Below are 115,343 nucleotides of genomic sequence, written 5' to 3'. Positions count from 1 at the left end.
TTCCGTAGACGGATATGTCGTCAAGCCTGTGACAAAAGATAACCTTAAGCTCAAAATTGACGCCGTCCTAAAACGGCGCCTTATATCATAACGTCTTATAAGTCCCGTATTGCTTTTTTGACTTTTACAAACAAACTATCGACTTGATCGATCAATGGTGTTGCGGGCTCTAAATCACCTTCAACAACGGCATTTAGCGCAATATCTTCAATCTGACCACAAACCTCACCAAGCGATAAAGCACCTGCCATATTTGCAGCGCCTTTAATAGAATGCGCCGCCTCTTTTACTTTGCTGATCTCTTTATTCTTTATATAAACATGCAATTCTTCAATGGTTGAGGCTGTTGTGGTGATAAATACATCCAACATACCGCGTGCGAAATCCAGATCACCGATATTTTGCTCAATGAAGGCCATATCAAGCACGCCTTCATCCACACTATCACTGCCTTCTTCGGGATCAACAACGAAAAAACCATCATTAAGAAGCGCATCGACCTGATCCTGAATAGAAGCCGCTTCATCACTGCTACGTCCGTCATCATGGATAGCAACACGCATTTCCAATAGGCCCGGGTTCCACTCACCAACGGTTCTTTCCAAGTCTTCCATATTCACTGGCTTGGATAGATAGTCATCCATGCCCGCCTGTCGGCATTTTTCAGCCTCTCCAACCAAGGCGTTGGCGGTAAGGGCGATAATCGGTAAGCGCCCCCGCTCTGGCTCATGTAATTCTCTTTGGCGCACAAGTTCGGTCAGCTTATAGCCATCCATCTCCGGCATGTGGCAATCTGTTAGCAACAAGCCATAGTCTTTGCCCTCAAGGGCTTTCCAAGCTTGTGCCCCATTGGGGACGAGGTGACAGGCAAAACCGAGCTCATCAAGCTGCTTTTCAATCACCATCTGGTTGACCGGGTTATCTTCCGCAACCAAAATCAAAGCACCAGCCATTAACGCATCTTCCGCGTCTGGTGCTTTGTAGCTAACCACATCAAGTAGTCTATGTTCTTTTTGCGATATTTTTCTATGTGTCACATTGGCAACGGCTGAAAAAAGCGTTTCTGCCCGAAACGGTTTTTGCAAAAACATATTAATCCCGAGCCATTCCGCACTTCGTCTTGCTTCAACGTCATTTGAATGGGTCGTGATGATAATGCCTGTCTCGCACAGCTCATCATCTTCCAAGATTGTACAGGCAGCTTCCACACCGTCCAGACCGCCCGGGTCATGACAGATCAAAGCAAGATCATATGGATTATCGTTAGAGAAACCATACTGTAAGGCCTTCATGCCTGTCTCAGCTGATTTTGTTGAAAAGACCTCAACACCTTGGGCTTCCAAATAATCAGAAATCGTGCGCCGTGCAATCCTATTTTCCTCAACAACAAGGGCAGTTAACCCTTCAAGATTATAATGTGTTGCTGACTCTGAGAGGGCTTCACCTTCATCCAAAGATAGATCAAACCAAAAGGTCGAGCCCTCATTAGGGGCTGAAATAATATTGATCACTCCCCCCATCATTTCGACAAGGGATTGGGAGATTGAAAGGCCAAGCCCACTCCCGCCAAACTTGCGTGTTGTTGAGGCCTCTGCCTGCACGAACGGCTGGAACAGTTTATCGCTCTGCTCTTTGGTCAAACCGATCCCTGTATCGGTGACCTCAAAACGAATTTTGCCGTCTTTTACCGGATGCACCTCAACAATTACGGCCCCCTCATCAGTAAACTTAATCGCATTGCCCAGCAGGTTAATCAAAATTTGGCGCAATCGCACAGGATCGCCAATATATTCACGTTCAAACTGGGGGGAGATATAAGAAAGGAGCTCAACACCTTTTTCTTGTGCCTTATTGGTCAACAGATCAACTGTGCCTTCGATCATGTCACGCAAGTTCATCGACACATTTTCTAATTGCAGCTTGCTGGCTTCAATTTTGGAAAAATCAAGAATATCATCAATGATTGTCAGCAAAGAGCCCGCAGATTCACCCACGACTTTCAACATGTCGCGTTGCTCATCACCTAACTCTGTGCGATCAAGCAGTTGGATCATCCCCATGATACCGTTCATGGGGGTGCGGATTTCATGGCTCATGGTCGCCAGAAACGAGGACTTCGCGTTATTGGCACGCTCTGCCTCTTTAACAGCCTTCAACATCTCGTTCTGGCTGTCTTTTTGTTCGGTGATATCAACGGTCCATGTGATAATGGCTGGTTCATTTCTAAAGGCGATTGAATAGGCCGTTACAAGCCCCCACCACTTATCACCATTTTTCTTCTTAAAAAAGATCTCCTCATCCTCGTAACAGCCACCAAGGTTGAGCTTGTGGCCGAGTTCAGCATGCTGGCTTGGGTTGGAGAAATAGCTTTTAATATTTTGACCGTTAAGATCACGTCGCATTTCGTCATGAAGCTCAAGCTCACGACTGTTGTGCCAGATGTAATTCCCATCCGGCGTCATGATACCAATGCTGACCGGGCTGGTTTCAAGGATTTCAAGGAGTTGCTCCCCCCCAAAATCTGTATGGCTCGTTTCATTTGCCGATAAGTGTTTTACAACAACTTGTGGCGTTAAATCGTTATCCAAGCCATCCCTCCATTTATTCTTATAATTTGTCTAAAAGTATAGATACAATCGACAAAGCTTTCATATTACCTTTATGGATAAGATGTGGAGAACCACCTAATCAAGAGATGTATAAATGACCATTTTTTCAACGGCCACCAAACTGTGGACTGAAGGTATCTATCTTTCCAAGTCCCATTCAGACTCATGAAGGACACGACGGTAGGATTCACAGACGGGGAAACGCACCCCATTTTTTAACAGAATTTCATAGCTGTCGTCGATTTTCTCAATTTTCTCAATGGCTTCTTTAAGCACCCAATGAGAAAGATGAACGCAACTGCCCTTAAAATCTTTTAAGTCATGAACCGCATCACTAAAGCGATATAGAATACGGTCTTCACCCTTTTCACCGTAAACTCGAATGAAATGATCTTCTTCGCTCACCGCCCAAACCACGGGGCCAATGTCAGTTGTAAGACGCGCAAAAAACTTAGGTTGAATAGGGCCTTTCTTTACGGAAGCCTCTTTCTTATCGGATTTCTTGAAAAAAAACATTATCCATCAACCATAACTATATGAAAACCACTTTAGACCTATGATATATAAACATTATTATAAAAAATTCAAATAAGCCTGTGCTTTTTCTATACAAACAAACGACCGAATCTCAATTTAAATACACATTTCAAGCACAAAACCTCATCAGCTCCACCTGATTTACGACAAGTTCCCCATAAAAAAAGGTAGAACATTTCATTCGCCTATTTCTGTCTTAGCGCTCTCTATCATGTGACATGGAAACAACCCCAAATAGGATTTTATTGCGAAAAACAAATGACTTATAAATTTTATTTGAATAAATTTAGCCAACCTACACATATGTATATATGTAAAAAAACACGCTGATTCTGTATTTACCCATTAAAACAAAAGACTAACTATTCTTGGGCTTGCCATGAGGTTGAATTTAACTAATACTGTTCAGTCACAAATAGGTAATAAAAATAATAAAACTCACTAAGAAACATCTGGGAGCACGCATGTCAGAACCTACACAGGGCATTTCAGTTGAAAGCCAGTTTTTTGAATGGGATTCCACTGAGAAATCCCTCCTTATGGAATTAGGTAGCGTTCTTACCCCTGCCCTACCGGTGATTTTCAATAAATTTTATGATTACGTTGATACTATTGAGCACCTCAGAGAAAAAGTAGCCCATGCGGGTGGTCCTGAACGCCTCAAACAAGCACAAGCTGCACATTGGAAAAACCTTTTCAACAAGATTGATTCTGAAGAATTTCGCCAAGAAACCATCGCCATTGGGCGTGCCCATGACAAAATTGGCCTTAAACCGGATTGGTATCTTGGTGGTTATCATTTCCTGTTGACCGCAACATTAAATGAATTGCGCCGTTTGGAGAAAAATGTCGCCAAGCGTGGTCAATATATCGACGTGTTCCTCAAGGCTATGTTTTATGATATCGAATTATCTCTTTCTGCCTATGTGGAAATCGGTTCATCCAACCTGATTAAATCTGAAATCCTGACTCTTTCAGACATGTTGGAGCGTGAAGCCACCAACACCATTGGTGAAGTGGCTCATAAATCCGCAAAATTCAACCAGATTTCTAAACAGGTTGCCAAACGCTCAACAGGTCTGCAAACCATTGTAAATGACATGGCAGACCTCACAACCCAGTTTTCCCAAGACGTGCAAACCATTGCGGGATTGAGTGAAAACTTAAAAGAATTAAGCAGCAACATTGGCATGCAAGTAAATGAGACCTCACAAGCAACCCAAGCTGTCTTTAACCTAAGCCAAGAAGCCTCCAGCGCCGTGACCCGTCTTAATGATGCGACGGATCAAATTTCTGGCGTTGTCACCCTGATTAAAGACATTGCAGCACAAACCAAAATGCTGTCCCTTAACGCAACGATTGAGGCTGCGCGTGCAGGGTCTTACGGTAAGGGCTTTGCCGTTGTGGCCCAAGAAGTTAAAGGTCTGGCAGGACAAACGGAAAACAGCATCACACAAGTCTCCAGCCACTCAGCCGATATTTCACAAGAAGCTTCCGCCACAACGAAAAACATCAATGATATTGAAGGTTCCATCACATTGATGGCAGAGCAGGCCACAGAAATTTCTGGTGCTGTACAAGAACAGTTATCTTCCTCTAACGAGATTTCCAGCCGCATGGGCGAAGCGGTCACAAAGTCAACCAATGTGGCAGACCAAATGGGCTTCATTCGTGAACAGGCTGAGGAAAACTTACAATCCTCCATGGCACTGTCGTCAATTTCCCAAATGCTAACACAGGATATGGAAACATTGCGTGCACGTATCCTCAGTATCGTGGGCACCTCTACCGTTAAAGATGATCATGTGCGTGTACCTGTTGCCCTTGATGCGAACCTTATTGATAAAGGTGTGGCCTATCCTTGCAAAATCGTCGACCTCTCCCTTGCTGGTGTTATGCTCAGTTTCCAAGGGGAAAACCCTCATACCGATGTGGCTATGGGCTCTGCCTGTGAATTAGAGTTTGACCTTTTAGGCCGCGCTAAATGCCGCACACTTATGCCATCAGATAATCTGCTGCATGTTCAGTTTGTTGATTTACTTGGCACAGAAACCACGATTTTGCGTGAATATGCTGAAGAAGTTATGGCAAAAGATTTCCGCATTGGTGCCATCTGCCAAGAAGCCGCAGGCCAAGTGCAACACAAATTTAATGAATGCCTGCAAAATGGTGACATTGATATTGATGACCTGATGGACGAAAACTACGAGCCGATTGAAGGCAGCAACCCGCGACAGTTCATGACGAATTTCGTTAAGTTCACGGACCGGATTTTACCTGCTATTCAGGAAAAAGTCATGAATGAGAATGATGAAATTCTCCTCTGTTGTGCAACAGACCGTAACGGTTTCATCGCCACCCATAACAAGATTTATTCACATCCACAACGCCCTGATGATCCTGACTGGAACATGGCAAACTGCCGTAACCGTCGTATTTTTGATGATAAGGCAGGGCTACTTGCCGCCCATAACAAAGAAGCCATGTTCACACAAACCTATGAGCGTAACATGGGGGCTGGCAATATTGTCTATCTTAAAGAAGTTGATTGCCCGATCTTTGTGGAAGATGAGTTCTGCACCGAACATTGGGGTAACTTACGTATCGGCTATAAAGCCTAAACACATAAAGGGAACTTCATCTGTAAGTTCCCTTTTTCTTTTTTCAAACTCAATTACCGTTGATTTTACGAATTAGAAAGATCAACAGGCCTGCGCTCACAACAACTGTTGTCACCACACCGCCAACACCAAACATTGCGATATTATCCATTGCAAAAGTTCCTCATTTTTGTGAATTAACACCCACATAATGACAAACCCTATTGGCAGTGCGCATTGCGAATTATCAATGGAGTAAATTAATTTTCGTTTGCGATGGTTTCAAGTTTAGGTAAATCAGCCCGAAAATGGTTTTTCCCCAAATCTTTTAAAGAGCCATCGCGCTTAAATTCCGCAATAATGCGCGACGTCGTTTCCGTCGTCACCCCAAGGATGGCACCTAAGTCTTCGCGACTAAATAAATGACAGCTGTTATCGCCTTTATCTGAAAGCCCAATAACCAAACGGGCCACACGGGATTTAGAACTCCCTGTTGAAAGCTCAGTCAGCCATTCATCGGCCTGTTGTACAGCTGTGTGCCAACGTGCAAGCAATTGGCTATGGATACGCGGTGTCTCTTTATTCAGGCGTTCAACGACATCACGCGGTATTTGACAAAGCTCTGCATCACGCAAAACAGTGGCATAATGTTCATATGTGGGGTTTACAAGCGCTTCAAGCCCGGCCACATCACCTGTGCGCAACAAACGCACAATACGCTGCCCGCCATCGGGGAGGTAATGCGTCAGCTTAATCACGCCACTGCGCACCGTATAAAGGTGCGTTGCATCATCACCTTCGCCATAGAGGCTTTCACCAGTGGACTTGTTGACCTCCATAATCGGCTTATGGATCAACTCAAAATCATCATGCTCTAGATCAGCAAACAAAGCGAGATGGCGAATGCCACAACTCTCGCACGATGAAATCCCTGTCCAAGCATTCGCAATGGCTTGATTTTCCAATGATATGCCCTTTTAATTTTGCATCATGTATATCAACTCTTTTTAATACTTACCCTATTTTAGAAAGCCTATTCAATCCAATTCTTGTCTCATTGTTTAAAACTTTTCCACTTTGATCTTCAAGACAAGCTTACAGTTGCTAGAAACCCTTGATTTAGAAAAATATATCCTAATTTTACGTATAAATACTTGCATGTTAGGGGCAGCAATATACCTTCACTGTAGAATTAAACTTTTGAGAGGCTCCATGGCACAATCGCAAAACTCAATCATTGATTGGATTATCAATGAGGGTTGGACGTTTTCTGATAAGAAAGCCTTCACAAGAGAACTGGCTAATAGCTTCTTAAAAGCGGGGGTAAATGTTGATCGTGTGCGCTTAACCATCCGCCTTTTGCATCCCCAAGTCATGGGATACAGCTTTACATGGGACAGCTCAAAAGACAGTGTCGACTTCCATGAAGCAAGTCATCAAATGAAGGAAACCGACCTTTATAAAAACAGCCCGTTTGCCGCCATTTTTGATGATCAGGCTGGTGCAATCCGGCGCCCTTTATATGATCCAAACTGCCTTTTGGATTACCCGATCCTTCTTGATTTAAAGGAAGAAGGTTTTACCGACTATGTGGCCCTGCCCCTTATATTTTCAGACGGACGCAGAAGTGCGATTACCTTATCAAGCAAAGCAAAAACAGGGTTTAGCACAGAGGAACTCACCCTGATCTATGACAGCCTGCCAGCCCTATCGCGTATTATTGAAAATCACGCCCTGAAACGCACGGCATCTGTGTTGCTGGAAACATATTTGGGTAAGGAGACCGGAAATCAGGTTTTAAGCGGCAAGGTCAAACGCGGTGATGGTCAACGCATCCGCTCCATTATCTGGTTTTCAGATTTGCGCCAATCAACCACCTTGGCTGAAACCATGGAAAATGACGATTTCCTTGACCTGCTCAATACGTATTTTGAATGTACTGCTGGTGCTGTGCTGGAAAACGGTGGTGAGGTCTTGCGCTATATTGGTGATGCGGTTCTCGCCATCTTCCCTGTGGGCGAAACCGATCTATGCAGCATGACCCACAAGGCGGCCCAAAATGCAGAAAACGCTGTCAAAGATGCTTTTGAACGGCTGGAAAAAATGAACATGCGCCAACAACGCAAGAACCAGCCCCTTGTAAAATGTGGTGTGGGTATGCATGTAGGTGAAGTGATGTATGGCAATATCGGCACCCATGAGCGTTTGGAATTTTCAGTCATTGGCTCGTCTGCCAATGAGGCAGCTAGGCTTGAGAGTATGACCAAGGAACTTGGCGTCCCCGTTGTGGTTTCTCACCAGTTTTGCGCCCTGCATGGCGGTGCGGGTTGGCACTCTTTAGGCAGCCACAACCTTAAAGGTTTTTCTAATAAACGAGAGCTATTTACATTAGTGCAATAAAAAGCCGGATAAAAACCCTAAACTTATTGATGTTTATCTGGAAATTGCCCAAAATTCGTTTAGTATGCCCACAAATTTAATAATCAAATACAGGGAGAGTGGACTTGAGTTCGCATCGCATTGCCAACATCATTGTTGCCTCTACAAATACTGAAAATCTTGAAAAATTTGCCACTCGCCTTGAGAAATATCACTATACGGTTTTAGGCTGTGATAATTCAGCCTTAATGACCAAGGCAACAACGGCGCATCCAGACTTGATCGTTATTGATGTTACTTGTGATGATTTTGATGGATTTGAGCTCGTCAATGAACTTAAGTCTGATGAGCGAACCTCTCACCTTCCTGTGGTTGTTTTAGCCGAGCAAAAATCAGATAACCTTTATGCGCGCGCTATTGATGTGCGTGCTGATGATGTGTTTATCCACTCCTTTGATATTCAAGAGTTTTTCATCCATATCAAGCCGCTTTTGCGTCTTTCCACCATGTATATGGAACTGGACAACCGGGTCAAACTCGCCAAGTCCATGGGTGTGGATGCCAGCAATGAAGTCAGCAGTGATGAAGGAACGCGCTATCAGATTTTGCTTATCGCCCCTAAAGATGGCGACCGTGCAACGATTGAAGCCGTGCTGGACGGCAATTGCCATATTGATATCTGTGAAGATTTCTTTGCCGCAGAAGATCAGCTAACGACTGGATTATATGATGCTGCTATCTGCGCACTTGATGAAAATAACATGGAAAATGTACTGAGCTTAAGCTCACGTGCACGCAATAACCCGCGCCTGTTTAACCTGCCCATGCTGGTGATCAGCGATGGCAATATTAAAGACCGTATGGATGCATATCGCCGTGGTGTGACGCGCATTGTGCGCCGCCCGTTAAACCAGTCATCTTTAAAAGCTAAACTTAAAATGCTGGTGCGTCGCCAACGTCTGCGTTGGAATGTGCGCAAAGCCATGGATACCACGCGCCAAAGTGAAACACTTGAAGAAGTCAGCAATGCTTATTCCAAGGATTTCTTCACAGCAAATCTGACCAATCAAATCGAAAATGCCCATAAATGGCAAAAGAACCTGACTGTCGTTTTCTTTTCTATTCCCAATATCCCAAACTTGCGCGAACAGTTTAGTGATACAGCGGCAGAACATTTGATCCAGCAAATTCACCAATGGATTGGCAGCTTAACTCGCGTTGAAGACACTGTTGCACTCTTTGGTGACCATGAGTTCTGTATTGCCCTGCCTGACACGCCGCTTGAAGAAGCGCAAATTGTCATGCACCGCATTGCAGGTATCCTCAGCTACACCGATTTTGCCATCGTTGATGTTTTCCAACCCATCAGTATTTGGGTTGAATCTGGTATCACATCGGTTGAACTTGGCGATGACGTGGATATATTAGTTAAGCGGGCACGCAAAAACATCGACTAACGTGCCTTACTTTTTATTAAGAGCAGGTTTATGTATATCGACATTTATTACGACACCATCTGCCCGTGGTGTCTTATTGGTAAGAAAAGGCTGGAACAAGCCTTGGAAAGCCGTGGTCATGTCTCTTTAAAAGCCAGATGGCGCCCTTTTTTGTTAAACCCGTCCATGGCGCCCCAAGGGATGGACCGTCAAACCTATCTTGAACAAAAGTTTGGCGGCCCGCAACGGGCCAAGCGGGTCTATGACGTCATTGCCCAAACAGGCCATGAAAATGGCATTGATTTTCAATTTGATAAAATCCAATACACACCCAACTCTATTGATTCACACCGCCTTGTTTATTGGGCTGAAAATTTTGATTTAGAGAGCAAAATGGTTGATCGCCTGTTTCAGGCCTTTTTTATTGAAGGTCAAAATATTGGTGATCAGGATGTGTTGATTGAACTGGCTGGTGAGGTAGGGCTTAATAAAGACGACTGCCTGCTCTATCTTGATGGTGATGAAGATTATAACGAAGTCATCCAATCAGACCGCGAAGCCCGTGAACTCGGCGTGCATGGCGTTCCCGCCTTTGTGGCGCGTGATCGCTATATCATCTCAGGCGCACAAGAAGCCAAAATACTTGGTAAATTCATTGATACGGCGTGGAACGGTTAAGAAGCTCTCGCCATCTCACCCAATGTCACAAGTAACTGCTTTACCCCGCCCACACGTTTTGACATATCATCCCAACGCCGCATAAACACAAGGCAATGATCGGGGCGCATTTTTGCAGTTCCGGCCTGATCCATCAAGAAACGCACCAGCCCATCTGGGTTGGAAAATTCATTATTGCGAAATTTAATCACAGCACCCTTTGGCCCTGCATCGATTTTCTCAATAGAGGCTTCGCGACACATCCGTTTCATGGTGACCGTATCAAGCAGGTTTTCCACCTCACCCGGCATAGGGCCAAAACGATCGACCATTTCAGCCGCAAACCCATCCAGTTCCTCACTGGATTTCAAGGTTGAAACGCGGCGGTACAATTCCATGCGCACATTCAAATCCGCAATATAGCTTTCCGGTATCAAAACAGGCAGGCCAATACCAATCTGCGGGCTCCATTCATGTTCTTCAACACTTTGATCCCCGCCACCTTTGGCTTCTGCCACAGCTTCTTCCAACATCTGCTGATAAAGCTCAATCCCGACTTCTTTGATATGGCCTGATTGCTCATCCCCAAGTAGGTTCCCCGCCCCGCGAATATCAAGATCATGGCTTGCCAGCGTAAAGCCAGCGCCAAGGCTATCCAAGGTTTGCATAACTTCAAGGCGCTTTTGCGCTGTCTTGGAAATCTTTTGGCCCGGCGGCAAAGTAAGATAGGCATAGGCACGGGTTTTAGAGCGCCCCACACGACCACGTAACTGATAAAGCTGCGCCAAACCAAACATATCAGCGCGGTGAATAAAGATCGTATTGACTGAGGGTAAATCCAGACCGGATTCCACGATGTTTGTGGCAAGCAAGATGTCAAAAGCTTTTTCAGAAAAAGCCGTCATGACCTCTTCAAGCTCTTTGGGCTTCATACGTCCATGGGCCACGGCAATCTTGGCATCAGGCACCAGCTCATGTAATTCTGCCGCCACCTTATCCAGATCAGCCAAACGTGGACAGACATAAAAACATTGCCCGCCGCGAAAACGCTCGCGCTGAATGGCCTCGCGCACAACCACATGGTCAAATGGCATGACAAAGGTGCGCACAGCCAAACGGTCCACAGGCGGCGTGGCAATCAGGCTCATTTCCTTCACACCCGTTAGGGCCATCTGTAATGTCCGTGGAATAGGCGTGGCGGTGAGTGTCAGCACATGGACATCGGACTTTAATTTTTTAAGCTGTTCTTTGTGGGTGACGCCAAAATGCTGTTCTTCATCCACAATCAACAGGCCAAGGCGTTTGAACTTCACATTTTTTGCCAAAAGCGCGTGCGTGCCCACCACAATATCAACCGTGCCCTCATCCATTTCTTCTTTCACACGCTTGGCCTCGGTTGTGGTCACAAGGCGCGAGAGCTGCTGGATACGGATGGGAAAGTCTTTAAAACGATCTGTAAAATTATTGTAATGCTGGCGCGCAAGCAGGGTTGTTGGCACCACAACGGCAACCTGCATGCCCGACATGGCCGCAACAAAGGCAGCACGCAGGGCAACTTCGGTTTTACCAAAGCCCACATCACCACAAACCAAACGGTCCATCGGGCGACCGCTTTTTAAATCACTAATAGCATCACCAATGGCGCGCAGTTGATCATCGGTTTCCACAAATTTAAACTGGGTACAAAACTCTTCATAAAGCCCATCAGGTGGCGCAATAGCATCACCTTTGCGTAATTCACGCGCAGCAGCCACTTTAATCAATTCATCTGCAATATCGCGCACACGCTCTTTAAGGCGGGCTTTTCTCGCCTGCCATGCCACGCCGCCCAATTTATCAAGGTTTGCAGCGCCTTGATCAGAACCAAAACGTGATAGCAGTTCAATATTCTCAACGGGAAGGAAAAGCTTATCCCCCCCATCATAAACAAGGATCAAACAATCATGGGGTGCACCGCCCACATCAATGGTTTCCAAACCTTCATAGCGCCCAATACCATGATCCACATGGACCACAAGGTCGGTTTCATTCAGGCTGGAGGCCTCAGCAATAAAGTTTTCAGCGCGCATACGCCGACGCGCTGGGCGCACCATACGGTCACCCAGGATATCTTGCTCTGATAAAACTGTAAGCCCCTCAAAAGCAAAACCATGCTCAAGGCCTAAGACCACAAGAGCCACGGCGTCCTTGGGTAAAAGTTCAACCTCTTTAAATGACCCAACCGCAGCTAACCCAGCAACGTTATGTTCTTTGAGCACATTCATCAAACGATCGCGCGATCCATCAGAATATGCTGCAACGATCACACGTTGGGCATTATTTTGTTCAGCCACAATATATTGGCGAACCGCATCATACACATTGGCATTGGGATTTGCGCGCGCTTCGGCAAAATCAAGACAGCGCCGCCCTTTACCATCAATGACCGTGTCACTTTCTGGTTCATCAAATGAATTTAGCTGGCCTATGCCCAAGCCATCAAAAGCTTGGTTCCAATCTTCAGCATTTAAATAGAGCAGACCCGTTTCAATGGGATTATAAGGTGCCTCACCTGTCAGGGCCGCATCTGCTACATCAGCGCGTGCCTCATAATAATCTTCGATCATCTCAAGGCGAGAGGCACGGGCGTGATCAACTTGTGTGTCGAAAACAACTTTAGAAGCTTTTGGTAGATAATCGAGCAGACAATCCATTTTTTCATGAAACAAAGGCAGCCAATGTTCCACACCAATGGGGCGTCGCCCTTCTGAAACCGCTTCATAAAGCGGGTCTTTTGAGGCTTTTGCGCCAAATATCTTGCGAAACTGCGTTCTAAAGCGCGAAATTGCCTCTTCCCCCATGGGAAGTTCACTCACAGGCTTTAAGGCAAATGTTTTCACCTGATCAATGGTGCGTTGGCTAACGGGATCGAAACTACGAATACCTGAAACCTCATCCCATTCAAGATCAAGGCGCAAGGGATCATCATGCCCCGGCGGGAAAACATCAACAATATCACCGCGAACAGCATATTCACCGGGTTCCATCACCGTTTCGCTGCGTTGATAGCCATTTTGCTCTAAAAAGCTGATCAAATCCTCACGGCGGACTTCATCACCGGCTTTGGCACTATAAACAGCCCCTTCAAAACTCTCTTTTGGGGGAACTTTTTGCAAGAAAGCTGACACGGTTGTTAAAATCAGGCGTGATTTCTTGCCCCGCACCACAAGGGAGGTCAGCGCATCAACACGCTGGCTGACGATCTCTGTATGAGGTGAGACACGGTCATAAGGTAGGCAGTCCCATGCGGGAAACTGGATAATTTCAAGCTCAGGGTAGAAAAATGAAACTGCTTGAGCCGTGCGCACCATTTTGGCTTCATCTGTTGTGATAAACAGAAGATCACCATGTTGTTTGGCAAGATAGCCCAACAGGTAACTGTCATAGCCTTCAGGGACACCGCTATAAGTCAGTGTGCCAGCTGTTGGGAGTGCGCGCAAAGAAAGTTTCATAAAGAGACCCGACTTAAGGGTTATATTGATGTTCGACGAATTCTTGGCAGTGACGTAGTTTTTCCATCACTTCGTTATCAAATTCAGCCGGAACAGGAAGTTTCCCCGTGATCCATTTGAAAATATCCAGATCATTTTCTTCTAACAGTTTTTCAAACTGGGGAATTTCATTTTCAGGTAAATCATCAAGGTAACGCTTGGAAAAACGTGCAAAAATCACGTCATTTTCGTGCATGCCCATATATTTACATTTATGATGTAAGCGTTTAATTCTGCCGTCCATTGTCAACACCATTTGCCAGATGAAAAAATTTGCTTAGGATATAGCTCTCTTTTCACTGATTGTCATTTCCAAATCCCATGCGCCCTGAAATTCTTTTCCCCCTCTTTAGACCGATCACCGCCCTTAAAGGGGTTGGTCCGCGCATCTCCAAGCTCATGGAAAAGATCACAGGTGAACATATTGTGGATGTCATGTGGCATCTACCCACCAGTTTTATCGACAGACGTTTTTCCCCCACCATTGCTGAGGCCCCCGATAATACGGTTGTGACATTGGAAATTAGTGTTGCCAAACACTTCCCATCCAGAAACAGGCGCGCGCCTTATAAAATCTCGTGCTTTGATGAAACGGGCCCCATGGATTTGGTGTTTTTTAATGCCCGTGGGGATTATTTAAAAAAACAACTCCCTGAAGGCGAAACCCGCATCATCAGCGGCACAGTGGAGCGTTTTCAAGGTATCTTGCAGATGACACATCCAGACCGGATCGGCAAGATTGAGGAAAAAGACGAAATTCAAACGGTTGATCCGGTCTATGCGCTGACCGCAGGGGTGACTAACAAAACCATGGGCAAGGCCATTCGCAGTGCCTTGGACCATACTGAAGAGCTCACCGAATGGCTTGACCCTGCCTTTAAAAAACAAAAAAAATGGCCTGATTGGCAAGAGGCGTTAACAACCGCCCATCACCCAAAAGAAGAAGAAGACCTTTTTGCTGATAGCCCTGCGCGCGAACGCCTTGCTTATGATGAACTTCTTGCCAACCAACTGGCCTTGGCCTTGGTGCGTCGCACCGTACGCCGCGCAGCAGGTCGCCCCATTACAGGGGATGGTAAATTGCGCCAAGAAATCCGCAACGCCCTGCCCTTTGACTTAACAGACTCCCAAGAAAATTCATTAGAAGAAATTAAAGCCGACATGGCTGAGCCACTGCGCATGTTGCGCCTTTTACAAGGTGATGTGGGCAGTGGTAAAACCGTCGTGGCCCTTCTCACCGCCCTCATTGCCATTGAAGCAGGCATGCAGGCCGTCATCATGGCACCAACGGAAATTTTAGCGCGCCAGCATATGGAAACCATTGAGCCCTTGCTGGTTGGAACGCCCATTACCCCCGTTATCCTAACAGGGCGCAATAAGGGCAAAAAACGCACCGAGATTTTAGAGCGCATTGCCTCAGGTGAGGCACAGCTTGCCATTGGTACCCATGCGCTTTTCCAAGATGATGTGGAATTTGCCAATTTAGGCCTTGCCGTGATTGATGAACAACACCGTTTTGGCGTCCACCAACGTTTGGCCTTAGCGGGTAAAGGCCAGCATGTGGATGTGTTGGTCATGACTGCAACGCCCATCCCGCGCACCTTAATGCTCACCGCCTATGGCGATATGGATGTGTCGCGCCTCACAGAAAAACCTGCGGGGCGAAAACCTGTGGATACGCGGGTGATGTCTTTATCCAAAATGGAAGAAGTCGCCCAAGGCATTGGACGCATGGTATCAAAAGGCGCGCGCATTTACTGGGTCTGCCCGTTGGTAGAAGAGTCAGATAAAATTGAGATTGCCGCAGCCCAAGAACGCTTTGAACATCTCCAAAGCCTTTATGGGGCGCGCGTTGGGCTTGTGCATGGCAAAATGAAAGGCACTGAAAAAGATGCGGTCATGGCTGCCTTTGCCTCAGGTGAAATCGATGTGCTGGTGGCAACGACCGTCATTGAAGTCGGTGTTAATGTACCTGAAGCCACAGTGATGATCATTGAACATGCCGAGCGTTTCGGCCTTGCCCAGCTTCACCAGTTGCGCGGGCGCATCGGGCGGGGCATGGCAGCCTCAACCTGTTTACTGCTTTATGGCGCACCCTTATCTGAAAATGGGCAAGCTCGCCTGAAGATTATGCGCGAAACCGAAGATGGTTTTATCATTGCTGAAGAAGATTTACGCCTGCGCGGGGCTGGTGAAGTGCTTGGCACCCGTCAAAGCGGCTTGCCGGAATTCAAGCTCGCTCAATTACCCGCCCATGAAGAATTACTGGCTGCTGCGCGCGATGATGTGAAACTGATCTTGGATAAAGACCCAGAACTGCAATCACCGCGCGGGCAAGCTTTGCGCACGTTACTTTACCTCTTTGAAGAAGATGCTACGGTTGGCTATTTAAGATCTGGATAAGGGCCTTAAAATCCGTCCAGTCTTCATCGAGCTTTCGATTAATATAGGTTGCACCGGGCCACCATAAAGGGTCAACAACACCTGCGTTGCCACGATAAAGCAAGACCGTCTTGGTCCCCACTGCTTGGGCCAGACGAATAGGCGCAGATGCCACGCCCACAGCATAATCTAGGCCTTTTACGAGGCAAGCAGTCTGGTCAATATCAGTATATTGATCAAGCTCTGGAGGCTGATGGATAGTGATACCGAGCTCATCTGCCACAGCCTGAAGTTCCGCGCCTGCCTCACCATAATAGAGGTTGATAAAGGTCAGGTTTGATTGCTTTAACACATCTGCAAAAGAACCAAGTAGATCAATGGCTTCTTGCTTGCGTTTGCGCGTGATATGCCCACTGCGCCAACACAAACCCACTTTTACACCCTCACCAAGACTATCAAGCCAATTTTGCCATTTATCATCCAATTGCGCATCTGTTAGAAGCGGCTGAGCTTCTGTTGCGCTAAAGCTTTCAAGGCTTGGGCGAAGATAACGGCCCAAGGCGCCAATGGGGCTATGATAATCATAATGATCTTTTCGATGTGTCCTGCGTCCATAGACGGTGAAGTCTGGGAAACTACGCTTAAAGAGAGGAACTAGCTTATCATCACATTCAAGATCAACCTTGCTCACACCCTCAGGCAAGTCACGCAACATGGAGGCATAACTGAGCTGATCCCCAATGCCCTGTTCTGCCCAAATAAGCAGGCTTTTACCGTTTAAATCCTCACCACGCCAAAAATCGCCTTGTGGACGGTTAAGCAATTGGGGAAAGCGTGCTTCTAGGCGATACCATGCTTCTGGCAAATCCACCCCGAGCTTCATCAACATGCCACCGGACTTGCCGTAAGCCTCTATAAACTGAGGGTTCATTTGCAAGGCTTTGTTATAAAAATTCAGCGCGGTTTCAAACTCAAGCTTGAGATCAAAATAAAAACCTTCGCAATAAGCTGTTAGAGCCTCTTCTGGATAAAGGCGTTTCATCTCCTCCAGATAGCTTAATGATTTATCAAACATGCCTAATTGCGCAAAATGTTGCTGCATCTGGGAAAGCGCATAAAAATTATGGGGCTCAATTTGAAGGATTTTGCCCAAAACCTCTTCAACATCGCCTTCACCTTGCACCAATTCGTGCTTTGCAGTTTCAATTAAGGCATCCAGATGGTCTGGATTTTCCTCTAAAAACGTCGAAATGATCTTTTCATAATGATCAGCTTGGCCTCTATGAAAGCATATGCGTGCGAGCAAGCGTGTTGAAAGCCAATCTTTTGCATCAACTTTTATGCGTTTTTTTAAAAGACGCTCGGCTTCTTTTTCCCGATCATATTGACGCAAGGCCAGAACTGTTTTTTCAAGCAGGCTGGCTGAATTTGGAAAGATATCCAGTGCAATGACCATCAGGTCACAGGCTTTTTTCCCCATGCCGACTTCAAATAAAACATCGGTTGATAAGAGAAAAGTATTCTCAGAAATATTTCCAGCTTCTACCTGCAGGTAAAAAGCCCCCCATTGGGGATGGCTGCATTTTTTATTGATTACAGCGCAGACATTTTGAAATTTTTTAAGCTCTTTAGACACTTAGGAAGGCTCTGAATGTTTAGAAACAATTACTGGCGCATTATCTTTTTCACGCACAATATCAACTTCTTCATATGTCTGGGCGGAGACTTGCGGCTTATCTTGCACGTCTTGAGGACGTGTATCAGGTGGGGTGACAATCCCGCCTGAGATCACCATTTTTACCGCTTGCTCAACAGACATATTAAGCGGGATCAAATCCTTTTTAGGCACAAACAGCAAAAAGCCCGAGGTGGGGTTTGGTGTTGTGGGTAAAAAGATGTTCACACAAGACTCTTCTGTCAGGTTTTGTACTTCACCCTTGGTCGTGCCCGTAATAAAGCCGATGGCCCAAATCCCGCGACGGGGATATTCAATCATCACGGCTTCGCGAAAGGCTTGTGATTTTTGTGCAAGGACCGTTTCAAAAATTTGCTTAGTCGCACTATAAATCCCGCTGATCACAGGCATACGCGCCATAATGCCTTCACTTAAGCGCACCAGAAGCTTACCGATGAAGCCCGCCGTTAACATGCCCACCACTGTCAGCATGATGATCACGATCAACAACCCAAGGCCGGGTAAACTGAATGGCAGATAGGTTTCCGGGTTATAATCGAGCGGAATAAGCGGAGTGACTTTCTCATCGACAAAATCGATAAAAAGCCATGCCAGCAAAATTGTAATGGAAATTGGTGCGGTAACAAGAATACCTGTTAGAAAATACGCGCGTAACCGTGCGGTAACGGTTAACCCCGTAACGGGTTTCGCATCTTCGTGCATATTTTCATCAGACATAGACAAACGTTCCTATTTTTTGTAGCGTGAGGCACATGTTATATACTATATCTTCAAGAAAAAAGAATGAAATGTTACTGTTATGAAAAATTGGGTCATTCAATACGTCTATGCCACTGAAAAAGCCGAACAAGGCGTCTCAATTTTGGAAGTAGAAGCTGAAACAATTGAAGAAGCAAAAAAAATCGCTGTGCAAAAAGCAGCGGCTGAAGAATATATTTTTAACGTCTACCCACAATCAGATGAACAATTTCTTGGCTCAGTTAAACATCAAGCCAATATGCTGGTGGGAAAAGGCGAATATATTGATAGTGAAGAAGCCTAAAAGCTTAGCTTTTTAACTTAACGATCTCTTGGCCCATGCGGCGGATATTTTTTACAAAAATATTAACCAAGCCACGCATAAAGGGATCAGCTTTAGAAAGTTTTGAGACAAAAGTATCGCGCGTCACCACAACCAGTGTGGTTTGCTGAACAGAGCGCGCAGCGGCCATACGCGGTGCATTATCAATTAAGGCCATCTCGCCAAAGATACCACCTTTATTAATGGTCCCCAGAACGACTTCTTTGCCATCAATCAACTTATAGATTTCTACCATGCCACGCTCAACGATATAAGCACGATCACCAGGTTCACCTTCTTTAAAGATTCTATCACCTGCGTAAAAAACCTTGCGTTCAATAAATCGTTTGGAAGCCTGACCCGACATTTGGGAAATCCTTTAAGAGCGTCTATTCCAATAAATATACTACTGATTTATATATTTAATGCAATCTAGTCTAATGACATAATGTTAAAAAGTTATTTCAATTTTGCTTAAGGCTTAATATGCGTCTTTATCCTGATCGCCCTTGGGTTGGTATTGGCATTGTCATTCACAAAGATGACGACATACTGCTCATCAAACGTGCAAAGCCACCTTACGCGGGCCAATGGAGCCTGCCCGGTGGGGCACAAGACCTTGGCGAAACGATTTTTCAAGGCGCCTATCGCGAAGCCTTGGAAGAAACCAATATCAAAACCACCGATCACCGATTAATCGATATTGTTGATTCTATCCACAAAGATGAGAACGATAAAATCGAATACCATTATACACTGATTGAGGTTTCTTGCCTGTATAAAAGTGGTACGCTTAAAGCCATGGATGATGCAAGCGCGGCCCAATGGGTTCCCTTCACAAAAATCGGAAACTATGGCCTGCGCGATGAAACACTGCGCATCATCACACAATCCTATCTTTCGCGAAATGCCTCTGAAACAGAGGAATAAACAGGTTTGAGCAGATATTGCAGCAATGTCTTTTTACCTGTTGTGACATCTGCCTGCACCGTCATACCCGGCATGATACGGTTGCTTTCAGGATCATAGCCTACGTAAGAGCGATCAAGCACGATCTGTCCCTTATAATACGGTTCTTCTTTCTCGTTCATAAAGGTTGTCGCTGAAATAGTTGAAAGTTCCCCTGTGATCCCGCCATAACGGGCAAAATCAAAACTGGTGATTTTAACCGTAACGGGTTGTCCGATACGCATATGACCAATATCACGAGTGGTAATTTTCGTTTCAACAATCAATTCTTTATCAAGTGGCACAATCTCACTGATTGTCGCACCTGGTGCAAGTACCCCCCCAATTGTGGTGGCTTGAAGCCCTTTAATAATCCCTCTAACCGGGGCGCGCACTTCCAAACGCTCAACACGGTCTTCAAGTTTTGCAATGGCTTCACGCACCTGTGCGAGCTCTGACGTGACCGTGCCCATTTCTTGCAAAGCTTCTTCTTTTGCTTTGGCAACATCCTGTGCCAAACGGTTTTTGGCTTCTTCATGAGCCTCTAGCGCCTTTAAACGTTCTTGCACCACCTTATTCACATCACCGCGTGACTGGTTAGCTTCGCGTTTTAAATCCAGATAAACAACTTTTGAAGTAAGTCCTTGTTTATAAAGCTTTTCACGCATTCTCAGTTCGTCTTCAACAATGCTAAGATGCTGTCTTAATGTTGATTCTTGCTCATCAAGCACATCAAGTTCGGTACTTGTTTGTTCAATCTGATTAAGAAGAACCTGACGGCTACTATCTTGGGAGCCTGTCTGCACATGGTAAATAGTTTCTTGGTCTTTAACCATGTCACCATATTCTTTTGCCACAATCGAAAAATCAGGTTGGCGATCAAGACCTACTGCACGCAGGCGCTCAGCCTTTAACAATAAGGAAGCACGGCGTGCTTTCATCTGTGCACGCTCTGAATAGGCAGCCGCAGGGTCAAGGCGAATGAGAATATCATCAGCCTCAACAATTTGCCCTTCATCGACAAGAATTTCAGAGACAATTCCGCCTTCTAAATGCTGAACTGTCTGGATTTGACCTGAGGGAATAACTTCCCCAAATGAAATGGAGACTTCATCAACTTCTGTGAAATAGGACCACGCAACAAAGGCAATAATAACCAATCCGACGGTCATCATGCCAGCACGGATTAATGAAGATGTTCCGGCTTCTTCCAAAACAACAGATTGGGCGAGATAGCGCGTTTGTCGTGATCCGATTTTAAACGTAACCGGATGGACAATACGATCATCTTCATCGTCTTTTTTCGTTGTTGTGAGCTCTTTTCCACTCATAGGAAGTCTTTCGGTAAGTGGGGTTTTACTTCTTCGGTTGCACCATACATCTTCATATGACCATTTTCCAGCCAAAGTATCTTATCTGTAATTTTAAGATGGCTTGGACGGTGGGTCACGATAAAGCTGACGACACCTTCTTTTTTAAGGTTTTCAACTGATTTCATAAAGGCCTGATCATCATCAAAATCAAGACCGTTGCCCGGCTCATCAAAAAGCATGATTTTTGGCTTTTTAATAAAGCAACGTGCCAAGTTTAAACGCTGTTGGAAACTGGTTGGCAATTGTCCACCCGTTCCCTCACCAATGCGGGTCCAAAACCCTTTTGGCAGATCTTCAATATCTTTTAGAACATTTGCCATCTCACAGGCATGGGCGATGTCTTCATCCGTTGCAGCCGGATTTGCAAGGCGTAAATTTTGCGAAATTGTGCCATAAAAATACTGTGTTGTTTGCGGTGCATAACCAATCATCTGGCGCAATTCAAGTGGGTCAAGCTGGCGAATATCAGTTTGATCAAGGCGAATACTTCCTGCTTGTGGGATATACATACCTAAAAGCAGTTTCAAAACAGTTGATTTGCCACACCCGTTACCCCCAACAAGGGCCAAAACTTCACCGGGTTGGACATCAAAATTCACCCCAACCAAGGCGGGGTCAGCCTCAGGTGAATATCGCAGGGAAACGCGACCAAAAGAGATATATCCATCAACTTTACGGTTAGAATTCACCACGTCATCTTTATGTTCTGAATTAATATTCATCAGGTTGTTAATCTGTGAAATTGATGAACGAACTTGTTCCACACGGGTCAAGGTTACAAAACCAGATTGCAATGGCCCAAGAACACGCCAGACCAAGATCATAGAAGCCACAAGCCCACCAATGGTCATCACCCCATCGTTTACACGGAAAACACCAAGGGCAATTGTGGCAACACCTGAAACGATCATCAAAACATGAGAAACAGTTGTCAGGTAGTTTGTTACCTGTGCAGACTTAAAACTTGCCAATGATGATTTGGCAGAAAGCTCACGATAGCGCCCCAACCATGTTTCTTCTGAATTGCTGTATTTAATTGCGCGCAATGATGAAATTGTCTCAATAATCAATTCTTGGCGTTGCGAGCCATAACGCGCAGTCTCACTAATTGCAGTCCTGATTGAAGGCCCAAATGCCATGGCAACAAGCCAATAGAGCACCAACATAAATATAGGTACAAAGGCAACCGGGCCACCAAGAATGGCAATTACGATAACAAAAATAAAGGCAAACGGAACTTCAAATAACACCACAGCCATAGGCCCGGTGAAAAAATCCCGAATAGATTCAAAGTCTTTAATTCGCGCGACTTGTGCACCAATTGTTGCACGTTCTGTAAAGGCTGGTGGCAAGAACATGATCCGTTTAAAGACCTCATTGCCAACAATATTATCAATCCTTGCCCCTACAAATGCGAATATGCGCGTTCGAATTCTTCGCAAGACATAATCACAGACAAGGGCAATTGTCACCCCCACACCAAAATAGGCTAATGTGGTCATAGAGCCTGTCGCAACAACCTTATCATAGACCGCCATCACAAAAAGTGGGGTGGCAAGTGCTAAAAGGTTTAACAATAATGTTAAACCCAGAATTTGATACACAAGGCCCCGAAAGCGCTCCATAACCATCCAGAACCAGCCGATTTTCGCTTGGACAATTTTCTGTTCTTCTAAATCAACGGGTGAGAAGAAATAGGCTGTCCCCTTCATGGTCATATCTTTACCGGTGATTGTCTCATAATCACCTGTGCCGCCATTAAAGATACGCAATCCATAATCACTACGCGCGAGTGGCACAAAAGCCGGCATATTATCTGCCACATAAAGGCAAGGCATAAGGCGCGGATCAATATCAACGAGCCGGATACGTTCTGGGCGACTTGAATATTGCAAGTTCGCCATAACATTGCGAAACCCTGTAATATCGAGTTCATCCGCAAAGTGAGGCATGGCTTCTGCAATATTACGCTGCTGACCACGCCAGTTTAGTGATGTAAGTAAAATCTCAAGACAGGCTGCAAAATCAGAAATTTCACGCAAATTTGCCAAAAGTGGCGATTTCTTAATGGACTCAGCCATCGGAGAAAGCGCCGCACTTTCAGCAGGAACTTGTGCTACCTCTATTTTCCCCAATGCTTCAGCCATCGATCAAATCCGTTACTTTCTTTTTACGTTTTTTCGAATTACGTTTTTTCAAAATGAATTTTGGTGCTTCTTGCGGGTCAAGGCTATGATCCTTTGGTGGAATCACAGTAACCTTGGAATGAGGTGTTTTTTTGTTACTTCCCTCTTCCTTTGTCAAAACTTTCTCAGACTTCTCACCACGCTCAACAGTTTTCGGTTTCAAAACAGCTTGTGGCTTAGGTTGAACTGTTGCTTTTTTCTGTATTTGCCTAACAAGTTTTTGCGTTTGTACCGGTTTTGATTGCTGTGGCTGGACGTCTTTTACGCCTGCTTCAGGCTTAGCTTCTTTAGGTGGCTGCGGTGCTGCTGTTTTTTTCTGTGCCACAGGCTGTGGTGCGGGTGCAATTTCTTCTGGTTTAGCAGGTTGGGCAGGTGCTGGTGGCTTAAAGGCAAAATCATCTGCATCGCGCTTATTAAAACTACCATCTTGAAGGTCATAAACTTCATCAGCCATGCGTAACAAAGACGGGCGGTGTGATACAAGGATAAGTGTGCGGTTTCCCCGCGCCTGTTCCAAAAACTCAGTAAGTACCTTATCACCCGCACTATCCATGGCAGCATTTGCTTCATCAAATAACAAAACAACCGGGTCTGTCATTAAGGCACGTGCAATGGCAACGCGCTGCTTAATACCACGAGGCAAAGAATCATAAGCACCATTACCAACCGTTGTATCATAGCCCAGTGGCATTCTTGCCACAACATCATCTAGGCCTAACAAGCGGGCGATACGAAGGGCTTTTTCTTCAAGTTCCGGCTTGAACATGGTCAGGTTTTCAAGGATCGTTCCGTTAAAGAGAACACCATGCTGAGGCAAATACGCAATTTTACGACGAACACTTGTTGGTTCAAGCTCATTAATATCCTGACCATCAATCAATACTTGCCCTTCTGACGTGCGCATTGCCCCCATCATTACATAAAGCAATGAACTTTTACCACTGGCATTACCGCCTGAAATCCCAATAATCTGACCCGGCTCTACCTTCAAATTAACATTAGAAAATAACGCGGGTTTATCTTCTTCAAAACGCAGACCAACATTTCTGAGTTCAATTTCGCCGCGATAGCTCGCATCAATAACCGGAAAGACACCTTCTGTCTCCGGCTTCATCTCGAAAATCTCTTCCATCTTGCCACGTGCCAATTGGATGGATTGGAAGCGTGCCCAAATACCTACAGCACGTTGCAGCGGTTGCATGGCCCGACCAGAAAGCATTGTACAGGCTGCAAGTCCCCCCACAGTAAGTTGAGCATCAATCACAAAGGTGCTACCAAAACCAACAACAGCAAACATGGTGACTTGGGAATAGAGCGCGCCAAGGTTCATGGCAGCTGAACTATGTCGCGTTACATCGTAATCCGTCCTGGCACATGATTCTTGCAAACGCTCATAACGACGCAGCATCTGTGTTTCCATTGCCATGGACTTAAGTGTGTGAATACCGCTTAGAACTTCAATAATAAAGTTGAAGCGCCGCTCATCAGCGACCATACGCTCAGATAAAGCAGCCCTTAGGACACCACCGATGCGCCATGCATTAAAAGCGAAGGCTGCAATCAAAATGATCGGAACGATAACAAGACTACCTGCAAGATAACTGATCAAAGCCAAAAAGATAAAGGCAAACGGCAGATCAAACAGTGTCATTAAGGCTTGGCCCGCATAGAACTCTTTTAAGGTGCCCAATGAAGAAATACGTTCGAGATGAACACCTGAGCCATCTTTTTCAAACTCATTCACACTTGTTGATAAAATACGTTCAATTGCAGCACAACCAGCCATATGCTCAAACCGGGCACCGACCCAACCACTTAAATAAGTCCGCCCAATTCGCAAGATAGACTCGCATAAAAGAGCTGCTGCAATACCAGCAACAAGCATTGCCATGGTGTTCATTGAGTTATTGGGGAGAATGCGATCATAAATCTGCAAAAGCGCCAATGGCATAACTAGAGATAGAACATTAATGAAAAAGGAGGCTAATAGAATGTCGAACATTCCAAAAGAAGTTTTAGACTGCTTACCCAAACGGGCAAGCCAATCAACTTTCTCTTCCTTTCCTTTTTCTGCCATCTGTTTATCAAACCTAGCTTAATATATAACAATCATCCAACGTTATTAGTGCAACCGACACATGCAAGCAAACGAATAGATAAAATTTTATCTATTTTTACCTATGAATATCCCCATAAGCAAAAACATGAGCATGCACTAAGCGCAAAAATACTCTCTAATCTATATAAGAAATGACAAACAAATTATTAAGATGGGTAAAAAAAACGCATCCTATTGCCCGTTTAATAAAAACTTTCAGGTTAACGAAAAAGAAAGACCTCATCTGACATGATGGTTGATACTTGCGTGGACTGTACATTTTCCCTACTATCCGCGTCGCCTTATTTTTGCTTAGCCGAGACCATAGCTATGTTGGACAAAACCATGAAAAAGAACCGGAAACGGTCTTATAAAACTTTGATTGCAGCCTGCACTGCATTGGCATCATTTATGCCACTAAGCAGCCATGCGCAATTGTCCATCATGGGTGTCTTAGATACACGTGCGCCCTTTCAGCCACGGCTATCTCAGCCTACACAACCACAGTTCCAGCCACAATTCAGTACACCTCAATCTGTTTTAGCGACACAACATTCAGCCTCACCTTCCAACACACAAATAAAAAACACGCAGCCGACTGGTGGAAGAGGTTTTTCAGCTGAAGAAGTTGGTTTTCACAAAGAACTCGGTGTTATTACAGCACGGGGTAATGTTGAAATCATTCATGGCGATCGCATTCTCATTGCAGATACGGTTTCCTATAATCAAAACAAAGATTTAGTTACGGCCTCTGGTAATGTGCAAATTATCGAGCCAACAGGGGATGTGCTTTTTAGTGAATTCCTTGAAGTAACATCAGACCTAAAAAACGGTATTGCCAAAAAACTGGTGATGAGCCTTGCTGACAACTCGCATCTTGTTGCAAATTCTGCACAGCGCAAAGAAGGACGCTTTACCATTGCCAAGGATGCTGAATATTCACCTTGTCAAAAGTGCCAGGACAACCCTGAACGTCCCCTTGTTTGGAAGCTATCAGCCAATGAAGTGACCCATGATAGTTTACAAAAACGTATTGAATATTCAGATGTGTTCTTTGAACTCTATGATGTTCCTATTTTATATTTTCCGTATTTCTCGCACCCTGATCCTTCACGCAAACGCGAAACTGGTTTTTTAACACCAAGCTTTGGTGCACGCGGATCGCTTGATGGCTTTATTTCGGCACCTTTTTTCTGGAATATTTCGCCTTCAAAAGACCTGACAATAGAGCCGACATATTACTATAATATCGAGCAGCCACATGTTTCGGCTGAATATCGCCAAATCTTAAACAAAGGTGAAATGCGCCTTGCTGGCAGCCTGACATATGCTGATGGTGGTGTAGGTTCAACAGAAACGAATACAGAAGAGTTTCGCGGTCATATTGATAGCGAAGGTTTATTCGATATCAACAAAACATGGCGTTGGGGTTTCAACCTTAACCATGCAACTGACGAGACCTATATCAGGCGCTATGGGGTAACCAACCGCTCTGATAACGCACACCTTGTTTCTGAAGGTTTTATTGAGGGCTTTCGCAAACGTAACTATATGACTGCTCATTTTAAAACGTACCAAGAACAGCGCGATATTACCGATGAAGACCTGCAAGACGGTAAAATCGAATATGCCTTTAGCCATGTAAGTGACCCTCAATCCACAGGTGCCTTTTGGAAACTTGACGGTAATTTCTATGGTATCAATCGAAAGAATGACACCCGTACATCGCGCCTATCTGGCGATGCCTCTTGGGTAATTCCTTATACATCTGATACAGGGGATTTGATCACGCTGGATGCCAATCTAAGCTCTGCAGCATATTATGTTTCAGAACTTGATAACAGCTATCTCACCACTCCCTATAGCGGTGCACAAGCACGTATTGTTCCTAGTGTAAGCCTTGAGTGGAAGAAACCGCTAAGTCGCTCACAGATGAATGGTAAAGCCAATGAAATTTTCGAACCTATTGTAAAGTTCAAAGCATCACCAAACGTTGGAGACAACCATAAAATCCCCAATGAAGATAGCCAGGACTTTGAATTTGATGATACCAACCTCTTTAAAACCAATCGTTTTACAGGTTTAGATAAAATAGATGGCGGTCAGCGCATCGATTTTGGCTTCAACTGGGGTATTTTTGGCCAAGACGGTGGCTACAGCCAGATGTTCATTGGGCAGAGTTATCGACTACGTGATGATAATACATACGACACAAACTCAGGCCATAAAGATAATGTTTCTGATGTAGTTGGGCGCGTCGCTGTTAGCCCATCAAACTTCCTATCAGTACTTTATCGTTATCGCCTCGATAAGAATGACATGACCCTAAACCGAAGTGAGACACAGCTTTCCCTCGGTCCAAAATCATCACGCTTTTCACTTAACCACCTCTTTATTGAAGGAACAGGTCAATCTTCTGAATATGCAACGCGTGAAGAGATCACCGCCAAACTGCACAATAAGATTTCCAAACACTACTATTCTTCTATTGATGGGCGTTATCGCATGAGTAACCCAGAAGGTAGCGTTAACTACGGTGGGCGTTTTGGTTACGCTGACGAATGTACAAATATTTATTTTGATTTCCGCCGTAACTTCTCTGATGACCGGGACATCGGTCCGACTGACACAGTCACCTTACGCTTTGAGCTTAAAAACCTTGGTGGTTTTGGTACATTCTAAAGTATCAAGGTTTCCTACAAACACTAAAGCAATAAAAAAGGCTGGGAAATCCCAGCCTTTTCTTTGTGCATCTTTGTTAATGCTAGTCAATGGAGCGTACGCGAACGTAAGACCCTGGTGCATCTTCAAATGGCTTGTGTTTCTTGCTGCCCGGTTTGCGCGCAGCAACTTTACCGCCACTGTGACGACCGATCCATTTCTTCCAGTCCTGCCACCATGAACCTTCATGCTGTTCAGCACCCGCAAACCACTTATCAGGATCAGCAGGTTTATTAGTGTTGGTCCAGTAACCGTACTTACCTGATTTCTCAGGGTTAATAATACCGGCAATGTGACCAGAACCACCCAAAACAAACTTCAACGAGCCTTTAACCTTCTGGGTCAGCTTGTAAGTGGATTTCCATGGTGCAATGTGATCATCATGTGTAGAGATCATATAGACAGGTGTTTCAATCTTGCGCAGATCAATCGGCTCACCATTAAGCTCAATCCCACCCGGCTCAGAAAGTCTATTTTCCAGATACATTTTACGTAGGTAAAACTTATGCATCATAGCTGGCATACGGGTTGAATCTGAATTCCAATAAAGCAGATCAAATGGGAAGGGTTCTTTACCCATCAAGTAATTATTCACAAAGAAGGACCACACTAGGTCATTGGCACGCAGCAGATTAAACACCTGCGACATTTCAGAACCTTCAAGATAGCCAAGACGCTCCATATGCGCATCGAGCAGATCCATTTGCTCTTCGTCAATAAACACGCTGATTTCGCCCGCATCGGTAAAGTCAGTCAATGTTGTAAAGAGTGTTGCAGATTTAACTTTATCCGCTTGGCCTGTTGCAGCCAGATAAGCCAATGTACAAGAGGTAAGCGTACCACCAATACAATAAGCTGCGATATTAACCTGATCGACGCCTGTGATTTCTTGAATGGTATCAATCGCAGCCAGTGGACCTTCTTGCATATAACAAGAGAAATCTTTATGCGCGAGCTTATCATCAGGGTTAACCCATGAAATGATAAAGACCGTATGGCCCTGATCCACAGCCCATTTGATCAAAGAGTTTTTCGGCTGTAAATCCAGCACATAAAACTTGTTGATCCATGGCGGTACGATCAAAAGCGGGTTCTTGTTTACTTTTTCAGTTGTCGGTGTGTACTGGATCAACTGGATCAAGCCATTTTGATAAACGACTTTACCCGGTGTAGAGGCAACGTTTTTACCAAGTTCAAAAGCATCAACATCCGTCATTGAAACTTTCAGCTTGCCTTTACCTTCTTCAAGGTCATCAAGGAAATGCTGGAAGCCTTTCAAAAGACTTTGACCTTGTGAATCAACAGCTTCTTTAAGAACAGTCGGGTTTGTCGCAATGAAGTTACTCGGCGCCAAAGACTGAACAAAGTTACGTGTGTAGAAATCGACTTTAGCCTGTGTGCTCTCATCAATGCCTTTTACATCAGACATTGTGCTTTTGATCCAACGTGCTGTCAGAAGATAATACTGCTTTACAGCATCAAAATAGATTTCTTCTTCCCAGGCTTCATCTTTAAAGCGACGATCACCCGGGTTTGGCTTTGCAACAGGTGCTGTTTCTTGGCCCATCATACGCTGGGTTACATGCTGCCAAAGCGATGTATATTCTTTCCATAGATCAGCTTGTGCTTGCGCCAATTTTTGTGGATCTGACATCAATTGTGCAGACGCCTTCATGAACGCTTTACCAACCACATATGGGTCAGGAATTTGGAAACCGTCATCTTCAGCTTGATGCTCAAGAAATTTAGTCATAATGCGTTGTGAACGTTCTGCAAAATCCTGCATATTTTCCAGCAATTCCTGCTGGTCAACGTTCATCAAATTCTTATCTTGTTCTTGAGACAAACCTTATCTCCCTGTTGGTCAATTAATCTACGCTGGCTCAGTTCAGTCGAAATTGACACTAAAGTCAATTTGCAATTTCCATATGTCATACTCAAGTTTAGCAAGAATCACACGTCTAATTTTCTCAATGGTGCTATGACTTAGACACAACCCTTTGATTTTTCTAATTTTGAACGCAGCCTTACTAAAGAATTATCCGCGTAACTCTTTTAAAGCTTTTTCGTGCAACTCGATTGTTGAGGCAGCTAACAATCTTCCATCCCAGTCCAAGGTCACTTCTTCACCATCCCAACCGGTGACGATTCCCCCTGCCCCTTTAATCACTGGAACAAGCGCCATAGCATCATATGGCTTTAACCCGGCCTCAATCACCAGATCAATATGACCAGAAGCTAATAAGGCATAAGCATAGCAATCAGTCCCATAGCGAACTGTTTTGATTTTCTCTTTCACCCGCGTAAATGCAGCCTGTTGATCACCCTCAAACAAATCCATATCGGTTGTAAACAAACTGGCCTCTTCAAATGGCACCCCTTGGCGTACTTTACAAGCCTGCCCGTTAAAGGTTGTACCCTCAGGTGTGCCCACCCATTGCTCATCCATCATAGGGACATCAAGCACACCAACAACAGGGGTTGAGTTTTCAAGATAGGCGATCAAGGTTCCAAACCATGGTGCGCCACAAATGAAAGAACGCGTGCCATCAATGGGGTCTAAAACCCACATTTCAGCCCCTGCCCCTTCTTTAATGCCATGTTCTTCCCCAAAGATACCATGATCAGGATATTTGGCCTCAATGGCTTTGCGCATGGCCTCTTCTGCATTGCGATCCGCAATGGTGACCGGACTGTCATCCGCCTTATCAATGATCCCGACATTTTTGCGAAAATGTGGGCGGATCACGTCACGCGACAGGCCTGTTAAGCTTTGTGCAAATTCAATCAGCTCTTTAGTCATGATTATTTATCCACCCCACCCATACAGAGGTATTTTACTTCGACAAAATCTTCTACACCGTATTTTGAACCTTCACGCCCAATACCGGACTCTTTCACACCACCAAACGGTGCTGCTTCGGTTGAAATAATGCCTTCATTAATGCCGACAATGCCATATTCCAACCCTTCAGAAACCCGCCAGACACGCCCAATATCACGCGCATAAAAGTAAGCTGCCAGACCAAATGGCGTGTTATTGGCCTCAACGATTACCTCTTCTTCACTTTCAAACTTATAAAGGGGGGCAACGGGGCCAAAGATTTCTTCACTGGCAACGCGCATATCAGTTGTTACATTGGTTAAGATTGTTGGCTGATAAAATGTCCCACCCATTTCATGGGGGCTACCACCACAGAGCACATTGGCCCCTTTGGCTTTGGCATCATCAACCAGTTCCTGCACCTTGTTAAGGGCAGCTTGGTTAATCAACGGGCCTTGGGTCACCCCATCATCGGTGCCTAATCCTACCTTAAAGGATTTCACCGCCTCAGCCAGTTTTTCAGCAAAGGCGTCATACACACCAGCTTGTACGAAAATACGGTTAGCACAAACACAAGTCTGCCCGGCATTGCGATATTTTGAGGCAATCGCACCAGCCACAGCCGCATCAAGGTCGGCATCATCAAACACGATGAAGGGTGCATTGCCGCCAAGCTCCAAAGACACCTTTTTCACCTGATCGGCACATTGCTTCATCAGCAGCTTTCCAACAGGTGTTGACCCCGTAAAGCTGATCTTGCGCACAGTTGGGTTTGACGTCAACTCCCCACCAACAGCAACCGCATTGGCCTTATTACATGGCACAATATTTAAAACGCCCTTAGGGATGCCGGCTCGCTCTGCCAGTTCTGCCAAAGCCAAAGCCGTCAGTGGTGTATCTTCTGCTGGTTTTACGACCGCTGTACAGCCTACTGCCAAGGCAGGGGCGACTTTGCGTGTAATCATGGCAAGCGGGAAATTCCACGGCGTAATCGCACCGATCACCCCAATGGGCTGTTTCAATACAACAACGCGTTTATCCGGCCCATGGGCGGGGATGACATCGCCATAAAGGCGTTTGGCTTCTTCAGCAAACCATTCAACGAAAGAGGCACCATAAACAACTTCGCCCATGGCTTCTGCCAAAGGCTTGCCCTGTTCAATCGTCATCATCATGGCGAGGTCTTGCTGATTTTCCATAATCAGCTTGAACCAAGCCTGCATGATGTTAGCACGTTCCTTGGCTGTTTTAGCGCGCCAGCCAACCATAGCTTCTTGTGCGGACTCAATAGCTTTTTTAGTCTCGCTAGCCCCCATATCAGCGACAGAGGCAATCAACTCACCCGTTGCAGGGTTTAAAACATCAAATGTGGACTCATCATCGCCATCCACCCATGCCCCGTTAATATAGGCCTGAGTGTGCAAAAGTTTTTCATCTGAGAGTTTCATGATTGTCTCCATAAAATTTCATTTGATACGAACCTACCTGAGGCAAGCCTATTGAACAAGTTCCGCATCAAGCTCATATTGTTTTTTCGGGTCTTCAATCTCAATCACCCATAAATCCGGGTCACGTTCTGTTTGTCGGATGATATAGGCATCACAAGTGCGTTCATCAACATAGCCATCTTTTAAGCCATGCATCCAACCACGTTCCCCTTCAATGGTTGTCACCGGGGTAAGAACCGCACAGCCTTCATTAAAACGGTTTAATTTCAATAAAACTGATCCCGCATCCGGATCACCTTTACGAACGACCATGGCCGATATAAAGTTCATATCGCAAATTCGCAATTGCGCTTGCACCCAAATGCCAGCTTTAATCCGGTCAGACACGTTAAATCCCACTCACTCACAACGAAAAGAAATCCATGTTTAAACTAAATGAACGAATTGACAACGACACGTTTGAAATTTGCGAACTTTCTTTATGCAAAGTCCTGCTCATGAATGATGCACAATATCCATGGATTATCCTTGTCCCCATGATAGAGGGGATGACAGAAATGCATCACATCCCTCAAGAAAAACAGGCAGAGCTTTACAAGAATATCAATCAAGCTTCTGAAATTATGGAAAGACTGTTTGCGCCCAAATCCCTCAATGTTGCGGCCCTTGGCAATGTGGTCAGCCAACTTCACATCCATGTAGTTGCACGTTTTGAAACGGATATCGCTTGGCCCGGCCCAATTTGGGGACAACATCCTGCCCAGCCCTATCAAAATGATGAGAGGCTAAATAAACTGAAAGAGGCATTCCAACAATTGCAATCTCGGTCCTAAAGTATTAAAAGACACCTATGAGCACACAAACTTTAAAAAGAAAATCACGCATTCGGGAGCGCAATGAGGAAACCATCCTCAAAGCGGCGGAAAAAATATTTTCGCAGCAAGGGTTTGGTGCGGCTACAACAGCAGAAATTGCTAAATCAGCGGGCATCCCAAAAGCCAACCTGCATTATTATTTCAACACCAAAGAAGACCTTTACCTTCGCGTGCTGGAAAATATTTTGGAAACATGGCTGATCGCGGCTGAAGATTTCACAGCTGAACATGAGCCCAAAGAAGCTTTGGAAAACTATATCCGCACTAAAATTGAGCTTTCACGCACCTGTCCTGAAGCCTCTAAGATTTTTGCAAAAGAAATCATCAGTGGCGCGCCTTTCCTAAAAAAACACCTCGATAAAAACGTTAACCCTTGGATTAACGAAAAAATCAAAATCTTTGAAGGCTGGATTGCTGATGGCAAAATGGCCCCGGTTGACGTGCGCCACCTTTTCTTTTTGATCTGGTCTATGACCCAGACCTATGCGGACTTCAACACGCAGATGACCATCGTGCTGGAAAAGAACAAGCTGGAAAAACAAGATTATGAAACAGCTGCTGAGATGATCATTAACATGACATTTTCGTTATGTAAGCTTAACTAAACTGTCATTTGTGTGATAGACATCACATCTTTATAAAAAGCCATCGGATAAGTTAATCATATCACCCAAACAGGTGATGGCAAAAAGCATGAGGTTCTGTAAAAGCCTCACAAAGCTTAAAAAAGCTAAAAACAGGGGACTAAGATGACACACAATAAATGGGCGCAAAGTGGGATAGAACCCTGCCTGGAAGATATGATGAAAGATCCAATTGTCGAGCTGATCATGGCACGCGACAATTTGAAGAAAGACGACGTCTGGAAAGTCGTCCATTCAGCCAAACAACAAATTGAACAAAGAGCAGCCTAAATCTCTTCTTTCCTTTTGGAAATGAGAATTGTAGATTGCTATCAACAGCGCCCGCATGTTTCGGGCGCTTCTTAGTTATATTTACTTTTGGAGATTCTAAAATGGCTGATCAAGTTGGTGCTGCGCACATCCTTCTCATGTATGCAGGTTCTGCACGTTCAACAGCAACACGTACAAAAGATGAAGCGCTGTCACAAATCACACAAATGAAAACCGACATTGACGGTGGTGCTGATTTTGCTGAGCTGGCACAGAAAAACTCTGATTGCCCATCTGGTGGCAACGGTGGTGACTTGGGCGTATTTGGTCGTGGTCAAATGGTTCCTGAGTTCGAACAAGCTGCATTCTCTATGGAAGTGGGCGCAACAAGTGACGTTGTGGAAACCGATTTCGGTTACCACCTGATCCAACGCACATCCTAAGAAAAAATATCGTTCCCGTCTTTGCGGGAATCTAATAGTATGTATCCCCGCTTCATGCGGGGATATTTATTTGTGGAGACTTGTGACATGAGTGGCGTTGACCTAGACCATCCTGAAGTTATTTTCATCAAGCGTCTTGATGGCACCGGGTATGGTTTTTTCTATTCTACACCCGCACAATTTGATAATGCGGCCTATGGCTTTATCGGTCCGATTAAAGAACGCATTAAAAAAGAATCTGAAGAAAAAAATGAACTCCCGGTCAATGCTGAGGAACTCTGCTTAAAAGCCTCCATCACCTCCATGGAAAAAGTCTTTGAACCAAACTGGGAAGACAATGATGGCATCGATGGTGCGCGCTGTGTTGCCGCTTCTTGCGTGGCGGAAAGCAAATGGGAAGGCGAAATGCCCCAATGTATCGTCATTGAACAAACAGGCGACGATATAACCTTGCGCGAAGGTTTTGAGTTTTTAGAACACCCGGGCTATCCGTTATGCGTTGTAATCGGTTCTAAAGGCGATGGCGGCGGGCTTTGCACCTTTTTTGATACAGAAGACGAGTTTCGCCTTGTCGCAACAAAAGTACCAAGCGAACATACATGGCTGCCCCAGCTTATCTATCGCCTCTATGCCAAAACCCCGTCCATCATGACAGGTTTCCCCACCCCAAGCCCTGAGGGCAAAGGCATCAGCGTTGAATGCCATGCCTATACCCTTAACAGGCAAGGCCACCTCATTGAACGACAAAGAAAAGCTTAAGACGCTAGTTCATAAGAAACAATCACGGTCCTCGCATAATGCGGGGACTTTTTTTGTTGATAAAGACGTCATTGCCCATAACAAAAAAGCGCAACCAAATGAATGGTGCGCTTTTTTTTGAATATGGCGACCCCTACGGGACTCGAACCCGTGTTGCCGCCGTGAAAGGGCAGTGTCCTAGGCCACTAGACGAAGGGGTCATATTCAATTTTGTTACCAACAGCTACCGCTCTTTTCAAGGAACGGATGGCGACCCCTACGGGACTCGAACCCGTGTTGCCGCCGTGAAAGGGCAGTGTCCTAGGCCACTAGACGAAGGGGTCAGCGCCGTTTGGTGAGGCGGGTTATAGACGATGCTTTTCAGCTGGGCAAGAGTAAAATTGCATTTTTTTTATTTTTTTTATAACAGGCTTAAAATACGGCTATTTTACACCCATGCCGCATCATCAATTAACAACTGAACAGAGGTCCCTCCCCCCCATGTATCGAGCTTGAGTCGCCCTGCAATATGTAATTTACGCCCATTATGCTGCAACAAGGCCTGTCCCAGCTCAGAATCTAGTGCGCGAAACGCAATGGCCTTTAAACGCACGCCAAATTCATCGCTTAAAAAACATCTAACATGGTCTTTGCCCACCACATCAGCGCGCTGAACATTCACATTGCTTAACACAAAACGTGGTTGCGCATTGCCAGAGCCAAAGGGGCCAACCTGTTCTAACTCTTCCACCAAAGCCGGTGTGACCGCACTTGGCGAAATGGCCCCATCGCATTTATAGGTCGGCTGAATATCCTGTTCTTCAATTTGCGAGCCAATGCGATCTGCCAAGAAAGCTTTAAATTCATCAAGCTTGCCTTCTTCCACCGTAAAGCCCGCCGCCATGGCATGACCGCCACCTTTAACCAACAAGCCGCTTTGACGCGCAGCAATAATGTTGGTACCCAGGTCTACGCCTGTTACGGAGCGACCAGAACCATGCCCAACACCATCTGACATAGAAATCACACAGGCAGGCAGGCTGTAGCGCTCTTTTAAGCGCGAAGCCACAATCCCGATGACACCGGGGTGCCAATCTTGCCCAACGGCCATAACAACGCTGCTATGCTCTTCCCCATCAACTTGGGCAATGGCTTCATCCAGAACATGTTGTTCAAGTTCTTTTCGGTCTTTATTATAGCCATCAAGCTGGGCGGCGATCTCAGCAGCCATTGCAGGATTATCCGTGGACAGAAGATTCGCCCCTAAATAGGATTCTCCCACACGCCCCCCGGCATTTACCCGCGGGCCAATCACAAATCCAGCGTGATAGGCTTCTGGCGTCTCATTCACCCCAGCGACATCAGCCAAGGCCGCAAGCCCCGCATTGCCCCTGCGCGCCATGATCTTCAGCCCCTGTATAACAAAGGCGCGATTAAGCCCTGTAAGCGGCACAACGTCACAAACAGTGCCAAGGGCCACAAGATCAAGTAAATGGCGCAGGTCAGGCTCTTTTCGCCCCTCTACAAACCATTCAACTTCGCGCAAGGCCCGATTAACACCGACGCAAAAAACAAAAGTCACCCCAACAGCTGCCAAATGAGCATAACGCCCATCTTCATCAAGGCGCTTTGGGTTAATCACAGCCGCGCAATCAGGCAGTTTCACTTCAGCCTCATGGTGATCCACCACAATGACCTTAAGCCCGATAGAAGCCGCATGGGCCAATGGTTCAAACGATGTGGTGCCACAATCAACGGTGACAACCGTACTCACCCCTTGAGCCTTGAGCGTGTCCATAGCCGCAGAGTTCGGCCCATAGCCTTCTTCAAGACGATCAGGGATATAGATGGTTGATTTTGCCCCAACCCCATTTAAAAAACGCCGCAAAAGCGCTGATGAAGTCGCCCCATCAACATCATAATCACCAAAGATAGCAATCAGTTCTTCATTTTGGATGGCGTCACACAGGCAGGAAACCGCCTCGCTCATGCCTTTGAAATGATTTGGATCAGGCAAAAGATCACGCAAAGTCGGGTTTAAAAAGCTTGCGGCCTCATCTAGGGCCACACCGCGAGACGACATCACGCGCCCTGTGAGCTCACTCACCTCAAGGCGTTGCGATAAGGTCATGGCCATGCGTTCGTCAAACGGGCGTTGCACCCATTGTTTGCCGGACACGGATTGTTCGATATTGAGAAGGAAATCCATATTTTTTGTCGTCCTCACAAACGCGGGGACTTTTCTCCCACATGTTCAATTGGTCCTTGCCATGGCGAGGACGACATAAATTTATTCTTCCAAAAGGCCAGAACGGGTCAGGTCATGATAAGCTTCAACAAAGCGGATGGTACCGCTGCGTGAATTCATCACTAATGAATGGGTCTGCGCACTTGATCCAATACGCTGAACACCTTGCAATAAGGCCCCGTCTGTGACACCCGTTGCAGCAAACATCACTTGACCTTGAACCAGATCATCAAGTGAATATTTCTTTTCAAGGTCTTTAACACCCATTTGAGCCGCAATTTTACGCTCTTCTGGTTTTCTAAAGACCAAACGCCCTTGGAACTGCCCGCCGATACATTTAAGGGCCACAGCCCCAAGCACACCTTCAAGCGCACCACCGATACCGATATAAACATCAATACCGCTTGAAGGCTGACTTGTTGCAATTACAGCAGAAACATCGCCATCAGGGATAAGCTTGATGCGTGCGCCTGTTTCACGAATGGCATTGATGATGCCGTCATGGCGCGGACGCTCCAACACACAAACCACAAGGTCAGAAACCTCACAGCCTTTTGCCTCAGCAATAGCGCGCAGGTTTTCTTCCGGCGTGGCATCAAGGTCAATAATGCCTTCAGGAAGACCGCCACCAACAGCTATTTTATTCATATAAACTGGTGGGGCCTGAAACAGGTTTCCACGCTCAGCCATTGCAACAATCGACAAGGCATTGGGCCCGCCTTTTGCAGCTGATGTAATACATTCTAGTGGCTCAAGCGCAAAATCAATCTGCGGACCTTCGCCCAGACCAACTTTTTCACCTGTATAAAGGATCGGGCTTTGTTCTTGATCACCCTCACCAATCACCACACGCCCATCAAGAGACATGGCATTTAAGGCATCACGCAAGGCTTCACCCGCTGTGCGGTCAGCCTCTTCCTCATCCCCGCGCCCCATCAGTGAAGAAGCAGCAATGGCTGCGGCTTCTGTTGCACGTACAGCTTCAAGGGCGAGGTTACGGTTAATTCCTGCTAATTGAGACATCGCCCAATTACTCCATTAAAAATCTTCAATGCGGATCATACGCGGTGTTTCAACAACGCTATCCAATGCACCAATACCATCCAATGCTTTTAACATGGAGTCTTCACTTGTTTCATGCAAGGTCAAAACAAGGGGGACAGTCTCACCCGGGGCGCGGTTGCGCTGAACGATGGTTTCCATAGAAACGTTATGTTCTTTCAACACACCTGCGATATCCGCAAAGACACCCGGCTTATCAACCACCATCAAGCGCACATAATAGGAGCCTTTATGACGTGCAAGTGAGGCCGAAGACAATTTTTCAAGCTTGTCTGCTGCGACAGAGAATGTCGGTACAGAAAGACTGCGCGCGATATCAACAAGATCACCCACAACCGCAGAAGCCGTTGGCCCCTCGCCTGCACCGCGACCTTGCAAAACCACCTTATCGACAAAGTTACCTTCACAGACAACAGCGTTAAACACGTCTTCCACTTGGGAGATCGGCGTTTCTTTTGACACCATGCAGGGATGAACGCGCTGTTCAACAGTGCCGTTTTGGCGCGATGTAATGCCAAGTAATTTAATGCGATAGCCCAGCTCTTCTGCAAATTCGATATCAATTGGGGAGACATGGCGGATACCTTCTGTCTGCACACCATCAAAATCAACTTCACAGCCAAAGGCCACACTTGTCAAAATCGCAAGCTTGTGCGCGGCATCAATACCATCCACATCAAAAGTCGGGTCCGCCTCTGCATAGCCCAAGTCTTGGGCCTCAGAAAGGATCACGTCAAAGTCACGACCTGTTTCGCGCATGTTGGTCAGCATGTAGTTACAGGTACCGTTCAAGATACCGTATACACGGCTAAAGCCATTACCAGCCAAACCTTCACGCAATGCTTTGATGATAGGAATGCCACCTGCAACTGCGGCTTCATACATCACGTTCACGCCTTTGGCCTCTGCCGCTTTGGCAAGGGCTGTGCCATGATGGGCGATTAAAGCTTTGTTGGCAGTAACCACATGTTTGCCATTTTCAATGGCTTTTTCGCACAAGGCTTTGGCAATACCGTCTGATCCACCGATCAGCTCAACGACAACATCCACATTGTCATCTGAGGCCATATCAACCGGATTGTCATACCATGTAAAACTATCCAGTGACACACCACGATCGCGGTTGCGATCACGTGCGCTCACTGCTGTTACTTCAACAGAGCGTCCGCAACGTGCAGACATGAGGTCTTTATTGTCATTAAGTACTTTGATTACACCAGCACCGACAGTACCGAGGCCAGCAATTGCAATTTTTAAAGGCTTGTCCATGGTTCACTTAACCTAAAAAACAAGTGAAAAGAAAAGGTCGAATTTATTAAAGCGTCTCGCCTGCATTATGCGTTCGCATGAATGTTTTGATATTGCGCACAGCTTGACGGATACGATGAACGTTTTCCACCAGACCAATACGCACATAGCCTTCGCCATGTTCACCAAAACCAACACCCGGCGCAACCGCAACTTGGGCTTCTTTTAACAAGAGTTTTGAAAACTCAAGTGAGCCCAGATGTTTAAACTTCTCAGGGATCGGCGCCCATGCAAACATGGTTGCAGGCGGGCTTGGAATATCCCAACCAGCCGCAGCCAAACCTTCAATCAACACATCACGGCGTTTTTTATAAAGCGCGCGAATTTCATCAACGCAATCTTGTGGTCCGTTTAGGGCTGCTGCTGCGGCCACCTGCACAGGTGTGAACGCGCCATAATCAAGATAAGATTTAATGCGTGTTAAGGCACCGATAAGCTCTTTATTCCCTGTGGCATAGCCAATACGCCAGCCTGCCATAGAATAAGTCTTGGACATGGAGGTAAATTCAACCGCGATATCCCATGCATTTTTCACCTGCAAAATGCTAGGTGGTGGGTTATCGTCAAAGAAAATCTCAGCATATGCCAGATCAGACAAAATCCAGATCCCATTTGCGCGACAGAAATCAACGATCTCTTCGTAAAAAGCCACATCACAGACACAGGCTGTCGGGTTACTTGGATAGTTAATCACAATGGCTGATGGCTTTGGCAAGCTATGCTGCACGGCACGCTTGAGTGCTTCCAACATACCCTCACCCGGATAAGCCGGGATATTGCGCACAGAAGCACCCGCAATCATAAATCCAAAATGGTGAATCGGATAAGACGGGTTTGGCACCAAGATCACATCACCCGGTGTGGTGATGGCAGACGCAAGGTTTGCCAGCCCTTCTTTGGAGCCAAGGGTCACACAAGTTTCCGTTTCCGGATCAACCTTCACCCCAAAACGGCGTTCGTAATATTCAGCATTGGCTTTGCGCAAGCCTTTAATGCCACGTGATACAGAATAGCCGTGTGTTTTTGGGTTTTGCACCGTTTCAACCAGCTTATCGACGATATGCTTAGGTGTTGGTGAATCTGGGTTACCCATTCCGAAGTCAATAATGTCCTCTCCCGCCGCTCGCGCCGCTGCCTTCATTGCATTAACTTCAGCAAAGACATAGGGGGGCAAACGTTTTATGCGGTGAAACTCGTGTTCCATGACCTCAAGAGACCTTCCAGATTAAATTAAAAATAAAAGAGGCTTTCCGATTAGAAAGCGCATACCTGCTTTAGACCACAGGTGCGCTTAAACGGAAAGCCTAAAATTAGGTTTGAATGCAAATTTTGACTAAAAAATTAGTAATCCACAAAAATTTCCGTACGGCGGTTACCTGCCTCGCCTGATGGCATCACTTCTTGATAAAGTGGCTGGCTGTCAGAAACACCACCAACAAACAGACGTTCGCCCGCAACACCAAGCTTAAGAAGCTGGCGCGCAACCATATCGGCACGACCAACAGACAGCTTCATATTCACCGCCTGATGGCGATCTGGTGCCATATTGCGTGTGCGTGAACTTGCATGACCGACAATACGCACCACACCACCTTGTTGACGGTGAATGCTGGTCACTTCACGCAAAATACGCATGTCTTCATCTGTCAGATGTGCAGACCCATTACCAAACTGAATGGTGGCAACTTGAAAAGAGCCCGTAAACATGGATGGGTTAAAGCGTGACAAAGATAAAGCCTGGCCGTTTTGCACAACAGCGGGTTCTGTCATCATGGCAGATGTCATTGTATCGCGGTAATCGGTTTGAACCGAGCGGTTCAAAGACGCCATTTGTTGGGGTTGTCCATATCCCCCACCATTGCGATCAACACCACCGCTTGAAACAACAACTGTTTCAAATGGATGGTTCATCAAGGCCAATGTATCTTGCCCGCCCATTCGTGCATTCACATTCAACGGACGTGTCTGTGCGATATTAGCGGCATAAATTTCACTTACACTGCGATTATCCATCTGTGCAGGTACTTGTGGCTCACTCACAGCAGCTTGTTGAGGCTGTGGCGGTGTCAAGTTAACCTTAGCATCAGCAGGCGCTGTATTTACCACTGGGGATGGCGTAGCTGTTGCAGCTGCCATTTCAGTTGTGCTTACAGGTTTTGTTGGTGCCGCTTTGGGTGCAGGGGCTTGTACTGTTTCAACACGCTGGGCATCACCAAGGGGGTTTACCACATCGCCTTGGCGCATCACCTGTTGGGCATATTGGCGCGAAGGTGTTTGTGCTGCTACAAACCCTGATGGAATTTCTTTTTGTTCAGCAGGTGCTTGAACAACGGGCTGAGCATCGGCATTCACCATTGTCGGCTGCGGTACCGTTTTTGGTGCATCTTCATTGAAATATTCAACAGAAGAGCGATACCATTCAACCGGATTGACCGAATCTGGAACAGATGAACACCCCACGAGCAACAAAGGCGCAGCCATTACAGTTGCTTTCATGACCAGCTTTTTACTCAGCATTTTGGTGAACATCATTTATCCCTCGTGTGTTAGCCCCATTTAAGGTGCATTTTACCCTGTTCGCTATGACATTAACATAACGGTTAATCGCAATCTAAACCATTACCATCATAAGGTTAATATAAAATTACAATTTTTTATGACTTTTCTTCATTTAAGTAGTTTGAAGCCACATCAACATAATGATCCGTACCCTGCTTAAGCCCCGCAATTTGCTCTTCAGTCAAATCGCGCATTTTCTTGGCAGGGTTGCCGCCCCACAGCTCACCAGACTTAACAACCTTGCCCGGTGTCACCAAGGCACCAGCAGCAACCATGGCACCTGTTTCAACAACCGCACCATCTAAAACAATTGCGCCCATCCCGACAAAAGCACCATCTTTTAAGGTGCAACCGTGGATTACAGCGTTATGGCCAACCAGCACATCATCGCCGATATAAGTGCCAAATTTATCAGCGGTCACATGAACGATTGTGCCGTCTTGGATATTACTGCGTTTACCAACACGGATTTTCTCAACATCACCGCGCAATACACAGCCATACCAGATGCTGGATTGCTCTCCAATTTCAACATCACCAATCACAACAGCATTTTCTGCAATGAAGGCATCTTTGGCGATTTTGGGTTCTGTACCTTTATAGGTTCGAATAAGCGGTTTCATTTTTCAATCCTAATTCTGTAGCCAATAGCGCAACAAGGCGGTGACGGCTTCGGGTTGTTCCATCGTGGATAAATGCCCACAATTTTCAATTTCCACAAGGGAAGAATTCTTTATTTCATCGCCCATCTGGCGCGACACCTTAACCGGGGTCATGCCATCTTGGCGCCCCACAATAATCAAAACGGGGGCCTCAATGTCTTTCAAGGCATCAAAACTATCTGCACGGTTTAACAAAGCCGTTTGTTGGCGAATAAATCCATCCACCCCAATGCGGTGCGCCATGGCATCAATGGATTTGACCAGTTCTTCATCATTATAACGTTGCGGATGGATCAAGCGGCCTAAAATCGTTGTCATGACTTCTTCCAAGCCATGGTCTTTTGCCAGCTCTATTAAGGAAAGGCGAAATTCTTTATGCTCAAACAGGTCTGCAAAGGGAGAGGTATCAAGTAAAGCCACCCGATTGATCCGCCTTGGGGCCATACGCAACAATTCAAATGCCACATAGCCGCCCATGGATAAGCCCGCAATTGAAAAAGTCTCAGGCGCATCTTCAAGCACTTGCACAGCATAATCACCTATGGACTTTCCTTTTGAAAAGTCCGCCACCCGCACATCATAATCTTGGCCAAGATATTCAATCTGATGACGCCAAAGGCTGCGATCACATAAAAGGCCGGGCAAAAGATAAAGCGTCTCTTTTGTTTTCTTAGGCATTATTTGATCAACGGCAAAATAGCTTTAAAATCATCCGTACCGCCACGGCCCAACCATTCAAACATAACCATTTCAGAACTGACAATCTGCGCGCCGCACTGGCGCATACGCTCAAGACCAAGGCGTTTATTATCAGCTGTTCGTGACGCCACACAATCTTCAACCACATAAACCTGATAGCCCGCATCAATCAGATCGAGCACGGTTTGGAGCACGCACACATGGGTCTCCATACCTGTTACCACAACCTGATTGCGCCCTTTTTCCTTAATAGCAGCGGCGATATCATCTTCAGCAATTGATGAGAACGACATTTTTTCAACCACATGGACCGGATTGATTAAAGGCGATAAAACCTCAACAGTTTTACCAATGCCGTTTGGATATTGCTCTGTCACCATATAAGGTACACCAAGCTGCTGTACGGTTTGTAAAAGCTTGTAATTTGCCTCAATCGCAGCTTCCCCATTATACATCTCAGGGGCAAGTTTCTGTTGAATATCAACGACCAACAGCATGCTTTCCAGTGCTTTAATTCTTAATGACATACCAAACCCTGTCCTTTTTCTTTTTGTCTCTAAAAGCACACTAACCGATCTATTCACACAGTGAAAGTGCCATGATCATTGACTTCTTGACCTAAATGCCTAATATCTCGCCAATTATTAGTGTGAAAGAGTATTAAATGAAATTTGCGGACCTCGGGCTTAGCGACGAACTTTTAAATGCGGTAGCAGATACCGGATATGAAACGCCGACACCAATTCAGGCGCAAGCCATCCCCCAAGTTCTTATGGGCCGCGACATTTTAGGATGTGCACAAACAGGTACGGGGAAGACAGCCTCTTTCACCTTACCGATGATTGATATCTTGGCAGAAGGTCGTGCACGTGCACGTATGCCACGCTCTCTCATCCTTGCGCCCACACGCGAACTTGCAGCACAAGTTGCAGATAATTTCGAAACATATGGCAAACACCATAAACTAACCATGGCGCTCCTTATTGGCGGCACGTCCATGGCTGATCAAATGAAGATCATTGATCGCGGTGTTGATGTTTTAATCGCAACACCGGGTCGCCTGCTTGATTTGTTTGAGCGTGGCAGCCTGATCTTGCGCGATGTAAAAATTCTGGTGATTGACGAAGCTGACCGCATGATGGACATGGGCTTTATTCCAGATGTTGAAAAAATCGTCTCCCTGTTGCCACAAATTCGCCAAACCCTATTTTTCTCTGCCACCATGGCACCGGAAATTAAGAAACTGGCTGACAAATTCCTGATGAACCCGAAAGAAATCACCGTTGCACGCCCTGCGACAACGGCTGAGACGGTTCGCCAAGGTCTCTTGATGGTCAATTGCAAACCATCTGATGGCAAGGCAAAACGCGATGCGTTGCGTGCCTTGATCGATAGTGAAAAAGTCAAAAATGCCATTGTTTTTTGTAACCGCAAACGCGATGTGAATATTGTTTGTAAATCGCTTAACAAACATGGCTATAACGCAGGCCAGATGCATGGCGATATGGTGCAATCTGCGCGCATGGAAACGCTTGATAAATTCAAGAATGACGAAATCACTTTCCTTGTATGTAGTGACGTTGCTGCGCGCGGGCTGGATATCCCTGACCTCAGCCACGTGTTTAACTTTGATTTGCCGAGCAATTCAGATGACTATGTTCACCGTATCGGTCGCACAGGACGCGCAGGCAAAGAAGGCACAGCCTTGAGCCTGTCTACCCCAGCTGAGAAAAAACAACTGAGCGCAATCGTTAAGCTTATTGGCAAGAAAATCCCGGCTGTTGAAATTCAACTGACCAAGCCAAAAGCTGAAAAGTCTAAAGAAGAAAAACGAGAACCTCGCCCTAAACGCGGTCGTCACAACAAGCGCCAAGACACCAGACATGTATCTGATGCAGTGCAGGTACAAGAAGAACCAGCAGATGGCGTGATCGTTGGATTTGGCAGCTTTATGCCTGACTTTATGACACAAGCCGTTGAGCTGGAAGAAGAAGCCAAGCCGAAAAAGGCACCTGCAAAGAAAAAAGCAGCCCCTAAAAAGAAAGCCACAACCACACGCAAGAAAAAGGTTGAGGCTGAGCCCACAGCAGAGGGCGAAGAGGCACCAAAGCCACGCAAGCGCGGTCGCCCCAGAAAGAAACCTGTTGAAGAAGTGGTTGTGGTTGAAATTGAAGATGACTCAGCAAAAGCCGAAACAGAAGCTACACCAGAGGCTTAAACAAAATATTCTTCAGGGGGTGTAAAGCCATTAAAGCCCTGTGAGGCATACATGGTTGTATAGGCCCCTGCAGATAAAATGCGCACACGATCACCTGTTTTTAAATCCAGTGGCAACTGGAAAAAGGTCCGCTCATATAGCGTATCACAGCTATCACATGTGGGTCCGGCAATGATTACGGGCCCCATTTCACCCTCATCATAATCCGTTGCAATTTGATAGATGATGGATTCATCAATGGTTTCAGCCAAGCCGCCAAATTTGCCCACATCAAGATAGACCCAGCGGATTTCCTCGGCAAAATCCTTGATGGAAATACAAACCACCTCACTTTGCAACACGCCGGCTTCCGCCACAATATAGCGCCCGGGTTCCGTATAGATTTCGGGCCAGTTTTCACCAAATGATGTTTTCATATGGTTTTTAATAAAACTGATAAAATCATCAAGGGCGGGAATATCATCTTGATAGCGTGCGGGAAAACCACCGCCTATATTCACCATTTTAAGGGTAATCCCAAGCTCGCCTAAGGCATCAAACAACACGGCAACATCAGCAATCGCCTTGCCCCAATGGGCGGGGTCAAGCTGTTGGGAACCCACATGAAATGAAATGCCAAAAGGCACAAGCCCCAAGGCTTTGGCACGCACCATAAGTTCATGGGCCATAGAGGATGAACATCCAAATTTGCGCGATAAAGGCCAGCTCGCCCCTGCCCCATGGCGATTGACTAGGATACGGCAATAAACCCGCGCACCCGGTGCGACTTCTGCAATTTTTTCCAGCTCGTCAATACAATCAAAAACAAACAGATCAACACCAAGGTCAAAAGCCGCCTTGATATCTTTCTTCTTTTTCAAAGTATTGCCAAAAGAAATACGATCAGGCGTTACACCCGCATCTAAACATTGCTGGATTTCCGCCAGACTTGCCGCATCAAAGGAGGAACCGAGCTTATTTAAACGCTCAAGGATGGGCTTGGCGGGGTTTGCCTTCATGGCATAATAAATATGCGCTTCTTCAAAAGAAGAGTGAAGCTGGCGATAGCGATCTTCAACCACATCAAGATCAACCACCAAAAAGGGATTGTCTGTCTCGGCATCTTTTAAAAAGGCTTCAATCTTCGGCGTCATTGCCTATCCTCGCAATAAGAAAAGTGAGCGCTATATAAGGCTATTTTCAGGAAATGGAAGTGAATTCTGGCAATTTGGACAAGTTTTTTTTGACAATCTGCAAAGCGGCATCGGTTTTTTCACGATCAAATCCTGCAAACCCCATCACCATTCCCCTTAACGGTGCCACACAACGATAAAACGGGCTGAGGGGACGCAGAGTCACTCCATCCTTTTCAAGTTGAGCTGCAAATGCCACATCATCAATATCAACCTTGAACACCACACAGAGATGCAAGCCCCCATCAGCAGGTAGAATTTTAACAAACTCGCTAAGTTCAGCCTCAAGACGTTCAATCAAATAGCCACGGCGTTCTTGATATAACTTTTTCATACGTCGGATGTGACTTGAAAAATAACCTTCTTCAAAAAAATCAGCCAGTGCCGCCTGATGCACGATAGAGGCATGACCATCAATATAAGATTTCGCCACCCTAAAGGGCTCAACAAGCTTTTGGGGAAGGACAAGATACCCAAGGCGCAAGGCAGGGAAAATAATCCTGCTAAACGTTCCAACGTAGATCACACGACCATCACGGTCTAAGCCTTGCAAGGATGAAAGCGGTGGTCCGTCAAAGCGAAATTCACTGTCAAAATCATCTTCAACAATCCATGCCTGTTGCCTGCGGGCCTCTTTTAACAGGTTTAAGCGCCGCGCTAAGGACATGGTCACGCCTAAGGGGTAATTGCGCGAAGGCGTCACCATATAACTTTTAATATTGTCAAACCCCTCAATAAGAATACCATCTTGATCAACAGGGGCAGAAACCAGCTCTGCCCCACTGCCCCTGATCACCCCATCCATACCGGGAAAAGCAGGGTCTTCAACCAATACACGCGCGCCCTCACTCCACAGCACCCGTGCGATAAGGTCCAGACCCTGCTGCGCGCCAGACACAATCATGATTTGCTCAGGGCTACATTTTACTCCCCGCGAAGTTTGTAAATAAGCTGCCAAGTGCTGGCGCAATAATAGATAGCCCGATGCATCTTCAGAAACTGCCAAGGCTTGACCAGAGAGCCGCCAACGCCGCGATAAGAGGCGAGCCCAGATATCAAAGGGAAATTCATCTAACGCAGGCTGGCCCGTTGAAAAAGGTTGCGCATTAACAACACGTCCATGACGGCGCCTGACACTCACCCATTCACGCACCCTTGGCGAAATATCCGGTGTGTCGCCTTCACCCTCCCCCTCAATCTCAGCGCTGATGAGCTGCGCATCAACTACATCCTCACTGACAAAAACACCTGAGCCTTGTTGTGACCTTAAAAAGCCATCACTTTGCAACATCTCATAGGATTGGTTGACCGTGTTTCGTGAAATTTTAAGCTGCTTTGCCAAACTGCGCGAAGGCGGCAAAACTGCCCCGCCCACTAACAAGCCGGATAGGACCATCTCGCGCAGCAAGTCATATAAAACACGGTATTTTGGGAGTTTGGAATGCGCCTGCCACCTTTGCTTTATTTCACTATAAATCAGCTCATCCATATTGGACCTATTAATTTTTCATTATTGGCACTTTTATATAAACCAATTATGAGCCAGTTTCTCCTTAAGCGAAAGGAGAATAATCATGTCTACATACCCGGTGAGTGAACGTACAAAAATGAAAAGAGGCCATAAGCGGGCTTCCTATGATGTTGAGCTGGTCCATTCCATCATTGATGAGGCCTATATCTGCCATGTAGGAGCAAAAATGATGGATCGCCCCATGGTGCAACCCACCGCCCATTGGCGTGAAGGTAACAAGCTCTATATTCATGGCTCGTCAAAAAACGGGCTGTTTCAAACCCTGATTAAGGGCGAAGAAGCCTGCATTACCATCACCATATTAGATGGGCTTGTCATGGCGCGTTCGAGCTTTCACCATAGTGCAAACTATCGCAGCGTGATGATTTTCTCTAAAGCCAAGCTCATTGAAAATAGGGATGAGAAAAAACGCCTCCTAAACCTCATGATGCTTAAGATCACGCCAGAGCGGTTTGATGAGATTAGGGAGCCAAATGCAAAAGAGCTTAAAGCCACAACTGTTTTAGAGTTTGATCTTGTTGAAGTATCTGCAAAAGTCAGAACTGGCCCACCCGTTGATGATGAGGAAGATTATGCCTTGCCTGTATGGGCAGGCGTCACCCCTCTCACATTAGAAAAAGGTAAAGCTCTTGACGATCCACGCTGGTTAGATGATCATGGGAAAAATGATGAGGAGTAAGAGTGATGAGCGGGTGGAGCTGTCCAAACGAAGTTAAAGGCAACTGCGAGCATGTACCGGATAAAAAATGTGATCCGGGCATGAAAGGCTGTGTGCTGTTTGGAAAGTTCCGCTTTGCAAATACAGAAAAAAATAGCCCCCGTCGTGAACGAGAGCGTCAAGAAGCCATGGTACGCGACAGCGAGGCCCTTACAAAAATGCGCGGTTAGTCAAAAACAATTTTATTGCGCCCTGATTTTTTGGCCTCATAGAGAAGGTCGTCAGCCTCTTTAAGTGCAAGTTCATAGCTGGTCTCTTTATCCCAATCAACCAAGCCCCCACTGACGGTCATGCTCATTTTAGCCCCTGATGGCAATTCCATTTCATAAGCCTCAATGCGCTCACGAATGCGTTCTGCCAACGTAATTGCGCCTTCAAATTCAGTTTCAGGCAGTAAAAGAACAAACTCTTCCCCGCCGATACGGCCCAAGGCATCACTGGAACGTAAATCTTTACCGATAAGCTCGACCAACACTTTTAGGGCCTCATCCCCCACATCATGACCATGGGTGTCATTGATCTTTTTGAAATGATCAATATCGATCATGAGCAGGCAAATGGGGTGCTTATTGCGATTTGCACGTTGGCGCTCAGCAATTGCACGCTCACTAAAGGCGCGGCGGTTTAAAATACCCGTTAGGTAATCCGTAGAAGCCGCTACTTCTAATGCTTGCTCCATTTCCTTACGTTTGGAAATATCATTGAAAGCCACGAAGAAGACATCTTCAGTGCCGAGCTTTAACGGTGTTGCATTATAAAGCGTTGTTATGGTCTCACCTTCAGTTGTGACAAAATCAACTTCCTGATTTGTCACCAATCCCTTTTGTTTAACGTGATTTAACAGACGCTCACGGTCTTCAGGATTTTTATAAAGTGTAACTGCATTTATTTCACGCACGTCTTTTTCATCAATCTTCATTGCATTGCGCGCTTTTTCATTCATTTCCAGCAACATGCCATCTTCTACAGAAGATAGGACATAAGGAATGGGCAGCGCGGCCAGCATATTTTCAAGACGTTTCTTTTCTTCTTCGCCCTGACGGTGGAATTGCTGAACTTTCAGCTGGTTACTCACCCGTGCGAGAACTTCCGGCATTTGAAGGGGGCGGGGAATATAATCTGACGCGCCAACCTCAAAACCTTTAATCTTACTTTCAACCGTATCAGAAGCCGTAATAAAGATAATAGGAATTTCATTTGTATTGCGATCGGCCTTAAGGCGTGTGCAAACCTCAAACCCATCAATACCGGGCATCTGCACATCAAGAAGGATCAAATCCGGATATTTTTCAGCAACAGCTTCCAGCGCCTGCTCACCATCGCAAGCAGCACGTGTGGCATAACCATTGCTTTCCAATACCTTACACAGCACCTTCAGATTGACCATATTGTCATCAACCACAAGGATATCACTGTCTTTGATATTCTTTTTAAGAGTCCAGTTCATTTGATCCTACTAAACCTATCTGAGTGCAGCATAGAATCAAAATATTAAAGATCAATTTAAAATAACCAAAAAGATACAATTTTATCTAACTGTTTATCTATTGCGATATCGCCATAATAACGTTCAACCTCAACAGCCTCAGCGCCATTCATTATTCTTCCAAGACCACCAAAGGTGCTATCTCTTTGTTTTACATCTTCTTCTGTGAAGTTTTTTTCAAGTAGAACCTTGGAGTTTCAACAGTCCAGCGCCAGAGACTTGCAACCATATTAACTCCTCCTCCCCCTAGCTGCCTTCACATAACCACGGTTGTCTATTACCTTTATTGGTGCTCCCCTATACATAAAAAACAACCATTTTGTGCATGTTCTGATCAGAATCCCGTCACGGGTTCATTACATTTTTGCCATTTAGCAACAAATATTAACGCTATGGCCTTGCAAAAACAGAATAAATTCAAACGGCTTGACACTCACATCAAAAACCGCAGAAAACTGGGGAAGATAGGCAAATATTGCCTATTTTTTTTACCTCGAATTAACGCTAAAATAACCTTATCGTGAAATATTAGGTGCGATATTAGTTTAACAATTGTTCAGTGCAGATCATGAAAAGCTTATTTAAAAACCCTATTTGGCAAAAATCACCAATCGCAATGGCCGTTGCGTCAATGCTTTTGCTATCTTCCTGCACAACACAGTTTCTGGTCACAGAAGCGGTCTCAACAATGGTTTCTGATAAGACCCTAGGCGATCATGCCATGAGCCTTTTAAGCAATAAAGATTGCTCCACCATTCGTAAAGAACGTGGCCTGACCTATTGTAAAGAAGACGACCCACAACTTATTAAAGACAAAAAACTTCATTGTTATAATGAGCTGGGCAAAGTCACCTGTTATGAGCAAGCTGACCTCACCAGCATTCGCGCCGGCGTTGAAGATAGAAAAGATCCACTTCAGAAGTGGAAGTAATGCTTCTTCCCAACGTCTTCGCCCTCTGGCTTGGTATACGCCCCAAAACCTTGTCCCTGTCTGTCATGCCAATCCTAACGGCATGGGCCTTAGCAGATTTTCACAATATGGGGATTTCCTATCCTGTCTTAATTGCCATTGTATTTGGTGCAATCTCCATACAAATTGCCACCAATCTTTTTAATGATGCCCATGATTATTTGAACGGGACGGATCAAAAAGACCGCATCGGCCCGACGCGCATCACCCAAGCCGGCCTTGCCACAGCCACTCAAACACGAAATGCGGCTTTTCTTTTTCTCATAATAGCGGCATTAAGTGGCCTCTACTTGATGATTGAAGGCGGTTTGCTTATTGCAGGTATTGGACTTGTGAGCGTGCTTTGCGCTTATGGCTATTCTGCGGGTCCATACCCTATTTCTCGCAGTCCTTTTGGGGAGCTTTTCGTTTTTATTTTCTTTGGTCTTATCGCTTTTAACACAAGCTATTTCTTGCTGACAGAAATATGGCCTGAACATGGTATCTTTTATGGGCTAGCCATTGGTGCACCAGCTTGCGCGATCCTTTTGCTCAATAACTACCGTGATCTTGAAAATGATAAGATTGCAGGGCGAAAGACTCTTGCAATTGTGCTTGGGGAAAAACAGGCGCAAATCCTCTATAGCGGCCTTATGGTTCTGCCCTATCCCATCCTCCTATCCATCGCCCCAAACCAGTTTCACCTGACCGGCGCTTTAATAACGTTGTTCGCCCTCTATCGCTTCTGGAACATTACAGATAAATCAGATCTTAATGGCGTGCTCGCCATCAGCGCGTTAAGCCAGATCGTCATGTGCAGCAGTCTGAGCATTGCTCTATTTTGGCAATAAAAAAAGGCCTGCAGGTGATCCCACAGGCCTTCTTTTTGAATTCGTAAATCAGCTTAGTCAACAAGCTTGATTTCAGCAGCAGCTTCTTTGCCACGGCTGACAGAAATTTCGTAAGAAACTTTCTGACCATCATCCAATTTTTGGATGCCGGACTCATGCAGAGCAGAGATGTGAACAAAAACGTCTTTGCCGCCTTCTTCCGGAGCGATAAAGCCATACCCTTTTGTAGAGTTAAACCATTTTACGGTACCAGTAGCCATTGGTATTCAATCCTTAATTTAATCTGTTTTAGTCATTCCCTATAAATAGGGAGGTCAAGAGTTCGCGATATTCTACGAATGAAGGCATATGAGAACTCAAGGAACAGATTAAAGTGACCATTTTAAAAACGCCACCAAAAGGTCTGCTTTAGTTCTGTTTTTATCCCAACAACGAGCAAAAAACGTAACTCACGAAAAGAACAGTAAGTGAGTTTTTCACCAAAAGCAAATTTATTTATATGACATTATTTTAGCCAACATATCTCATCAGCCTGAAAGCGAAACTAGAGCTCCATATCATCAGGGGCCACTTGTTCACGGCGCGCTTCATCTAAGGCTTGAACCTTGATTTTACCGTTGGCAATCTTGAAAGCATCATAGCCAAAATCATAGGCCAGCTTTAAAAGTGTATTGAGCACTTCCTTGTCGCTGCCTCGAAACTTGTCATTTTGCATCCAGTGGTTTGCAATGGACTGGATTACCATTTGCTCCACACTCATTTGATTTTCCTGAGCTTTATCAACAAGTGCCTTTAATGCCCATTCGCTGATTACGTCATCTTGAATGATAATTTTCTTTTTATTGATACGGATAAAATTCGTCATCGGCCCACTACCTGTTAAAAGTTTGAGGCCAGACACTACAACATCATGTCAAAGACAACAATGCCATAACCAACAATTGCGGATCATAATATGGCGCTGTATGAGGACTGACTAAACGGGTATCAATAATATCAATCCCCTCTGCCTTCAGTCTTGCCTTGGTTGCCGATTTAAGGTTATCGCCATTCTCACTATCGATAAATACGTGAGTCAAAAGGCTTGAGGCAGGGCAATCAATACCCACATCATTTTTCAACGTCTCAAGGAGCTTAAAAATCGTCTGATCAAGGGATAGACCGATACGCTCGGGGTCCTGACCAAGGCTTGGGGCATAGATTTTTGGACATTTTGTTTCAGCAACCGCACTGCCTACGCCTTTTGGCAGCAGGTTTGCCAAAAGGCTTGAATAAAAGCTGCCCGGTGGATAGCAGATCAAATCTGCCTCATTGATCATTTTCTTCTTTTTCTTTTGCAAGTTAGCCTGTGCCTTAACTGGTTTTTTCAGACTATCAACAAGGAAAAATTCTTTAATCGGGCTGGTAAGTCCCTCGACTTCCTTGCCCGTGATCATATGTTGACCATAGACCATCTCGCCATTTTCCAGCTTTACTGCCAAATGCATGGTATCATTCACAATTGGCGTCACTTGGCCCAAAACATTGACCAGTTTTGAAAACATAAAAATCACCGGATCAAGTTGATGACGATGATTAAGGTAACCTGCTGCTAAAATAAGATTACCAATGCTTGCGCCTTTTAAGTCAAACCCAACAGGCATATGTTCCAAAAACATGGACAGATGCGTTCTAATCAGGCGGCGCATGGGGTTTTTAATGGCGGCAACCCGTGCATCCTTCCCATTTGCCATACTTTCCAATTGGCCCAACAGTTCCTTTTTCTTGGCATTTTGGGGCAAACGAAAAGCAAACAGCTGAAAAATCTCGGGACTACCGCTGATACTTTCATCAGCCAGCGCCATCATGCGCGAACGCATATCCCCAATGGCAGGCATATCAAAAGCCTTGCGCAAAATGGCAGAACTGCCCCCACTATCAAATGGGGTCACCAGATGGATAGAGTTATGGGTGAACTTTTTTAGAACGCGGCTGGTTTGCGTTAAGGCTGTCCCACCAGAAAAAAACAAAATCTTCGGCCCATATTCCGGCGCTTTTTCATAACGCGAAATGCGCAAGATATCGGGCATAATCACATGGCGCGATACTGATGTTTTTTTCATAAGGCAAAAGTCCATGACGCTAATTTCATATTATAATGCAAGCCCATAGCTAAAAGGTCCATAAACTTTTTCATGTTTCTTATTGGAGTGCTGCGTTTTTTTGTTTAACGTCAGGCCGATCGCGCAACTTGCTTTTCCAATTATTTTTTAAGAAGATTCAGAAATGAACAATGCACAACAAGCCGCCCATGCCCTTTTAAAGGGCAGTAATCTTAATGAGGGTGAAGTTGTTTTAGACCTTGATGGTTTTAAAGTTGCCCTACAGTCAAACTCATCTGAACTTTTAGAAAAAATCGGCATCTATTTTGCCCCTGTCTTAGGCAGCGGCCCGGCAAACTGTGTGATAAAGGCCATTGAGTGCCCCTTCAATGACTTGGGCCTTGCATATTCAGACTGGGTGCGCGAACCCGGCAAAACGGGACGCAAAGATTCTTGTGCAGACCTTGAGGATGCCCGCCTTGTTCATAAAGTGCGCACAGGCATGACGTTTTTACAAAGTACAAATCACCACATTGCAGCAGGCCCCTGCCTTGAAAATGACAATCAGATCGTCAATTACATCAATGTGCAATATATCAACCATCTGCTTCAAAAAGGCTCCTTAATTTGCCACGCCTCAGGCCTTGTTTCTCAAGGCAAAGTACTTGGCATGGCGGGTTTTTCTGGTGGGGGAAAATCAACCTTGATGCTGCATATGCTTGATAAAGAAGGTATTCAATACCTCACTAATGATCGCCTGTTTATCCATGAAAACACAGCCTATGGCATCCCCAAACTGCCCCGTGTGAACCCGGGCACTATGATCCATGATGCAAATTTAAAAGACCTCTTGCCCCGTGAGCGTTTAGCCACACTTGAAAAGCTCCCCCAACAAGAGCTTTGGGACATTGAAGAAAAATACGATGTGTTTGTTGAAGATATTTACGGTGAAGGCAAAATTGCAAATAAAGGACATATGGAAACCTTCCTTATCCTAAACTGGAAACGCGACAGTGACGAGCCTTGCCAAATAAAGGAGGTTGACCTATCCGAGCGCAGCGACCTTTTATCCGCCATCATGAAATCTCCCGGCCCGTTTTATCAATTAAGCGATGGGTCCTTTTTTAAAGGTAATTCCAAGCTTGACCCTGCGCCCTATTTGGCAGGTCTTAAAGATGTAAAAGTTTATGAGGCAAGCGGTTGCGTTGATTTTGAATTTGCCAAATCCTATTGCCTTACCCATCTTTTATAATAATTAAACAGGGAAAGAAAAAATGCCAAAAGACCTGCTTATTTTGCGCCATGGTGACACCCAAAACTCCCATAAAGACGGGGATTTTAGCCGTGAGTTAACCAACACGGGTAAACGCAATGCCCAACGCATTGGTCTATGGCTTTCCCAAAATGATTTACAGCCTGAGCATATTATTAGCTCAACAGCCATGCGCGCAAAGACAACAGCGCATATAACCTGTGAATCCGCGGGTCTTGGCACATCCATTATTGAAGAGGACAAGTCGCTTTATAACGCCCCGCCTATAAACGTGCTTGAAAGCATCAAACAAGCCCCAATTAAGGGCAATTGCCTTATGGTGGTTGGGCATAATCCGCGGCTTTCTGTTCTTGTCGGTCAACTGAGTTCACAGTTTATTGCCATGAGCCCCGCAACATTAGTGCATTTGCGCGTTGAGGGTGATTGGGCAGATATTGGCACAAACCAAATTGAATTTGTTCAAGCCATCGATGCAAATACCCTCCCCCCACACACGTCCATTTGAAGGACCTGATGGGATAGAGCAACTTGTGAAGTGGCCGTCTGGATTGGTTAAAAAAACCAGCTCGCGCATTTGTCACAAACCTTTATAAAGCCACGTTTCAATCACTGATTTTACGACAAGCTTTCAAAGCCGGACTCTCTAGAGATAAAAATCATAAATTATCAAGCAGGTAAGCAATTTAACTAATGACGTGTATTTACCTTATCCCTGAGAAGTTTATTGATATTTACCTCAACTATATGGCACTATAGGGCACCGAGAAAAAACAACAAACGATAGCGGCGTCATAATGAACCCACATAATGTTCTTTTGGTTGATAAATCAGAACCAAGCGACATTGTCACCTGTCTGCAAGAAATGGGGATTTCCCTTTTTCAAAGTGCATCACAGATGCCAAGTAGTGGGGACATCCAAAACATCGATTTAATTATCTATGACTGCGATGGTGCAAAGGGTTCCTTAGAACTTGATAAAACATCACAAGGCTCTCCTGCAGTCCTTGTTGTGGGTTCTGTTGAGACAAAAGAAAAAGCCTTCGAGTACCTTGATAAGGTTGCTGATGAAGTACTCATTCGGCCCTTTGATCCATTAGAGGCCCAGTTACGTATCTCGCGCTTGCTTAAGAACAGACGCAAACAAAGCACAGCTAAGTTACCTGAACAGACTGAACATATCCGCTATGAGAAACTTCTCGACCTTTCCATGGATATTATTCTCACTGTCAGCAACGGCATTATCACCTTTGCCAATAAAACGGCAGAAACGCTTTTGCATGTGAAAGAAGATGGCCTTGAAGGTACTCATATTACAAGCATTGCCCAAAAAGATTGGGTCGAGGCCATTGAAGAAGTCTTGCCGGAACTGGCAGAAACGGGTGATCGCCTGCCCATCCAGTTATTAGGCAGCGATGGTCGCGCCATTCATGTTTTAATCGGCGCAGTTGCCATTGAAGAAGAAGGCCCCAACACTTATATGGTTGAGGCTGTGGACCGCTCAGAACATAAACAGGCCCTTGAAAACCTGTTGCAGCGTGAACGACGCTATAGAAGCCTTGTTGAACTATCTTCCAACATGGTTTTCGTTATCAGTGACGGGGTCATTACCTTTACCAACCCCACATGCGACCAACTTCTCAACAGTGCAAATGACCCGGACGGCCTTGTTGGGCGCCCTATGGCAAGTATTGTTGATATTGACTATGTGCCACTGATTGATGGGCTTGATGAGCTCGCTGAGCTCAATGAGCGCCTCCCGCTTAAATTCAGATCCCTTGACGGTACCTTGATGGATGTCATCATTGGTGTGGCCCATATGGATGCTGAACAAGGTGAAAGCCTGTTGGTTGAAGCTGTGGATATCAGCCAGCAGAAAAAATCTGCTGAAGCCTTGCTTGAGCGCGAAGAAAGATTAAGCGGCATTGTGGATAATGCCCCTGACGCCATCATCACGATGGACGAGGCGGGTAATATTGAATCCTTTAATAATTCAGCTGAAACGATTTTTGGGTTTGATCGCAGTGAAGCCGTTGAAAAGAATATTTTTGACTTCATCCAACTTTTAGACCTTCAAAAAGACGCAAACCCTAAAAAGAAAATCAAGGAATGTTCTGCGCTTGAAGCAACGGGCATCAAAAACGATGGCAATCAGATCGATATCGACCTGTCCATAAAGTCTATGATTTTTGGGGAACATCAGCGCTATATTGCCATTATCCGCGATGTAACAACGCAAAAACGCGACCATGAAGAACTGGCGTTTTTAGCAACCCATGACCCATTAACCAAGCTACCAAACAGCCATTTCATCCTAAAAACGATTGAGCGTTTCACAGAAAGTCCAGATAGCGACACTAAATGCTCTGTCCTGTTTATCACGCTTGAGCGCCTCAACCGTGTGAACGACCTGTTCGGTCACCAGATGGTGGATCATGTGCTGAGTGCCGTTGCAAATCGCTTAAATGAAACCATCGGCACCTACAACATCATTGGGCGTTGGGGTGGTGGTAAATTTGTTGCGATTACCATGGGGCTTTCCCATGATGAGATCGTCAACCAAATTTGTAATGAAGTTGAAGAAGCCTTAAGCACGCCATTTAACATTGATGATAATGATATTGTCATTGGCTGCACCATCGGGATCAGCTGCTATCCAGAAGATTGCGATAGCCCTGCGGCCTTGGTGAAAAATGCGGGTATGGCAGCCTTTGCGGCGCGCCAAAATGAAAACACGCCCTATCTGTTTTATTCCAAAGAAATGGAAGCCGAGGCAGAAGAACGTGACATGTTAGAGCGTGAATTACGCCTTGCCCTTGAACATGACCAGCTTGAAGTTTACTACCAGCCTAAAATTGATCTATCGACTGGCTTTATCAAAGGTATGGAAGCACTGGTGCGTTGGATACATCCAGACCTTGGGTTTATCTCCCCTGTAAAATTCATCCCCATTGCTGAAGAGACTGGACAGATTGTCACCATCGGGGAATGGATCCTAAGACGCGCCTGTCAAGATACCAAAGACTGGATTGATCAAGGCGCGACTGACTTAAAAGTCGCGGTCAACCTATCTGGGCGACAGTTTGATGATGAAAGCCTGCTTTCAAATGTAAAAGCGACATTAGATGAAACGGGCTTAAAACCAACAAACCTTGAGTTGGAAGTCACTGAAAGCTCGTTGATGCGTGATGTGGACCAAGGCATGCGCACCTTAAAAGAGCTGCGCGATTTAGGGATCACAACAGCCATTGATGATTTTGGCACAGGCTATTCCTCACTAAGCTATCTGCGCCGCATCCCACTTGATACACTGAAGATTGACCAGTCTTTCGTAAGAAACCTTCATGTTGATCCTGATGATGCCGCCATTGCGCGCACAATCATGGATATGGCAGAAAACTTGGGCCTAAAGGTTGTTGCAGAAGGTATTGAGATTGCTGAGCATGAAGAATTCCTCAAGACAATCCACTGTCATATCGGTCAGGGCTATTATTATTCCAAGCCAGTCCCAAGTCATGAGTTTGATGGTTTACTGCAAAAATTCTCACCGCTTAAAGGTGTTGTCTATGAAAGACGTGTCGGGGTAGATCGACGTAGGTATCAAGACCGCCGCGTCTAGGGGCCTGTCACTAAGACTTATGCCAAACCACATTGAACTTACAGCAAGCACAGGATTTCTCGCTGGGCATAAAGCTATTTTGATACCAGTTTATAACGGCCGCTTCTAATGTGCCAATCCCTGGCTCATTATTTACTAAATACTCTACAAGTTCGATTTCTGTGTTTGAGGAATTTAAGGCACGACTGCAGTTTTTTTCCAACACTTCATCAACTGAAACAGCTTCTTTTTTGATGGTAATATGCTCGCGTGCCAAAAGGATAATACGTTTTAAATGCTGACGCTTTTGATGGTAAGTAAAACCATCAGCATCATCTATATAAGCAGCAAAAAGCTCATGAATTTCATATGCTTCAGCGTAAAAATCTGAAACGTACATGCAACTGCGATCAGCTGTAATTCGCATATTATCAAACATTAAAATTGACTCAACCTAACTTCCCCATCGCATAGATTGTACCACCTTAAAGTCGTGTCCGTAACTACCTACAAGTATATGGTATATTTACGTAAGTAGCGCTACAAGAGCAGTAGGTTGTTTCAATTTAAATGGATAAAGCTGCCTCAATCAAAAGATGTTTTTGTTGTTGCCATATAGATATCTTCGCCTGTTTGCTGGTCTTCTCCTTTTAAGACAATTTCATAGCCCCAAAGGACTTTTAAGTGCTTTAAAACCTCATCGCGTTGTTTCTCATAAAGCAAAACACCATTTTTCACACGATGGCGCAGATAAAGCGTGCGATTACCCCGCATATTCACATCAATCACCTGAATATCGGGTTCCTGTAAGGAAAGGTTATAACTTTCCGCCAAACCATTGCGCACAGCACGGTAACCTGCATTATTATGAATGGCTGAGATTTCCAGATTTGATTTTTTACTGTCATCAAAAATGGCAAAGAAACGCATCTTGCGCATCAAATGCGGGCTGAGATATTGCAAGATAAAAGACTCATCGCGATAGTTTGCCCAAGCATCCAATAATGTATCGCGCCACTTCCCATTACCTGCAATATCAGGAAACCATTCCCGGTCCTCATCGGTGGGTTCCATACACATGCGTTTAATATCCATCATCATGTTAAAGCCCAGCGCATACGGGTTGATGCCGTTATATCGTGGATCATCAAATTCAGGCTGAAACACAACACTGGTATGGCTATGGAGGATTTCCAGCATGGCGCCTTCCGTGATCAACCCCTTATCATAAAGGCGGTTCATGATGGTATAATGCACAAAAGTCGCACAGCCCTCATTCATCACCTTGGTCTGTTTTTGCGGATAAAAATATTGCGCGATGTTGCGCACAATACGCAAAACCTCACGCTCCCACGTCTGTAAAATCGGGCTATTTTTTTCTAGGAAATAAAGCAGGTTTTCTTCTGGCAGCTTAAACATATCGCGCCGCTTTTTTTTCTCAATATCACTTTCTGAGGGCTCTTCCGCTTCTTCCTCATTTATAGGGACAGTGCGCCACAGGTCGTTATAGGTATGTTCTTCATATTCCTCACGCTCCTTCACTTTTTTATGAAGCGCTTCTTTGGAAAGCTTGGGTGGCCTGCGATAACGAAACACGCCTTGATCCATCAACGCGTGGGCGGCGTCCAAGACTTCTTCCACCCTCTCGCGCCCATGACGCTCTTCACATTTGGAAATATAATCACGGGCAAAAGACAGATATTCCAAAATCCCTTCCGCATCGGTCCATTGCTGGAACAAATAATTATTTTTGAAGAAATGATTATGCCCAAAGGCGGCATGAGCCATGACCAAAGTCTGCATCGCCATGGAACTATCTTCCATATTATAGCTAATGCACGGGCTGGAATTAATTACGATTTCATAAGCCAAGCCAGCATAGCCCCGGCGATAACTATGTTCATCGCGCGCAAACCTTTTACCAAATGACCAATGTTTATACATCAAGGGCAAGCCGATGGATGAATAGGCATCCAACATCTGTTCTGATGAAATGATCTCAATCTGGTTGGGGTATGTGTTTAAGTGAAGCTCGTTTTCTGCAATATCCTCAATGGCTTCATAGACCGTAGACATAAGGTCAAAGGTCCATTCTGAGCGTGTAAACAAGGGTTTGATATCTTGTTTTGTCATTATGATGCCCCTTTCAGGTCTTTTGCAAACAGCTCCCTAAAGACCCCATAAATGTCACCCGCCTGTGCGATTTTCCCCATTTTGAAAAGAGGCCACACGTCGCGAATATCGCGGTACGCCTTCCACAGTGAGGACCCGCCTTCGCCGTTGCGCACAATCTCCATCTCGTTTTCATCCACCACTTCGATATAGGTGTAATATTGCACCAAAGGCAGGATGTCCTCATTCAACAAAGATATGCAGTTCCCGCTATCCCCGCTTGTGTTATCCCCATCAGAGACTTGGGCGCCATAGACATTCCAGATGTCTGTTGGATAGCGATCACGCAGGATTTTCTTCATTTCATCCAAGGCCCGGCTCACAACCGTACCGCCACTTTCACGCCCATAAAAAAACGTCTCTTCATCCACTTCTGAGGCCACATGCGTGTGGCGGATAAAGACAATCTCGGTATATTCGTAACGTCGATCTAAAAACAGATGAAGCAGCAAGAAGAAACGTTTTGCCAAATCTTTTTCACGCTCCCCCATAGAACCAGACACATCCATGAGGCAGAACATGACAGCTTTAGAATTGGGCTGTGGAACCTTTTCAAAGGCGTGATAGCGCACATCAATCGGGTCAATAAATCCAACAACAGAACGTTTGCGCATCAATTTTACATGAAGCTTCTTTAATTCCTCAAGCCGTGCTTTCTGTTTCACCCCAAGGCGTTTTTTTGACTCTAACTCATTGATTTCTTCTTCAATCTCATCAATTTCTTTTTTCTTGGGCCGTTTTAGCGCTGTTCTGCGCGCAAGTGATTGGCGCATGGTGCGCACCAATGTGATGTTAGAAGTCGTGCCAGAGGTGCGATAGCCCGCATGTTTGGTTTGAAAGTTCTTCACGTCTGTAAGGGATTTTTTAACAAGGTCTGGCAGTTCTAAATCCTCAAAAAACAGATCGAGGAATTCATCACGCGTTAGGGTAAAGCTGAAATCATCTTGGCCTTCCCCATCATCAGAACCTTCCTTGCCGCCCCCCTGCCCGGCCCCGCCTTGGGGACGAGGAATGGTATCGCCGGGTATAAACTCTTTATTACCGGGAAAAACACGATCTTTCTTACCTGTGCGCCCATCATTAAAGAATTTGGGTTCTTCAATTCCTTTGGAGGGAATGGTGATTTTCTCCCCCGTGGCAAGGTCTTTAATGCTGCGGTCCTTAAGGGATTTATCCACAACTTCCTTAATGCGTGCCCGTGCACGTTTAACAAACCGCTGGCGATTTCCAAGGCTTTTACCTTTGGGGTTTTCTCGTCGATCTACGAAGTATCGCATGGTGCTTACCCCGCTTTATTGACACGCATGTACCATTCAACTAAACGCCTGACTTGACGTTCCGAATATCCGTGTTCTTTCATCCTTTCGACAAACTCACCGTGTTTAGCCTCCGTATCCCCATCTTTCTTGGTGCCGAAACTAATCACAGGCAGCAGGTCTTCAACCTGATTGAACATGTGTTTTTCAATCACATCACGCAGTTTTTCATAAGAGGTCCAAAGCGGGTTTTTACCCTTATTATTGGCGCGCGCGCGCAGCACAAATTTCACCACCTCATTGCGGAAGTCTTTCGGATTGGCAATGCCTGCTGGCTTTTCAATTTTTGACAGTTCCCCATCAAGAATTTCACGCTCAAACATCTGGCCCGTATCGGGGTCTTTGAAATCCTGTTCTTCAATCCATGCATCGGCATAAGCGATATAGCGATCAAACAGGTTTTGCCCATATTCTGAATAGGATTCTAAATAGGCGCGTTGAATTTCATTACCGATAAATTCAGCATAACGCGGGCCCAGTTCTGATTTGATAAAATTGAGATATTCCTCTTCTTGCTCTTTTGGGAATTGCTCACGCTTGATCGCCATTTCCAACACATACATCAAATGTACCGGATCAGCAGCAATCTCTGCCGTATCATAATTAAAGGTTTGTGAAAGCACCTTAAAGGCAAAGCGGGTGGAAATCCCCGTCATCCCTTCATCCACGCCTGCCATATCACGATATTCCTGTACAGAGCGGGCTTTGGGGTCTGTATCTTTCAGATTTTCACCATCATAGACCCGCATTTTTGAATAAAGGTTGGAATTTTCATGCGCTTTTAGACGTGTCAGCACAGAGAATTGAGACATAAGGCGCAAGGTTTCCGGTGCGCAAGTCGCCTCTGAAAGCTTGGAATTATTTAACAGCTTTTCATAAATCTTGGTTTCTTCACTCACACGCAGGCAATAAGGCACCTTGATAATGCAAATACGATCTAAAAAGGCCTCATTATTCTTGTTGTTCTTAAACTGCTGCCATTCACTTTCATTTGAATGGGCCAGCACAATACCTTGGAACGGGAAAGCCCCAAAACTTTCGGTCCCCAAATAGTTTTCTTCCTGTGTGGCTGTCAGTAACGGATGAAGCACTTTAATGGGTGCTTTAAACATTTCGACAAATTCCATGATGCCTTGTGTCGTGCGGTTTAGACCGCCTGAGAAACTATAGGCATCCGGGTCATGCTGGCTGAAATGTTCCAACTGGCGAATATCGACTTTCCCCACAAGGGTTGAGATATCCTGATTATTTTCATCGCCGGGTTCGACCTTGGCAACGCAACGCTGATGCAGTTTTGACGGCATCATTCTCACAACGGTGAATTTAGAAATATCACCGTCAAACTCCTGCATCCGCTTTGCGGCCCACGGGGACATCAGACCGGATAATCTGCGACGTGCGATTTTATATTTGTCTTCAAACAAGTCCCCGAATTTGGAAGTCTCGAAAAGCCCAAGCGGTGATTCAAAAACCGGACTTATTTCGTCCCCGGCTTTCAAAACATAGATGGGGTATTCTTCCATCAAAGCTTTAAGTCGCTCTGCAATTGATGATTTACCGCCACCCACAGGCCCCAACAGGTAAAGCACTTGCTTTTTTTCTTCCAAACCTTGGGCCGCATAGTTGAAATAACCTGCTATGCGCTCAATGGTGTCTTCCATCCCGTAAAAATCTTTAAAGGAGGGATAGACCTTAATTGTTCTGTTTTGATAAATACGCCCTAAAACGGGGTCGCTATTGGTATCTATAAGCTCAGGCTCCCCCATGGCTGTCACCATGCGTTCCGCCGCACTCGCATACATCATGCGATCATCGCGGCATCCGAGCAGATACTCCTGCAACGCCATTTCTTCTTGGCGTTCCTTTGCGTATATTTCTGAATATAAATCGAAAACTTCCATGACACGTTCCTTACTTCCCGGCGCGAACCGTTTTTTAAGAGGAAGGCCCAGATAAACGCTTCGCACGTCTTCATTTCTATGTGATTATCCTACTAAATAAGTGGGAATTAATATTGGACTTTCAAGGTAGAAACTGCTGATATCTCTATAATTTTAACAACTTCTGCGTTCTGGTAGCGAAAGACATTTGATCCCTATGACTGCACAACAACTTTTGCCCATTGGTCTGGCCTTTATCATGTTTGCTGTTGGCACAGGCTTAAACCTGACCCATTTCAAGCAAGTCTTAGCTCATCCCAAGTCCTTATTCGTGGGCCTTGCAAATCAGATTGTTTTATTGCCCATAATCGCCCTCTTTATCGCCAGTTTTTACACAGGCCCTGTTGAGTTTGCCTTTGGCCTTATGATCCTTGCGGCTTGCCCGGGTGGCATCACCTCAAACCTGCTTTCTGTACTGGCAGGGGGCAATGCGGCCCTTTCCGTTTGTATGACAGCTATTACCAGCCTGTGCTCCATCATCACCGTGCCTGTCATTTTAGGTCTGTCTTATCAATTCCTTGTTGGGGAAGGCACCACAATCACCATGCCAGTAGGCCGCGTTATGGGTGGCATTTTTCTAATTACCGCGCTGCCCATTGCTTTAGGTATGGTTTTAAAAGCAAAAAAACCTGATTTATGTGAAAAACATCAAAGAGGCTTGAGACGCACGGCAACCGTTATTTTCGCCCTCATCGTTGCAGGAGCTTTCATCGCTAATAAAGATAATATCGCCACTCACTTCCTTGATGTTGGCCTCGACCTTATCACGCTAAACATCGCCACCATCTGTTTTGGCTTTTTAAGCGCCTTTTATCTTAAAAGCAGCCCCCCAGAGCAAATCACCATCTCCATTGAGTGCGGCCTGCAAAATGTCGCCCTTGCCATTTTCTTGGCGATTAATGTGCTAGAAAAGCCAGAGTTGATGGTCCCTGCAATTATTTATGCCGTAATTATGAATGTAAGTGCCATTGTCCTGATTGTCCTTGCACGAAAATTTTTCACAAAACGTCCCTCACTGGCTTAGAGCCAGAACCTAAACATTTATAAAAACAAAATAAGCCTATTGATAAGTCAAAGAAAAACGAGTTATCTTAAACGCAAAGTGTAATTATAAAACGCTGTAACGGTTTTGATGAGTGGAGGCGCGTACATATGCTAGCAAACGAAATGTACGAATTTCGCAACCTATTAGCAGAAAAAGGCATTATCTTCTGTTATAGCGGTTATATGACAGAGGATGTCCTAAGCGGTATTGGTCAAGCCATCCGCATGAAGCTAGAATTGGAAGAAGCAGATAAGAAAGTCGCACGAAGCGTTTTCTCCCTATTTGTTGAACAAGTGCAAAATGTCATTCGCTATTCAGCTGAAAAAGAAGAATTCATGTCTGGTGATGTTCAAAAAGAGCTCCGCTTTGGTGTCCTCTCCGTTGGATACGCAGATGGAAGCTTTTTTGTCTCCTGTTCAAACCTGATAGAAGACAAAGATGTTAGGCGTCTTGGCAACAACCTGAAACATATTCAGGAACTGGATGCACCCGGCCTTAAAAAACTTTATAAAGAAACCTTAAGAGGCGATACACCAGACGGCAGCAAAGGCGCAGGTGTTGGCTTTATTGATATTGCACGTCGCGCCCAAAAAGGTTTTGAATTTGATTTTATGCCAGTCGATAACGACCGCAGTTATTTCAGCATTAAAGCATACGTATAAGAAAGAAGACTTCAAAAATGGAAAACGTGAAAATTGCCGCAACGGAACGCTCACCCGAAATCGAATTTGATTTTGATTCCAATGTGTTCACTATGCGCGGGGAATCATATCCGGAAGATGTGAACGAATTTTTTGGCCCCCTAATGGAAAGGCTCGAAAGTCATTTTGAAGATCAGGATGCTAGTGAGATTAAATTCACTTTTGAGCTCATCTATTTCAACAGCTCAACGGCTAAAATTCTCATGGGGCTGTTTGATCTCTTTGATGAAACGGCAGAAGCAGGCAATAAGGTCCTTGTTGAATGGCGTTTTGAAGAAGATGACGACAATATGGAAGAACTTGGTGAAGAATATGGGGAAGACCTTGAATTTGCTGAATTCATCCTTAAAGAAGTTGCTGCTGACTAACCCATCTTTCTAAACCTCTCCATATTATAAATATTTTTGCGAATGGTTCGCATTTGCTATTGACTCTGCATATCATTTGCATCATTGTGCGCTGCAGTTACAGGGGAGCTGATCTCGCAAATTACACTTTCTTGTAACGTTACTCTGCTTACCAAGAGTAACATTCACTACCTTCCGCAGCAAAGGCCACGCCGACCGGTGTGGCCTTTGTTCATTTAGAGAAAAAGATCAGGAAGTAGTGGTTCACCAGCTTTCACCGCATAATGCTCCAAATCCGTAATACCTTCTTCTTTCAATACATCTTCATCAATATAAAAGTTCCCGGTATGGGTCTTGGCATCACGTTGCAAAATGATATGGGCGCAATCCGCAACGATCTCGGGTGTGCGACAATTTTCCGGTTTCACCAGATCACCCAACATAGCAAGGGCTGCTGTATAAATAACCGTTTTAGGCCATAGTGCATTGACCGCCACACCTTGTGAGGCAAACTCCGCCGCCATGCCCAGCACACACATGCTCATACCATATTTTGCCATACTATAGGCCGTATGTCGTGCAAACCATTTAGCATCCATATTAAGTGGTGGTGACAGGTTTAAGATATGAGGGTTCTCGGACCTTAAAAGATGGGGCAAGCAGGCTTGTGAAACACAAAACGTGCCGCGTGCATTAACTTGGTTCATCAAATCATAGCGTTTCATCGGTGTTTCAAGCGTGCCCGTAAGATTAATGGCAGAGGCATTATTGATGCAAATATCAATCCCGCCGAACTCAGCCACCGTTTTTGCTACAGCCTCAGCCACCTGATTTTCATCACGAATATCAACTTGTAACGCCAGTGCTTTGCCGCCTGCTTCCTCAATTTCTTCAGCTGCACTATAAATGGTGCCGGGCAATTTCGGGTTTGCTTTTGCCGTTTTGGCCGCAATGGCGATATTGGCCCCGTCCGCTGCACATTTCTTGGCAATGGCAAGGCCGATGCCGCGGCTTCCCCCTGTGATGAAGATCGTTTTTCCTGCAAGTGATCCCACAATCATCCCCTTTTAAAAAAGCTCTTCATCCAGTTCCATCATGGATGCCCCACCTGCCATGATGGAGGCAAACAAACTGTTGGTTTGAGGGAGAAGTTTCTCCATGTAAAAACGCGCTGTCGTAATTTTCGCCCCATAAAATCCACTTTCATCCTCATCAGCCTTATCTTTTGAAGCCTCAACCATACGACACCACATATAGGCCAGTGCGACCAGCCCAAACAGACGTAGATATTCTGTCGCCCCGGCAGCCGCCTCTTCAGGTTTTCCCATCCCCACGCGTGCAAGCTGGCCTGTGGCTTGTTGCAAGCGCCCAAAGGCTTTGGCAAGGGGTTGCACAAATTCCCCCATTTCCTCATCCATGACATATTTTTCAATATAGTCCTGAACGGGATGAAAAAACCGTCGCAGGTTACGCCCTGCCTTGGCGGGCATTTTTCGACCAATCAGATCAAGGGCCTGAATGCCGTTGGTGCCTTCATAAATCTGGGCAATACGACAATCGCGCACATATTGTTCCATGCCATGTTCACGAATAAAGCCATGACCACCAAAAACCTGCATGCCGATATTGGTACATTCAAAGCCAAGGTCGGTAAAAAGTGCTTTGACAATGGGTGTCATTAATTGAACAAACTCATCAGCCTCTTCACGGCGTTTGTCATCTGCGTGCCTGCGCGAGATATCCAGCTCTTCAGCCACCCATGCCCCCATGGCGCGACAGCCTTCAATATAAGCCCGCTGTGTCATCAACATACGGCGCACATCTGGATGCACAATGATCGGATCAGCGGGTTTATCAGGATGTTTCACTCCACTTAAAGAGCGCCCCTGCAAACGTTCCTTGGCGTACTCAACGGCGCCTTGATAAGATGCTTCTGCCAGCCCAAGGCCTTGCATCCCCACGGCAAGACGCGCAGCATTCATCATGGCGAACATGCCGCGCATACCCTTGTTAAGCTCCCCTACAAGCCAGCCTTTTGCGCCATCAAAATTCATCACACAGGTTGAAGAGGCCTTGATCCCCATCTTATGTTCAATCGAGCCACAAGTTACCCCATTGGCCTCGCCCGCATCCCCCTGATCATCAGGGATAAATTTCGGCACGATAAAAAGACTTATGCCTTTAATGCCTTCTGGTGCATCGGGTGTGCGCGCCAAGACCAGATGAATGATATTCTCAGTCATGTCATGCTCACCTGCAGAGATGAAGATTTTTGTCCCTGTCACGCCGTATGAACCATCACTTTGCGGCTCCGCTTTTGTGCGACAAAGGCCAAGGTCCGTGCCGCAATGGGGTTCCGTCAAACACATGGTGCCAGACCAGCTGCCATCCACAAGCTTGGGCAGATACATATCTTTCATGTCATCGCTGCCAAAGGTATGGAGCGAATGATAGGCCCCGTGCGATAAACCCGGGTACATGCCAAAAGACAGGTTTGACGAACAGATCATTTCTGCAATCATACTATCAATGGCCTTAGGCATCCCCATGCCGCCATAGGCTGGATCACAGGCCAATCCGGTCCATCCGCCTTCACAAAAAGTTTTATAGGCTTCTTTAAATCCTGTTGGCGTGCTGACCTTACCATCACTCCAGATGCAGCCTTCTTCATCACCACTGCGATTAAGGGGAAAAAGGACTTCCTCGGCAATTTTGCCCGCTTCTTCTAAAATCGGTTCAACAAGGTCACGCGTTGCTTCTTCAAAGCTTTCCATCTCTGGCAGCTTATCGGCGTTCATCACTTCATAAAGGACGAACATCATGTCGCGAATGGGTGCTTTATATGTTGCCATTTTCTTAGTTCCTCAACGGTTTGCCGGTTAGCAGCATATGTTCAACACGATCCAATGTGTCTGGATGGCGCACCATTTTCATGAAATTTTCACGCTCCAGATCGAGGATATCCTGCTCGGACATTTCAACGGTTGGGTCGCCTTCTTCACCACCTGTCAGAATGTCACCTACGGCTTGGGCCACCACCGCGTCATGCTTGGTGGCCTTTCCTTGGCGCACAAAACCGCCCACTGCCATAGCAAAGGCCACACGACCACTTTCACCTGCAAGGCTAAAGACAGGTTTTTCAGGCGCTTCATAATCCTCAACCAGCTCTAAGGCTTTGGCTTTGGCATCAGCGAGCAGACGGTAACGGTTCATGGTAATGCCGTCCTCTTTTCCCATAATCAGGTTTGATTTGGCCTCTTCTGCTGATTTCGCCACATTGGCGGTGGAAATCAGTTCAAAAGCCTTGGCTGCACCGGGCATGATGCCGCGGGGATGTTTGGGGTTTATAGACCAACGGCGCAGCATTTCTTTTGTGCCACCCCATCCGGGCACCAATCCAACGCCCACCTCAACAAGGCCCGTATATGTTTCCACATGAGCCTGAACCGCATCACTATGAAGCAGGATTTCACAGCCCCCGCCCAAAGCCATACCACTTGGGGCAGAGACTACAGGGAATGGGGCATATTTCAGCGCCATATAGATATCCTGTCCGGTTTCCACCATATTTTCAATCTCGCCCCATGCTGCAATATTTGCTGCAAAAAGGGCGAGACCCAAATTTGCCCCAACAGAGAAATTCGTCCCCTCGTTATAAATCACCAAGGCTTTATATTTTTTCTTCACCACGCGAATGGTTTTGCCCAATAAAGTTAATGTATCAGGATCCAGAGCATTCATTTTTGAGGTAAATTCAAAACAGACCACCCCGTCCCCAATATCCCAGAGCGAAGCTGACCCATTTTTCAAGATAGGTTCTGATTTCAGCTTGATATCAGACAGCATGATCACGCCATCAGGGCGTATTAAATCGGTATAGCCCCCTTGTGCGGTGAGGTACTGGAGTTTCCCCTCTTCAATGCGATAAAACGTCTTGCCCCGCGCTGTTTCTAAAATAGCAGGGAGCTCAAAACCCTCTTCAACCAGCTTATCTGCAAACCAGTCTGTGCCAAGCTTATCAATCAGCTCAAACGGGCCAAACTTCCAGTTATAGCCAAGGCGCATGGCTTCATCAATTGAGGCAATATCATCTGCGGCTTCACCCACCAACATGGCGGCATAAGAAAGCGTGTGGGCCAAAACCCGCCATGCATATGTGCCGCCTTTATCTTCATGCGTGACGAGTTTTTGCAGGTCTTTTACTTTTGTGCGCCCGCTTAATAGGCTTGATTTAATGGTGGGGCGATATTCACCTGTAGACAGATCAATCCCCTCTTTAACCTTCTGCCCACCCTCACGGTTTAAGCGATAAAAGCCCCCTTTACCTTTGCGCCCAGTATAGCCATTAGCAATCATTTTTTCAATCAGGGGCAACTCACGCTTGGCTTTAACAAACGGGTCATCACTGGGCAGTAAGTTCACCATGGACTCAATCACATGAGGCATAAGGTCAAGCCCCACAAGGTCCATCAGCCCAAACACACCTGTTTTAGGAATACCACAAGGCTTGCCAATAATGGCGTCAGCCTCTTCAACAGAAAGCCCTTGACCCATGGCTTCCAGAACGGAGATATAAATCCAATACACCCCTAAACGGTTGGCGATAAAACCGGGGCGGTCTTTACAGTGAACGATGGATTTTCCAAGTTTGTGGTCTGCAAACTCACTCACCCTATTAATAACGTCTTGATTAGTCTTTTCGCCTTTTACAACTTCCAACAAACGCATATAGCGCGGTGGGTTAAAAAAGTGGGTGATGCAAAAATGCTGCGCAAAATCATCCGACATACCTGCAACAAGATTATCCAGTGGAATGGTGGAGGTATTGGAAGATACAATCGCACCTTTTTTGCGCACAGCCTCAAGCTTTTTATATAAATCCTGTTTGATATCAAGGCGTTCAATCACCGCCTCAATAATCCAGTCACATTCAGACACTTGATCAAGGTGATCTTCGATATTGCCTGTTGTGATGCGTTTTGCATTGCGTTTATGGCTCAAGGCAGCGGGATTGGATTTAAGCAGTTTTTTAACCGCACCTTGTGCAATAACATTTCGATTATCTGCCCCGTCTGGAACGATATCAAGCAGCAAGACCTCATGTCCGGCATTTGCCCCATGGGCCGCAATACCTGCGCCCATTACGCCTGCGCCAATGACACATATTTTATTAATCATCCCCATCAGATCGCCTCCACAATAGTTGCGATCCCCTGACCCCCGCCGATACATTGTGTAGCTAAACCGTATTTTGCGCCTTCGCGTTTTAACACGGAGGCCACTTTACCAACGATGCGCGCCCCTGTTGCCCCAAGGGGGTGACCAAGGGCCAAAGCCCCGCCATCAAGGTTGATCTTTGCCGGATCAAGCCCCAGCTCATTTATGCAAGCCAGTGATTGGGAGGAAAAAGCTTCATTAAGCTCAACCACATCCAGATCTTCCAGTGAAAGCCCCGCACGCGCCAAGGCTTTGCGGGTTGAGCCCACAGGCCCCATGCCCATCACCTCGGGAGCACAGCCTGAAATCGCAACAGATTTAATGCGCGCTAAAGCCTCAATATTATGGGCCTTGGCATAATCTTCACTACAGACCAACACTGCCGCCGCCCCATCGGTGAGCGGGGAACTGGTGCCTGCGGTTACAGAGCCGTCTTTATCAAAGGCAGGGTTAAGCCCGGATAAATCATCCTGTGTGGTGCCTTCACGAATACAGCCATCACGCTCTACACCGTTAATGGGGACTATTTCATCATCAAAGCGCCCCTCAGCTTGTGCTTTTGCCGCTTTTTCATGAGAAGCCACGGCGAACTTTTCTTGAGCGTCGCGCGAAATATCATATTGCTGCGCCACAACTTCTGCTGTCTCGCCCATGCCCATAAAAGCATTGGCGTTATCGTGATAAAGGGTTGGATTTGGCAGTGGGTTAAAGCCCATGATCGGCACACGTGTCATACTTTCAACACCTGCGCAAATGAAAGCCTCCCCCGCCCCCATGGCAATAGCACCTGCAGCCTGATGGACCGCTTGCATGCTTGAGCCGCAAAAACGGTTGACCGTCACCCCGCCAACAGTGCTTGGTAGGCCACTTAAAAACACCATGATGCGCGCAAGGTTAAAGCCTTGCTCACCTTCAGGAAAAGAACATCCGCAGATCAAATCTTCAATATCATCAGGATTGACGCCTGTTTTGGAAATCAGGTCACGAACAACGAAGGCGGCTAAATCATCAGGCCTGACCTTTGCCAAGGCCCCTTTATTAGCGAAATGAAAGGGGGAGCGAGAATATCCCGCAATAACGACGCTTTTCATAATACTGCCTCCGTCCTTTAACTTACCTATAGGTAATCAACCAGTTAGATGAATACGGACCACTTGGTGCGGCTTGTTATTTCATTTTATTAACTCTGGCTCTTTACTTAACCTCAACGCTTTTTTCAATAAGGGTATCTTGGCATTGTTTTTCAATTTCTTTTAATTCAACCAAAACAGATTCAAGTTCAACTTTCTGTTCTTCAAGGTCATTTATGCGATGGCGCACTTTGCCGCTTAACATCTGGATTTGATCAACCTGATCGACCTTTGTTTCGTAAAGGTCAAGAAACTCACGTATCTCAGCCAAAGAAAAACCCAGCTTTTTTCCACGTAAAATCAAGATCAGGCGGGCACGGTCTTTTTTCGTATAAACACGCGTATTTCCAGCACGTTGCGGGGCCAGGAGCTCCTTCGTTTCATAAAAGCGAATGGCGCGCGGCGTGACGCCTAACTCTTTTGCCAGTTCCGGTACGGTGTAAAATTCCTGTGCCACAATGCATCTTCTCTTTCATTTGTTATAATTAGTAAGTTACCTTACCTATACGTTACTTGCAAGTTAAAAAATATATAGCCCTATGTGTTAAGCGGTCTTTTTAGCCCGTTCTTCTTCAACCAATTCCTTCTTGGATAATTTCCCCACCATGGTTTTGGGCAACTCATCGCGCATTTCTATTTCTTTAGGCATTTCAATGCGCGAGAGTTTATCTTTTAAAAATGCCTTCAGCTCGTCAGCCGTTAAACCTTCCTCGCCTTCCACCAGCTTTACAAAAGCTTTTGGGGCCTGTCCACGGTGCTCATCCTCAATACCAATGACGATACATTCCGCCACCCTTTCATGAAGATAAATCGCCTCTTCAATCTCGCGCGGATACACGTTGTAGCCCGAACAGAGGATCAAATCTTTGATACGATCTACAATAAAGATATAGCCCTCTTCATCCATATAGCCGATATCGCCCGTATGAAGCCGCCCGTCAATCACGGTGTTTTCTGTGGCTTCTGGACGCTGCCAATATCCTGCCATGACTTGCGAACCTTCAATAACAATTTCACCTTTCTCGCCTTGGGCCATTTCAATCTTCGGATTATCAGGATTGCGAATGGAAACCTTTGTATCGATCAAAGGCAAGCCGATTGAGCCTGCCTTAATCTCCCCTGTGGGCGGGTTTACCGTTGCGACAGGTGAGGCCTCGGTCAAACCATAGCCTTCCACAACTGTGCACCCTGTCAGCCTTTCAAAATCGCTTTTTACCTCAACAGGCAGCGGCGCACCGCCTGAGATACAGAATTTGATGGAGGATAAATCATATTTTGCCAAATCCGACGCCCCATTAATCGCCGTATAGATGGTTGGCACACCGGGGACTAAGGTTGCCTGCTTTTTAGAAAGTGTTTTTAAAAGCTGCTGCAATTCAAAACGCGGCAATAAGACAAGCTCTGCCCCAATGGATATCCCTAAATTCATCACCACCGTCATGGCAAAAACATGAAAAAAGGGCAAGACACCCAACATACATTCTTCCCCCTCAACAATGGGGGGCATGGCGTGACGTACCTGATGGGTATTGGCTGCAATATTGGCATGGGTCAACATGGCCCCTTTAGGCCGCCCCGTGGTGCCGCCAGTATATTGCAAGACCGCCAAATCCTCATCAAGGGTCTTAACCGCATTATAGGCCCCATCGGTATTTGCCAGTCGCGTGAAGGATAAATGAGCCGGATCGCGATTAAAATCCACAAGTTCAGAGCGTTTGAGAACATTAAACAAAACACTTTTAACAGAAGGCAACACCTCAGACATAGAACATACGATGATGCGTTGTAAGCAGGTTGTCTCTAGGCATTTTTCGACTTTGGGAAATATTTGTTTGAGATCAAGCGTGATCATAATCTCTGTTTGGGAATCTTCAATCTGATAGGCCAGTTCACGTTCTACATACAGCGGGTTGTAATTAACAACCGTGCCACCCACTTTTAAAATGGCGTAATAACAGACCACAAAATAAGGGGTGTTGGGCAAGCATATGCCGACCTTACTGCCTTTTTTCACACCGAGTTGTTGAAAGCCTTTTGCGGCACGATCAACCAGTTCAGCAATTTCGCCATAAGTATATTTCTTATCGAGGAAATCAACACAGGGGCGGTCCGCAAAACGTTCCACGGCTTGATCAAAATAATCAATAACGCTTTTAGTCATCAGCTTGCCTCCTCCTTACCCTGTGCTGGTTAATGCAACAGGCCTGTCAGCTTCATGGCAATCCCCATGGAACCTTTCACTTTTAATTTGCCCATGGTGTAGGCCAACATGGGGTCCAGCTTGCCAGCCAGCAGTTTTTCAAGGTTTTGTGTTGTGATCTTAATGGTACAATCAGCCATATCATCTTCATGACTGAGCACGGCAGGTGTTTCTGTAGCATCCAGAAAAATCACCCCGTCATTCTTGCAGACGAATTTCACCGTCGCATTCAAGCTCTCTAAATCATCGAGCATTTCAGACATACGTTCTTCAACTTGTTCAATGGACATTTTGAAGCCTCCTATATCACTTATTACCTATAATAGATCAAAGTGACCTATAGGTAAAGTAAATAAGAATCCTTCTAATCAATCAAGTTGGTGATATCGATATCATCATCCACAAAGATAGAATAACTGCCGCTGTCATAGCGAGAATACGTCTTGTCGCCTGCCCCATCCACATTTAGCGTCTGGTCTGTGCCACTATCAGCCCATGTCTCCCCACTTGAAAGGGTATCATTGGCGTCCCCCACAATGACGAAATCCTGCACGCCATCTGACATATAACCAACCGTCTCACCGCTTAGGTGGATATCCCAGTCGCCATCTTTGAAATCGAGCACTTCAATATTACTGATAATATGAGCAAACTCTGTATCGGTGGTATCGAACGTCCCGCCTGTATGGAACTTCAACGTATCCTGATCCGCCCCCCCATCATAGCTATCTGAGCCATCACCATTATAGATCAGCGTATCATTATCGCTGCCGCCATCTAAGGTATCACTACCAAGGCCACCATCTAGAGTGTCATCGTGATAATGTCCACTCAGTACATCATCACCAGCCCCGCCAGAGACTGTATCAACACCAGAATATCCATTCAGGTTATCATTACCGTCTGTACCACTCATAATATCATCACCAGTGGAGCCTTTCAGCGTCCAGTCCAGATTGACATCACCATCACCAAAACGCAGGATTTCAATATCCGTGAGGCTATCGGTTCCCTCATCCCCATCATCAAGATTATTATCCGTGATCGTATAAGTCGCATCAGCATTTTTAGTGACTGAATAATCAGCAGAATTACCATTATAGACCGATACATCAAGGAAGCGTTCCACCCCCCCACCACTGATATGATCATCACCAGCGCCACCGATCAGCGTGTCAGTTTCACTTCCGCCATCAAGCGTATCATTACCATCACCGCCATTTAAAATATCATCATGATAATGCCCGCTTAGAAGGTCAGCGCCTGCCCCGCCAAAGACGGTATCGGCACCGCTATAGCCATTTAGATCATCATTACCGTCAGTGCCGCTAATCACATCCGCGCCAGTGGAGCCTTTCAACGTCCATTCCAGATTATAATCGCCATCCAGGAAGCGCAGAGTTTCAATATCTATTAAGGTATCGGTTCCCTCATCGCCATCTTCCACATGAAGGTCGGTGATTGTATAGGTCGCATCGCTATTCTTCACGATGGAATAATCGGTTTGAAGCCCCTCATAGACCGCGACATCAATGTATCTCTCAATAGAGCCACCAGATAAGATGTCATCACCGGCCCCACCGATTAGCGTATCGGCTTCAGTACCGCCATCAATATCATCATTGCCAGCGCCACCATGTAAAACATCATCATAGTAATGCCCTGTGATCACATCATCACCCGCGCCACCAAAGACCGTATCGGCACCGCTATAACCATTCAGGTTATCCGTTCCATCACTGCCATGAAGTGTGTCAACGCCCGTGCTACCTTTCAAGGTACGATCCAGATGATAATCACCATCATGGAAACGCAGGATTTCAACGTCCGTTAAACTGTCTGTGCCTTCATCTCCATCAGCCGCATTTAAGTCTATAACCGTGTAGCTGCCATCGCCATTTTTGGTGATGGTATAATCAGTTGAGACACCGTCATAAACAGCCACATCAAGATATCTTTCAATAGCGCCGCCAGAAAGGCTATCGTCACCGGCCCCGCCGATTAGCGTATCGGCTTCAGTACCGCCATCAATGTCATCATTACCATCACCACCATAAAGAATGTCATCGTAATAATGACCTGTGATGATATCATCACCAGCCCCGCCAAAGACCGTATCTGCCCCAGAATAGCCATTGAGGTTATCCGCCCCTACTGACCCGCTCATGGTATCAACACCCGTTGAGCCTTTTAGCGTCATATCAAGGTGCACATCTTTATCGGCAAAGCGCAGGATTTCAATGCTGCTAAGCGTATCAACCCCTTCATTGCCATCGTCCCAGTTGGTGTCTGTGACCGTATAAGTCGCATCAGCATTTTTAACGATTGTGTAATCCGTAGATTGACCGTTATAGAGTGCCACATCCAGGTAACGGTCTGTTACCCCACCCGTTAAGAGATCATCGCCCGCCCCACCAATAAGGGTATCGGTTTCATTTTCCCCATTGATGTCATCATTGCCATCACCGCCAAACAAAATATCATCATGATAGTGCCCCGTGATCGTATCATCACCCGCCCCACCATAAATTAAATCAGTGCCTGTGTAGCCTTTAAGCACATCATCGCCAGCCTCACCCCAGATGGTGTCATCACCCCCGCGCCCATCAATGGTGTCATTCAACACGCCACCGCCGAGGTTTTCAGAAGCAGAACTTCCATTGAAGCTATAGGCCACTGCTGAGTATTGACTACCATCAGCGAATTCGAGAATTTCGATATTTGTCAGCGTATCTGTACCATCATCGCCATCGCTGGCGTCATTATCGGTAACTGTGTACGTGCCTGCATTATAGGAAATGGTGTAATCAGACTGATATCCCGTGAACTCAGCCGTATCCATGCCCGCGCCACCATCAATGACGTCATTACCACCAAGGCCAACGAAAATTTCATTAGCGCTTGAGCCTGTGAAATTATCGGCGTTATCAGAGCCTCTCACCCCTTCGATGTTGGAAAGGCTATCCGTCGCGCCATCTCCATCGCTGGCAAGGCCTGTAGCAAAGTTGACATCAACCGCACCTGTGGCACTCTCATAAGACACACCATCAAAGCCATCGCCACCATCCAGCGTGTCGTTACCAGTGCTGTGGGCAAACATATCATCGCCTGCCCCGCCAGAGATCGTATCATCACCATCCCCGCCATTGATACGCTGTTCGCCATCATCAAAGACGAGAGTGTCGGCGGCTGCGGAACCATTGATCCAGACTTGTTCGTAACGTGTGCCGTCTGAGTTATAGATTTGGCTGTAGATGCCACCGCCTGAACCATCCGTTCCACTGTAATCGGTCCAAGTGACAATATACTTACCATCTTCAATTACAGCGACAGACGGATATGATTGGTCCCCATGTGTGGTCGTATTAACAAGGAACTCATCACCAATCTTGTTGCCTTGCTCATCAAAACGTTGACCATAGACCCCATGGGAACTTCCGTCCTGTCCATTAGAATACCAAACAGCAACAAAACCACCCCAATCAAACGCAGCAATTGACGGTTTATATTGGGCGAAATCATTTGCGGCCTCAGTACTTGGGAAAACAATATCCCCGCTAATCGCCGTCGCGCTATTATCAAACACCCGGCCCATAACATTATAGCCACCGCTTGAAGCGTTATACCCATACCACGTTACGACGAAACCACCATTTGCAAGGCCAACAGTGTCAGATGTTTGTTGCACTAATGCTGAAGATTGGTTGACTGTAAATTCATCGCCTACAGCAACGCCATTCACATCAAGAATTTGCCCCATTACATCATATGAAGAATCATCTGTTGTCCATGTGAGCACATAGTTCCCATTATTCAAAACAGTAGATGATGCATCATTGTGGTTTACTGCGGATACAGGATTTACTTGGAACTCACCATTAACCTTGTCGCCATTTACATCAAAACGCTGCGCTATAATATTCGTCGTACTGCTCTCTTGCGTATCACTCCAAGATACAACAAAGCCACCATCTTCCAATCCGATGACTGATGCAAGGCTCTGATTGCCTGCTATTGTTGTATTGACAACAGTTTCAGTTCCAACCGGATTAGCTGAAGAATCAAAACGTTGTGCATAGATATCATTACCGTCAGCCCCAGACCTATAAACGATAACAAAACCACCATCTATTAGCTTCGCTGCATCCCAAACACCCTGATAGCCTGTGACATCTGTATTCACCAAGAACTCGTCCGTAAGGGCTTTCCCATTACCGTCAAAATGACGTGCATATACACCTGTCTGGTTACCATCCTGATATTGGTCATTCCATACAGCTACATAGCTTCCATCTTCCAGACTAATGACTTGAGAACTCGACTGTTGATGAATTGTCGTCTGATTAACTCGCTCTTCCCCCAGACTATCCTTATAGGTGATATTACCATCAGCAAAGGAGATCATCTCAATATCTTTGAGCTTATCTTCGCCTTCATCCCCATCGGCCGTATTCATGTCTTTCACATGCACATAGCCGTCATTATCGGTGAAGATCGTATAATCCGCCATATTACCTGCGTATCCGGCAATATCCGTACCGTCCCCGCCATAAAGCACATCATCGCCCGCTTTACCGATTAAGGTATCCGTGCCACCAAGGCCCCAAATCTCATCATTGGTTGCCTTGCCTTCAAGGCGTTGGCCCACGTCTGTTCCATAAACACCATGGGTGGTTTCTGGGCTTGAGGCCACATCCACAAAGACCGTCGCTGTTGAGGTACCACCATTGCCGTCCGATACCGTATAGTCAAAGGTGCCTTCACCAAAGTAATCCTCAGCAGGCGTGAAAGTCACCGTACCATCGCCATTAAGCACGACAGTGCCATTGGTCGCATTATCAACCGCCGTGATGGTCAGCGTATCGCCATCTACATCACTGTCGTTACCAACAAGGTCAGCAACGCTAAAGGTGATTGGCGTGTCTTCATCAGTTGAGACCGTATGGGTTGGTTCATACGCCTGAACAAATTGGCCAGTATCGGGATCAAGCATGAATACACTGCTCGTCGATTGCAGGTATTCAGTGGTCGCCAAATAGAACACACCACCAATTTCAAAACTTTCCCAATTATATGCGTGATCAACACTTAAGGTCTGATATTCAACGAAACCATCACCATCCCATTTAAAGAGACGTGCGCTCGTACCATCATTGCCTTCAACCAGATAGCGTTCATCATTGTACTCAAACGAATGCCAGTCACGAATACTGGTGGTTTGAATCGTTTGATCCACAACAAATTCAGTACCATCCCACTTGTAAATAAACGAGTTGGTCGTTCCACCGCCACTACCATCTTTGCGATGATTAGCAAGAGCAAGGTAGTGCGTACCATCAATTTCAAAGGCTTCCCAATCAATCGCGCCTTCTGTATTGATTGATTGTATTTCACTAAACCCACTGCCATTCCATTCATAGATTTTGGACACACTAGAATAGCTGGTATTGCTAAAGAAGCTCGCCAAGGCAAGGTATGTTTTGCCGTTTATCTGGAATGTTTCAGCATCTCGTTGCCCCGGCATAGACAGAGTTTCAATTTCTGTAAGGCCTGTGCCATTAAACTGATAAACCCTTGCATTAACGTCATATTCCAAACCTGGCGTACCCGCATCATTATAATAATTTGCGGCTACAAAATAGGTTTCATTATCTACTTCAAAGCTGGTCCAACTATTTGCACCATGCAAAGGTAGAAGCTGAACTTGCTCGAATTGATTTAACGTATCATTCCATTTCAAGAATTCTGAATTTTGATTAAATGCAGTTCCATTTTGGAAGTTGGCAACGGCCAGATACATTTCTCCGTTAATTTCACGTGCTTCAAAATCATAGGCCCCATGAGTTCCAATATCCTGAATTTTAACGAACTTAGTGCCGTTCCATTTATAGATATATGAACTAATTGCATCACCATTCCATATATCAGTCGCATCAGAGAATTTAGCAACAGCCAAATAGGTTTCACCATTGATCTCAAATTTTTCAAAATCCATCGCATATGATGTATCAAAACCCAGCACACTTGCGCTGAGTACCGTCTCATCTTCAGCTGCAATCGGCACGTAATTTGCCGCTGCCACGTTCACCGTAACGGTTTGTGTTGTCACCCCACCATTATTATCGCGTAGTTCCACGATGAAGCTATCTGCACCCGCATAACCGTTATTGGCCGTATAGGTGAAGGCCCCATTGCCCGAAAGAACAACCGTGCCGTTGGTGGCTTGGGTATCCAGCGCGAAGGTGACTTCTTCGCCTTCTAAATCCTTGCCGACAATAGCAGAACTAAAGGCCGTGCCTTCCACAACCTCAATGGCGAAATCTTCCACCACGTCATAGATCATATCCCCGCCCAATATCGGGGAGTTGGTTTGAGCCTCGATATGGAGCTGATTGGCTGAGAGATCATCAATACGGCCTGTGCCTGTGCTGTCACTAAACTGCCAGTTCGCCACCAGATTTTCTTCTGCACTTGGGTCGCTTAATGCAGATTGATAATTTTGTTGGATTTCCCAAGCTGAGCGTACGTCATCCCAGATACGAACATCCGCCATATCGCCGTCAAACTCATTCCAAAACGCATCAGCGCTTTGCCCAAGTGTTATATTTTGGTCTGCAAAGGCCCAATCGACTGTCACGTCATAACTATTATAAAGCTGCCCATCCATATAGACATTAATCACACCACCTGCATGTTGCTCATAAGTAACTGCAATATGGTGCCACTCACTATCCACAACGTTATAAGGCGTCATGGTGCCATCAGAAGTAGCCTCAGAAGCAGCCCCTTTTGCTTGAAGGGAAACGACACCAGTATCTAGGAAAAAGACGTTCAAGCCATTTAGGGATAAATTACTATCTCCACGGCTTATAAGAGATTGCCCTGCGGCAGATGTTGAGCCTGTTTTAAACCATAATTCCCAAGTCCCGTTGGCACTGTCAAAAGCCGTATTTGTATCAATGGAAACAACATCATCCACCCCGTCAAAGGTGGCCGTATTCACGGTGCGTGACACACCAACAGCCTCAGGTGCATCGTTGGTGCCTGTGACTGAAACCGTCACCGTGCCCGTGTCGGTGCCGCCATTGCTGTCGGTGATGGAATAGGTAAAGCTGTCAGAACCGACATAATCGGCCTCAGGCGTATAAGTCACCGTGCCATCCCCATTGAGCACAACTGTCCCATGAGAAGCCTCACCCACCTTATAGATCGACAAGCTATCGCCATCAGGGTCAGTATCATTACCTGTCAGGTCTGCTGTGGTGAAAGTCAGCGGGGTGTCTTCGGCCGTATTAACGATATCTTGAACATCGGTTGCTGTAACGAATTGGCCTGCGCCTGCATCAAAGCGGAAGATTTCAGAACTTGTCAGGTTATGAGTAGATGATGCCAAGTAATACACACCATCAATTTCATAATTCACCCAATTGTAAATATCATTGCTCGAAAGTGTTTGAGATAAAACAAATTGCGCCCCGTCCCATTTATATAACCTGTTGTCTCTACCATTACCGTTGGCTTCTACAAGATAACTATCCCCTGCAACTTGGAAACTATGCCAAGTATATGTCCCTGTATTTGTTAAACTTTGATGTTGTACAAACTCTGTCCCATCCCACTTGTAAATATGTGAAGGGATGTCATAAGATGAACCATTATAATGGTTAGCAACTGCAAGATATTGTTCGCCATTAATTTCAAAGGATTCTAAATCAGTTGCCCCAGAAGTCGCGAAGGATTGATATTCGACAAACTGAGTACCATTCCACTGGTAAATTTTAGAATTCAGATTATGAGTTGAATCATTATTATAATTTGCTACGGCTAGATACTGAACACCGCCGACCTCAAAACTTTCCCAATCACTAGCGCCATTTGTCGCAATACTTTGAAATTCAACGAAAGTGGATTGGTCTGCATCCCATTTATAAACTTTCGAATTAAGATTATAACCAATGCTGTTGTTTACATGGTTAGCCACGACTAAATAGGTTTCCCCATTTATTTCAAAATGTTCCCAATCCTGCGCCCCAGAAGTCGCGATAGACTGATACTCATCGAATTGCCCGTCGAGCGTATTCCACTTATAAACTTTCGAATTAATATCTAATGTAGTGCCGTTATAGTAATTTGCTACTGCTAGATAGTTTTCACCAGAAATTTCAAAGCCAACGACATCAAACCCTGCTTGTGTCGTAATATCCTGAACCCAATCAAACGTACTGCCGTTCCATTTATAAATGCTGGAACCTGTTGTGTAGTTTGAACCGTCTGCATAGCGAGTGACCGCCATATAGGTTTCGCCATTAATAACAAAAGTATCGGTAGATGAAGCCTTATGCTCCCCAACACTATGCTGCGTCGTCCCAAAGCTGGTCGCATCATCCACCGCGTGCGGACTGATGTTGGGGTTAAGGTTGATGGAATTGGTTTTCTCATCCCCATTGGCTTCAGCTGTTGTGACATTCAGGCTGACCGTGAAATCACCAACCGTGTTGGCAACCGTCATGCGCAGGTCATCGTTTGCCTTAATGGCCTCAAGGTCACTTTGACTAAATGTCCAGTTACCCTCGCCTGCTGAACCATAATTAAAGCTCGCCCCTGCAGGCAGGCTGCCCACGCTCACCGCTGTAATAGTTTCTGAGCTATCAGTGAGGCTGATATCCATGTTCAGATCAAAGAAGATATTAGAAGCATCCCCACCGCTTTCAACCATATCTGCGGTAATGATCGCCCCATCAGCTACCGCATCAACTTCCAGCGCCACGGTTGAGGTATCGCTGCCGCCATTGCTGTCAGATACCGTATAGGTAAAGCTTGCCGGACCAGAATAATCCGCATCCGGTGTGAAGGTCACGCTCTGATCGCCATTGAGCACAACGCTGCCATGTTCTGCATTGCCCACGCCCGTCAATGTCAGGGTCGCATTATCCACATTCTCATCATTGGCAAATAGCTCAGCTGCGGTAAAGGTAATGGCCGTGTCTTCTTGGGTTGAGTTTGTATAAATGACTTCGGTTGCGATGACGAATTGGTCTGTTGTTTCATCAAAGCGATACATGTCTGAAGTGATATGACGTGTTGAATCATTGTGGTATTCAGCTGCGATTAGATATGTTTCACCATTGATGACCTCATAGTCCCAATCTACATTACCCAATGTCGCAATTGTCTGAAATTCAGAGAAGCTGCTTCCGTTCCATTTATAAATTTCTGAGTCTACGCCATATGTTGAGCCATCATACATGCTGGCAATCGCGAGATAGCTTTCACCGTTAATTTCGAAATATGTCCAATCCCGACCACCACTTGTAGCAATCGTTTGGAAATCAATGAATGTTGACCCGTTCCACTGATAGATTTTGGAATCAACATTGTAGCTATTACCGTCTTCATTATTAGCAACTGCAAGGTACGAATTGCCATCAATTTCGAAGTATTCCATACCCATGGCGCCTTTGGTCGGAATTGCTTGATGGCTTACGAACTCCGTTCCATCCCATTTAAAGATTGGAGAAGTCGTATTGTATGACGAGTCGTTATATTGGCTTGCAAAGGCCAAATACTGCGTCCCGTCAATCTCAAAAGCCTTAATATCATAGGCACCACTCGTTGCTAGGTTTTGCTCCTGAACAAAGCTTGTACCATTCCATTTATAAACAACAGAATTCAGGTTATGTGTTGAACCATCATGGTAATTTGCGACGACCAAATAGGTTTCACCAGCGATTTCGAATTGCTCAAACTCACGTGCCCCACTTGTCGCTACCAACTGCTCTTCCACAAACTGAGAACCATCCCATTTGTAGATCACTGAATTAATATTATATGATCCATCCTGTGCTGCATTCGCAATCGCAAGATAGCTATCTGAACCTATGCTGTAGCTTTTCCATGCCGATGCCCCATAGGTTGTGACCTGTTGATGTTCAACATACGTTGTTCCATCCCAGCGGTAGATCACAGATTGGTTCGTGTAACTTGAATTTGTATAATAGTTAGCAACAGCGAGGAACTTATGCCCATCAACTTCAAATGTTTCAATATCATGGGCACCAATGGTCGCAAAATTAATCGCAGTTGTATTATGAGAGATACCATCCACATGGGCATCCACCCCGTCAGGGACAGAATTCACCGTCACGGTGATTTCTTGAGTTGAAATAGCACCATTCGCATCAATGGCTTTGACAAAGAAATTATCTGTGCCGAAGTAATCTTTATTGGGCGTATAGGTCCAGTTACCAGCCCCATCCACAGTGGCTGTACCGTTAACCCCGTCCCTATCAAGGGCGAAGTTGAAACCGTCACCTTCAATATCGCTTGCTGTCACCGCCCCATTAAGGGTTGCGCCGTCTTCATCCATGGTAAAGCTGGTCTGCGCTGTGGTAAAGGTTGGCGCGTCATTAACGGCTTGAACATCCAGCATGATCGCCATGTTCATAGAAACCGTGCCATCACTAACAACCACATTCATCAACACATGGCCGCTTTCATCTGTGGCTGGTGTGAAGGTCCAGCTGCCATCTGTGTTATCAACAACACTCCCGCTTTTCACAGCGATAGAAGAAACAGAAAGCGTATCCCCATCTACATCCTGAACCATTGCCAGAATGTCGGCCTCGTTCAAGGTGAGTTTTTTATCTTCCAGCGCTGCCAGTTGCAGCAATGGCACAGGCGTTTCCACGCCATCTGTCATGAACCAGCGGGTTTCAACATGGTATCCGCCATCATCATCTGCCCAAGAGAACAGGACACGACCATCAGTAAAGCTTTCGACTTGCGGATAGGTCTGATTACCTGTGAGCCCAGAATTGACGATAAACTCATCCCCAATCATCACACCAGCGCCATCAAAGCGCTGGGCATGGATGTTCGCGAGATTGGCATCAGTCCAAACAACAACAAAACCGCCATCAGCCAAAGCTGTCACTTCAGGTGAGAACTGATCACCAGACCAAGAGGTATTAATCTGGAACTGTGTTTTAACAAAACTGCCATCTGCCGGGTCCATAATAGAACCAAAGATCGCATCTGCAGAGCCATCACTAGCCCCCGTATCACGCCAAACAAAAGCAAGGTTACCATCAGACAGCTCCACCATATCCGGGCGATCTTGTGGGGCTGTTTCGCTATTCGTTATTGGCGTTGTTGCGAGTTCCTGCGTCCATGTGTTGTCTGTCAGGTTATAACTATAAATCGCGACATAGTTATCGGCCTGATTATTTTCTGTAAATGTATAAGCAATGCGCCCACCAGAAAGGACTAACACATCACCGGGCAGGTTCTGTGTATCCCCACTTGGAACTGAGACAGGTGAGCCAAGCATTGCACCAGCTTCGTTCACCACTTGCATCCATTGTACACCTGTTGATGTGACATCAGACCAGGCAAGGATAAACTTATCATCAGAAAGATGCGTCAATGCCGTGTAATGTGCCTCTGTTCCAGCAACCTCAAAATGAACAACAGGTGCGCTTAGGTCAGCACCAGTTGGTGTGACACCGACTTTCTGCATATAAGGGTCATAGGCACCTGACTCATTACCGTACCAAGCCACCATATAACCACCATCTGAGGTGATCGTTGCAAATGGTGCCCAGTGGATGGCTTCATTTGTAGAATGGGTTGGATCATTCTCCACTTGGAAGCTCACACCAATTTCATTGCCACTGGCATCATAAAGCTGCCCGTAAATACCCCAGTTTGTGGAACTGGCTTGCTGCATCCAAAAGATCGCATAAGACCCATCCGGTTGCGTGACAATTTCCTGATGATGCATACCAATCGCGCTCGGTGCTGCAATGACCTCATCACCTGCAAACGATGAGCTCCCCAGCGCCACAGGTGTATCGTTATCGCCTGTTATAAAGGTGCGCTGTACAACCTCATGTGATGCTTGATCCTCCCAGACAAAGACAATTCGACCATCTGGGTGAGCTGTAACAAACGGCTGGGTTTGAACACCACCTGTCTCGTCATTAACGAGGAATTCTTGGCCCAGTTGCGCCCCTGCTTCGCTATATCGTTTTGCAAACAGGTCACCTTGGTTGTCGGCTGTCTGATACATGACAATAAAGCCGCCATCGGGCAGGCTGGTCACGGTTTGGAAGCTCACAGGATCAGTTGTGACACTGACAGATGAATAAACGTTATTTCCCGTTGTGGTCTCACTGATGATCACACGGGTATCCGTGGCGCCGCCATTTGGTGTTTCCGTATAAACAATGGCGAGGTTGCCATTTAACATTAAGTCAGCCGATTTAATCTCTTGATCAATCAGCCCTGATCCGCCAATGGTGACAGGTGTGACATCTTCCACCCAGACATTGTTCACGTCATCATAATGCTTAACCGTGACTGCTGTTTCAATACCATTGCCGCCCGCATCATAGGCATGGATATAGGCAAATTTTCCCTCACCAATCGCCACGGCACTATGAGCAATCACTGCCGAATTGAGCGTTAAATCAGCTGAGCTCAGGGCTGTGCCATCCTCATTAATCAAGCGCGCACGGGCAACACCTGAATCTTCATGTGAGATTTGTAGATATGTGCCATCGCCCAAATTCAACAACTGCGGATGATGTGTAGCTGATGCGTTATCAATGGTTTTGACTTCAGGGTTTGATAGATCCGGCTGACCGTTTGAAACACCGATTTTACGGGTGTAGATGTCATACTGTCCGGCATTATCGCCTTTCCAGCTGACCAGATACCCGCCATCATCAGTCGCGACCGCATATGGCTCGCCTGAGCGCGCAGACTGATTAGCCAGATCACTATCATTTTCATTAACGAGGAATTCTGCACTTGTTGGATTGCCGTGAGCATCATACAAACGCCCAAACATATCGGTTTTTGTATTCCCGCTGAGTCGAGCTGACCAGAAAACAGCATAAGAACCATCTTCCTGCATGACCACATTGGTGTGTTCTTGCGTACTCATCACGCTTTGCGATACAGCCGTATCTGAAAGGTCAAGCATCGTGCGCAGTGCGTCCGGCCCTGTATTGGTTACAGTAAGCGTGCCGTTCACCTGCCCGTGTGCATTTTCAGTGCTATCAGCCACATAGCCATTTTCAATACCATCCAGTTTCCAGTTGGACACAAGGCCGCTCGTGTTTGGATCAATATAATGATCCATATTGGCCTGAATATCCGCCTCGCTGCGCACTGTATTCCAGATACGCACATCGGCCATCTGGCCGTCATAACGGTCCTCACCCAGATAGTTTGCACCGATATAAAGCGACGATGTCTCGCCGCCTGTCGCGCTTCCTGCCGCATTGGTCACATAATCATAAGGACCACCGGCAAGCACGCCATCAACATAGATTTCCCATGTATGAGTCGTATCATCACGCACCACTGCCACATGTTGCCATTGCCCATTCGTCAAGGCAGGTTGTGTATGTGTCGTATTATCACCACCAGCACCGGCTTCATGTACAACACGCACTTGTCCTGTACTGTCAAGACGCACAGCATAAAGCATATTGGTATTTTCTGTCTGCCCTGCTGCATTAAATTCAAGCAAAGTAGATGAAGTCCCAATCGCATCAGGGTTTACCCACATTTCTATGGTGACATCACCTGTAACCGCCAGATTACTAGCTGTTCCGCGCCCAGCATTAATATAATCACTTGTGCCATCGAAATCGGCAACGGGCACAGCAAATGCATTATTCACATAAACAGGTGCATCATTAACGGCACTGACATTCACCGTGATTTCTTGTGTCGTTACCCCACCATTACCGTCATCAGCGGTCACTAAGAAACTATCATTTCCATGGAAATTGGCATGAGGAGTGTAGGTCCAATCTCCAGTAAGGCCGACCGTTACAGTGCCATTTGACGCATCTGTATGAAGCAAGAAACTAATATTATCATCTTCAGCATCACTTACTATCACCGTGCCGTTAAGAGTTGCGCCATCTTCAGCCATTGAGACGGTTGTTGTTGAGGTCCAAACAGGCGTATCATTCACGCCATTAACATTGACATAAACACGTGCTGTCGCTGTCGCCCCATCTGTATCTGTCACCGTATAGGTAAAGCTGTCTTCACCGAAGTAATTCTCATTTGGTGTATAGGTCACAGACCCATCGCCATTAAGCACAACGCTGCCGTGAGCCCCTTGCCCCACTGCGGTAATATCGAGAACACCTTCAGGGTCGCTGTCATTGGCAAGGAGTTCAGTTGCTGAAATAGTCAGCGCACTGTCTTCCGTCAGGGTCTTGTTAACCACCATTTCCTTGGCGATAACGAACTGATTTGTATCGACGTCAAAGCGATACATGTCTGATGATGTTACATGTGTTGAATTATTGTATTTTTCCGCAACAACCAGATACGTCTCGCCATTTAAAAGAAGTGTTTCCCAACCAAAGGCACCACTTGTACCAATGGTTTGGAATTCAACAAATTGAGTACCATTCCACTTATAAATTGCAGAATTAATATTATGGCTCGAGCCATTATATGAGTTTGCCGCCGCTAAATACTGTTCACCAGCAATCTCAAAGCTTGTCCATTCAAGAATACCTGATGTAGCAATCGTTTGATGTTGAACAAACTCAGTACCATTCCACATGAAGATTTTTGAATTCGTATTATGCGTTGAGCCACTATAGGAATTGGCGACAGCAAGATAAGTGACACCATCAATTTCAAAGCTTTCCCAGTCTGTTGCCCCTGTTGTTTCTATAGATTGGGTTTCGCTGAAAGTTGTGCCATTCCACTTATAAATCTTCGAATTTGCACTATAGCTTGATCCACTATGATAATTTGCAACAGCTAAATACTGCTCACCCTGAATGGTGAAGCTCTCAAAGTCATGCCCACTTTGGGTCGCAATACTTTGAGAATAAACGAAATTAGTGCCATCCCATTTATATATAAATGAATCAATATTTGTGTTTGAGCCATTGTTTATATTGCCAATGGACATATATGTTTCACCAGAAATCTCGAAATAATCAACGCCATAAGCGCCATGGGTTGCGAGAGCCTGATGTTCTACAAACTGAGTGCCATTCCATTTATAAACGATGGAATCAATATTGAATGACGATAAGGCTGTGTTGTAATAATTCGCAACAGTCAGGTAGGTTTCCCCACCAATTTCAATACTTTTCCATTCTGCAGCACCATGTGTTGCAATGGATTGGACCTCATTAAACTTTTGACCGTCCCACTTATAAATCTTCGAATCATTATCATATGAGGAATTATTATAAATATTAGCAACAGCTAGATATACCTCACCGTTTATTTCGAATTTTTCCCAATCATAGGCACCAACAGTATCAAAACTGACCGGTACTGCCCCCTCAACCAACCCATCATTAATCGCAATCGGCTGATCATTCACCGCATTAACCGTCAGTGCGTACGTCCCGCTATCCAGACCACCACGACCATCTGAAATGCTGTATGTGATATTGGAAACACCGCTAAATTCAGGCGTTGGCAGGAAGGTTACTGTGCCATCAGCATTTAGACGGACTTCGCCACCCGTAACGGTGACTTTATCACCAGCGCTCACGGCTTGGCCCATCAGATGGGTGATAGAAAGTGTATCGCCATCTGTGTCTGTGTCATTTGCCAACAGGTCAATCTTGATGAAATCATCTTCATCAATCGTGCTTGCATCATCAACTGCCACAGGTGGGTTGTTGGTGAGGATATCATTCCACTGCACAGCAGTTGTTGCGCTTGCCACGTCATAGGTATTTGCGCCAAAGACCACACGTTCAACACCATAACCTTCAGCGTAGAACTGGCTATGAATGCGGATAACACCGCCTGTTACATCATTGGTGATGCTAAGCGCACGCACACCCGATGCATTAAACATCTGATGGGTAAATTCACTAAAGCTCAGGTCCGTAATATTAGTGGCAAAGCCTGTCAGGTCCAAAGTATCGATTTGGCCCGTGCCATAATCCATCTCGCCTTGAATGTCTGTCGTGCCCGTCTGGTTCTCCACCACAAAGGTATCATTGCCGCCGATCACTTCATCGCTTGCGGCTTGGCCCATAAGGATATCATTACCGCCTGTACCACCGGAAAGGACGTTATTACCTTCGTTACCAGCAATAATATCGTCACCCGTACCGCCTGTGATCGTATCATCACCATGACCACCGGACATCCACCCACCATCGATGGTGAGTACGTCATCGCCATTGGTTGCCCCGCGCAAAATGCCTTCAAACTCGGTCGTGGTATCAGCTTTTGAGACATCATAGGTCTTATCCCCAATAACGATGCGCTCAATCCCCTTGGCCCAGTTGCCTGACATGGATGAAGACAGACCATCCATACTAAAGGGAATGCCCGTTTGATACTGGCTTGAGATATGAACTGCCCCGCCCTGATCATTATAAATATATTGGGTCGTGCCACCATCACCAGACCAGTTAAAGGTCAACTCGTCTGCTGAATTTGCAAAGCCTGTGAGATCAAGAACATCAACGCCTTCAGCTGATGTATCACTAAAGATCGTTGTGCCCGTTGGGTCCAGCGCGAGATGATAATCTTGACCCGGTACACCGATAAGAACAGTAACGGCCTGTGAACTGCTCAAGCTACCATCTGAGACCTCAACGGTGAAGCTGTCACGGCCCAAGAAGCCCTGGTCTTGAACATACACATAAGAACCATCAGCATTAACCTGAACACTCCCATGTACAGGCTCCCCACCCGTTTGTAGCGCAAAGCTCAGACTGTCACCTTCAGGGTCAATGGCATTAATCTGCCCTGTGATCGGTGTTGTAATAGGCAATGGAGTGTCTGTATTTTCAACGGAGAAGGTGCGGCTTTCAATAGTTTCAACAGCACCAGAAATATCGCGCCATGTGACGATAAAGTCGCCATTCTCTAATGTTTCAACAGCAGGATAATTTTCTGTGTTTGCTGTCTCGGCATTGACAATAAATTCGTTTCCAACATCATTCCCATTTGCATCAAAACGTTGCCCGCGGATGTCAGAACCATGCTTCCAAACTCCTACAAAACCACCATCATCTAAAGCCGATATTTCAACCCATTCCTGATTTCCTGCCAGTGTTGTATGTAAATCATCCTGAGCGATAGCCCCTGTGCCATCTACGTTCACAATTGTAAAGTAAACGCCATAGCCATTGCCATCCCACTGATCATCCTGCCAGGCGATTACAACTTCACCGCCAGAAAGCTGAGTCATGGTTGAATAATATTGGGAATAGGTCCGGTTTGACGCAAACAGGCTTGGCCCACTCAACTGTGTACCATCATGATCAAAACGGCTGTAATAACTTTCCCAACGCGCACCACCAATTAAGGTTTCATACGTGATGGTGAAAGTCCCGTCGCCCAAAGCCAACGTGGAAGACGGATAGGCATTTGAACCTGAGGCAACTTTAAAGGTATCTGTAACAACACTGCCGTCTTCACTTATGACTTTTGCATAGCCTTGCGGGTTTGCACTTTCGTGATTGGAGTTCCAAACATAGGCATAATCATTCACCTGATCTCCATTCACATCACCAAGGCTGACAATGGAGGGAGTGAGCTGGGAATGACTAGCGTATTCTGGATGGTTCGAATCTGTCGGGTCTGTAACTTCAATAACATCACCCAGAACAGGTGCCTCATTACTCAGTGTAATTTTACGTGACTGCACATCCCAATTGCCAGCTGTGTTATCACTCACCCAGCCGACCATATAGCCGCCATCCGGTGTGGCTGTTGCCCAACCGACACTGGCCTCAACCGCATTGGCGCGCCCTGTTTGCGGGCTTATCTGGAATTTATCACCAACTTTTGCCCCATCCGCATCAAAAAGCTGACCATAGATATTGCGCGCAGCACCAGAACCTTCCGTCCAGAAGATACCGTAAGTACCATCGGCCTGCGTAACAATTTCAGCATCAGCCGTGCCATACGGCGCATCAAAGGCACCAGATTTCACAACGGTTTTAAGCGTCGGTTCAGCCCCATCGCCAATTGCAGCGCTCCCCAATGTTGCATCACTGTTTGTAGTTACGAGGTCTTTTGTTGTACCTGTACCCGCATTATCCAGTGGCAAATAGGTTAGCAAGCCGGTTTCAGCCCCCGTGATGGCTTGGCCAAACTCTGAAGGTTCAATTACATGATCCCACACCCGCACATCAGAAACGTCGCCTTTGAAATACTGGGTTGAGCCATTGTAATAATGACCAATTTGTAAGGGGTTAGCCGTTGCAGCGGGTGTCCCGCTAAAGGTTGCTGTATCAACTTGAGAGCCGTTTAGATACATAGCCCCCGTTGTCCCATCAAAGGTAACAACGATATGATAATCCGTATTATCAGCCAAAACCCCACCATTGAGGTTCATCCCATAAGTGCTGCCGTTACCCATTAAGAGGTTCAGGTTACCATTTGTTTGAATCTGTAAATCAAATTCTGCATTCGCATTATTCGTACCGGATTTCGCGATAATCGGCTTATAGGTGCCGTCCGCAGCAACTGCCGTGGTGATATGGAGATCAAACGTAAAGGCATCACTCACCTGCTCAGTCACAGAAGTGACCACATAATCATTGCCATCAAAGCTCAACGATTTTGTGGTGATATCCACATCACTCACCGTCACATCACCTTGTTGATGATCTGTTGTCAGTGTTTGAACAGGCCCAGCCACCCATTCCGGGGCGCCTGTGATCGTTGCATCATTACCACTTGCAACATCGCTTAATGTATTGCCAGAGCCTTCATCCATAGGCCAATGGGCAAGGAGGGTTCCTGTAGAAGATGAACCACCTTCCATGACCGCTGTGACATCTGCTGCTTCAATTGCGCCTTCATAGATGCGCAAGTCCGAAATGTAACCCGGTGCACTGTCACCTGTCGGGTGTTGCCCGATATAGAAGTCACCAGCCCCCAAATAATCCTCTGATGCTATACCCTGAGCCACTTGCGTGCCATCAAGGAACAAAATGCGTTCATTTGTCGAGGCATCGTAAGTACCGCTAATATGAACCCACTGATCATTATCAAGCGTAACATTCGCATCCAGCGTATTATTGAGGAAATCAAAGAAAATCCCGCGACCATCATCGCGATAACCAACATGCAGCATCTGGTTATTGCTCGCAGGTCCCATACCGAAAACGATTGTTCCCGCCGCATCGGCCTGTGGGTTTAACCAGAAAGAAAAACTGAATGATTTCGATGCGAGATCAATAGGATCAGAACTTGCATAAACACCTGACTGCGTCAGATCAACCCCATTCAGCACAATCGGCGCATCATTAACCGCCTTAACCGTTAAGGCCAAAGTGCCTGTGTCTGTATCGTTACCATCACTAACGGTATATTCAATACTGCTGGAACCATTGTAGTGTGCGGATGGGGTAAAGGTAATGGTGCCATCTGCATTTAATAAAACAGAACCACCCGTTACCTGTACGCTTTCCCCGACCTCAATGGCTTGGCCTTCAATATGGCTAACGCTAAGTTCATCGCCTTCAATATCAAATGAATTGCCCAAAATATCTACGGTAATTGAGGTATCTTCAACAATCTCATGGGCAATAAATTTCTCACTCGGCAAAGAGAGAACATTGATCTCAGCATCCGTTAAAGCCCGGTCATAGAGGCGGAATTCATCAATCTCAGCTGTGATACGTGAAGAGCCAAGCGCGCCGTCGTTCCATTCATGTAAGCCAATAAACTGCTCAGCATTGTTTGGTGCAAAACTGCTTGTCAGGCTCAGCGTATCAATAAGCTGACCATCAAGGTAAAAACTCAGCTCGTCATTCTTGTTAGTCGCCGTAATATTATGCCATTGCTGGTCCTTAATATTGGCTGAAGTCGAGATAAGATTATCCGTTGCGGTGCCAACTCTTGCCGTAACATCGCCCTCATTTGTAACCGCAAGAACAAACCATGACGAGTTTGCCGGCCCCACACCGTAAAACGCGCCGTGATGGTTTGGGTCAACCATAGAGGATTCAAACTTCACCCATTGTGAGACAGTAAAGTCCGTCAGGCTTACGCGGGGGAGTTCGACATATTCATCGCGGTTATAAGCATCACCCGCAGGTGTATTTTCAATGCGAAGTGCATCCCCAAAGAGGCCGTCTGCATATGACAGATCACCATGCCCAACTGTGCCATCAGCCCCCACAGCATTGATCACGTCTTGTTCAAACTGATAATGGTTGATCAGCCCATCGCTAAGGCTAATACCATCATTTAATGAGCTTGTAACAACAGAAACAGGCGCATCATTGACCGGGTCTACATCTAACCAGACTGTGCCGACGGATGTCTCCCCATTGCCATCAATCACCGTATAGGTAAAGCGATCTACACCAAAATAATTCTCATCCGGTGTATAGCTTAGTGTGCCATCGCCATTAAGCACAACGCTACCATGCTCAGGCGTACCAACAGCGCTAATTGACAGCGTATCCCCATCAACATCACTGTCATTATCCAACAGTTCAGCCTCGGTTAAAACAAAGAAGCTGTCTTCTTCTGTTGAGTTTGAAAAGCTTACTTCAGTGCCATTTACAAACTGATTGGTGGCTTCATCAAAACGATAGAAATTACTTGTAAGTGTATGGCTTGCCCCATCTGTGAAAGAGCCTGAAACAAGATAAGTATCCCCATGAAGGACAACAGTTTCCCAATCAAATGGCCCAATGGGATTGAGTTCCTGAAACTCAACAAACTCAGTGCCATCCCATTTATAAACGTAAGAACTCGTCTCACGATCACCATCATAACTGTTAGAAACGGCAAGATAGTCTTCACCGTTGATCTTAAAGCTGTTCCATGAGGTTGCGCCATCGGTTGGAATGGATTGCGCGAGGATAAACTCAGTGCCATCCCATTTATAAATATGAGAATCAATACTGTAAGAAGAGCCGTTATAATAATTGGCCGCAGCAAGATACTGCGTCCCATCAATTTCGAAACTTTCCCAATCCTGTACCCCGTTTGTGGCAATAGATTGCGTTTCAATAAACTGAGTGCCGTTCCACTTATAAATGCTTGAATTTAGATTATAATTTGGATGATCATTATTATTGGCAACGACAATATATGTCTCACCCGCAATATCAAAGCTTTCCCAATCCACAGCCCCAATAGTTGGAATGCTTTGGTGTGAGACAAATTCGGTCCCATCCCATTTATAAAGCACAGAAGGCGTGTATTTCGTCACATTATTAAAGTAATTGGCAACGAGTAAATAATGCTCACCATCAATCACAAGGCTTTCACTACCATGCGCCCCATTGGCCGGAATTGTTTGGTTGAGAACGAACGCGTCCCCATCCCATTTATAGACCTTGGCTGTATTTACAAAACTTGAGTTATTAAAGAAATTACTGACGACCAAATAGCTTTCACCATCAATGGTCATACTATCCATATTTGCGGCACCATTCGTCGCAATATCCTGCGCATGAACGTATTTTGAGCCATCCCATTTATAAATTTGTGAATTGAGATTATAGGTAGAGCCATCAAAGTGATTGGCGATGGCTAAATAATTTTCACCACCAATCACAAACCCTTCAACAGCATGTCCACCCTTCGTCGCAAGGCTAAGTGTTGTTTCACCATATATTTTCCCATCATCATGAACTATAGGCGCATCATTAACGGGGGTGATATTTAATGAGATTTCCTTGGTCGTATACCCCCCATTTCCATCATCCACACCAATGACAAAGCTGTCTGTGCCATGATAATTGGCGTCTGGCGTATAGGTCCATGTCAGTGTCTGTTCATCAAAGGCAATCGACCCGTTCGTTGCATCACTATCAAGCTTATAAACCAGCGCATCATTTTCTACATCCGTGGCCGCAATCGTACCAGAAACCGTCCCATCTTCTGCAACGCTATAACTTGGCTGGTTAGAGGTCACAACAGGTGCATCATTCACAGGATCCACATAGACAGAAACGCTCGCCACATGGCTGGCCCCGCTGGTGTCGGTCACAGTGTAAGTAAAGCTGTCTTCACCATGATAATCCGCATCCGGTGTGTAGGTGATGGTGTTATCTTCATTTAACACCACCGTACCATTTGCCGCTGTACCCACCGCCGTGATGCCCATCTCATCACCATCCGGGTCCACATCATTTGCCAGCAGGTCGGCTTCACTTAAGATGAGGGCTGTGTCTTCATTTGTGATGGTGGAGAAAGTGATCTCGGTTGCCGTAACGAACTGGTTGGCATCCGCATCAAAACGTAAAATTTCAGAAAGATTATGACGCGTTGATCCGTTGAAATAAGTTGCAGAAGCGAGATATGTCTCCCCACCCTGTTCATAGCTGATCCAACGAAAAACACCAACGGTATCAACCGATTGGAACACTTGGAATTGCGTACCATCCCACTTATGAATTTGGGTGGAAACATTATAATCCCCATCATGATGTTCAGCAAAAATTAGATAATGTTCGCCATTGGCTTCAAAGGCATGGGCCCCGCGGGCTTGGTCTGTTGTAATCGCTTGTGTTTGAACAAACTCTGTTCCGTCCCATTCATAAACAACCGAACTGCTCGACTGGTTGGCAATGGCAAGATAAGACGTCCCATCAATTTCAAAGGCTTCCCACTCAATACCCGCATTTGTCGCAATAGATTGGAAGTTAACAAACTCCGTCCCATCCCACTTCATAACCTGTGAGTTAAGCGCACCTGTCGAACCGTTCCAAGTGTTGCTGTATGCAAGAAACTTATCGCTACCAATTTCAAAATATTCAAGATCATATACGCCAATTGTTGGAAAGGACTGTTCCTCAACAAATTCAGTTCCATCCCATTTATAAATCTTGGAATTAATACTTTCACTTGATCCATTGCTGTAATTGGCAACAGCTAAATAAGTTACGCCATCAATTTCATAACTTTCCCAATCATATGCACCATTGGTTGGGATATCTTGTTGAAGAACAAACTCTGTGCCATCCCACTTATAAACTTGAGAATTTATATTGTAGGAAGATCCATTATAATGGTTTGCAACAGCTAGATAGGTTTCGCCAGCCATGGTGAAATGATGCCAAGCACCCGCACCATTTGTAGCAATTTCCTGATGCAACACATATTTAGAGCCATCCCACTTAAAAATATCTGAGTTCTGATTATAAGTGGAATTATCATGATGCTGGGCATAGGCTAGATAGCGTTCCCCATCAATTAGGAATGTTTCAACTTCTATAGCACCGGATGTGGTCAGCCCTAGCCCCGTCGTCCCATAGGTCGTCGTATCATCCGCTGCAATAGGCGCAACAATGGTGGTGACGTCGATGGTATCCGTTATTTCAGCCGTATCTGTATAAACCGCAGGTGCATCCTTAAGGGCAACCTTGATATTATCAATACCGATCTCGGTTTTTGTGGTGCCGTATTTGGTAGAACCTGTTTCTAGCTCCCCGATGAAAATCTGATTAAAGCCACTAGAGGGCAAGAAATCCGCATCGACCTTCTCATGGAAGGTAGACCCATCAGGATTTTTAACAATCAAATCCATCTTGTCATTGGCAGCATCATAGACCAGTTTGACATTAAACCACACACCAACGCTATGTTGCTGACCTGTGATATAGGGATTACCCCAATCACCTTCTGTCAGGCGGAATTGATCTACCTGTGTTGAGGAATGCCAACTGCTGAGGAAAAAGGAGCCCGTACTGTTAAGCAAAGCATTTTGGGCTGAAATCTCGACATTATCTGAATCATAGAAATAGATACCGGGATAATTCCCTTGGGTCGTATCCATAAGGTTGAAATCAAACTCAACGCTAAAGTCTTGATCAACCGTTATTTTTTCAAATGTCGGGCTTTGGCCAACTGATGTCCAGTCACCAGAGGCATCAAAGGTCGTTGCCTTGTAATACCCCCCTGTTTCACCACCAGTTGCTTCCCAGCCGACAGAGGCTTGGCCCGCGACATTATCTGAGATAAGGGGCGTATAATTCGGGTCCACATCGAAGTTTTCTTCATAGACCGTCGTATAGCTCGGCCCCGTCGGGACTTCGCCTTCATAGGCAATCACCTTCACTGTCAGCGTCAGGTCAGAACCGTCACCAGCAACGGGGGTAATGGTTAGGCCAGTAAGGTCAGCCGGTAACAAATCCCAGCTGCCATCGCCATTGTCCGTCCCGGCAGACAGCACCGCACCAGTAGGCACACCACTGATCTTAATCAGTAGATTTTCCGACCCATCCAGATCATTCAGCGTTGCAGTGATATCAAGCGCAACAGCTTCTCCACCTGTAATGGCATCATTTACGCTCAGGTTCGGGACATCAGCAACAGCGCTGAATTTAACATAAACCTTCTGCGTATCAACCGCACCTGCGCTATCGGTGACGCTAAAGGTGATGACATCCTCACCCGCATAGCCATCATTTGGCGTATAAGTGTAGGCCCCTGTCACCGGATCAATGGTGGCTGTGCCGTGTAAACCATCAGTTTGCACCTGATAGGTCAACTCATCACCCAGCGCCACATCCACATCTGTGGCGCTAATTGAACCGGAGATCACCGTATCTTCCACCACTTCATGGCGGATTTTTGCAGGCGCTGGAACGGGGGTGTCTACACCTTCAACCGTATAGGTGATGCTTTCGATAGTTTGGTTACCCGTTTCAACATATCGCCATGCAATGACAAAATCACCATTTGGCAATGTTGAAACACTTGGACGGATCGCATCATAACTTCCTGTAGAGGTCACGATAAATTCATCGCCAACCTCGTCGCCTGCCTCATCGAAACGCTGACCATAAGTCTCGTAACCACCAACTCCGTCAAACCCTTGCCAAACCGTGATAAAACCACCGTCACTCAGCGCACTGACAGATGGCATATACTGTTGGCCTTGGGTATATGTGCTGATCATAAACTCAGGTAAAAAGGCATTGCCATCTTCATTAACAACCCCATCGGCATTCAAGATGGTTGCATAAGCGTTATAGGCTGAGCCGCTTTCATCATAATCACTCATCCAGGTAACAGCTAATTTGCCATTATCCAGCTGCGTCATATTTGCCCATGTTTGTTGATGCTCAGTCGTTGTCGCAACATTTATCGGGGGGACGACAACTGTGCCATCATAGTTGCTGCGCGAATAATAAACATCCCATTGCACACCGTCATAGGTCTGCCAGAGGTACCCAACAGTGCCATCATCAAAGGCAAAAGCGTCATTCATCTCGTGGATTGTGCCACTAACACCTTTGGTCACCAGATAATCAGAAACAACAAGGCCGCCATTTTCATCAATTACCTTGGCAAAGTTTTCACGTGACGGACTGGTTCGGTTATCCTGAAAAACATAGAGATAATCATTTACATCATCCCCATTAACATCACCCAGACTGACAACAATCGGATGGATCTGATCACCCGTTGTGTAATAAGAGGCATTGGGATCAGAACTGTTGCTGGCATCCGTGACATCAATCACATCATCAAAAACAGGGCCATTTTCATCAACCGTAAACTTACGCGCATGAATATCCCATGCCCCATCATCTGTAAACCAGCTGACCATATAGCCCCCATCGGGCGTGGCTGTGGCAAAGGAGGTGTTTTGGTGGACCTTGTCATACTGGTTTGCCGTATCGCCATTGATGCTGAACACATCGCCATGTTTAAAGCCGTTCACATCATAAAGCTGGCCATACATATTCCAATGGCCATTACCTGCATCATCTGCCGTCCAAAAGACACCGTATGAACCATCTTTCTGCACCACTACATCAGGATGCGAATCATCTTCCGTATAAGCACTTGTATGAGACACCGTGTTAATCGTCTGCGGTGTTGAGGTAAAGACAGGGGCGTCGTTAACCGATGTCACTGTGATCTTGGCATTAAGGACATCTGCGCCATAGGCCATATCAAGGTGGTCAGAGACAATCGCGCCTGTGCCTGCGCTATCTTCAGTGCCATCCCATAAACGATAACTGATCTGGGCCTCGCCAAAATAGTTTTCATTCGGGATAAAACGGATCAAATCATCAGGGCCAAGCGGCATAACATCAGTGGCATTTACACCTTTAACAACGGCCCAGCTGCTGCCCGCATCAATGGAAGACTCCCAAACACCGTTACTTTCATCAACGCCGACCACCGCAATCCCAACCGGGTCGCCTTCCGGGTCAAGCGCGCCTGTTTGGGTGATCAGCTCGCTAATAAGCGTCCCAGCGCTCTCAGGCGCATCTTCAACGATTGTATCAAGGTTTGCGATAAGTGATGCATCACTTATGCGCGGCGCATCATTGCTGGCTTCAACATGGATCACCGCCTTCACAGGCTTGCTGGCAAAATCGTCATTATCATAAACAACCAGCTGAAGTTCACGCGGTGTGAGTGAGGGCGTGTCAGAACTTGTCTGATAGGTCACGCTGCGAAGGGCATTTTGATAATCCGCAACCGTGCCCGTGCCATAAAGGTTGAGCGTCCCTGTTGTGGCGTCATAGGCCACATTCACGCCGCCAAACTCGCTCGCGCTCAAGACATCACCAGCTTGCAGGTTGGTAATTTTGACCGTGGCTGAATTAAGGGTAGCACTATCGGCATCACTTAGGCCGATTTGGCTAAAGGGTGCGCTCGGCTCAGAATCTTCTTTATAGCCTTCTTGAACCGTATAGCCTTCAAGCGCAGGCCCCGTATCCACAATAGAAGGCGTGCCTGAAACAGACGCATCTGCATTACCTGTTACATCATAGATCGTCTGAACAGTACCATCACCGTCCATAATCCAATTCGACACCAGCCCTTCTGTGCTTGGGTCGATAATTTGATGCATATTGGCCTGAATATCATCTTGGCTGCGCGCTGTGTTCCAGATGCGCACATCAGCCATTTGACCATCAATATAATCAGAATTAAGAGGATCACCCCCAATATAAAGGGAAGATAAAACACCTCCTATTGCTTTACCATCTCCGCTATAATCATATGGCCCTGCAACAATACTACCATCCACATAGATGGTCCATGTTTCGGCAAGGTCATCACGAACAGCAGAAAAATGGTGCCAAGAATTTGAAACGACGACATCATTTGGAGAAGATGCCCCACCAGTATTACTGCCTGAAGAATCTACTTCATGAAGGACCCAAAGGTTAGCGGAACTGCCGACCATGAAAGTATATAAAATATTTGTATCAAGCGACTCTCCAGTCGCTTCAAACGTGAATAATGGAGCCATTGAGCTAGGTAAAGCATCAAACTTAACCCAAGCTTCAAGTGTGACATCACCTGTGATCGCAAGGTTCGCATCACTCCCGCGCCCAACATCCAGATAATCCGTTGATCCATTTAAATCGAGCGCATTGACGCTACTGACCACACTTGGGCCTTCGTCATTGATATTGCTGACCTCAATAATGAAGGATTTGGCTTGGGTGGAGCCGTCAATCTCCAGATGATTTCCAGCCGTATCTACCGCATCGATGGTGAGTTCAATAGAGGTTTCACTTTCCGCATCAAGGCTGATGGTATCTTTCAGCTTGAGCACGCCCTCAACCACCTCAAAACGCTCATCTGAGACAATATAGGTAAAGGCAGTGGTGTCATCCTGGTCAGCCGCATCTTTATCCAGCACGCTTAGGCTACCGATAAAGGCACCAGCTTCTGCTTCAAAAACAGAGGCGTTGGATAAAGTAATATCGGTTGGGGCTTCATTAACGTCATTTACGCCAAGGGTGAAGCTCTGGCTTGTTGTTTTACCGCCTAAATCCGTTGCTGTAACCGTCACGGCAACGCTTTGAGTATCGCGATAAGACAAATCATAGGCATCTTTAAGTTTTAAAGTGCCCTGCACCACTTCAAACAGTGGATTATTAACACTATAGCTATGACGATCCCCACTATCAGGGTCTGTTGTGCTCAGCTGGCCTACAACTGCGCCCTTCTCATTTTCATCAAAGCTGAGATTGTTTAATGCAATGGCTGTGGGGGTGTCATTTACCGCATTAAGCGTCACATTCACGCTCTGGGTCAGGCTTTCACCGTTTCCATCACTCACAATCACAGCAAAACTGTCAGACCCGGCATAATTCTCATTTGGTGTGTAGCTATATTCACCCGTTTGCGCGTTAATCGATACCGTGCCATAGGATGGGCTTGCCGTGCTATCAAGCACATAAGACAGCGCATCCCCATCAGCATCTGTCACCCCAATCGTGCCCGTAATGACACTATCTTCATCCCCACTCACAGCCACACTTGCACTGCCGCTTGGGGCATCATTTACCGCATTAACTGTAAAGCTTAAGGAAGCTTCATTTTCAGAAAAAACAGGCTGGGCAGCCCCATTTGTATCTAAATAAGTGGTGCCATCAGAACCTTTCCATTGCAAGCTCAGCTCACCAAAGAAATCAGTCGCCGGGGTAAAGACAAGCTGGGCCAGTTTGCTGGCTTCAATCACATCAAACAGGTTAACGTCCGTGCCATTAAGCTTTAAGGTGCCCACATCACTATCAAGATAGCTATTGCCATTGGCGTCTGTCACCGTCTTGGCAGGCAACTGGGTGATCTGCACATGTGATAAACTATCGCCTTCAAGATCTTCAAAGCCCCCTGCAAACAGGCTTTCAGAAAAGGTAAAGGCCGTGTCTTCTGCAAAACTTGCCGCAATATCACTAATCACCGGTAAATCGTTCGTCCCGGTAATGGTCACATAGGCGGTCCCGGTAGAGGTCAAGCCCCCACTATCGCTCACCGTATAGGTAAAGCTGACCTGTAAGGTATCGCCACTGCCCAAAGCCTCAATGCTCGGATCACTTGGATCAGGGGTATAGGCCACACGCCCATTATCCAAGATGGTCACGCTTCCCTTAGCGTTTGTTGTATCGACAGCTGTAATGCTGAGCTGATCACCTTCATCAAGGTTAATATCGTTTTGCAACAAGCTCATGTTCACCGTGGTGAGCTCATTGGCTGCTGTTGCATAATCGGTCACCGTAATGGGGCTGTCATTTTGCGGCTGAATTTCAACACTTACGGTCGCGGTTGCAAACTTGCCATCCCCATTGGAGATCATATAGGTAAAGCTGTCACTTCCGGCATAATTCTCGCTTGCCTGATAGACATATTGCCCTTGCCCATTTTGCGTAATCTCACCATGGGCGGGCGAGCTAAAGCTGATGATGCTAAGCGCGCCGTTATCTGCGCGACTGTCATTTGACAGGATCAAATCATCAAGAATAAGCGCTGTATCTTCATTAACTTCCAAAGCATCATCTTGAGCGATCGGCACCGCATCGGCCTCGGCCTTTTCTTTAGCCAAATCAATCTTGTTTTGAACCAGACTTTCAAGCTGGCTATAACCATCTTCAAGCGCGCCGGTATCACCTTGCATACGCTCAAGATTAGACCGGTTTGCCAAGGTGATCTGGGCTTCTTCCTGGGCATTTTCAGCTGCGGTTTGCGCGGTTTGGGCCAGTGTCTTGGCTTGGGCCACAGCGCCGGCTGCATTGGGGTCCACAGCCACACTGGCAGCCGTATTGGCCTCGCCCGCATAGCCTTGTGCATTTGACGCTGCTGTTTTCGCCGCTGTTTCTGCCGCGCTGACATCACTGAGCAAATCACCTGCTGTTTGTTTCAAGGTGCTTAACTGGTTAACAAGGTCTGTGTGGGTTGTACTGCCCAAAACGCCCTTGTTGCTTTCCAGATTGCCATCAATCAGCGCCTGAATTTTGCCCTGAACGCTCGTGATATCAGCCTCAATCGCATCGGCAAGCCCGGCTGCATCTGTTGCGGTTTGTGCATCATTATCATCAGCCGCTGTATTTGCGCTTTGTGCTGCATTGGCAGCATCACTATTTGCCTGATCAGCTTCTGCCTCATAGGCTTCAACCGCTTTGGCAATGGCAAGGGTTGCATTTGCTGCGTTATCGGCTGAAGCATCCGCATTAAAGGCAGAATTGGTCGCAGCTGCGTGATGACCGATAATTTCTTTAAGCTCGCCAAGCGCATCACTGACCACGCTTTCAGCCTTTAAGACCAGCTCTTTTTGTAAATCCGTCAGGGACTTATTGGCAATTTGCGTCTTAAGCGCACTTGCAAGATCGCTATAATCATCTTCATAGGCTGTAAAGGCAGCTGTTTCTGCATCAAGGGCCACATCATTATCAGGCGCGCTCAGGTTTGCGTGCGCTGTTATGGCCTGATCAAGGCTGGTGTATGTGGTGCCAATAGCGCCAAGCTCAGCGGTGAGCTCATTTGCAGAATCCCCCACCACATCATAGGCCTTAATAAGCGCATCATAAGAAGTTTTAAAAGCACTAAAGGCGTTGGTTTCTGCCGCTTCGACCAAAACCTGCTGGGCTTGGGCCTCAGTGGCAAAACTGCGTGCTTGGGCTTCGCGCTCACTGGCAACAGGATAGGTATCAATATCGGTGGAACGATCCGCCGCTGTTTGGGCAGCCACCTGCGCGGCATTGGCTGCGCTTTCCCCGTTGCTGATCTCATCAGCTACATCTGTAGCATAGGCATCGCTTTGCACCACAAAGCCCGATAGCTTTTCGGTTTGATCAAAGGTCGCGCGCGTGGTGGTCGCAGAATTTAACAGGCCAAGGGCTTCATCATCGCTGTTTGACGCGGTTGTTTCTTCAGCTAGGGCCGTTGTTTTATTGGTCAACGCAATGTCTTTTTGCGTCTGGCTTTCTTGGGCTTGTTCAAGGGCGGATTTGCGCGCGTTGGCGATTTCCTTGATGTTAGACACCCCGTCCCCATCAAGATCGCTTTCATCTACATTGACTGTTGAGACATCATCGCGCAAAAATTCCGTCTGGATTTTGCTTTTATCAAAGGTATTTTCAAGATACGTCAGATAGTCGGACGTGATAGCGTTTGTGTCATCATATGTATTTGTAAAGCCGCTAAAATCAGCTGGCGTTTCATAGCTTGCATTGGCAAGATCAGCTGCTGCTTTGACATCAAGCAGGAGCTCATCAATAGCCTCTTTGGTATCAAGATGGGCTTGCGTGGCTTTATCTGAGGCTGTCTTGGCATTTTCCATGGCTGAAACGGCTTCAGCCAGTGCCGATTTGGCTTTTGCCAGATCATCAAGGATGGAGGCTTTAGACTGAAGGTCCGTATAGCCATGATAGACAAAGGCATCCCCACCAACACCGCCTGAGATGGTATCTGCCCCACCCAAACCGTCAATGGCATCGGCCACATTATCCGCCCCCCCATTGAGGCCCGTTAAGTCATCATCACCCGCTGTGCCAAAGATTTTATTATAATCATTGCCATTAACCAGATCGATATTATCAGCGCTCACAGGGGCGGTGTAATTGCTCAGCTCAATAAAGAAATCTTTATAAGGGTCGGCATTTTCTGTTTTGACATAGATAAACGTATGGGTGCCATCGCTAAAGCTCACGATGGAATTATCACTAATGGTGCTGTCACCATCAATCTTGGCCCGCGTGGTGGCCTCATCCGTATCAAAACCATAAGCGGTTTCAACAAAACTCAGATGGGTGGCATTTTCCATCACCACCTTGTCTGCAGCTTCAAAATCAATCAGTTTGTCTTTGGCATCTTGGGCAAATTGTGCTTTGGCAGACAGATTATCCACATGAATTTGGGCGCTGTCTTTTTCGCCTTTAGCCCCCGTATAGGCCGCAAGGGCCTCGCCTGCAGCCGTTTTGGCTTGGCCCACAGCACTTTCAGCCTCACGCGCAGCTGTTGTGATGGCCTCAATATCGGCTTCAATCTGGCTGCGCGAGGCGTCATCGGCGTCGGCGAGGGATTTTTGTGCCTGAATATCAGAAACGGTTTTAACCGCAGTTTGTGCAGTCCCGGCAAAGCTCGCCGTTTTTTCCGCAGCTTGCGCGACAAGGCTAGCCGCAGCCGCTGTTGCTTTTGCAGCTGTAATGCCCGCTGCATCTGTGCCTGCTGCAATGGAAGAGCCTTGCGCGGTAGCATTTTGAGTAATTGCTGTGCTCAGTTGATCCACCGCTTCAAGGGCAGAAACCACCGCACCAGCATCATCTGAAAGATCAGAAGAAACGCCTTTTTCTTCTAAAAGCGCGTTTAAGCCTTTTTGCACTTCAAGGGCGGCATCACGCGCATAGGTATTGGCCCCAAACCCAGCCGTAATAGCCGCACTGATCTTTGAGTGCGCCAAGACAAGTTGGTCAATCAGGTCTGTGGGGTTACTTGAGGCGATATCACCAAAGATCGCCTGAACATTTGTTATTTCATCTGAGGTGACAGAAGTGCCGCTTGCACGCCAGCCTGTGGCCTCGCTTTGCACGGAGGTGATTTTTGTAAGGGCACGATCAAGGGCGTCTGCCGCGTCAGTTACATTTTGATTGGCCTGCCCCTCTAAAATGACTTTAAGCCCATCCATGGAAGCATCAACTGCCGTGGTTGCACTTAAGGCTGAATCAATCGCATCATGGGCGGCACTTTCTGCACGCTCAAGGGCTTGGGTGGAGGCTTCTTGCGCTTTATCCAGATCGGCTTCTGCTGCGAGTAATTTCTCCCCAGCTAAACTTTCCGCCTTAGAGACGATCTGGGAAATTTCTTGCACCTTGGCGCGCACACTCTCTAATGACTGTGCAGCTTGATCAGCTTTTTTGCCAGCTAAATCAACACTGGCAAGGCTTGCAACGTATTTCTCAAAGCTTGAGCTATGGATCACATTGTCACTATCAAGTTTAAGCCATGTGGCGTTGCCTTTGGCTGAGGCATCAAAATCAGCCAGCGTGCCACCGTCAATCATCACCCCGTTAGACTGTACCTTATCAAGCTGAACATAATAAAGCTCAAGGTCCGTCTGGGTTTTGGCATAAAGGCTATCGGCAGACTCTTTATTGGTTTGGGCTTGTGCTAAAAGACCAAGCGCATCTTCTGTACTATCTGCTTTATCATAAGCATCACGTACCTTTGCCAGATCAAAATCAGCATCATCCTGAGCATGGACATTGGCTGTCGTCGCCTTCGTGCTCACATCATTTAGGCGCGCAGAAATGCTTTCAAGCAAGTCATCAAGATCAGATTGCGCCGTTGATAGCCTGAAATCCACTTGTGCTTCAGATACGCTACGGCCCAATTGTTCAAAGACAGAGGCAAAGGCCGCATCACTAACCGCATCAGCAAGCTGGTCTGCGGCACTGCTGGCTGCCTTTAGCGCGCGCTCATAAGTACTTTGGGAAACCTCAAAACGGCTTTGCGCATCCTTTAATGATTGCACCGCATCACTAACCGCATCAAAGGCGTTATCTTTGGCATCATCAGCCGCTTTAGCCGCCGCATTCCACGCACGATAAATCGCATGGCTTTCATCCCCGCCCTGCTTTGCCAAAATATCCTTGGCCTTATCGTTGGCTTCTTTGGCTGCATCCACCAGACTGTTATAAGCCGCTTGCGAGGCCGCGCCCTTGATCTCAGCAGCCGTCAGTGCTGCGCGCGAAGTATCAAGATCGCCTAACGCATTGCCCACCGCAACTTGGGCGGAAGCCTCGTTATTTTCTGCAGATGTCTTATCATCAGCCGCAGTTAGTTTTTTTGCAGTCGCACTACCATTGCGCCAAAAATCCGCTGCATTGGCCGCATCACCAGCAGTACTCACCGCAGCTTTTGCCTGACCCACAAAACCTTGGGCAGCCACACCATCTTCGCGCGCGCCAAGGGCGGCGGTTTCCGCATCACTACCATGACCCGCTGCTGCATTTGAAGCAGCCTGAGCCGCAGCTTGCGCCTCATCGGCATATTTTTGAACCGTATCAAGATAGCTTTGCGCAGCTTCCTGATCCCCGTTAATCGCGGCTTCACGGGCTTGGCCCAAAGCTTTTTCTGCTGCCAGACGTGCTATTTCAGCATCGCTTTCAAAGGTTTTTGCCTGAGCTGTGGCGGCTTGATCTTCCGCTTCTTTTTGCGCTGCGCGTTCTTTAGCGGCATTTTCAGCATCAAGGGCGGCATCATCAGCGGCTTTTTGCGCTGTTTTCTTTGCCTCAATCGCCTGATTTTCCGCATTTAGGATCGCCGACCAGAGTTCTTCGTAACTTTCAATCGCATTATTGATCTGGGTGATTTTCTGAACCGATTCAGAGGCATCCCCCACATGGTTATGGATACGCCCATTGGTCTGACTGATCTCTTTAACGCGCGCAGAATAAACACCAAAATCACTGCTATCAAAGTTAGCTGCATCACCTTTTAGAGCCGATAGATCAAGAACCTTCTTGGCGATCTCTAAAAGTGTATCCGCGCGATCTGCATCCAGATCAGCCGCATCTTCTGCATTAGAAGCAGGTGTCACCGTATCGGCTACATTTTTCTCAAAGCCCTTAAGCTGCATGAGCTTGGAATTAGCCGCTGGAACCGTTCCATCATCCCCATCAGAAAAATCAACATAGGCCTTAACTTCCGCCGCCATAGCCGCATCATCAAGGGCCTGTTGCGCATCCAAAATCGCAACAACCTGACTTTTACCCCCACTGAGCGGGAAAAGATTTGCCACCCCGCCTTCTGCAGTTTCAGCCAGTTTAAACTGGTCTGAGGCATTCTTTTTCTCAACAGCAGACTCATCGAGCAGGCCTGAGAAATCCCCATTGGCATCTTCTGTGCCAATCTCGTCTCGAACCGCATCAATAACCTTTTTACCCGCACCTTGTAAGTCCGCCTTGGCCTCTTCAAGTAAGGTCTTTGCCTGATTGGCAAGTTCTTCTGCACTTTTGGCAAACCCGCGCGCTTTCTCAGCTGTGCCTGTGCCACTTGTAGCTTCCGCCTTGGCATTTTTGATCTCACCAGCCACAAGGCTAACGCGTGTTTCAATGGCGTCAAAATCGTCGCCCACATTGCCATAATGGGTCAGACTATCAGCGCCAGCTGTGGTATCTGCGCCCAGGTTTTTAACCTGTTCGGCACTGGATTTAATATCTTTAATGGCTTCATAGGCTGCAGTAATTTCATTTTGGGCAGCAAGCGCGCGATCAATGGCTGCATCAATGGCTTCAGCCTCAGCTTGGCGCACCGCTTCCGCAGCGGCTTCTTTGGCAAGGCGCAATTCTTCCACATTACCTGCGATTACCGCATCGACAACCGCTTGTGACTTTTCAGCACTCGTGACCTGTTTTGCCGCCTCATCAAAGGCCGCTTTGGTCGAAGCAAGAAGCGTCTGGATGTTGGAAATTGCTGCATCCAAATCACTTGGTGGCACCGGATAGTCTTTAATCGCCTGCGCCCGCGTTAAGGCCCCGTCATTGGCACTGATATTATAGCTATTAACCTCAACATCAATGGTCGGCTTATCATCCTGATCAAGTTTCGCAACTTCACTTTCAAAGGCTTTATAGGCAAATTCCGCATTATCACGTGCGGTTTGCGCCTCACCTTTTAAGGCTTTAAGATCAATCAGGTCTTGGTCGCGATCACCGGAAATCTCGATATTACCTGCAATCACAGCTGCGGCCTTGGCTTTGGCTTCAGCCACTTCGGATTGTTGTAAAGCAATCTCTGCTAATTTACGCGCATCACTGAGCGCATCATCAATAGCCAGCTGGGCTTCAACTTCCGCACGTGCTTGCAAAATCGTCAGTTTGGCTTCCCAGGCCGCAATGGAGTTTTGTGCCTCAGACACATCACCTTGGGCGCTCAGCAGGTCCTTTAACGCCTCATTGGCGGCTTCACGCACCAATGTTTCTGCCTCTTTGGCATCACTGAGCACATCATCAAGATCATTAGCCTTGGCACGCTCACTGCCCGCAAGGTTGTTGGCCTGATTATAAGCGCCTTGCCACACATCGACCAATTGCTTGGCATAATCTTGCAAGGTGGTTTCTGCTGCCAGTTTTTGTTCTGCAATCAAGACCATACCAGCCAATTTGGCCTTGATATCGTCTTTGTTGGTTAAGGCTGCGGCATCGCTATAGGTCGTATCAAGCGTATCAAGGTTAAAATCAAGATTTGTCGTCAGCTTACCATTTTTTAGAAAATCACTAGAAAGCTGCACCGCCAGATCATAATCACCTTGGGCTTTTTCAACCGCACCAACAACAGCGGGGTTACCATCTGCCGCTGCTTTGCCCGTGAAATATTCAAGATAGGCTTTGGCTTCTGAAAGACCGTCAATCCCAGCCGCATTAGAGATATTAAAGCCAATATCATCATCAAAATCATTGGCATCACGATCATTAACGGCAAGGTCCGTACCTTCTAGTATCTTCGTGCGACCATTCTCATAGGTTTCTGCACGCGCGTTTTGCGCTGTAAAATCCAACAGGGCTGAAAGAACTTCACCTGAGGCTTTATCAAGCAGTTTTAAAGAAGCATCAAAATCGCCGTCCTCAACACTCAGCTTGGCAAGCGCCGTAGAATGAGCCACCTTAGCCTCATTCATAAAACCAATCACATCACTGATATCATCTTGCGTGATATGGCCCTTATCATTAGCCGCCTTGTACGTTGCGTTAAAAACAAGCTTGTTGGCCTGCGTCCCCGCATCCGCCTTACTGTCAATATCCGTCACTTTCTGCTGTACTGTCGTGAAAATACCCGTCAGATAGCTTGGAATATCAACAAACTTTGCATCAATGTGGGTTTTGGCCAGACTGATCAACCCTGTAATACTACTGCCATCACCATTGACATAATCATAAGCATCTTCACCTGCAACACGCGCTTCATCTGCCAGATCATCCATATCATCAGCTGATGCTGCCTTGATCACCAGATCAGCCTTAGCCGCAGAAAGGGCTGTTTTAACAACAACATCTTTCGCCGCAGTCACAATACTTTCAAGCTCGGTCCCTGAGGCGAGCGTGGCAAGGTCTGTTGTAAAACTCGTTTCAATATTGGCAACACGTTTGGTAAAAGATGTCACCAGTTCGCGATCAGCCCCACTTGTCCCCAAGGCATCGCGCAAGGCCTCTTCCATATAGGTCAGCTGACCACCATCATCGGAATCAACACTGGCAACAATGGCACTTCGCGCAGCCGCAGCCCCATCTTCCCCATTGGCAATGGCGGTTTCTGCAGCCGTAAGTGCGGTGCGCGCTGCTGCCCAAGACGCTGTTTCTGCTGCTGCCACAACAAGTGCAATTTCACTAGCCGCACTCACAGCTTCACTGACAGACTCCTGCAGTTCCGCAATAATTAAGGAAGGATCATCCAGCGTGGTGAGGGAAAGTAAAGCCGATTGCGCCAATTGTGAAATTGCCGAGGCTGATTGACCAAGGGCAGCTGCCGCCCCATAAGCTTCAAGCACACTGGTAGCCGTTGAGCTGATGGTTGAGGCCGACGAACTGATGGAACTCAGCGTGCCTGTTTCAGTTTGACCCTCAATCCATGTGGTAATTTTTGTCGCAGCTGTTGAGGCCGACGTTTCTGTGGTAGAGGCCGTATCCACCACAGTTGTCATACTATCAATGATCGTTTGCAGGTCAGTGGCATAGGCCGTATTGGCGACCTCTTCTGCATTGATTTCTTCTAACAGATTAAAAACAGCCGCTTCAGCGGCTTCATCAGCCTCTTGCGCGAGATCACCAAGCGCGCTTTCTGCCAAAGCCAATGAGGCTTCAATATTACTGGCGGACTCAGCAAATTGGTTAAAGATATCGGTGAGCGCATCAGCCGTATCATTATCAATCTCTGGATCGTCATTTAAGCCGTCGGTGTGTTTATTTTCAGGCTTCCCGCCTTTGCTGATGGCTTTTAAAATACCTTGTGGGATAAGGTTTTCGCTATTAGGCAGGCTGGAGACAGAGTTCCCCGCCATCTGGCCGATCTCATCAGGGGTATAAAGGCGCGGCTCACTCACATTGCCGTTTTGATCTGCTGTCGCACCAAAGCCGGGCTTGTTGATGATTTTATCACCAAACTGGATTTCCCCCACAACAACATTGGGGCCTTGCTGGTTGGGGTCAAGCGCATCGCCATTACCTGCCAACTCTGGTAAAAGAACAGCCTCTGCCCCGCCATTAAAGGATTTAACAACACCGGCCGTACCACGAATACCAATGGTCGCAACGGGTGTTGTGATGCTCATGGCATCAGGATTAACCTTGGCAATGGAGCCCGACACAAAGGTCATAGCTCCACTTAAGAGCGTCATGTTTAAAGAGCCCTCGTCCCCACCCGGATCATAGACCATCTCATCTAGGATCATACGTCCGGCTTCGCCAAGGGCGAAAGTGGTTTCATCGGCAAAGATAATCCCCACAGCCGCACCATCAGCTGTGACCAGCTCATCACCTTGGAAAACAGCATCGCCAACCGCCAAAGTTTCACGACGACCATCCGCGCGCACAACTTCCACCAAACCATCAGCGGTTTCAACCGTACCAATAGCTTCGGCCCCGCCGGGGCCAGCAGCTTGGGCAAACTGTTTTGGCGCAAGGGGACCAGCAAGTTTTGCAATGATGTGCGCGGGCAGCACCACACCATTGGGCAACATGATCTCGGTAGCTTGGCCGTTGGCAAAATAATTGGTGATGAGGATTGTTTCACCACTGGCAGATATGATCTTGAGATCAGGACCTAATCGTTCAAACTGCACAGTTGCAATATTGAAATCAGAAGGCAGAACGATGCTTGCTTCGTCCTGCTTATAAATGGTACCAGCCGCCTTCCCAGAATATGGCGACTGTCCAGTCCGATCAAAAAAGTTCATTAACCTGCCCGCGTTAAAAGTCTTTTTGTTGCATTATGTTTTATACATTCTGGTTGTCCCAGTATTGCAACATCTATTGGTGGCTTAAAAAATCCAAAGCCCTAAAAATCCCTCAAGCTGTACGAAAATCAATTCACATATACGATGTCTGTACGAACTGTCTTTCCTAGCATCAACGTCATTTGTTTATTTTTAGTTGATAAATCAGCATTAAATTTACCAGATGTATCTATACGTATCTACACCTAGATCTAAATTTATATAAAATTATACTGTTTTACCCATCCCCTATTTAGGGGAGAAGAACATAATTTAAGAGTTAAACATGTCATTATTCATAGAAATCACACGTTGAGCACGTATTGGAACAAGACACCCCCCCTAAAACGCAAAAAAGCCGACCACATTGGGTCGACTTTTTAAAACGAAGAAACTCGAAAACCTTAGTTCAAAGAGCACTCTTGTTCTTCTTCGATAACGCCTGAATCAACGATTTCGATGATACGACGGCTTTGTGCGTCTGCAGGGCAGCCACAAGAGTAGTCGCCACTTGCTTCGTGCAGGTCAGCTTGTTTCATGTGCCACTGAGCAACTTTTCTGTGATCTTCAGCTTTCATAATAGTACCTTAAGTTCGTTTTTTAAAACCTTTCTACATTTAGATCATATTTCACAAGAAATCAATACACGGATATAATGATTTAAGAAAAACTTCATCAAAATCAAAGCCATGTCCCTACTCGTTATAGGGATGATCCGTATTTGTAGAAATTCAGGCACAAAAAAA

The 115,343-nt window shown here is 46.2% G+C and carries 66 protein-coding genes and 2 tRNA genes (1 of these 68 running past the window's edge); 24 read left to right on the top strand and 44 right to left on the bottom strand.

The annotated features are described in order from the left end of the window. A protein-coding gene (locus MTBPR1_RS00335) for a response regulator (RefSeq protein WP_069185564.1) crosses the window boundary here: on the top strand, nt 1–91 show its final stretch. Its footprint begins 314 nt before the window's first position; the window shows 91 of its 405 coding nt (coding positions 315–405); its start codon lies beyond the left edge, outside the window; it ends in the stop codon at nt 89–91. Nucleotides 92–95: 4 nt separating this feature from the next. On the opposite strand, the gene MTBPR1_RS00330 is transcribed toward MTBPR1_RS00335, so the two are convergent. Beyond that, nucleotides 96–2,588, bottom strand: coding sequence for a response regulator (locus tag MTBPR1_RS00330; protein ID WP_069185563.1), 2,493 nt, complete (start codon nt 2,586–2,588; stop codon nt 96–98). A 159-nt stretch (nt 2,589–2,747) separates the two neighbouring features. After that, nucleotides 2,748–3,125 carry a LytTR family transcriptional regulator DNA-binding domain-containing protein gene (locus MTBPR1_RS00325; RefSeq protein ID WP_069185562.1) on the bottom strand — a complete coding sequence of 126 codons (378 nt, stop codon included), beginning with the start codon at nt 3,123–3,125 and terminating at the stop codon, nt 2,748–2,750. Between the two features lie 485 nt (nt 3,126–3,610). On the opposite strand from MTBPR1_RS00325, the gene MTBPR1_RS00320 reads away from it, so the two are divergent. Further along, nucleotides 3,611–5,767, top strand: a complete 2,157-nt coding sequence (locus tag MTBPR1_RS00320; protein WP_069185561.1) for a protoglobin domain-containing protein — start codon at nt 3,611–3,613, stop codon at nt 5,765–5,767. Between the two features lie 239 nt (nt 5,768–6,006). Here the strand turns inward: MTBPR1_RS00320 and MTBPR1_RS00315 are convergent, their stop codons facing one another. Then, nucleotides 6,007–6,711 carry a Crp/Fnr family transcriptional regulator gene (locus MTBPR1_RS00315; protein WP_069185560.1) on the bottom strand — a complete coding sequence of 235 codons (705 nt, stop codon included), beginning with the start codon at nt 6,709–6,711 and terminating at the stop codon, nt 6,007–6,009. 247 nt (nt 6,712–6,958) lie between these two features. On the opposite strand from MTBPR1_RS00315, the gene MTBPR1_RS00310 reads away from it, so the two are divergent. The 3 genes from MTBPR1_RS00310 to MTBPR1_RS00300 all read left to right on the top strand — a co-directional run bounded on the left by MTBPR1_RS00310 (nt 6,959) and on the right by MTBPR1_RS00300 (nt 10,239). After that, on the top strand, nt 6,959–8,146 hold the full coding sequence (locus tag MTBPR1_RS00310) for an adenylate/guanylate cyclase domain-containing protein (protein ID WP_069185559.1): 1,188 nt from the start codon (nt 6,959–6,961) through the stop codon (nt 8,144–8,146). A gap of 104 nt (nt 8,147–8,250) precedes the next feature. Further along, nucleotides 8,251–9,582: a diguanylate cyclase domain-containing protein gene (locus MTBPR1_RS00305; RefSeq protein WP_069185558.1), complete on the top strand. Its 1,332-nt coding sequence runs from the start codon at nt 8,251–8,253 to the stop codon at nt 9,580–9,582. Between the two features lie 30 nt (nt 9,583–9,612). After that, entirely contained in the window at nt 9,613–10,239 is a 627-nt protein-coding gene (locus MTBPR1_RS00300) for a DsbA family oxidoreductase (protein ID WP_069185557.1), read from the top strand. Here the strand turns inward: MTBPR1_RS00300 and mfd are convergent. Together mfd and MTBPR1_RS00290 are read right to left on the bottom strand one after the other, a co-directional pair. Then, nucleotides 10,236–13,709: a transcription-repair coupling factor gene (gene mfd, locus MTBPR1_RS00295; protein ID WP_069185556.1), complete on the bottom strand. Its 3,474-nt coding sequence runs from the start codon at nt 13,707–13,709 to the stop codon at nt 10,236–10,238. The two genes, MTBPR1_RS00300 and mfd, sit on opposite strands and share 4 nt — an antisense overlap. Before the next feature lie 13 nt (nt 13,710–13,722). Further along, nucleotides 13,723–13,992 (bottom strand): succinate dehydrogenase assembly factor 2, encoded by a 270-nt coding sequence (locus MTBPR1_RS00290; RefSeq protein WP_069185555.1) that lies wholly within the window; start codon nt 13,990–13,992, stop codon nt 13,723–13,725. Between the two features lie 77 nt (nt 13,993–14,069). Between MTBPR1_RS00290 and recG the strand changes: the two genes are divergently transcribed. Beyond that, the gene (gene recG, locus MTBPR1_RS00285; RefSeq protein ID WP_069185554.1) at nt 14,070–16,151 is read left to right on the top strand and encodes an ATP-dependent DNA helicase RecG; all 2,082 of its coding nucleotides are present in this window, start codon (nt 14,070–14,072) and stop codon (nt 16,149–16,151) included. Here the strand turns inward: recG and MTBPR1_RS00280 are convergent. After that, a complete protein-coding gene (locus MTBPR1_RS00280; protein WP_069185553.1) occupies nt 16,123–17,766 on the bottom strand; it encodes a tetratricopeptide repeat protein in 1,644 nt (547 codons plus the stop codon). The genes recG and MTBPR1_RS00280 overlap by 29 nt on opposite strands. Further along, entirely contained in the window at nt 17,767–18,543 is a 777-nt protein-coding gene (locus MTBPR1_RS00275; protein WP_069185552.1) for a DUF502 domain-containing protein, read from the bottom strand. It abuts the gene before it with no gap. A gap of 82 nt (nt 18,544–18,625) precedes the next feature. Between MTBPR1_RS00275 and MTBPR1_RS00270 the strand changes: the two genes are divergently transcribed. Next, nucleotides 18,626–18,868: a hypothetical protein gene (locus MTBPR1_RS00270; protein WP_069185551.1), complete on the top strand. Its 243-nt coding sequence runs from the start codon at nt 18,626–18,628 to the stop codon at nt 18,866–18,868. Between the two features lie 4 nt (nt 18,869–18,872). On the opposite strand, the gene MTBPR1_RS00265 is transcribed toward MTBPR1_RS00270, so the two are convergent. After that, nucleotides 18,873–19,253, bottom strand: coding sequence for a cyclic nucleotide-binding domain-containing protein (locus MTBPR1_RS00265; protein WP_069185550.1), 381 nt, complete (start codon nt 19,251–19,253; stop codon nt 18,873–18,875). Nucleotides 19,254–19,372: 119 nt separating this feature from the next. Here MTBPR1_RS00265 and MTBPR1_RS00260 point away from each other — a divergent pair, with 119 nt between their 5' ends. Then, the gene (locus MTBPR1_RS00260; RefSeq protein WP_069185549.1) at nt 19,373–19,816 is read left to right on the top strand and encodes an NUDIX hydrolase; all 444 of its coding nucleotides are present in this window, start codon (nt 19,373–19,375) and stop codon (nt 19,814–19,816) included. Here the strand turns inward: MTBPR1_RS00260 and MTBPR1_RS00255 are convergent. Genes MTBPR1_RS00255 through MTBPR1_RS00245 form a run of 3 tightly spaced genes read right to left on the bottom strand, consistent with a single transcriptional unit; the run spans nt 19,780 to nt 25,470 of the window. Next, complete coding sequence (locus tag MTBPR1_RS00255; RefSeq protein ID WP_083222800.1) at nt 19,780–21,165, bottom strand: HlyD family type I secretion periplasmic adaptor subunit; 1,386 nt, start codon at nt 21,163–21,165, stop codon at nt 19,780–19,782. The genes MTBPR1_RS00260 and MTBPR1_RS00255 overlap by 37 nt on opposite strands. Then, the gene (locus MTBPR1_RS00250; RefSeq protein WP_083222799.1) at nt 21,162–23,354 is read right to left on the bottom strand and encodes a peptidase domain-containing ABC transporter; all 2,193 of its coding nucleotides are present in this window, start codon (nt 23,352–23,354) and stop codon (nt 21,162–21,164) included. Before MTBPR1_RS00250 ends, MTBPR1_RS00255 begins: the two co-directional genes overlap by 4 nt. Next, entirely contained in the window at nt 23,347–25,470 is a 2,124-nt protein-coding gene (locus tag MTBPR1_RS00245; RefSeq protein ID WP_069185548.1) for an ATP-binding cassette domain-containing protein, read from the bottom strand. Before MTBPR1_RS00245 ends, MTBPR1_RS00250 begins: the two co-directional genes overlap by 8 nt. 366 nt (nt 25,471–25,836) lie before the next feature. Between MTBPR1_RS00245 and MTBPR1_RS00240 the strand changes: the two genes are divergently transcribed. Further along, on the top strand, nt 25,837–28,173 hold the full coding sequence (locus tag MTBPR1_RS00240) for an LPS-assembly protein LptD (protein ID WP_165602583.1): 2,337 nt from the start codon (nt 25,837–25,839) through the stop codon (nt 28,171–28,173). 82 nt (nt 28,174–28,255) lie between these two features. On the opposite strand, the gene MTBPR1_RS00235 is transcribed toward MTBPR1_RS00240, so the two are convergent. The 4 genes from MTBPR1_RS00235 to MTBPR1_RS00220 form a co-directional block, all read right to left on the bottom strand. Continuing rightward, entirely contained in the window at nt 28,256–30,058 is a 1,803-nt protein-coding gene (locus tag MTBPR1_RS00235) for a PHA/PHB synthase family protein (protein ID WP_338031263.1), read from the bottom strand. A gap of 192 nt (nt 30,059–30,250) precedes the next feature. After that, complete coding sequence (hisN, locus tag MTBPR1_RS00230) at nt 30,251–31,015, bottom strand: histidinol-phosphatase (RefSeq protein WP_069185545.1); 765 nt, start codon at nt 31,013–31,015, stop codon at nt 30,251–30,253. 2 nt (nt 31,016–31,017) lie between these two features. Beyond that, a complete protein-coding gene (locus MTBPR1_RS00225) occupies nt 31,018–32,484 on the bottom strand; it encodes an NAD-dependent succinate-semialdehyde dehydrogenase (protein ID WP_069185544.1) in 1,467 nt (488 codons plus the stop codon). A gap of 48 nt (nt 32,485–32,532) precedes the next feature. Beyond that, nucleotides 32,533–32,871, bottom strand: a complete 339-nt coding sequence (locus tag MTBPR1_RS00220) for a DUF1491 family protein (RefSeq protein WP_126464927.1) — start codon at nt 32,869–32,871, stop codon at nt 32,533–32,535. Nucleotides 32,872–32,906: 35 nt separating this feature from the next. Between MTBPR1_RS00220 and MTBPR1_RS00215 the strand changes: the two genes are divergently transcribed. From MTBPR1_RS00215 to MTBPR1_RS00200, 4 genes are all read left to right on the top strand, one after another. After that, nucleotides 32,907–33,317 (top strand): HIT domain-containing protein, encoded by a 411-nt coding sequence (locus MTBPR1_RS00215; RefSeq protein WP_069185543.1) that lies wholly within the window; start codon nt 32,907–32,909, stop codon nt 33,315–33,317. A gap of 17 nt (nt 33,318–33,334) precedes the next feature. Then, nucleotides 33,335–33,964, top strand: a complete 630-nt coding sequence (locus MTBPR1_RS00210; RefSeq protein ID WP_069185542.1) for a TetR/AcrR family transcriptional regulator — start codon at nt 33,335–33,337, stop codon at nt 33,962–33,964. Between the two features lie 410 nt (nt 33,965–34,374). Then, nucleotides 34,375–34,695 (top strand): peptidylprolyl isomerase, encoded by a 321-nt coding sequence (locus MTBPR1_RS00205; RefSeq protein WP_069185541.1) that lies wholly within the window; start codon nt 34,375–34,377, stop codon nt 34,693–34,695. 87 nt (nt 34,696–34,782) lie between these two features. Beyond that, nucleotides 34,783–35,454, top strand: coding sequence for a hypothetical protein (locus MTBPR1_RS00200; protein ID WP_069185540.1), 672 nt, complete (start codon nt 34,783–34,785; stop codon nt 35,452–35,454). Nucleotides 35,455–35,578: 124 nt separating this feature from the next. Here the strand turns inward: MTBPR1_RS00200 and MTBPR1_RS00195 are convergent. From MTBPR1_RS00195 to MTBPR1_RS00150, 10 genes are all read right to left on the bottom strand, one after another. Then, nucleotides 35,579–35,654, bottom strand: a tRNA-Glu gene (locus MTBPR1_RS00195). A 47-nt stretch (nt 35,655–35,701) separates the two neighbouring features. Further along, a tRNA-Glu gene (locus MTBPR1_RS00190) sits at nt 35,702–35,777 on the bottom strand. 104 nt (nt 35,778–35,881) lie between these two features. Next, complete coding sequence (gene recJ / locus MTBPR1_RS00185) at nt 35,882–37,642, bottom strand: single-stranded-DNA-specific exonuclease RecJ (RefSeq protein ID WP_069185539.1); 1,761 nt, start codon at nt 37,640–37,642, stop codon at nt 35,882–35,884. A gap of 81 nt (nt 37,643–37,723) precedes the next feature. Further along, entirely contained in the window at nt 37,724–38,704 is a 981-nt protein-coding gene (gene glpX, locus MTBPR1_RS00180) for a class II fructose-bisphosphatase (RefSeq protein ID WP_205631191.1), read from the bottom strand. A gap of 15 nt (nt 38,705–38,719) precedes the next feature. Further along, nucleotides 38,720–40,012: a homoserine dehydrogenase gene (locus MTBPR1_RS00175; protein WP_069185538.1), complete on the bottom strand. Its 1,293-nt coding sequence runs from the start codon at nt 40,010–40,012 to the stop codon at nt 38,720–38,722. 46 nt (nt 40,013–40,058) lie between these two features. Next, nucleotides 40,059–41,255 carry an LL-diaminopimelate aminotransferase gene (locus MTBPR1_RS00170; protein WP_069185537.1) on the bottom strand — a complete coding sequence of 399 codons (1,197 nt, stop codon included), beginning with the start codon at nt 41,253–41,255 and terminating at the stop codon, nt 40,059–40,061. Between the two features lie 137 nt (nt 41,256–41,392). Then, on the bottom strand, nt 41,393–42,583 hold the full coding sequence (locus tag MTBPR1_RS00165; RefSeq protein ID WP_083222797.1) for an OmpA family protein: 1,191 nt from the start codon (nt 42,581–42,583) through the stop codon (nt 41,393–41,395). A 122-nt stretch (nt 42,584–42,705) separates the two neighbouring features. After that, nucleotides 42,706–43,233 (bottom strand): gamma carbonic anhydrase family protein, encoded by a 528-nt coding sequence (locus MTBPR1_RS00160; protein WP_069185535.1) that lies wholly within the window; start codon nt 43,231–43,233, stop codon nt 42,706–42,708. A 9-nt stretch (nt 43,234–43,242) separates the two neighbouring features. Then, complete coding sequence (locus tag MTBPR1_RS00155) at nt 43,243–43,950, bottom strand: alpha/beta fold hydrolase (RefSeq protein ID WP_069185534.1); 708 nt, start codon at nt 43,948–43,950, stop codon at nt 43,243–43,245. Further along, on the bottom strand, nt 43,950–44,498 hold the full coding sequence (locus MTBPR1_RS00150) for a hydrolase (protein ID WP_069185533.1): 549 nt from the start codon (nt 44,496–44,498) through the stop codon (nt 43,950–43,952). Before MTBPR1_RS00150 ends, MTBPR1_RS00155 begins: the two co-directional genes overlap by 1 nt. Before the next feature lie 137 nt (nt 44,499–44,635). Here MTBPR1_RS00150 and MTBPR1_RS00145 point away from each other — a divergent pair, with 137 nt between their 5' ends. Further along, nucleotides 44,636–46,189 carry a DEAD/DEAH box helicase gene (locus MTBPR1_RS00145; protein ID WP_083222796.1) on the top strand — a complete coding sequence of 518 codons (1,554 nt, stop codon included), beginning with the start codon at nt 44,636–44,638 and terminating at the stop codon, nt 46,187–46,189. Here the strand turns inward: MTBPR1_RS00145 and MTBPR1_RS00140 are convergent. Together MTBPR1_RS00140 and pdxR are read right to left on the bottom strand one after the other, a co-directional pair. Next, nucleotides 46,186–47,322 carry a type III PLP-dependent enzyme gene (locus MTBPR1_RS00140; RefSeq protein WP_069185532.1) on the bottom strand — a complete coding sequence of 379 codons (1,137 nt, stop codon included), beginning with the start codon at nt 47,320–47,322 and terminating at the stop codon, nt 46,186–46,188. The genes MTBPR1_RS00145 and MTBPR1_RS00140 overlap by 4 nt on opposite strands. A 46-nt stretch (nt 47,323–47,368) precedes the next feature. Further along, the gene (gene pdxR / locus MTBPR1_RS00135; RefSeq protein ID WP_069185531.1) at nt 47,369–48,850 is read right to left on the bottom strand and encodes a MocR-like pyridoxine biosynthesis transcription factor PdxR; all 1,482 of its coding nucleotides are present in this window, start codon (nt 48,848–48,850) and stop codon (nt 47,369–47,371) included. An 85-nt stretch (nt 48,851–48,935) separates the two neighbouring features. On the opposite strand from pdxR, the gene MTBPR1_RS00130 reads away from it, so the two are divergent. Together MTBPR1_RS00130 and MTBPR1_RS00125 are read left to right on the top strand one after the other, a co-directional pair. After that, the gene (locus MTBPR1_RS00130; RefSeq protein ID WP_069185530.1) at nt 48,936–49,571 is read left to right on the top strand and encodes a pyridoxamine 5'-phosphate oxidase family protein; all 636 of its coding nucleotides are present in this window, start codon (nt 48,936–48,938) and stop codon (nt 49,569–49,571) included. A 5-nt stretch (nt 49,572–49,576) separates the two neighbouring features. Continuing rightward, nucleotides 49,577–49,780 carry a hypothetical protein gene (locus MTBPR1_RS00125; RefSeq protein ID WP_069185529.1) on the top strand — a complete coding sequence of 68 codons (204 nt, stop codon included), beginning with the start codon at nt 49,577–49,579 and terminating at the stop codon, nt 49,778–49,780. Here the strand turns inward: MTBPR1_RS00125 and MTBPR1_RS00120 are convergent. Further along, on the bottom strand, nt 49,777–51,057 hold the full coding sequence (locus tag MTBPR1_RS00120) for a diguanylate cyclase (RefSeq protein WP_069185528.1): 1,281 nt from the start codon (nt 51,055–51,057) through the stop codon (nt 49,777–49,779). The two genes, MTBPR1_RS00125 and MTBPR1_RS00120, sit on opposite strands and share 4 nt — an antisense overlap. 607 nt (nt 51,058–51,664) lie before the next feature. Here MTBPR1_RS00120 and MTBPR1_RS00115 point away from each other — a divergent pair. Further along, a complete protein-coding gene (locus tag MTBPR1_RS00115) occupies nt 51,665–52,027 on the top strand; it encodes a hypothetical protein (RefSeq protein ID WP_069185527.1) in 363 nt (120 codons plus the stop codon). After that, nucleotides 52,027–52,896 carry a 1,4-dihydroxy-2-naphthoate octaprenyltransferase gene (menA, locus tag MTBPR1_RS00110; RefSeq protein ID WP_069185526.1) on the top strand — a complete coding sequence of 290 codons (870 nt, stop codon included), beginning with the start codon at nt 52,027–52,029 and terminating at the stop codon, nt 52,894–52,896. The genes MTBPR1_RS00115 and menA overlap by 1 nt, the downstream gene beginning before the upstream one ends. Nucleotides 52,897–52,949: 53 nt before the next feature. On the opposite strand, the gene MTBPR1_RS00105 is transcribed toward menA, so the two are convergent. From MTBPR1_RS00105 to MTBPR1_RS00095, 3 genes are all read right to left on the bottom strand, one after another. Further along, nucleotides 52,950–53,156, bottom strand: a complete 207-nt coding sequence (locus tag MTBPR1_RS00105) for a cold-shock protein (protein WP_069185525.1) — start codon at nt 53,154–53,156, stop codon at nt 52,950–52,952. A 284-nt stretch (nt 53,157–53,440) separates the two neighbouring features. Beyond that, on the bottom strand, nt 53,441–53,761 hold the full coding sequence (locus MTBPR1_RS00100) for a hypothetical protein (RefSeq protein ID WP_069185524.1): 321 nt from the start codon (nt 53,759–53,761) through the stop codon (nt 53,441–53,443). 43 nt (nt 53,762–53,804) lie between these two features. Beyond that, on the bottom strand, nt 53,805–54,998 hold the full coding sequence (locus MTBPR1_RS00095) for a GAK system CofD-like protein (RefSeq protein ID WP_069186042.1): 1,194 nt from the start codon (nt 54,996–54,998) through the stop codon (nt 53,805–53,807). 163 nt (nt 54,999–55,161) lie between these two features. Here MTBPR1_RS00095 and MTBPR1_RS00090 point away from each other — a divergent pair, with 163 nt between their 5' ends. From MTBPR1_RS00090 to MTBPR1_RS00080, 3 genes are all read left to right on the top strand, one after another. After that, a complete protein-coding gene (locus MTBPR1_RS00090) occupies nt 55,162–56,229 on the top strand; it encodes an HprK-related kinase B (RefSeq protein WP_069185523.1) in 1,068 nt (355 codons plus the stop codon). 22 nt (nt 56,230–56,251) lie between these two features. Then, the gene (locus MTBPR1_RS00085) at nt 56,252–56,755 is read left to right on the top strand and encodes a SixA phosphatase family protein (RefSeq protein WP_069185522.1); all 504 of its coding nucleotides are present in this window, start codon (nt 56,252–56,254) and stop codon (nt 56,753–56,755) included. Between the two features lie 289 nt (nt 56,756–57,044). Continuing rightward, on the top strand, nt 57,045–59,867 hold the full coding sequence (locus MTBPR1_RS00080) for a sensor domain-containing protein (RefSeq protein WP_069185521.1): 2,823 nt from the start codon (nt 57,045–57,047) through the stop codon (nt 59,865–59,867). Nucleotides 59,868–59,877: 10 nt separating this feature from the next. Here the strand turns inward: MTBPR1_RS00080 and MTBPR1_RS00075 are convergent, their stop codons facing one another. The 4 genes from MTBPR1_RS00075 to MTBPR1_RS00060 form a co-directional block, all read right to left on the bottom strand. Beyond that, nucleotides 59,878–60,285, bottom strand: coding sequence for a hypothetical protein (locus tag MTBPR1_RS00075; protein WP_069185520.1), 408 nt, complete (start codon nt 60,283–60,285; stop codon nt 59,878–59,880). A 146-nt stretch (nt 60,286–60,431) separates the two neighbouring features. Continuing rightward, entirely contained in the window at nt 60,432–61,979 is a 1,548-nt protein-coding gene (locus tag MTBPR1_RS00070; RefSeq protein WP_069185519.1) for a SpoVR family protein, read from the bottom strand. Next, the gene (locus tag MTBPR1_RS00065; RefSeq protein WP_069185518.1) at nt 61,979–63,295 is read right to left on the bottom strand and encodes a YeaH/YhbH family protein; all 1,317 of its coding nucleotides are present in this window, start codon (nt 63,293–63,295) and stop codon (nt 61,979–61,981) included. Before MTBPR1_RS00065 ends, MTBPR1_RS00070 begins: the two co-directional genes overlap by 1 nt. A 5-nt stretch (nt 63,296–63,300) precedes the next feature. Then, nucleotides 63,301–65,235 (bottom strand): PrkA family serine protein kinase, encoded by a 1,935-nt coding sequence (locus tag MTBPR1_RS00060; RefSeq protein ID WP_069185517.1) that lies wholly within the window; start codon nt 65,233–65,235, stop codon nt 63,301–63,303. A gap of 196 nt (nt 65,236–65,431) precedes the next feature. Between MTBPR1_RS00060 and MTBPR1_RS00055 the strand changes: the two genes are divergently transcribed. From MTBPR1_RS00055 to MTBPR1_RS00045, 3 genes are all read left to right on the top strand, one after another. Continuing rightward, nucleotides 65,432–66,298 carry a bile acid:sodium symporter family protein gene (locus MTBPR1_RS00055; protein ID WP_069185516.1) on the top strand — a complete coding sequence of 289 codons (867 nt, stop codon included), beginning with the start codon at nt 65,432–65,434 and terminating at the stop codon, nt 66,296–66,298. A gap of 128 nt (nt 66,299–66,426) precedes the next feature. Next, a complete protein-coding gene (locus MTBPR1_RS00050) occupies nt 66,427–66,981 on the top strand; it encodes a SiaB family protein kinase (protein ID WP_069185515.1) in 555 nt (184 codons plus the stop codon). Nucleotides 66,982–66,998: 17 nt separating this feature from the next. Further along, nucleotides 66,999–67,388 (top strand): DUF1987 domain-containing protein, encoded by a 390-nt coding sequence (locus MTBPR1_RS00045; protein WP_069185514.1) that lies wholly within the window; start codon nt 66,999–67,001, stop codon nt 67,386–67,388. A 215-nt stretch (nt 67,389–67,603) separates the two neighbouring features. Here MTBPR1_RS00045 and MTBPR1_RS00040 read toward each other — a convergent pair whose 3' ends face one another. The 9 genes from MTBPR1_RS00040 to MTBPR1_RS18040 all read right to left on the bottom strand — a co-directional run bounded on the left by MTBPR1_RS00040 (nt 67,604) and on the right by MTBPR1_RS18040 (nt 115,175). After that, nucleotides 67,604–68,422 (bottom strand): SDR family oxidoreductase, encoded by an 819-nt coding sequence (locus tag MTBPR1_RS00040; RefSeq protein WP_069186041.1) that lies wholly within the window; start codon nt 68,420–68,422, stop codon nt 67,604–67,606. A 12-nt stretch (nt 68,423–68,434) separates the two neighbouring features. Continuing rightward, the gene (locus MTBPR1_RS00035) at nt 68,435–70,219 is read right to left on the bottom strand and encodes an acyl-CoA dehydrogenase C-terminal domain-containing protein (protein WP_069185513.1); all 1,785 of its coding nucleotides are present in this window, start codon (nt 70,217–70,219) and stop codon (nt 68,435–68,437) included. 4 nt (nt 70,220–70,223) lie between these two features. After that, complete coding sequence (locus MTBPR1_RS00030) at nt 70,224–72,551, bottom strand: 3-hydroxyacyl-CoA dehydrogenase/enoyl-CoA hydratase family protein (protein WP_069185512.1); 2,328 nt, start codon at nt 72,549–72,551, stop codon at nt 70,224–70,226. Continuing rightward, nucleotides 72,551–73,675 carry a thiolase family protein gene (locus tag MTBPR1_RS00025; RefSeq protein ID WP_069185511.1) on the bottom strand — a complete coding sequence of 375 codons (1,125 nt, stop codon included), beginning with the start codon at nt 73,673–73,675 and terminating at the stop codon, nt 72,551–72,553. The genes MTBPR1_RS00030 and MTBPR1_RS00025 overlap by 1 nt, the downstream gene beginning before the upstream one ends. Nucleotides 73,676–73,778: 103 nt before the next feature. Then, complete coding sequence (locus tag MTBPR1_RS00020) at nt 73,779–74,171, bottom strand: MerR family transcriptional regulator (RefSeq protein ID WP_069185510.1); 393 nt, start codon at nt 74,169–74,171, stop codon at nt 73,779–73,781. 87 nt (nt 74,172–74,258) lie between these two features. Beyond that, nucleotides 74,259–75,875, bottom strand: coding sequence for a long-chain-fatty-acid--CoA ligase (locus MTBPR1_RS00015; RefSeq protein ID WP_069185509.1), 1,617 nt, complete (start codon nt 75,873–75,875; stop codon nt 74,259–74,261). Between the two features lie 29 nt (nt 75,876–75,904). Then, nucleotides 75,905–76,204 carry an SCP2 sterol-binding domain-containing protein gene (locus MTBPR1_RS00010; protein WP_069185508.1) on the bottom strand — a complete coding sequence of 100 codons (300 nt, stop codon included), beginning with the start codon at nt 76,202–76,204 and terminating at the stop codon, nt 75,905–75,907. Between the two features lie 74 nt (nt 76,205–76,278). Further along, complete coding sequence (locus tag MTBPR1_RS17910; protein ID WP_069185507.1) at nt 76,279–114,558, bottom strand: tandem-95 repeat protein; 38,280 nt, start codon at nt 114,556–114,558, stop codon at nt 76,279–76,281. A gap of 443 nt (nt 114,559–115,001) precedes the next feature. Beyond that, nucleotides 115,002–115,175: a hypothetical protein gene (locus tag MTBPR1_RS18040; RefSeq protein ID WP_165602582.1), complete on the bottom strand. Its 174-nt coding sequence runs from the start codon at nt 115,173–115,175 to the stop codon at nt 115,002–115,004. Nucleotides 115,176–115,343: the final 168 nt, after the last annotated feature.

It is taken from the genome of Candidatus Terasakiella magnetica (assembly GCF_900093605.1).
Lineage (GTDB): Bacteria > Pseudomonadota > Alphaproteobacteria > Rhodospirillales > Terasakiellaceae > Terasakiella > Terasakiella magnetica.
Note: the sequence above shows the minus strand (reverse complement) of the source record. Positions and strands in the feature narration are given on the sequence as shown.

Coding starts and splice junctions, on each gene's coding strand:
- MTBPR1_RS00215 (WP_069185543.1), top strand. CDS start 32,907: ATGTTTAAACTAAATGAACGAATTGACAACGACACGTTTGAAATTTGC.
- MTBPR1_RS00290 (WP_069185555.1), bottom strand. CDS start 13,992: ATGGACGGCAGAATTAAACGCTTACATCATAAATGTAAATATATGGGC.
- pdxR (WP_069185531.1), bottom strand. CDS start 48,850: ATGGATGAGCTGATTTATAGTGAAATAAAGCAAAGGTGGCAGGCGCAT.
- MTBPR1_RS00200 (WP_069185540.1), top strand. CDS start 34,783: ATGAGTGGCGTTGACCTAGACCATCCTGAAGTTATTTTCATCAAGCGT.
- MTBPR1_RS00170 (WP_069185537.1), bottom strand. CDS start 41,255: ATGGAACACGAGTTTCACCGCATAAAACGTTTGCCCCCCTATGTCTTT.
- MTBPR1_RS00320 (WP_069185561.1), top strand. CDS start 3,611: ATGTCAGAACCTACACAGGGCATTTCAGTTGAAAGCCAGTTTTTTGAA.
- recJ (WP_069185539.1), bottom strand. CDS start 37,642: ATGGATTTCCTTCTCAATATCGAACAATCCGTGTCCGGCAAACAATGG.
- MTBPR1_RS00150 (WP_069185533.1), bottom strand. CDS start 44,498: ATGTCATTAAGAATTAAAGCACTGGAAAGCATGCTGTTGGTCGTTGAT.
- MTBPR1_RS00060 (WP_069185517.1), bottom strand. CDS start 65,235: ATGGAAGTTTTCGATTTATATTCAGAAATATACGCAAAGGAACGCCAA.
- MTBPR1_RS00270 (WP_069185551.1), top strand. CDS start 18,626: ATGAAAAATTGGGTCATTCAATACGTCTATGCCACTGAAAAAGCCGAA.
- MTBPR1_RS00145 (WP_083222796.1), top strand. CDS start 44,636: ATGAAATTTGCGGACCTCGGGCTTAGCGACGAACTTTTAAATGCGGTA.
- MTBPR1_RS00240 (WP_165602583.1), top strand. CDS start 25,837: ATGAAAAAGAACCGGAAACGGTCTTATAAAACTTTGATTGCAGCCTGC.
- MTBPR1_RS00300 (WP_069185557.1), top strand. CDS start 9,613: ATGTATATCGACATTTATTACGACACCATCTGCCCGTGGTGTCTTATT.
- MTBPR1_RS18040 (WP_165602582.1), bottom strand. CDS start 115,175: ATGAAAGCTGAAGATCACAGAAAAGTTGCTCAGTGGCACATGAAACAA.
- MTBPR1_RS00130 (WP_069185530.1), top strand. CDS start 48,936: ATGTCTACATACCCGGTGAGTGAACGTACAAAAATGAAAAGAGGCCAT.
- MTBPR1_RS00100 (WP_069185524.1), bottom strand. CDS start 53,761: ATGACGAATTTTATCCGTATCAATAAAAAGAAAATTATCATTCAAGAT.
- MTBPR1_RS00210 (WP_069185542.1), top strand. CDS start 33,335: ATGAGCACACAAACTTTAAAAAGAAAATCACGCATTCGGGAGCGCAAT.
- MTBPR1_RS00165 (WP_083222797.1), bottom strand. CDS start 42,583: ATGATGTTCACCAAAATGCTGAGTAAAAAGCTGGTCATGAAAGCAACT.
- MTBPR1_RS00120 (WP_069185528.1), bottom strand. CDS start 51,057: ATGAACTGGACTCTTAAAAAGAATATCAAAGACAGTGATATCCTTGTG.
- hisN (WP_069185545.1), bottom strand. CDS start 31,015: ATGACTAAAGAGCTGATTGAATTTGCACAAAGCTTAACAGGCCTGTCG.
- MTBPR1_RS00325 (WP_069185562.1), bottom strand. CDS start 3,125: ATGTTTTTTTTCAAGAAATCCGATAAGAAAGAGGCTTCCGTAAAGAAA.
- MTBPR1_RS00275 (WP_069185552.1), bottom strand. CDS start 18,543: ATGTCTGATGAAAATATGCACGAAGATGCGAAACCCGTTACGGGGTTA.
- MTBPR1_RS00050 (WP_069185515.1), top strand. CDS start 66,427: ATGCTAGCAAACGAAATGTACGAATTTCGCAACCTATTAGCAGAAAAA.
- MTBPR1_RS00125 (WP_069185529.1), top strand. CDS start 49,577: ATGAGCGGGTGGAGCTGTCCAAACGAAGTTAAAGGCAACTGCGAGCAT.
- MTBPR1_RS00225 (WP_069185544.1), bottom strand. CDS start 32,484: ATGAAACTCTCAGATGAAAAACTTTTGCACACTCAGGCCTATATTAAC.
- MTBPR1_RS00310 (WP_069185559.1), top strand. CDS start 6,959: ATGGCACAATCGCAAAACTCAATCATTGATTGGATTATCAATGAGGGT.
- MTBPR1_RS00245 (WP_069185548.1), bottom strand. CDS start 25,470: ATGGCAGAAAAAGGAAAGGAAGAGAAAGTTGATTGGCTTGCCCGTTTG.
- MTBPR1_RS00025 (WP_069185511.1), bottom strand. CDS start 73,675: ATGAAAAGCGTCGTTATTGCGGGATATTCTCGCTCCCCCTTTCATTTC.
- MTBPR1_RS00160 (WP_069185535.1), bottom strand. CDS start 43,233: ATGAAACCGCTTATTCGAACCTATAAAGGTACAGAACCCAAAATCGCC.
- MTBPR1_RS00055 (WP_069185516.1), top strand. CDS start 65,432: ATGACTGCACAACAACTTTTGCCCATTGGTCTGGCCTTTATCATGTTT.
- MTBPR1_RS00250 (WP_083222799.1), bottom strand. CDS start 23,354: ATGGCTGAAGCATTGGGGAAAATAGAGGTAGCACAAGTTCCTGCTGAA.
- MTBPR1_RS00105 (WP_069185525.1), bottom strand. CDS start 53,156: ATGGCTACTGGTACCGTAAAATGGTTTAACTCTACAAAAGGGTATGGC.
- MTBPR1_RS00080 (WP_069185521.1), top strand. CDS start 57,045: ATGAACCCACATAATGTTCTTTTGGTTGATAAATCAGAACCAAGCGAC.
- MTBPR1_RS00260 (WP_069185549.1), top strand. CDS start 19,373: ATGCGTCTTTATCCTGATCGCCCTTGGGTTGGTATTGGCATTGTCATT.
- MTBPR1_RS17910 (WP_069185507.1), bottom strand. CDS start 114,558: ATGAACTTTTTTGATCGGACTGGACAGTCGCCATATTCTGGGAAGGCG.
- glpX (WP_205631191.1), bottom strand. CDS start 38,704: ATGTCTCAATTAGCAGGAATTAACCGTAACCTCGCCCTTGAAGCTGTA.
- MTBPR1_RS00115 (WP_069185527.1), top strand. CDS start 51,665: ATGAAAAGCTTATTTAAAAACCCTATTTGGCAAAAATCACCAATCGCA.
- MTBPR1_RS00065 (WP_069185518.1), bottom strand. CDS start 63,295: ATGCGATACTTCGTAGATCGACGAGAAAACCCCAAAGGTAAAAGCCTT.
- MTBPR1_RS00035 (WP_069185513.1), bottom strand. CDS start 70,219: ATGGCAACATATAAAGCACCCATTCGCGACATGATGTTCGTCCTTTAT.
- MTBPR1_RS00030 (WP_069185512.1), bottom strand. CDS start 72,551: ATGGGGATGATTAATAAAATATGTGTCATTGGCGCAGGCGTAATGGGC.
- MTBPR1_RS00010 (WP_069185508.1), bottom strand. CDS start 76,204: ATGTCCATTGAACAAGTTGAAGAACGTATGTCTGAAATGCTCGATGAT.
- MTBPR1_RS00140 (WP_069185532.1), bottom strand. CDS start 47,322: ATGACGCCGAAGATTGAAGCCTTTTTAAAAGATGCCGAGACAGACAAT.
- MTBPR1_RS00175 (WP_069185538.1), bottom strand. CDS start 40,012: ATGGACAAGCCTTTAAAAATTGCAATTGCTGGCCTCGGTACTGTCGGT.
- MTBPR1_RS00085 (WP_069185522.1), top strand. CDS start 56,252: ATGCCAAAAGACCTGCTTATTTTGCGCCATGGTGACACCCAAAACTCC.
- MTBPR1_RS00045 (WP_069185514.1), top strand. CDS start 66,999: ATGGAAAACGTGAAAATTGCCGCAACGGAACGCTCACCCGAAATCGAA.
- MTBPR1_RS00090 (WP_069185523.1), top strand. CDS start 55,162: ATGAACAATGCACAACAAGCCGCCCATGCCCTTTTAAAGGGCAGTAAT.
- MTBPR1_RS00095 (WP_069186042.1), bottom strand. CDS start 54,998: ATGAAAAAAACATCAGTATCGCGCCATGTGATTATGCCCGATATCTTG.
- MTBPR1_RS00265 (WP_069185550.1), bottom strand. CDS start 19,253: ATGTCGGGTCAGGCTTCCAAACGATTTATTGAACGCAAGGTTTTTTAC.
- MTBPR1_RS00155 (WP_069185534.1), bottom strand. CDS start 43,950: ATGCCTAAGAAAACAAAAGAGACGCTTTATCTTTTGCCCGGCCTTTTA.
- mfd (WP_069185556.1), bottom strand. CDS start 13,709: ATGAAACTTTCTTTGCGCGCACTCCCAACAGCTGGCACACTGACTTAT.
- MTBPR1_RS00075 (WP_069185520.1), bottom strand. CDS start 60,285: ATGTTTGATAATATGCGAATTACAGCTGATCGCAGTTGCATGTACGTT.
- recG (WP_069185554.1), top strand. CDS start 14,070: ATGCGCCCTGAAATTCTTTTCCCCCTCTTTAGACCGATCACCGCCCTT.
- menA (WP_069185526.1), top strand. CDS start 52,027: ATGCTTCTTCCCAACGTCTTCGCCCTCTGGCTTGGTATACGCCCCAAA.
- MTBPR1_RS00205 (WP_069185541.1), top strand. CDS start 34,375: ATGGCTGATCAAGTTGGTGCTGCGCACATCCTTCTCATGTATGCAGGT.
- MTBPR1_RS00070 (WP_069185519.1), bottom strand. CDS start 61,979: ATGACAAAACAAGATATCAAACCCTTGTTTACACGCTCAGAATGGACC.
- MTBPR1_RS00015 (WP_069185509.1), bottom strand. CDS start 75,875: ATGACTAAAAGCGTTATTGATTATTTTGATCAAGCCGTGGAACGTTTT.
- MTBPR1_RS00255 (WP_083222800.1), bottom strand. CDS start 21,165: ATGAGTGGAAAAGAGCTCACAACAACGAAAAAAGACGATGAAGATGAT.